This is a genomic window from Cognatilysobacter bugurensis, assembly GCF_014652095.1.
Taxonomy (GTDB): Bacteria; Pseudomonadota; Gammaproteobacteria; order Xanthomonadales; family Xanthomonadaceae; genus Cognatilysobacter; species Cognatilysobacter bugurensis.
In genome coordinates this window covers 1,151,375-1,266,717 of record NZ_BMYD01000001.1, presented here as the reverse complement: position 1 = coordinate 1,266,717, position 115,343 = coordinate 1,151,375, and the positions used below count along the sequence as shown (strand labels likewise).

Below are 115,343 nucleotides of genomic sequence, written 5' to 3'. Positions count from 1 at the left end.
GCATCTGGGCGCTGATTTTCGTGGTCGTCGGCTTCCTGATCTACATCTGGTTCCGGTTCGAGGCGAAATTCGCGGTCGCGGCTGTGGTCACGTCGATGCACGACGTCGTCGTCGTGCTCGGTTGGTTCGCGCTGACCGGTCACGAGTTCGACCTCACCGTCCTCGCGGGCGTGCTGTCGGTGCTCGGATTCTCGATCAACGACACGATCGTCGTGTTCGACCGCGTGCGCGAGAACTTCCGCGGGATGCGCGATGGCCCTGAGCACGTGCTCAACACTTCGATCAACCAGACGCTGTCGCGTACGGTCATCACCTCGTTCGTGGCGCTGCTGACGGTGGTCGCGCTGTATCTGTACGGCGGTGGATCGCTGCGCGGCATGGCCGAGGCACAGATCGTCGGCATCGTGATCGGCACGCTTTCGACGATCTTCGTGGCCTGCCCGTTGCTGCTGTGGATGGGCGTGAGCAAGCAGGACCTCATGCCGAAGCAGCGCGACGAGGAAGAGCTCGCGCGCCGACCGTAAGGCGGGCGAGCGGGAACGAAAAAGGCCGCGCAATGCGCGGCCTTTTTCATGAGCGGGTGGTGCGGAGCTGCCTGCGTCCGCCCACGGCGGCCGACGGTCAGTCGAACGCCGCCGCGTAACCGGTGTCGACGATCTTCGCCTGCAGCGCGTCCGTGAGCTTGAGGTTGCCCGCGACGAGATGGCGGCCCGCCAGGCCGCGGTTGTCCATCGGGCCGGTCGAACGACCGCGAAAGTCGACCACTTTGCCGCCGGCCTCGCGCACGAGCAGCACGCCGGCGGCGATGTCCCACGGCTTCACGCCCGCCTCGAAGTAGCCATCGACGCGGCCACTGGCGACGTAGGCGAGGTCGAGCGCGGCCGAGCCGGTGCGGCGGATGTCCTCGGCCTGCAGCAGCAGCGCATCGACGCACTTGAGGTGCGGGCTCGCGCGCGGACGCTCACGCGGCGGGAAGCCGGTGATGAGCATCGCGCCTTCGAGGTCCTTGCGCTCCGACACGCGGATCCGCTTGTCGTTGAGCGTCGCACCGCTGCCGCGGCTGGCGGTGAACAGCTCGTTGCGAAGCGGGTCGAACACGACGCCGTGGATCGGCTCGCCGTTCTCGACGAGCGCGATCGACACGCAGAAGTGCGGGATGCCATGCAGGTAGTTACTGGTGCCGTCGAGCGGATCGATGACCCAGGTGTAGCGCGCCTGGCGGCCGGAGTTCAGCGGACCGCTTTCTTCGCCGAGGATCGCGTAGTCCGGCGTCGAGCGCTTGAACTCCTTGATGATCTCCTTCTCGGCCAGTCCGTCGACCTCGCTCGCATAGTCCATGCGGTCCTTTTCGACCACGTTGAGCGAGTCGAGTCGGTGCATGTAACGCAGCAGCACGTTGCCGGCCGCGCGGGCGGCCTTGACCATGAGGGTGACGGCGGGTTTCTGCATGGGCAAGCGCCTCGGCAAGGAGGGGAGGGGACGGCTGACGGGAGCAAAGAGCGCCCGGCGATCGCACGGCGTGGCCGTGGCCGGGGGCGCGGAGTTTACCATTGCGCCATGAGCACCGAACCTTCTATCTCCGCGGCGGACGCCGCCGCGTTCACTCTCGCACGCGTGCGCATCGTCCTCGTCGGCACGCAGCACCCGGGCAACATGGGCTCGGCGGCGCGTGCGATGAAGACGATGGGTCTCTCGCGCCTTGTGCTCGTTGCGCCCGAGACCGCGCCGAACGCCGAGTCCTTTGCGCTCGCGGCCGGCGCCGACGACGTGCTGGCGTCGGCGGTAACCTGCTCGACGCTCGCCGAGGCGATTGCCGATTGCACCCAGGTCTACGGCTGCACGGCGCGCAGCCGCCGGATTGCGCTCGAAGAGCTCATGCCTCGCGTTGCGGCCGACCGGGTGCGGGCCGAGGCCGAGGCCGGCGGCGAGATCGCGGTCGTGTTCGGGCGCGAGCGCACGGGCCTCAACAACGACGAACTGCAGCTGTGCCACGCGGCGGTGCATATCCCGGCGAATCCCGGCTATAGCTCGCTCAATCTCGCGGCCGCCGTCCAGGTGCTCAGTTACGAGCTCAGGCTTGCCGCGCTCGGTGAGTCGGCCGCAGCCCCAGCGGCACCGGCCGCGGTGCCGCCCGATGCAAGCGCCCGCCGTGAGCCGCCGGCGTCCCATGCCCAGCTCGAAGGCCTGTTCGGCCAGCTCGGAGACACGCTCGACGCGATTGATTTCCACAAGGGCCGTGCCCCCGAGGCCGCGATGCGCAAGCTGCGGCGGCTGTTCTTGCGTGCCGGCCTCGACGAGCGCGAAGTGCGGCTGCTGCGCGGCGTGCTTTCCGACGCGCAGCGCATGGCGTCGATCGCGACACGCGGCGACTGAGCGCGCCCGGGAGGGAAAACGATTCCGCGACGCGGCGCACGGAATTCGATTAGGCTGCCGCCCACGCCGTCCGCCGAAGCTCGTCCGTGAAAGCCTGCCTGCGCCGTTGGTTGTGTCTTATTGCGCTTCTGGTGCCGTTGACGGGCCTGTGCGCAGGCGAACCCGGCGTACTCGTGCTCGGTCGGATCAGCGACGACCCGAAGGCGCACTACGAGCAGCTGCGCCCGCTGCTCGAATACGTGGTGCCGCGCATGTCCGACGTCGGCATCCGCGAAGGCCGCATCCTGATGGCCCGCGACCCGCAGCAGATGGCGAGCTACCTGCGCCGCGGACGCGTCGACTGGGTGACCGAGACCGCCGCGACGGCCGTGCTGCTGCGCGCGCGCGGTAGCGCCCAGCCGCTGCTGCTCACGGAGCGCGACGGCACCAGCCATTACCACAGCGTGTTCTTCGCCCGCCGTGACAGCGGCCTGCGCCGCGTCGACGACCTGCGCGGACGCACCGTCGCATTCCAGCGGCCCTCGTCGACGAGCGCGTACTTTGCTCCCGCGAGCGACCTGCTCAGCCGCGGATTTACGCTCGAGATCCTGCCGTCGCCGAACGAACGCGTTGGTTTGGACGCCGTCGGCTACGTCTTCGCGCGGTCGGAACTCAACATTTCGACGTGGGTGCACAAGCGCATCGTCGATGCCGGCGTGATGAGCCACCTCGACTGGGACAATCCGCGCCGCATGCCGACCGCGTTCAAGGCGGATCTGGCGGTGATCGGCCGGACAGGCGACTACCCGCGCGCTGTCGAACTCGTGCGCGACACGCTTGATCCGAAGGTCGCTGCGCGGCTGCACACGGTGCTGCTCGAGGCCGCGAATGATCCGAAGGCGGGCCCGGCGCTTCGGCAATTCTTCGGCACGACGCGCTTTCTCGAGCTCGACGGTCCGTCGCAGGACGCGCTCGATCGCCTGGCGGCCGGCATCGCCCGGGTGAAGGCGGACGTCGAATGAAGCTGCGTTACGGGCTGCAGGCCCGCTTCCTGGTGCTGATGGGCCTCGCGCTCGTCGTCGTGCTCGCGCTCATGGCGGCGTTCTGGGACCGGCAGCGCGTCATGCATGCCTCGGTGGAAGCGATCAGCCGCGAAACCATGGACGACATGGCGCGCGCGACCGTCCGCCACCGCGGCACAGCGGTTGTCGCCCAGCTCGCCGATGCGTTGAGCAACCCGCTGTATTACTTCGACCTCGACGCCGTGGGCGCGATCGAACGCGCGGCGCTGCGCCAGCCCGGCACGCGCTACGTGCTCGTGTTCGATGCCGAGGGCAACGTGCTGCATGACGGCAGCGAATCGATCCCCACGTACGGGCGTCGCATGGACGACGCGCTCGCGCCGGGCGCGATTGCTGCGCGCCGCGTGGTGACGCAAGTCGACGGGCACGTGATGGACGTGGCCGCGCCGATCATGCTCGGTCCGCAGCGGCTCGGCGGCGTGCGCGTGGGCTTCGACCTGCGGGAGCTGAGGCGGCAGCAGGACGCGGCGATCGACCGCATGCAGACGCGCCTGGACGCGCTCGACCGGCGCCAGCTCGGCTGGGTCGCCCTGCTCAGCGCCGCATTGCTCGCACTCGGCGCGGTGATGCTATGGCTGCTGCAGCGCACGCTGGTGAGGCCCATTCGAGAGCTCGCAGATTCGGCACGCGCGATCGAGTCCGGGCGCTACGGCGCGTCGCTGCCGGCCACCCGCCGACAGGACGAGGTCGGCGATCTCGTGCGTGCGTTCGGGCGCATGAGCGAATCGGTGGCGCGCCACGACCGCGAGATCCGCCGGCTCGCATACACCGATGCGCTCACCGGACTCGCGAACCGGCTGGCGTTCCGCGAGCTGCTCGACGAGCGCCTGCTCAAGCTGCGCGACGGCGGTCGCCCGCTGGCGCTGCTGTTTGCCGACATCGACGACTTCAAGCGCGTCAACGACACGCTCGGGCACGACGCCGGCGACGAGGCGCTGTTGCAGTTTGCCGCGCGCATCCGAGACACCGTGCAGCAGGCAGGCGGCGCCGACGCGATGGTCGCGCGCTTCGGCGGCGACGAGTTCGTGATCCTGATGCAGGCATCGCCGGTGCGCGGCGTCGACATGCGCACCGCGGCGAGCCGGCTCGCCGAAGCGCTCGTCGAGTCGCTCAGCGTGCCGATCGAACTGCATGGGCGCACCGTGTTCCTCGGGTCCTCGATCGGCGTGACCGTGTTCCCCGACGATGCCGCGGGCGCGACGTCGCTCATGAAGAACGGCGACATCGCGATGTATCAGGCGAAGCTCGCCGGCAAGAACTGTTACCGCTTCTACAGCCGCGCGATCGACCAGGCTGTCGAACAACGCGTGCAGATCGAGCAGGAGCTGCGCGGTGCGTGGGCCCGCGGCGAGATGAGCCTCGCGTACCAGCCCGTGTTCCGCCTGTCCGACCGCGCGCTGGTCGGGGCCGAGGCGCTGCTGCGCTGGCAGCACCCGGAGCAGGGCGTGATCTCGCCGTCGGTCTTCATCGAGGTTGCGGAGCAGAGCGGCATCATCGACACGCTCGGACCGCAGGTGCTGCGGGTCGCATGCCGCGATGCAATGCGCTGGCGCGCCGCGCGCGACCACGATGCGGAGCCTTTGTTCGTCTCGGTCAATGTCTCGCCGCGTCAACTGCGCGCGGGCGACTTGCCGGCCACTGTTGCGGCCTGCCTCGAGGAGTCGGGGCTGTCAGCGCGGCAGCTGCATGTCGAGCTCACCGAGACCACGGTGATCAGCGACGAGGCGCAGGTGACCGCGTTGCTCGCGCGTCTGCGGCTCATGGGCGTGAAGATCTGGCTGGACGACTTCGGCACCGGCTTCTCGGGCCTGAGCCATCTGCGTCGCGTGCCGGTCGATGGCGTGAAGATCGACCGCAGCTTCGTCGCCGACATCCCGCGCGACCCCGACGATCTTGCGCTGACCACGGCGATCATCGCGATGGCCCATTCGCTCAACATCGTCGTCGTGGCCGAGGGCGTCGAGAAGGCCGAGCAGTCGTCCGTGCTGCGCGATCGCGGATGCGACCTCGCGCAGGGTTACTGGTACGGCCATCCGGTCGACATCGACGGCTTCCTCGCGCTGCTGCATGCGCAGCGGGCAGCGGTCGAAGCGGTCGGCTGACCGCGCGTCAGAACATCGGTTCGATCCAGCGCGCGGCTGCGCTCGCAAGGCTGCCGGACAGCACGCCCACGCCGGTGCCCACCACGGCGCCGCAGGCCCACGCGACCAGCATCAGCCGGCCATCGCGCTCGATCAGCGCCAGCGCGAACAGCATCAGCACCACGGCGAACAGGTAGTTCGTCAGCGGGATCGGCAGCAGCAACAGGATGCCGAGCGCCACGAGCTGCAAACCCGTGAACGCACTCGACACGCGATGGTCGAGCACTCCGGACAGGCGCGGACGCACCACGTGTTCCAGCCGACGCAGCAGCGGCGACACGCGGTCACGAAACCGACCCATCGTCGCGCGGCGCGGGCCCCGGCGTCCGGCGAAGTCCGGCAGCCACGGCTGGCGCTGGCCGATCAGCAACTGCAGCCCGATCAGCACGACGAACGGCCCGCTGGCGGCGCCCGCAACGCCGGGGATCGGCACGAAGGCCGGCAGCGTCGAGACGAACAGCAGCATGCCGAACGAGCGCCGGCCCAGGCCCAGGAACACCTCGCCGAGCGGCAGCACTGCGTCCGCGGGCCCGGTGGAAAATCGATCGAGCAGCGCGCGCGTGGTGTGGCCCGCATGCGCGGCGTCGTCAGCCCGAGGTGTCATCGAGGTCGTCTTTCGGCTCGGGCAGCCGCTCCAGAAGGAGCTTGTCGACGCGAGGGCCGTCGAGGTCGACCACTTCGATACGCCAACGGGCCCATTCAAAGGATTCGCCGACCTGTGGAATGCGACCGAAGTGCGTGATGAACATGCCGGCCGCGGTGTGGAAATCGTGCTCGTCCTCGTCGGGCAGTCGTCCGCCGCCGACGAGTTCGCGCAGGTCCTCGAGCGGCAGGGAGCCATCGATAAGGTAGGAGCCGTCCTCGCGCTGCACGATCGGCGCATGGGCATCGTCGGACTCGGCGGAGAGCAGGCGGCCGATCACCGCACCCATGAGATCGTTCACGGTCACCAGGCCGGTCACGTCGCCGTACTCGTCGACGACCAGTGCGAGCGACTGCTGCGCCTCGCGGAAGATTTCGAGGAGCTTCAGTGCGTGGGTCGATTCGGACACGAACAGGGTGTCGCGCAGGTCTTCGAACAGGTCGATCGCATCGAGGTCCCGGCCCAGCTCGCTGAGCAGCGACTTCGCTTCGAGCACGCCGAGCACGTCCTGGTCATTGCCCCGATACACCGGGAACCGCGAGTACGGCGACTCGCGCATCGTCGCGATGTTCTGCTCGCGCGAGGCCGCGGCGTCGAGCCAGGTAATGCGCGTGCGCGGGGTCATGAGGCTGTCCGTCGTGCGGTCGCCAAGGCTCAGCACGCGGTTGACCATCTTGCGCTCGTCGTCGTCGATCACACCCTGCTCGTGACTCTCGGTCACGAGCATGCGGATTTCCTCTTCACTGATGTCCGCACGCGTGCCGCTGCGGATGCCGAACAGACGCAGCACGCCGCGGTTGATCGCGCCCAGCGCATGCACGACCGGAAGCGCGGCGCGGGCGAGCCCGTCCAGCGGCAGCGCAACGGCGCTCGCGATCTTCTCCGGGTCAGTGAGCGCGAGCCGCTTGGGCACGAGCTCGCCGAAGATCACCTGGCCCGCCGTGATCAACGTGACCGCGGTGACGATGCCGATCCCGCGCGCGTACTCGGCGGCATTCGGCCAGGTCTCGCCCAGCCAGGTCGCGATATGAAGACCGATCGCATCGCCGCCGAACACGCCGGCCAGCACGCCGATCAGCGTGATGCCGATCTGCACGGTCGACAGGAGGTTGTCCGGCGCTTCGGCGAGCTCAAGCGCCTTGCGCGCGCCGCGGTGCGTCTCGGCGAGCTGGCGCAGGCGCAGCTTGCGCGACGTCATCACGGCCATTTCCGACATCGCAAAGAAGCCGTTCAGCGCAATGAGCGCCACGACGATCAGCAGCTCGAGCATGCGGCTGCCTCGTGGAGTGTCGGGAATCGGCTCGCGGCGCCGCCCCTCATAGGGCGAAGCGGCACGCGCAGCGTGCCAGGAGCATTGCGGGTGTGCGAGGGCGCGGAAATCGCGCCGTGCGGGATCAGCCGCCTAAGCGGGTCGTCGTCCATCCGGGACTGTGAAGTCGAGTCGGGCGGCAGTCTATCAGGCAGGTCTGGCGCGGCCGGGTGAACGACTAAATGTATTAAAAGCGTAAATTTACTACGGGTTTAGGCGCGCTCTGATTCGTGCCCGCCTCCCACCGACTGATTCTCCGTCGATGCCGTCGAGGAAAAAGGCTTGCAAGTGCAGGCCTTCCGCGCGTCAGACCGTACAGACAACGGGAATCAAAACAGGTCGCCGCCGCCCGAGAGCATCCGCTCCATGCGGTCACCCAGCCCGCCGATCTCGAGCACGAGGCGGTCGACCTCTGCGGCTTCGAGCCCCTCGTAGGGGCGGTTCTCGCACAGCTGCAGGTGCGGCACGCCGTCGAGCTCGCCGATCGCGAGGTAGCCCACGCGGCTCTGCCAGTTGAACGCGAGCGCGCGGCGTGCATCGAGTCCGGTGGTCGGCGCGACCGCGGTGCTCACCCGGAGGTAAGGGCGGCCGTCATCGTCGTCGAGCTCCGACAGGAAGATCGACTGGTGGCGTTTTCCGTGCTCCAGCGAGAGTTCGATGCACACGACATCCTCTTCCTCGATGGTGGAGCGGTAGCCGGAGGACTTGAGGTGCTGGCGGATCGAATCGAAGTTGCGCACGGACGGGCTCGCTTCCGGAGACGGCCCCTATGCTAACGCGATGGACGACGCGACCGACCGCATCCTCGCCGCAGTGCATGCCGTTCCACGCGGCGCGGTCGCTGCATACGGCGAAATCGCACGGCGCGCGGGCCTGCCGCGGCGCGCGCGCTGGGTTGCGCGAGTGCTCGCACGCGACACGGATCCGGCGCTGCCGTGGCACCGGATCGTGCGTGCCGACGGCCGGATCGCGTTTCCTGCAGGCTCGGAGCAGTTTCAGGAGCAGGCGCGGCGGCTGATCGACGAGGGCGTTTGCCTGCGCGACGGCCGCGTGCTGCGCACGGCCGACGACGACCTCGACGCAGCGCTGTGGGCTCCGCGCTGACGCAAGACGCGACAGCACGTGACGATGCGTTTCACATGCGTCCCGCGTCCTCACAAGTCAGCGGCTACCATGTCGCCTCGCCCGAGGAGCCGAGATGTTTTCAAACCTGCCGCCGATCACTAAGGCCCTGCTGATCGCCAACGGACTCGTGTTTCTGCTGCAGCTCGTGATTCCCGAGGGCGCGCTCGCGTCATTCATGCTCTGGCCGATCGGCAGCGGCGACGACGCCTACGCCTACAGCCAGTTCCTGCCGTGGCAGGTGCTGACGTACGGCTTCATGCACGACACGGGCGGCCTGTTCCACCTGATGTTCAACATGCTGGCGCTCTTGATGTTCGGTGCGCCGCTCGAGCACGTGTGGGGCGACAAGCGCTTCCTGACCTATTACCTGGTCTGCGTCGTGGGCGCGGCGGTATGCCAGTTGCTCGTCGGCTGGTGGGCGATGGAGCAGGGCGGACGCGCGTATCCCACTGTGGGCGCGTCCGGTGGCGTGTTCGGGCTGCTGCTCGCATACGGCATGCTCTTCCCGAACCAGAGGATCATGTTGCTGATCCCGCCGATTCCGATGAAGGCCCGCACGCTGGTCATCATCTACGGTGTCGTTGAGCTGGTGCTTGGTATCACCGGGCGTATGCCGGGGGTCGCGCACTTCGCGCATCTCGGCGGCATGCTGTTTGGCTGGCTATTGATCCGCTACTGGCGCGGCCAGCCGCCGTTCGGTCGTGGCCGCGGCGGCCCACCGCGCATGCGGCGCGTGCACTGACGCAAGGGCCATCCGGTCTGCCGGGTTTAGGAACTGCAGGCCCGAATGAATAACGGCGCGGATCTCCGCGCCGTTTTCGTGTCTGGACGGCTTATGGCCAGAGCCGGACGCGCTGCTCTTCCGGCAGTGTCATCGGGGTACCGGCCTTGCAGTCGAACGCCTCCGCAAACGCGGCCTGGTTCATCAGGGGACCGTTCGTACGCCACATGCCCGGCGTATGTGCGCTCGACGCCGCACGCTGGGCAGCGGCCTCCGGGCTCATGCGCTGGGGCCACAACCCGGCCCAGGCGCGGAAAAACGCCTGCTGCGCGGCGGCGTCGGCATCCGGGTTGGCCGCGCGATAGGCCGCCCATGCGGACTCCACGCCGGCCAGGTCGGCCACATTGATATCGCGGGTCAGTGCTCCGTTAACCCGTGCATTGGGCAGTTCTGGATACGCATGCGCACCGTACTGCGCCACCACACGCTGGCCGAGCTGCTGCCACGCAGAGGTGTCTTGCGGTGTCCACCAGTCACGCACTTCACCCTTTGCATCGATCAAGCGACCGCGCTCGTCGATCGCGTGGCTGAGCTCATGGCCGACGAGCGCACCAAACGCGCCGTACTGCGCAGCCGGTGGCTGAGTGGTGTCCAGCACGGGCGGCTGCAGCATCGCGGCCGTCGCGATGAGCCGGTTGTGGGGCGCGTCGTACGCGAGCGCGGGCTGCTGCGGCAGCACGCTCCAGCGGCGGTCGGCGTTGTTGCGGCCGATGCGCTTCATCTCCTCGCGGTGACGCCAGGTCGAGGCGATCAGCATGTTGCCGCCGAAGCTGCCGCGGCCCATCGGTTGCACGGTGAAATCGAGATCGCGGCGCGGTGCGCCGATTTCGATGCGCAGGTTCCCGAGCTTCGCTTTTGCCTCGGCCTTCGCTTGCGCGCTCAGGCGCGGGTCGCGTTCGATCGCGGCCGCCATGGCGTCGCGCACCTGCGTGGCGACTTCTTCCGCGCGCGCGCGGCTCGCGTCGGGCAGGTGCTTGGCCACGTATTCGCGCGCGAGCATCGGGCCGGCCGCGAGGTTGATCGCGTCGAGCACCTGATCGCGGCGCGGCGCGGGCTCGGTGGCGCCGGCAAGCGTGCGGCCACGGAATGCGAAATGCGCATCGCGCCATGGCTTAGCGAGGTAAGGCGCCATCGCATCGCCCACGCGGAAACGCAGATACGTCTTCCACTGCTCGGGCTTGAGGCGGTCGACCAGCGTGTCGAGCTGGTTGAAGAGCTCGGGGTTGGCGATCGACACGCTGTCGTCGTTCACGCCCTGCGCTTTGAGAAAGTCAGCGAGCTGCAGCCGCTTGTACTGCTTCCCGAGACCGGCCACCGGCACCGGCGCGTAATTCATGCGGGCATCCTGCAGCTGCGACAGCGGCCGCGACGCCTGCGCGATGCGCGTTTCCAGATCGATGACCTGCTGCGCCTGCGCGGCGACCTGGTCCTTCGGCGTGCCCGTCAGTGCGAGGATCTGCTGCACGTATCCGTTGTACTGACCGAGCACCTTGCGCGTGTCCGCATCGGTGCGGGTATAGAACGCGGGGTCGACGAGGCCGAGTCCGCCTTGACTGAAATAGCCAATGTGGCGATTGAGGTCCTTGAGGTCGACATCGGCGCCGAAGTTGAACGCGACCGGGATGCCGACCTGGTGCAGCGCCGCGATCGCCGGGGCGATGTCTTTCGTGCGGCGGATCGCATTGATCCGTTCGAGCAGCGGGGCGATCGGCTGCGCGCCGTCGCGCTCCACCGCCGCTTCGTCGATGCCGCTGGCCCAGAAGTCGCCAAGGAGCTTCTGCACGTTGCCTTGGGGCGACGCCATCGCGGCGTCCAGGAGCTGTATCTGCTGCTGGCGCGAACGGTCGCGCAGTTGCTCGAGCGCGGAGATCGACGCGGCGCCTGCGGGAAGCGAGTTCGCTTCGAGCCAGCCTGCATTCGAAGCGGTGTAGAAGTCACGGCACTCCGCGCTGACCGCTGGTGCCTTCGCGTTTGCCTTGCCACGCCGTTTTTGCGCGCCCGCGTCGGGAACGGCGAACGTGGCGATCAGACCGAGGGCGAGTGCGCAGGCAAGCGGGCGTGGCGTCATCGTGGATGGGGTCCGTGCGGGGGTCGCGGGAGTCTAACCGGCCATGCAAGGGCGCCGGTGAACACGCGCTGCGCGGGCGAGTGACGCAAGCGGGGCCGTGTGCGCACAACGAAAAGGCCCGGACATGCCGGGCCTTTTCGAACGCGCCGCATGGCGCCTGCAGCGTCATGCGTGGCTGATTGCGCTTACCAGATCACGACCTGCTGGTCGCCCTGACGCACCATCGGCTGGCCGGGCTTGCACTCGAAAGCGGCTGCGAATGCCGGCAGGTTCGACGGCGCACCGATCGCGCGGAAGTTCGCCGGTGCGTGCGAGTCCGTCGCCAGGCGCACGTTGAGCTCTTCCGGAGTGAAGTTGCGGCGCCACACCGTGGCCCAGTTCGCGAAGAAGCGCTGGTCGCGCGTCAGGCCGTCGGTCTTCGGATCGGGCTTGCCTTCGGTTGCCTTCTTCATCGCGTCGTAGGCGACCGACAGGCCGCCGAGGTCGGCGATGTTCTCGCCGAGCGTCAGCTTGCCGTTGACGTTCTTGCCCGGGGCGGCCTCGTACGCGTTGAACTGGTTGACGAGCTTGTCGGTGCGGCCCGAGAAACCCTTCGCGTCCGCGTCGGTCCACCAGTTCTCGAAGTTGCCTGTCGCGCCGAACCGGCTGCCCTGGTCGTCGTAGCCGTGGATCATCTCGTGGCCGATCACCGCGCCGATGCCGCCGTAGTTCATCTCGTCCGTGGCGTTCGGATCGAAGAACGGCGGCTGCAGGATCGCGGCGGGGAACACGATCTCGTTCTGCAGCGGGTTGTAGTACGCGTTGACCGTCTGCGGACTCATGCCCCACTCGGACTTGTCGACCGGCTTGCCGATCTTGCCGAGCTGCCACTTGTAGTTGAACTCGTTCGCGGCCAGCACGTTCTCGATGTAGCTCTCGCGCGTGGTCTCAAGGCCGTTCCACTCGCGCCACTTGTCCGGGTAGCCGACCTTAGGCGTGAAGCTCGCCCACTTCTCCATCGCCTTTTTCTTGGTGTCGGCGCTCATCCAGTCCAGGTTCTCGATGCGCGTCTTCAGCGACGCCGAGAGGTTCTTGACCAGTTCTTCCATGCGCGCCTTCGACTCGGCCGGGAACGCGACCTTGACGTACATCTGGCCGAGCGCTTCACCGGCATTGCTCTCGATCGTGTCGAGCACGCGCTTGCCGCGCTCCTTCATTTCCTTCTGGCCGCGCAGCGCCTTGTTGTAGAAGTTGAAGTGCTCCTGCGCGAACGCGTCCGACAGGTACGGCGACGCGCTGTCGACCGTGTGGAAGCGCAGGTACGCCTGCCACTGCTGCGGCGACACGTCAGCAAGCATCTTGCTGACTTCCTGGTGGAAGCCCGGGATCGCGAGCGAGAACTTCTCCGGCGCCTTGATGCCCTGCGCCTCGAAGAACGCCGTCCACGGGAAGTTCGGCGTGAGCTTGTCGGCCTCGGCCAGGCTCACCGGGTTGTAGTACAGCGACACGTCGCGCGAGAGTTCCTCGCTGGACTTGCTCGCCTTCGCGAGACGCGTCTCGAACGCGACCACGTCCTTCGCGAGCGTTGCCGCATCGGCCGCCGGCACGCCCGACAGCTCGAGCACCTTCGCGACGTGCTGCTGGTACGCGGCAAGCTTGTCCTTCTTGTCCGGGTCGACGTAGTACGTCTTGTCCGGCAGGCCCAGGCCGCCCTGGCCGGCGTAGGCGATGTTCATCGACGAGTTCTTGAAGTCGGCCTCCGGGCCGAACGAGAACAGCAGGTTCTCGCCGCGCGACGCGCTCGTGCGCAGGTACTCGGCGATCTTCTGTTGGCTGTCGAGCGCCGAGATCGCCTCAAGGCGGCTCTGGATCGGCTTGATGCCCTGCGCGTTGATCGCCTGCGCGTCCATGCCGCTGGCCCAGAAGTCGCCGACGATCTTCTCGACCTGCGACGGGTTCTCCATTGCGGCCGCCTGCTCGGCGAGCTGGCGCTGCACGGCGACCGAGCGTTCGTCGAGCATTTCGAACGCGCCCCACGAGGTGCGGTCGCCCGGGATCTCGTTCGCGGCGAGCCACTTGCCGTTGACGTAGCCGCCGAAGTCGGCACACGCGTTCTTCGACGGGTCGAGGTCGGAGGCCTGGAAGCGGTTCACGGCCGGCAGCTTGCTTTCGTCGAGCGCGAGCTTGTTTGCGTTCTGCGCGCCGCTGTCCGCGGGCGCGGCGGCGGTGGCGGCCGTTTGCGCGTTCTCGGGGCAGCCGGTCAGCGCGGCGGCGATCGCCAGGGACAGGAGGATCGGGGATTTGTTCGAGGTCACGTGGGGCTCCAGCCGGAGGGCTCGGAAAAATAGGGAGTCGGCGCCGCGCGGCTTAACCGCCAGGCCAATCCCGACCATAGCGCCACGGCGCTCGCCGGTCGGGTGTCGAAGGTCATGCGCCGGCGGTGCGCAGGGAGGCCGAGATGCAGCTGAACGGTGCGGCGTAAACGGGGTGGCCGCGGACGGGTGCGTCGCGTACCATTCGCCCCGTTCAGCGCACGGCCACCGCTCCGAAAGGAGACGGTTCCCAAAGTTTCTGTCGCATCCTCCCCTGGCGTCGCCAGGCACCCCAGCCTCCGTGAGGGCGTCGCAGTCGCGGCGCGGGTGATTCGGGTGCGTCCTGCATCCCGCACGTCGTCGTAGCGCCGACGCGCACCGGAACCTCCGGTGCGTTCAATCCGAATACTCGCAGCGCGGTCTAGGGAATGCTCCGAGTGACTCCACACCGTTCGCGGCGTGGATCGATTCCACTGGAGCTTCCAAATGACGTTTGAAACCCTCGGGCTTGGCCCGGCTCTGCTGCGCGCGCTTGCCGAGCAGAACTACACGACGCCGACGCCGATCCAGGCCGAAGCCATTCCCTACGCACTCGCCGGTGACGACCTGCTTGGCGGCGCGCAGACCGGCACTGGCAAGACGGCCGCGTTCGGCCTGCCGCTGCTCAACACGCTGTCGAAGACGACCCCCGTCAACGGTTTCCGCAAGCCCCGCGCCCTGATCCTCGTGCCGACGCGCGAGCTCGCGGTGCAGGTCAGCGAAAACCTCCGCGGTTATGCGCGTTACCTGCGCATGAGCATCGGCACGATCTACGGCGGCGCCGGCATGGGTCCGCAGACCGACATGTTCCGCCGCGGCGTCGACGTGCTCGTCGCCACGCCGGGCCGTCTGATGGATCACATGGAGCGCGGCACCGCCAAGCTCGATGAGATCGAGATGCTCGTGCTCGACGAGGCCGATCGCATGCTCGACATGGGCTTCCTGCCCGCGATGAAGCGCATCCTCAGCAAGCTTCCGCGTGATCGCCAGACGATGCTGTTCTCGGCAACGTTTGAAAGCGAGATCAAGAAGCTCGCGCTGGAGTTCATGCGCAACCCGGTGCAGGTGCAGGTGGCGGCGAACAACACGATCGCCGAAACGATCGCGCACCGCGTGCATCCGGTTGAGACCGGTCGCAAGCGTGATCTGCTGGTGCAGATCCTCACCGATCGCCACACCGACCAGGTGCTCGTGTTCGGTCGCACCAAGCATGGTTGCAACCGTCTCGCCGAGCAGCTCGAGGAGGCCGGCCTGAAGGCGGTCGCGATCCACGGCAACAAGAGCCAGGCGCAGCGTCAGAAGGCACTGAACGCGTTCAAGGCGAACAAAGCCCGCGTGCTGGTCGCGACCGACGTGGCTGCGCGCGGCCTCGACATCCCCAACCTGCCGCTGGTCATCAACTTCGACCTGCCGATGGTGGCCGAGGACTACGTGCACCGGATCGGCCGCACCGGCCGCAACGGCGCCAGCGGTGAAGCGCTGTCGTTCGTCGCTCCGGACGAGGGTGGCCTGCTGCGTCAGATCCAGCGCATGCTGAAGGTGGACGTGTCGATCGAGGTCGTCGAAGGCTTCGAGCCGAGCCGGCCGATCCGTCTCGATGCGCCGATCCCCAAGAACGGCGGTGGCAATGGGCGCGGCGCGAAGCCCGCGCACCGGCCGCACGCGAAGCCGGCGTCGCGCGGTGGCCACGCACATGCGGGGCCGAAGCAGCACCGCAGCGCGCGTGCGCCGAGCCGTCGCGACACGCGGGCCTGAGGTCTGTCGTAAAGCCTGGGCGTTAACCACGCGTGCGGGCGGCGGAATTGAACGGCGCGACGAAAGTCGCGCCGTTTTTCGTGGTGGACGAGCCTGGTGCGCACGCATCGAAGTTCAGCTTTGAGCGTTGACGAGGCATGGCGGTAACAGATCTGAACGACAAGCGAGCAGAGCAGCGCGCCTGTTCAGCATCGTCACCTCTCGTCAACAACTCATGCCCGACCATTCGCCCGCCATCCGCTCACAGGGAGCAACATCATGAACAAGGCAATTCTGAAGTCCGCTGCACTCGCCTTCGCTTTCGGTTCGGTGCTGACGCTCAGCGCCTGCAACGTCGAGAAGACGCAGGACGGCGAGCTGCCTGACGTCGATGTCAATGCGCAGGGCGGCGAGCTCCCGGCGTATGACGTTGAAACCGCCGACGTCGATGTCGGCACCGAGCCGGCGACGGTTTCCGTGCCGGACGTCGACGTTGATGTCGGTTCCGAGCAGAAGACGGTCGAGGTTCCGGACGTCGACGTGAACATGCCGCAGGAAAACGACGCTGTCGAAGAAGCGCCGGCCCAGTAATCCTAGACGTCGTGCTGCGCCCTCGAGGCGCGGTGTCGAACACGACCCCCGGTCCGCACTGCGGCCGGGGGTTTTTGTTGGGACGGGGTGGCGATGCTTCGCTGCCCGGTCGCCGGACCGAGCGGACTGCCGCCGACGATTGCACGGGAACAAAAAAGCCGGCCCTGGGGCCGGCTTTCGTGCGAGGACGGGCGACGCGGCCCCGCGTCAGCCCGCGCGCTTTTCCTCTGCAATCCAGCGGTCGATCTTGCCCTCGAGGATTTCGAGCGGCACTGCCCCGTCCTTGAGCACTTCGGCGTGGAACTCGCGCACGTCGAACTTCGGGCCAAGCTCCTTTTCGGCTCGATCGCGCAGCGCCTGGATCTTCAGTTCGCCGATCTTGTAGGCCAGCGCCTGCCCCGGCCACGCGATGTAGCGCTCGGCTTCGGCCGTCGCCTGCGTTTCGCTTTCGGCCGAGTTGTCGAGCATGTACTTGATCACCTGCTCGCGGGACCAGTCCTTGCTGTGCAGGCCGGTGTCGGTGACGAGGCGGATTGCGCGCCACAGCTCATTTTGCAGGTAGCCGAAGTAGTTGTATGGATCGGTATACAGGCCGAGGTCGTTGCCGAGCGACTCGGCGTACAGGCCCCAGCCTTCGGCAAACGCGGTTTCACCGCCGAAGCGGCGGAATTTCGGCAGGTTCGTCAGCTCCTGCTGCAACGCAATCTGGAAGTGGTGGCCGGGAATCGCCTCGTGCAGATAGAGATCCTCCGCGTCCCACGTCTTGCGCGTCGGCAGGTCATAGGTGTTCACGTAGAAGATGCCCGGGCGCGTGCCGTCTTCGCTCGGGCTGCGGTACTCGCCACCTGCGGCGGACTTCGCGCGGAAGGCCTCAACCGGGCGGATCTCGAACGGTGCTTTCGGGATCAGCGAGAACTGCTCGCCGACGCGCTGATTGACCTTGGCCTCGAGCGCGCGGTAGTCGCGGAGCAGGTCCTCTTCTGTCTTCCACGAGAAGCGCGGGTCGGTCTGCATGAACTTGAAGAAGTCCTGCAACGAACCCTTAAAGCCCACCTGCTCCATGACCTTGCGGATTTCGCCGTGGATGCGCGATACCTCGCTGAGCCCGAGCTGGTGGATCTGGTCGGGCGTCATGTCGGTCGTCGTGCTGTTCCGCGCGTTGAACGCGTACCAGTCCTGCCCGTTCGGCAGCTCGTCCAGGCCCACGCTCGTGCGCGTCGCGGGCAGGTAATCGTTCTGGATGAACGTGCGCAATTCGCGGTACGCCGGCACGAGCTGCTTGCCGATGACGTCGCGATACGCCGCCGTCAGGCGCTTGCGATCGGCGTCCGAGAATTCTTTCGGCATGTTCTGGATCGGGCCCCAGAACAGCGTGTCTTCCGGCTTGTCCTTGATCAGCGCATCGAGCTGCGGCACGACCTTCACCATGAGGGCGCGCGGCTGCACGACGCCGGCCTTCATGCCGTCGCGCATGTTCGCGATCGCGCTGTCGAAGAGTTCCGGCAGCTTGTTCGCACGCGCGAGCCAGTTCTCGTAGTCCTTGACCGTCTTGAACGGCTGTGGACCGGTGCCGGAGCCGAACTGCACGGCCAGCGTCGGCAGGCTGCCCATCTGGTTGATCGGCATCATCCAGCCGGGGTACTTGTCGGACTCGAGCGAGTTTTTCGCGTCTCGGACGAAGATCTGGTAGCTCAGCAGATCCTGGCCCGTGAGCCCTTGCGGCCCGACCGCTTCGACCTTCTCCAGCCAGCGCTGCGTGAACTCACGCGATTTGTCGCGGAATTCGGCGGAATAGAAGTTCGGCAGCTGATCGTTGTAGCGGGGGTCGCCCTGGAACGTCGCCTGCAGCGGATTGAGCTGCAGCAGCTCTTCCCAGTACTGCTCGTACAGCGCGTCGAGGCGCTGGGCTTTTGCGGCATCGGATGCCTGCGCAGGGGTTGCCGCGGTGGCCGCCGGAGTCGAATTAGAAGCGCCGGCGTCGGCCGACGGCATGGACGCGCAACCGGCCATCGCGGCGACAAGCGCCAGGGCCAGCACGGAACGGGGGACACGCACAGCCGTCATCTCACTCTCCAGTCGGACAATCGACTGTCGAGCCTCGCCGTTTACATGTCATCGTGGCATGAGCCGAAGGTCATGGCGGGCCCGCACGCGCGTATATCGATCAGGGCGCGGACGGCGGAGCCGGTGGCGAGAACGGAATCGTTTCGGGCGAAACGGCGCCGCCGGAGATGATGAAGGCCATCGCCTGGTCGACGGTCCACTCGGTCGGCGTGATCTTCTCGACCGGCACGATCTCGAGATAGCCCGACGTCGGATTCGGTGTGGTTGGCACGTACACGGCGGCAAGTTCGCGGCCCGTGCCTTGCTCGCGCAGCACGCGCGTGACAAAGCCGATCGACTTCATCTCGGTGTGCGGAAAATCCACGAGCACCACGCGCTGCGTTCCGTCAGGCTTGGTCTGAAGGATGTTGAGCAGTTGCCGCGCGCTGCCGTAGATGATGTTCGCGAACGGAATGCGCGCGATCAGCGCCTCGAACCAGCGCAGCATCCGTTGCCCGAACACACGCCGCGCCATGACGCCGGAGAGCATGATCACCGCGACGGTCGCAAGCAGCGCGAACGCATTGAGCAGCCACGGCAACTCGAGCCACGCGAGTCGCGCGTCCGTCGCCGCGTACGAGTGCACGAGCGGCTGGATGACCGGGCGTCCGATGTCCGATAGCAGCACGAACACGAACTTGACGACGACCCAGGTCAGCCAGATCGGCAGCAGCGTGAGCAAACCGGTGAGGAACAGCCTCTTGAGGCTGGGGCGCGTCGTGGAGGGCGGTGACATGGCGCGCATTGTAGGCGGCTGCAGTGCTGACGCGGCGCAGGTGGCACGCGCCGTACGCAGCGTCGCCGCGGCGGCCGGTCAGAGTTCGCGGACGAGACGGAAGCCGACGTCGTCGTAGCCGCGATCTGCGTCGAGCGGGCGCAGCAGTTCCTTGCTGCGCCACGACGGGCCGCCGACTTGGCGCTGCACGCAGGTGCGTCCGCAGTCGCGCAGCCAAAGCGACACATCGCGTCCGCCGATTTCCGAGGCAACCTGACGCGCTTCGGTTGCATTGGGCAGACGATAGCGGTGCCCCGTCTGGGTGCCGTGCCAGCGCGCGTATGCCTCGGCGTCGGCCATCGACACGCAGACGACCGGGTCACTCGGTCCCTGTTCGAAGCCGGGGGACGTCCAGTTGCGCGGGCGCAACACGCGCAGAGGGGAGGCACGCTCGCGGCACAGGGTGGGCGGGCGATTGGTCGCCGCAACAAAGCGTTGGTAATCGCCGCGGTCGACCGGGCGGCGCGAAATCACAAATGCACCGTCTTCGTCTTCGCGGAACACGCCACGCGACGGGTCGCCGGGCATGGTCTGGCCGGGCTTCGGAAGCTTTGCGGCCTGCGCGGCGTAGCGCTTGGCTTCGTCACCCATGCCGAGCTGCCGCGCGAGGCGGGCCGTGCTCTGGGCCGCATCGCGGTCGTAGCGGTCCAGCGCATTTTCCATGCGCGCCTGCAGCGACTGCTCAGTGCGTTCCTGCAGCCGCTCGAGCGCCTCTGCGCCCGCGCCGCCGGTCTGGCGCGCGAGGTCCCGGGCGCGGGTGTAGTAATCACGCGCGCGCTCGTCCTTGCCTTCGCCGAGGCTGCGCACGAGTTGCTCGGCCAGCGCGTCGGTGACCGACGCGATCAGGGCCTGCACGTCAGGGTTCGTGGGATCGATGTGCCAGGCCTCGACCGCGGTCGAGTAGGCATTGTCGCCTTCGGGTGTAGTGAGCCGGCGCTGCGCGAGTTGCTCCTTGCCGCGCTGCAGGGTGCGCTGGAGCGCGGCCTCCGGCAGCGGTTCGAGCATCGCGGTGGTGGCGTCGGGCTTCACCGTCACGGCCGGCGCAACCGCGTCCGGGCGATCGGCGCGATAAAAGTCGCCGCCGGTGGAACGCTGGAACAGGCCGACGCTGGTGCCGACGGTTACGACGATCGCACCGACGACCGCCGCTGCGGCGAGCGCTTGCGCGGTGCGGTGTCCGCGCAGCACCTTGGCTCTCTCGCGCGCGCGCAGCAGCCACGCGGGCGCGCGACGCACGCGGACCGCGTCCATTGCGGCGCGCATTTCAGCGGCGGTCTGGAAGCGCTGCGCCGGGTCCTTCGCGAGTGCTCGCAGCATGAAACGCTGCCAGTGGCGCAGGTGCGGTGGCAGCTTCGGGATCGGGTCCTGCGCGTGCATCACCGCCATCGAAAGCGCGTCGGCCGCCTGATACGGAAGGTGCCCGGTCAGCAGTTCCCAGATCACCACGCCGAGGCTGTAGAGGTCGGCGCGGCCGTCGACTTCTTCGCCTCGCGCCTGCTCGGGCGCCATGTACGCGGTGCTGCCGACGGCCATGCCGGCCGCAGTGACGCGTGGGCCAAACCCGCGGCGCAGGGCGATGCCGAAGTCCGCAAGCAGCGGGCGTTCCGCATCGTCGAACAGCACGTTCTCGACCTTGACGTCGCGGTGCACCACGCCGCGCGAATGCGCGTACTCGAGCGCGGCGAAAAGCGAATGCGCGATCTCGCGCACCTTTGTCTCGTCGGGCACGCCGTGCTCGTCGACGAAGCTGCGCAGGCCCAGGTGGCCACGCGCGAGGTACGGCATCGTGTAGTAGGGCAGGCCGTCGCGGGTGCGCCCGAGCTCGTGGATGCGGACGATGTTGGGGTGTTCGAGGCGCGCGATCGTGCGCACCTCATTCTCGAAGCGCCGGCGGCTGACTTCGTCCGCGAGCGCCTGCGGCATCATCACCTTGATCGCCACCTCGCGTGACAACGCGAGTTGCTCGCCGAGGTACACGGTCGACATCCCGCCGTGGTTGACCAGGCGCAGCAGCCGGTAGCCCGAAATCTCGGGCAGTGGCGCCGGCGCGGGGTCTCGGGGCGTGTGGACGGGCATGCATGACTCCTCGAACGTCCCGAGGATAACGTCAGACACGAGCATTCTGTGTCACGTCGGGGCCCGCACGCGGCAATCTGTGAGCGGCTCGGCCTTGTGCGCCGGGATTGTTGACCTGGTCCCCGGTCAGCGGCCGCGCTTGCGACGCACGTACAGCTGCTTGCGGACACGGGCGACGACATCGCCCTCGCGATCGACGACGTCGGTCTCGAACCAACGCAGCACTTTTTCGCCGCCGGCCGACGCGTCGCGCAGGTCAGCGAGTGCCGCCTCGGTCAGGTCGAAGCGTGCCTTTACGGTGCCGCGTCCGGGCTTGATGAACTCAATCTCGCCGGCCTTGTCCCAGACGATGTAATCGCGGCCCAGCGATTGGAGCGCGAGCAGCATCCAGAACGGATCGGTCATCGCGAACAGGCTGCCGCCGAAATGAGTGCCCACGTAGTTGCGGTTCCACGGACGCATGCGGAGCTCGACGCACGCGCGCCGGAAATCCGCGGACAGTTCGGTCACGTGGATGCCGGTGAAGAGGAACGGCGGCCAGAGGTTGAGCAGACGGCGGAAGACGGAGGCGTGCATCGGGACAGGCAGGCGGCAGGGCCGCACAGCCTGCCATACGCAGGCGTACTGTCAACGCGTCCGGCCTACCGGGAGCAGTTCAGAACAACAGCGATGCCATCCGGCGGCGATAGCGGCCGACGAGCGCGGCGTCTTCGACCACGCGGAAGGCGTCGATGAGGGCCTTGCGCGGCAGGCCGTCCGAGTAGGTCCGGTCGCGCTGCAGCATTTCGATGAATTGCTCGAGCGCGGCTTCGTCGCGGCCGTCGAGGAGCTCCCTCGCGCCCAGCAGGTGTCGCGCCCGCAGGTCGGCCGGATCGGCCGCGATGGCGGCCTCGAGCGCCTGGCGCGGCGGCGCATCGCGCAGCAGCGAGGCGAACTCGAGCCGGGCGCGTGCACGCAGCGTGCGGTCGTCGGTCGCGAGGTTGGCCGGCAGCGCGTCGAGCAGTCGGCGGGCCTCGTCGTCGGCGCCGACGCGCGCGAGCGCGAGGGCCAGGTCGAGCCGCAGTTCCGGTTTGTCTGGTGACGCCTCGATCTCACCGCGCAGCCGCTCGACCTCCGCCTGCGGATCGAGTGCAGGCGCCTCTTCCGGCACGACCTCGACCGCAGCGGCCGGCTCGATGCCGTGGTGCTGCAGGAACTGCCGCAACTGCGCTTCGGGCAGCACACCCGGGAAGCCGTCGACGATCTGCCCGTCCTTCACGAGGAAGACCGTCGGAATCGACCGCACTTGGAACGCGGCCGCGATCTGCGGCTCGCGCTCCACGTCGATCTTCGCGAGCTCGAACGCGCCGTTGAACTCGGCGGCAAGCTTTTCGAGCACGGGCCCGAGCTGCTTGCACGGCCCGCACCAGTCAGCCCAGAAATCGACCAGCACGGGTGTCTGCAGCGACTTCTGCAGCACCGCGGTCTCGAAGCTGTCGGTCGTGGCGTCGAAGACGTGGGGCAGGGCGGTGTCGGCCATGGTCGGGTCCGGTGGGGCGATGCGGGCCGACATGGAGTCCCGGGCTACCGATTGCAACCCCGAACAGTGTCGACGTCGCCGTAGCGGCCGGTATGGTGTGCTCTGCCGCGACGCCGCTTACGAGACCGCGCATGCCCGACGCACGCATTGCCGCTGCCCGCTTTGCCCTCATCGGCTTGGCCATTTGGCTGGCTGCACTGCTGGGCTTTGGCGCCGCGGTCGATGGTTATTCGCACCTGCAGCATCCGGTCGCGATGCTCGGCGCCCAAGGCGTCGGCATGCCCCTCGCATTCAACGTGCTCGGCTTCATCGTGCCGGGTCTGCTCGTCGGCATCGCCGCGTGGCGGCTGCGCACGGCGCTGGGTACAGCGGGGTGGCCGGTGCGGATCGGAGCCGTGCTGTGGGCCTTGTCGGCGCTCGCATTCATTGCGCAGGGCCTGCTGCCGCTCGATCCGGAGGATCTCGACGCCGCATCGAGCCGCCTGCACGCGCTCGCGTGGTCGCTGTGGTGGATCTCGTTCGTCCCCGGCGCCGTGCTGCTCGGCATGCGGTCTCGGAGCGCGATGATGGCCGTGGCCGCCGCAGCGGCAGTGGTCGCGGTCGCGACGCTGCTGTGGTCGGCCGGCCTCGCGCAGCGCGTCGGCATGGCCGCGTGGTTCGTGCTCGTCGCGTTCGTCGCGTATCGCTACACGCAGGTGCCGCACGAGGTCGGATCGACGGCGGCGCGCGACGGCGTGCGTTGACGCTTCAGCCGTAGCGCAGCTTCAAGGTCAGGATCGTCGCCGCGAGCAGCAGCGTCACCGTGTTCGCGATGATCATTGGCCACGACGACAGCACCAGCCCGTAGCCGAGCCAGAACCCGACGCCGACGGTGAATACCGCGTACATCGTCAGCGAGATGCCGCTTGTATCGCGGCTGCGAATCGTCTTGGCCGCCTGCGGGACGAACGCGAGCGTCGTCAGCGCGGCGGCCACGTAGCCCATCCACTCGCCGTTCATCGCATGCCTGCGCCGGGGCCGCGGTGCACCGCGCCGTCCTTCATGACGAAGTCGACGTTCATGACCGTGTTGATGTCGTCCACGGGATTGCCCGGCATCGCGATGATGTCCGCGCGCTTGCCGACCTCGATGACGCCCTGGTCGTCGACGCCGAGCACTTCGGCCGCGCTGACCGTCGCCGACTGCAGCGCCTGCGCCGGCGTCATGCCGGCTTCGACCATGTAGATGAACTCGCGTGCGTTTTCGCCGTGCGGGCCGACGCCCGCGTCGGTGCCGAAGCCGATCTTCACGCCGTTCTTGTGCGCCTGCGCGGCGGTCTGCTGGATCAGCCCGCCGATGCGGGCGGCCTTCGGACGCACGACATCCGGGAAGTAGCCGTCGACCTTTGCTTTCTCAGCGACGAACTTGCCCGCCGAGATCGTCGGCACGTACCACGTGCCCTTTTTCTTCATGAGGCTCATGACGTCGTCGGTCATGTACGTGCCGTGCTCGATGCTCGTCACGCCGGCCTCGACCGCGCGCTTCATGCCTTCCGTGCCGTGCGCGTGCGCGGCGACCTGGTAGCCGTAATCCTTTGCGGTCTCGACGATCGCGCGGGCCTCTTCGACGGTGAACTGCGGGGCGTCGCCGGACTTCGCATACGACAGCACGCCGCCGGTCGCGGTGATCTTGATGAGGTCGCTGCCGTCCTTGTAGCGCTGGCGCACGGCCTGCCGCGCGTCAGTAGGCGAGTTGATCACGCCGTCGGTCGGGCCGGGCGGGCCGACCAGATGCTCCAGTGCGTCGCTGTAGCCGTTCGTCGGGTCCGCATGGCCCCCGGTGGTGGCGATCGACTTGCCTGCCGCCCAGATGCGCGGACCCGGCACCAGGCCCTGGTTGATCGCGTCACGCAGGTGCAGCTGCACAGTGCCGCCCAGGTCGCGCACGCTCGTGAAGCCGGCATCGAGCGTCTTTTTCGCAAAGCCGACCGAGCGGAACGCGAAGTCGACGTCGTCGAGGCGGAAGCCTTCTGAGTAGCTCTGCGGGCTCGATTCACCGTCGAGGTGCACGTGCAGGTCGGTCCAGCCCGGGCTGCAGGTGCGGCCAGCGAGGTCGATCGACTGCGCACCGGGGACGTCGACGCGGCCCGGCAATACCTGCGCGATGCGGCCGTCGCGCACGACGACGGTGCGCGCGTCCAGCATGCGGCCTGCGCGCGCGTCGAACAGCCGCTCGCACTGCAGGGCGTAGGCCGGCGTCGTGGCGGGCGCCGCGTCGGCGGCAAATGCGGCGGACAGGGCCAGCGCGAGAAGTGCGGGGCGGGCGAGGGGCATGGGGGTGTCTCCAATCAGTCCGCTTCGATTGAAGCACAACGGCATTGACGTGCCCGCGTGTGCGCGCAATCGCCCGATCGGGCAATCACGGCGGTCTCAGGCGGCACTGATGACGACGCGGTTGCGGCCGTGGCCCTTCGCGCGATAGAGGGCGCTGTCGGCGGCCGCGAGCAGTCGTTCGGGGCTGCCGCCGTGCTCCGGGAAGCACGCGACCCCGATCGACACCGTCACCGGGCCGAGCACACGCCGCATGTGGATCACGCTGAGGCTGCCGATCGCCGCGCGGATCTCCTCGGCGCGTCGCGTCGCGACCTCCAGGTTCGCCTCCGGCAGGATGATCGTGAACTCCTCGCCGCCGTAGCGGCAGGCGATGTCTTCGCCGCGGGTGAGGTCGACCAGCACCTCGCCGACCCGCGCCAGCAGCGCGTCGCCTGCGGCGTGGCCGTTCTCGTCGTTGAAGCGTTTGAAATGGTCGACGTCGAGCATCATCACGGTGAGCGGCAGGCCGCGCCGTTCACAGCGCTGCAGCTCGCGGAAGAGGTTTTCCTCGAGGTAGCGGCGGTTGTAGAGCTGCGTCAGCGGGTCGCGCAGCGACTGCACGCGCAACGACTCGCGCAGCTGGAGGTTCGCCATCGTCTGGCTCAGTTGCTCGCCGATCGACTCGACCGCATCGGCTTGTGCCTCGTCGGAACCCGTCGATGCCCGGCCGCTCACATGCAGCAGGCCCAGCGTCGTCCCGTGCGCCGCCAGCGGCACGCACAGGGTCCATTCGTCGCTGTGCGCGGTGGGCCCCACGTGGGCGCAGCGCAGCCCGGTGTGGCCGGTGTCGGTGCGGTGCACCTGACCGCGTCGGAGCGCCCAGCAGTGCTCGGGCGGCATCAGGTCTTCGCTCGGCGTCGCGGGAGACCCGAACGTACCTGCGGATTCGACGAGGTTCTGGGACGCGCGCATCACGTAGCAGCGGCCGCCGGCGTCAGGCAGCAGCTCGTCGACCACGCGCCCGGTGAGAGCCATCGCCTCGCCCAGGTTCTGGCAGCTCTGCAGCAGGCCGGTGTACGTGCCGAGAATCCGGCGTTGTTCGGACAGGCGGTCGCGACGCACGGCGATTCGCTCGAGCTCGATCATCGCCTCGCGCGCTTCCCGCTCGAGCTCGCGCACCCGGCGGTTCTCGCGCGACAGTCCGGCCATCAACAGGCCGAGCAGCGCGATCGGCAGCAGCGTGCCGACGACGACGATGCCGATGACCCACCGGGCGCGCGCGTCGCTGGCCTGTTTGCGCTCGCGCAGGAGTTCGGACTCGGCGTCCCGCATCGCCGACTCGGCTTCGATCAAGGCCTGCATGAGGCGGGCGCCCTCGCCACTGCGTGTCGCGGCGATCGCCGCTTCGGCGCCGTGCGTGCGCTGGAGTTGGATCAGTGATTCGAGCTCGCGCAACCGCAGGCGGGCGCGCGTGCCGATGTCGTGCGCGCGGGACGTCTGGGCCGGGTTGTCGGCAACGAGCGCGACGAGCGCATCCGCGCGCTGCCGCACGAGCGGAGCGGCCGCCAGGTACTGCGCATAATGGGCCGGGTCGCTGGTCAGGCGATACGCGCGCGCTTCCGATTCGGCCCTGCGGACTTCCGCTTCGACGCGTTCGATCTGCGCGAGCACCTCATAGGTGTGCTCGACCCAGCGCTCGCTTCGCGAGAACTGCACGAGACCCCAGATCGCGGCCGCGCCGACGCCCACGAGCAGCGCAAGAGCAAGCAGGAATGCGGGTGTCCGATATTGGAGGAGTCGGTCGGAAGAGGGCATGGCGTGGTCGATTGACGTCGCGGCTCGGGCATGTAGGCGCCGTATCCGGCAAGGTCGGCACCGGAGCGGCGGGCTCCGCACGAGCTCATGCACGCGGCGTACCACCTCCCAGCCCGCCCCGGGGCCCGCACGTGCCTTGCATGGCGACCCATGGTGCGCTGCGGTAGGCTTCGCGTCCCGTTGTCGCCCGCCTCCCTCGTGTCCACGACCGCCATTCCGAACGTATCCCAGACCTCCGATCCGCGCAGCTACGACCCGCAGGGGATCGAGGTGGAGGCGCAGCGCTACTGGGACGCCACCCGTGCGTTCGAGGTGGACGAGTCGTCCGACAAGCCCAAGTACTACTGCCTGTCCATGCTGCCGTACCCGTCGGGCGCGCTGCACATGGGCCACGTGCGCAACTACACGATCGGCGACGTGATCAGCCGCTACAAGCGCATGACCGGGCACAACGTGCTGCAGCCGATGGGCTGGGACGCGTTCGGCCTGCCGGCGGAAAACGCGGCGATCAAGAACAAGACCGCGCCCGCGAAGTGGACCTACGCGAACATTGAGCACATGAAGGCGCAGCTGCGCCAGATGGGCTACGCGATCGACTGGTCGCGCGAATTCGCGACCTGTCGGCCCGAGTACTACGTGCACGAGCAGCGCATGTTCGTGCGCCTCATGAAGCAGGGCCTCGCGTATCGCAAGAATTCGGTCGTGAACTGGGACCCCGTGGACCAGACTGTGCTCGCGAACGAGCAGGTCATCGACGGCCGCGGCTGGCGCACCGGCGCGATCGTCGAAAAGCGCGAGATCCCGCAGTGGTTCCTGAAGATCACCGATTATGCGCAGGAGCTGCTCGACGGCCTCGATACGCTCCCCGGCTGGCCGGAAGCGGTCAAGACGATGCAGCGCAACTGGATCGGGCGCAGCGAAGGCCTCGAGATCACGTTCGACGTCGTCGACTCGGACGGCACGGCGGTCGAGCCCGTCACCGTGTTCACCACGCGCCCGGACACGCTGATGGGCGTGACGTTCATTTCGGTCGCCGCCGAGCATCCGCTCGCGTTGCACGCGGCGCAGCGCGATGCCGACCTCGCGGAGTTCATCGCCGAACTGCGCCAGGGCGGCGTCTCGGAAGCGGAGCTCGAAACGCAGGTCAAACGCGGTCGCGATACGGGGCTGCGCGCCGTGCATCCGATCACCGGCGATCGACTGCCGGTGTACGTCGCGAACTTCGTGCTCATGAACTACGGCACCGGCGCCGTCATGGCCGTGCCGGGCCATGACGAGCGCGACTGGGACTTCGCCCGCACCTACCAGCTGCCGATCAGGATGGTCGTCGTGCCGACGAACGTGCGCGATGCGATCAGCGAGCTGCAGCACGATCTGCATTCGTCGAGCGATGCGATGAGCACCGCGCTCGGGGAGCAGCGCTCGATCGACGCCTACGACACCCGCGCCGCGGTGCAGGTCGTCGCCGACTTCGAGCGTCGCATCCAGGAAGAAGGCGCGTACACCGAGCGCGGCTGGCTGGTGAACTCCGGCGACTTCGACGGCCTCGATTTCCAGCAGGCGCTCGACGCGCTCGCCGCCCGGTTCGAGGCGCAAGGCCGCGGCCAGCGCCGCGTGAACTACCGCCTGCGCGACTGGGGCGTGAGCCGCCAGCGGTACTGGGGTTGCCCGATCCCCGTCATCTACTGCGCCGAGTGCGGCGCGGTGCCGGTGCCGGAGAACCAGTTGCCCGTGGTGTTGCCGGAGAACGTCGAGTTCAGCGGCGTGAGCTCGCCGATCAAGTCCGACCCGGAGTGGCGCAAGACGTCGTGCCCGACCTGCGGCGGCGCGGCCGAGCGCGAGACCGACACGTTCGACACGTTCATGGAGTCGAGCTGGTACTACGCGCGTTACACCTCGCCCGGCGCGGCCGAGCAGGTCGATGCGCGCGCGAAGTACTGGCTGCCGGTCGACCAGTACATCGGCGGCATCGAGCACGCGATCCTGCACCTGCTGTACTTCCGCTTCTATCACAAGCTGCTGCGCGACCAGGGCTTCGTCGACTCCGACGAGCCGGCGAGGAACCTGCTCACGCAGGGGATGGTGATCGCTGAGACGTTCTATCGCGAGCAGGACAACGGCGCGAAGGACTGGATCAACCCGGCCGATGTCGAGATCGAGCGCGACGAGCGCGGGCGCATCGTCGGTGCACACCTGAAGGCGGACGGGCAGCCGGTCGTGATCGGCGGCACCGAGAAGATGTCGAAGTCGAAGAACAACGGCGTCGACCCGCAGATCATGGTCGGCAAGTACGGCGCCGACACCGTGCGCCTGTTCTCGATGTTCGCCGCGCCGCCCGAGCAGTCGCTCGAGTGGAACGAGGCCGGCGTCGAGGGCATGGCGCGCTTCCTGCGCCGCTTCTGGCGCGAGGTGGTCACGCACGCGTCGCAGCCCGATCACCCGCATGTCGACGCGGGGCTGCTCTCGGCGCCCCAGAAGACGCTGCGCCGCCAGGTGCACGAGGCGATCCAGAAGGTCGGCGACGACTACGGGCGCCGCCACAGCTTCAACACCGCGATCGCGGCGCTGATGGAACTGCTCAACGCGGTGTCGAAGTTCGACGACATGAGCGAACAGGGCCGGGCGGTGCGCCACGAGGCGCTGCAGACGATGGTGCTGCTGCTCAACCCGGTGACGCCGCACGTGTGCCACGCGCTGTGGCAGGTGCTCGGCAACGGCGAGACATTGCTCGAGAACGTGCCGTTCCCGCAGGCCGATCCCGCGGCGCTCGTGCGCGACGCGGTGACGTTGGCCGTGCAGGTCAACGGCAAGCTGCGCGGCACGATCGAGGTCGCGGTCGGGGCGTCGAAGGACGACATCGAGCGCCTCGCGCTCGCCGAGCCCGGCGTCGCGAAGTTCCTAGAAGGCCAGAGCGTGCGGAAGGTCATCGTCGTGCCCGGCAAGATCGTCAACATCGTCGCCGGCTGAGTTGCCGCCCTTCGCCCCCTCGTCCAGACTGCCCCGATGACCCGTTTCCTCGTTCCGCTCGCCCTCGCCCTCGCGCTGGCCCTGTCGGCCTGCGGTTTCCATCTGCGCAGCGCGCTGTCGCTGCCGCCGGACCTCGGCCCGGTGCGCGTCGTCGCGGCCGATCGCTATAGCCCGCTCGCGACCACGCTCGCGCAGGCGCTGGAGAACGCGGGCGCGGAGCCCGCCGCAGAAATTGCGCCGGGCGAGACGGCGGCTGACGGCGTCGCGGTGCTCGACGTGCTCTCCGAGCAGTGGGCGGACACCCCGGTCAGCGTCGACCAGTTCGGCCGCTCGCTCGAATTCAGCCTGCGCTACGCGGTGGTATTCGAGCTGCGCGGTGCCGACGGCCGCGCGATCGTGCCGCGGCAGGCGATCGAGCTGTCGCGCGATTACATCTCCAACCCGGTCAACTCGATCGGCACCGAAGGCGAGCGCGAGATCCTCGTGCGTGAACTGCGCCGCGAGATGGCGGCGTCGATCCTGCGTCGCATTGACGCGGTGTCCGAACTCGCGGTCGCGCCGCTGCCGGCGGTCGAAGGCACGCCGCTGCCGCCGTCGCCCTGAGCATGGAACTCAAGCCGGAACAGCTCGTCGCACAGTTGCGCACGGGCGGGTTTCGGCCCGCCTTCCTGATTGCCGGGCCCGAGCCGCTGCGCGTGCTCGAAGCAGCCGACGCCGTGCGCGTCGCCGCGCGGCAGGAGGGCTTCACCGAGCGTGAGGTCTACGACGCCGAGGGGCAGCGCGAGCCTGACTGGTCCGCGATGGCGGCGAGCTTTCGCGCGCCGAGCCTGTTCGCGAGCCGCCGGCTCATCGAGCTGCGCCTTGCGACGGGCAAGCCCGGCAAGGAGGGCGCGCAGGTGATCACCGAGTTCTGCGAGGACCCGCCGTCCGACGTGTCGCTGTTGGTCACGGCCGGGGACTGGAGCCGCCAGCACGGCGGCAAGTGGAGCGAGGCGATCGCCCGCATCGGCCATGTCGCGGTTGCCTGGGCGGTCAAGCCGCACGAGCTGACGGGCTGGATCGAGCAGCGCTTGCGCACCAAAGGCCTGAAGGCCGATCACGCGGCGGTGCAGATCCTGACGGACCGCGTCGAGGGCAACCTCCTGGCGGCGGCGCAGGAGATCGACAAGCTCACGCTGCTTGCTGAAGAGGGCGAGGTGCTCGACGCGGCGCGAATGGAATCGCTCGTTGCCGATGCTGCGCGCTTCGACGTGTTCCGCGTCATCGATGCAGCAATGAACGGCCAGTCCGCGCAGGTGGCGCGGATGCTTGCGAACCTGCGCGCCGAAGGCGAGGCCGTGCCCGCATTGCTCGGCATGGTGATCATGGAACTGCAGCGCGGCGCGGCGCTCGCGCGCGTGACGGAGCGCGGCGGGAACCTGGCGGCCGAGTTCAAGGCGCAGCGCGTCTGGGAGACCAAGCAGCCGATGTACAAGCGCGCGCTACAGCGCCACGGCGCGGCGCGCTGGGATGTCTTCGTTGCTGAAGCAGGGCGCGTGGATCGCATCGCAAAGGGGCGTCCCCGCATCGGTGTCGAGCCTGTCGATCCGTGGCTCGCACTCGAGCGCCTGCTGCTCGCCGTCGCGGACGGCAAGGCCGTCCCACTTCTGGGAACCCCTTGAACGCTGGCGGTTCGAGCACGCAAGGCCTGCTGCTGCTCTACGGCGGCACGTTCGACCCTGTGCACTTGGGTCATCTCGCGATCGCGCACGCTGCACACGCCGCGCTCGGTGTGAGCGTGCACCTGATGCCGGCCGCGGATCCTCCGCATCGGTCGCCTCCGGGTGCAGGCGCAGCCCATCGCGCACGCATGCTCGAAATGGCCGTCGCGGGTGATCGCGCGCTGGTCGTCGATCGCCGTGAGCTCGAGCGCGAAGGGCGGTCGTACACGGTCGATACGCTGCACGCGCTGCGCGAATCGATCGGGCCGCTGCGGCCGGTCGCGCTGCTCGTCGGGGCGGATAGCTTTGTCGCGTTGCCCGAGTGGAAACACTGGCAGGCGCTCTTCGATCTGGCCCACTTCGTCGTGGCCGAGCGTGAGGGGTATCCGCTCGACGAGCGGCAGCCGGCTGAGCTGGCCGCCGAAGTGGCAACGCGGATCACGGCTGAGGCCGCTGACCTCCATGCATCACCGGCCGGGCGCGTCCTGCGGCTGCGGCAGCCGCTCGCGGATGTGTCCGCTACACGCGTGCGAGAGGCGATTCGCAGCGGTAACGCGTCGCATGCGAGGCTGCCGCCCGAGGTCGCGGCGTACATCGATCGTCACCGACTGTATGCAAACCCGGGCGCAGCATCGGCACCGGTATAATTTTTAACATCAACCACGCACGAGCCCGCCCTTGACCAGCCAAGCCCACGTCATCAAGACCCGGATGCCGAGTCCGCCGCCCTCGCTCGACGAGTTGCTCCGCACCGTGCACGGCGCCGTGGACAACCTCAAGGCGAAGGACATCGTCGAGATCGATGTGCGCGGCAAGAGCAGCGTCACCGACTACATGGTGATCGCCTCGGGCACGTCGACGCGGCACGTCAAGTCGATCGCGGACGAAGTCGTGAAGTTCGCGAAGAACCTCGACGTGATGCCGCTCGGTGTCGAAGGCGAGCGCGAAGCCGAATGGGTGCTTGTCGACCTCGGCGACGTCATCGTCCACGTCATGCTGCCCCGCGTGCGTGAGTTCTATGCGCTCGAGCGGCTGTGGACCGTCGGCGACCAGCCGCCGGAGGACATGGACGAGTACGGCGACGACAGCCGTGGCCGCGAAGCGCGTGCCTCGTTCGACGACGGCGACGATGAGGATCTCGACGGCGAGACCGACGAGTTCGAATTCGATGGCGATGCCGACAACGACGCGGACGACGCTCGCCGCTGAGTCGACGCATCGTGCTGAGGCATGAACGGAAACGGCGCCCGAGGGCGCCGTTTTTTGTAGTCCGCGCAACGCGTTGGCCGCGTGCGCTCCGCGTGCCCCGCCGTCCGTGGCGGAGACGCGGGGTTGCTTACAGCGGTCCGTGCAACCAAGGGCCCGTGATCGCGAGCGTGACGCCTGGCGTCTGCACATTGACGAACAGCGTGCGGCCAAACGGATCCCAGCACGCGCCGCAGAACTCGTTGCTGCGGTAGTCGCCCTCGGCCACCGTCTTGCCCGCGCGAGCGATCTCGGTGTTCGTCAGCGCGATGTTGTTCTTGGCGAGCCAGAACGATTCGCCGCTGCGCGTGAGGCCGATGAGGCGCGAACCCGGGCCGTACTGGTCGGGGCTCTCGCCGCCGTCTTCGCAGAGCACCACGCCGCCGCGCGGGCTCACGGTGACGTTGTCCGGGTTGTGCGCCGCGAGCTGGTTGCCGCTCACGAACAGCGCGTGCATGCGCTGCGTACGCACGTCGAGCACCCACACAGCGCCGTTGCCGCGGCCCTTGCGGCCGGTCGCGTCCACGCCGGTCGCGGTGTCGACGATGAACATCTTGCCGTTTGAGTACCAGATGCCTTCGCCGCGTGCCATGCGCAACGCACCGTCGGCCCAGGCCTGCGCGAACGGGCCGCTGAGCGTGTCGGTGGGCGATACGTCCGGCACGGCGCCGCCTGACGGGATCGGGCCGAGATCGGGATCGGCGATGTCGACCCACTCGAGCGCGACTTCCATGCCGATCGTCGCCACCGTGAGGTCGGCGTTCGGACGTCCACGCACGCGCGCGGCCTGCAAGCGGCCGCCGTTTTCGAGCGAGCCGGGGCGGCCGACGCGGTCGTTCGGGATGAAGCGATAGAGGCCGGACTTGTTGCGGTCGTCCTCGGTCAGGTAGACGACGCCGGTGTGCGGGTCGATCGCGACGGCTTCGTGGCTGAAACGGCCGAGCGCGACGAGCGGGCGGCCGGTGGTGCGTTCCGCGTCGGGGTGCACTTCGAACACATAGCCGTGCTTGCGGCCCGTGCTTGAAACGAGATCGGTCTTGATCTCTTCGCAGGTCAACCAGGTGCCCCAAGGCGTGAGGCCGCCCGCGCAGTTCACGAGCGTGCCGCCAAGGCTGGCTTCCATCGCGCGGAACTCGCCGTCGCGCCAGTACAGCGTGGTGGTGCCACCGCCGGCTAAGCGGCCGCCGCCGAGGTCGCCGGTGTCGTACATGCCGGGCGCCTGGATCGGCGTGCCCGCGCCCACTTCGTGATTACGGATCAGCACGAGCTCGGCGCCGCGGCCGCGCCCCTGCAGCACGAACGGCGCGCGCCCGCGCGTGGTGTTGCCCATCACCGCCATGCCGTCGTGGCGGCCAGGGCAGGGGCGGCCGTCCGCCATCGCATCGCCCGTCCAGCCGAACGACTGGTAGCTGAAGCCGGGCGGCAACTGCAGCAGGGGCAGGCCGGTGGTGCGGTCGGCGACGGGCGAAAGCGGGCCGTAGGGGCTCGGGATCGGGGCGAGGCGCGAGGCGTCGCCGGTCGCGGCGCGCGCCTGGTTCGCGTGCAGGCCGGTCAGGCTGCCAATGGTGCCGATCGCGACGGCAGCGGCGCTGCCCTTGAGCACCTGGCGGCGGGAGAGGTCGAGCGTGTCCATGAGGGTACGACTCCAGCGGCTGGGGGAAGCCGCGACCCTAGGACGCGTGCATAACTGCGCCATGACGCGCATGTGTCAGCCGGAAGGCACGCCGGTACCATCGCGTCATGAAAGCCCGACTCATCGCCGTCGGCGAACGCGCGCCGGCCTGGGTGGCCGACGGCTTCGGCGAATACCGCAAACGCCTCTCGCACTGGCTGCCGCTCGACCTGGTCGAGATCGAACCCGGCGTGCGCGGAAAGGGGCGGGATGCTGCGCGCGCGACGGCCGATGAGGGCGCGCGCGTGCTGGCCGCATTGCCGAAACAGGCCACCGTCGTGGCGCTCGACGGGCGCGGCAAAACGTGGTCATCGGAGCAGCTCGCGCAGCGGCTTGAGCATTGGAGAACACAGGGGCGCGATCTCGCGCTGCTCATCGGTGGGCCCGAGGGGCATGCGCCCGACGTGCTCGCGCGTGCCGACGAGCACTGGTCGCTCGGCCCGCTCACGCTGCCGCACATGCTGGTGCGGCTCGTCGCGGCAGAGCAGCTCTATCGTGCGGCGGCGCTGCTCGCGAACCATCCGTACCACCGCGCCTGACGCGGGGACGTTCCATAGGAAGGATGTCGAGACGCGCCGCGGGCAGTGGAGTGCGGCAGTGCAGGACACCCGCTGTAGCCACTGAGAACGTTCACGGGAGGCGCGCACGCTAAAGCCGAGGCAACGTTCGTCCGGTCAGCGATCGCCTGGCAGCGCGATGAAGCAACGGCTGGAATACGGGCTTCCGATCGGAGCGCTTACTGCTGCGTCACACCCGACGGCTCGTCAGCGACGGTCGCCTGCACTGCGACGATCGTCGGAGCCACGCCACGCAGCGGTGCATGAAGCACGAACGGCACGCCTTCGCGCTGCAGCTCGTCGGCGGCAAACCAGCTCATCGAGTTCGATGGCGTGGCGCTGCCGGCCACGACGACGTGTTCGGGAAAGCCCGCCTTGCGCAGCACGGCATCGGTCTCGCGGTCGTTGTGCGCGTTGATCTGCTGGGCGATCGCGTCCGGAAACACGAGCGGCCCGACCAAGCGGCTGCGATGCAGCCCCAGGCGCGAGCCGGCGGTCATCTCGCGTGCGTCGACGGCCGCCCACAGCAGCGCGCAGGCGCTCGCGCAGCGGCCCGTGATGCGGACCGGGAGTTGGCGTTCGTTGAGCAGTTCCGCCGCGCGCAGCGCCTGACGGCGCATCCCGCCGGGGCTGCGGACGTCCACGCGCTGGGCGTCCGGATGTGCGGCGAGCACGGCGCGCAGCTGCGGCTCGAAGCGCGGCCCAATCGGACCTCGCACGCGCACCGTGCGGTCGACCGAGTCGTACTCGACCGTGGCGTCGGTCGGGTACGCATTCGGAGACGTGAACGCGCCGGCGGCGAACACGGCCGTCGGCAGGGCGAGCAGCGCAGCGGCGAAAGCGAAAGCGAGTCGACGGTGGAGCACGAGAGGCAAACCCGAACAAGGCGTGAGTGCATCGTCGGCGACTGTTTTTTCAGCGGAGGAGCCTGCCGCGCGATTTCCGAACGGCTGCAGCGGTTGTACGGTGCGCGACGTCGCAGTTTCGGGTCTGGAAGCGCGAGCATGGGCAACTCATGAACAGGGCGCTGCGCAAACGGCGCACTCGCCGGTCCATGGCAACCGCGATGGGACCCCAGGCCGTGCGGAGCACAAGGCAGCTCCGCACGGCGCGGACTCATTCGCCGAGCACGAACGACACCGGCACGCGACCCAGCGCTGGCACGGCGCGGCCGTCCTGCATTGCGGGGCGGAAACGCCACGCGCGCAGCACCTGTCGCTCGGCGGCGCGGTCGAGTGCGCGGTGTCCGCTGCTCGAAAAGACCTCCACGTTCGTCGGGCGCCCGTGGGCATCGACGTGCACGTCGAGTACGACCGTGCCCTCGAGACGATCGCGGATCGCCTCGCGCGGGTAGGGCGGCGGTGGCGCCGCGAGCGCCTGCAGCGACGCGCCCGGATCGGCGGACGGTTCGGGCGCGATGATTCGCTCGCCGGTGCCGACCGGATTCAGAATCGGCGGGTCGATTGCGATGTCGCCGGGCGCGGGCTCGATCAGGTCCGTCGGCGGTGCGGCATCCACGGCCTTTTGGGGCTGCTGCTTCGACGCCTCGGCAGCCTTGGGCGGCGTCGTGGTCACGGGCAGCGTCGGCGCCGGGACCGCGGGCCGCGGCTCGACGGGTCGGACGAAGATCACGTCGGGATCGCGGGGCGCCGCATGTTCGACGAGGCGCGGCGCCACCGGGGCGAGCAACACCAACAACAGCACTGCGTTGATCGCGATGGTGCCGGTCTCGGCCCCGATGCGCGTGGCGTCGAGCGGCTGGGGACGGTTCGGTTGGGTCGGTCGGAACAGCGTGTGAGCCATGCAACACCTCCGCGGGTCGTGTAAGGACTCGAACGCGCGAGTGCGCGCTGCGGGGTTGGTTGCAGGTTTTTTTCGTGGGGGCCGGGGCGCGGTGCGGGAGGCACGCGCGGCATCGTGCCGGGTCCGTGCGTCACTGCACACTGCGTCAGGCGCAGGTTGGCGGCGCGGAGCAACGTCGTGCGCTAAGCCATCGAGCGAGAAGCCCACGCGAGCTACGAAGCGCATTTCGCGCGAGCGATATGCAACTGCTTGTCGCCGCTTTGCGCGGGAGCAGCGGTGCGCCGATCAAGCACGCACGCCCGGCACTGACGCCGGGCGTGCCACCGACATGTCAGTCCGCAGGGTCAGGCGTGACTTCCGGGTCGCGCGTCAGTCCGCCGACGTCGGGATTCGGCAGGCGGCCGTCCTTCGCGCCGCGCGCATCGAGGCGATCTTCGGCGGCGCGCACATCGCCGGCATCGCGCGGATGTGTCTCGTCGTAGCCGGGGTTATGGCCGGGGCGTGGATCGGCAGCGGGTGGGGCGTCGCGGTCGGGGAGATTCATGGTCATTGTCCAAGTTCGAAGACGACGTCGAGGTTCGCCGTCAGTACGTTTTCGCCGGGCGCGACCGGCGTGTCGGCCATCGCCTTTTCCATGCGCATGCCGGCCATCGGCATCGGGCCCGGCATGTCGATGCGGGCGCCCTCGCTGATGCTGACGATGCGACGCACCTGCAGTCCGAGCGACTGCGCGTACATGTCGGCGCGTGCACGGGCCTGCTTCAGCGCATTGCGACGCGCTTCGTCGAGCGCGGGCTCGCGATCGGCGATGTCGAACGTCGGGCCGTGGATCTGGTTGGCACCCGTGGCCACAAGCGCATCAAGGATCTTTCCGAGACGGGCAAGCTCGCGCACGGTCACGTTGACCGTGTTGCTGGCCTGGTAGCCGGTGATCGCCGGCGGCGCGTTCTCGGCATAGCGGTACTGCGGATTGAGCGTGATGCCACCGGTCTGCACGTCGCGCGGCTCGATGCCGGCCTTGCGGATCGCATCGACGACCTGCTGCATGCGCTCGGCATTCGCCCGCATCGCCGCGTTCGCATCCGCTGCCTCGGTGACGACGCCGGCCGACACTGTGGCGAGGTCCGGCGTGCGGCGCGCTTCCGCTTGGGCCGACACCGACAACAGCGTTCCCTGGGCCGACGCGGTGTGGGACGCGGCGCCGGCGGGCGCCTGCGCGTGGACGGTGCTCATCGCGGCGGCTCCGAGGGCAAGGGCGAGGGTGAAGCGGGACAACGCAAGCGTCGAACGGGGCATGGGCGCTCCATGGATGCCGAGGAAGGGTCTGGCCGTTGCAGTGAACGGGCCGTGAGCCGCGCCGGGGTCGAGCGCCGCTGCCTGGATGGCCGCCCAGTCAGCGCGGGTTATGCTTCCAACGATGCTCTATCTCGCTTCGAAATCCCCGCGCCGCCGCGAACTGCTCGCCCGTCTGGGCGTCGAGTTCGAAGTGCTCGACATTGACGTTCCTGAGGTCCGTGGCGAAGCCGAGCCGGTGTTCGACTACGTGCGCCGCGTGGCCAATGAGAAGGCAGGGGCCGGGCTCGGGCTCGCGGGCGAAGGGCTCGTCATCGGCTCCGATACGGAGGTGGCGCTCGGCGGACGCGTGTTCGGCAAACCGCGCGACGCGCATGACGCACACGAGATGCTCACCGAACTCTCCGGGCGCACGCACCATGTGATCACCGCGGTGACGCTCGTGGGCCGAGGTTCCCCTGCGCAGGCGTTGTCCGTGTCGGAGGTGACGTTCGCGCCACTCGACGACATGCAGATCGCCCGATACGTGGAAATGGGTGAGTTCGCAGGCAAGGCCGGCGCGTACGCGATCCAGGGCGCGGCCGAAGCGTTCATCCGTCGGCTCACCGGCAGTTACTCGGGCGTGATGGGCCTGCCGCTTTACGAGACCGCGCAGCTCTTGGGAGCGGCCGGGCTGGGCCCGCACGCCGCGGTGCCGGACGCATGACGCGCGGCATCGGCGAGCGCGTGCAGGACGCCGCGCACGACGACGCCCAGGGAGCCGGGCCATGAGCGAAGAGATCCTCGTCAACGTCACGCCGCGCGAGACGCGCCTGGCCGTGGTCGAGAACGGCATGCTGCAGGAGCTGCACATCGAGCGCGGCTGGCGTCGCGGCGTGGTGGGCAACATCTACAAGGGCAAGGTGCAGCGGGTCATGCCCGGCATGCAGGCCGCGTTTGTCGACATCGGGCTGGAGCGCGCGGCGTTCTTGCATGCGGCGGACATCATCAAGCCCGCGCCGGTGCCCGAAGGCGAGAGCGATGAAGCACCGCTGCCGCCGCAGCCGACGCGCCCGATCGCCGAGTTGCTGCGCGAGGGCCAGGACATCGTCGTACAGGTCGTGAAAGACCCGATTGGCAGCAAGGGTGCGCGGCTGACGACGCAGCTGAGCATTCCGTCGCGCTACCTCGTGCTGCTGCCGCGCACGCGCGTGATCGGCGTGTCCGCCCGCATCGAGGACGAGGCCGAGCGCTCGCGCCTCAAGACGATCGTGGGGGCGCTCGCGCCGGCGGGCGCGAATGTCGGCTACATCGTGCGCACGAACGCCGAGGGCCAGCCTGAGGAAGCGCTCGCCGAGGACACCGCGTATCTCAACCGCGCGTGGGCGCTCATCGAGCAGCGATGCGCGAGCGCGCGCCTCGGCAGTTGTGTCTACGAGGACCTGAGCCTGCCGCTGCGCGCAGTGCGCGACCTCATGCGTCGCGATGTCGAGAAAGTGCGCGTGGACTCGCGTGAAACCAGCGACCGGCTCAAGGCGTTTGCCGCGCAGTACATGCCGGGCCTCGACGAAAAGATCGAGCCGTACACCGGCGCGCGTCCGATCTTCGATCTGTACGGCGTCGAGGACGAGATCCAGCGCGCGCTGCAGAAACAGGTGCCGCTGAAGTCGGGCGGTTACCTCGTCATCGACCAAACCGAGGCGATGACGACGATCGATGTGAACACCGGTTCATTCCTCGGTCAGCGCAATCTTGAGGAAACCGTCTACAGAACGAATCTCGAGGCTGCGCAGTCGGTTGCGCGTCAGCTTCGGCTCCGCAATCTGGGCGGCATCATCATCATCGACTTCATCGACATGACCGACGCCGAGCACAAGCGGCAAGTGCTGCGCCAGCTCGAGAAGGCGCTCGCCCGCGATCATGCGAAGACGACCGTCTACGACTTCTCGCCGCTCGGGCTCGTCGAAATGACGCGCAAGCGCACGACCGATAGCCTTGAACGCCAGCTCAGCGAGCCGTGCAACGAGTGTGCCGGGCGCGGCACGCTGAAGACCGCCGAGACAATCACGTACGAAGTGTTCCGCGAGATCGTGCGGCAGGTGCGCCAGTTCGATGCGCAGCGGTTGCTCGTGATCGCATCGCCGAAGGTCGTCACGCGCATCACCGAAGACGAGTCACCTGCCGTGGCCGAGCTCGAGGAGTTCATCGGCAAGTCCATCCGCTTCCAGGCGGATGAGCAGTACGCGCAGGAGCAGTTCGATGTCGTGCTGCTTTGACGCGCACCCCCAGGGCATCTCGGCAGGGCGTCGTGAGTGCTGCAATGGGCTTGCCGGATCGACGGGACTGTTGATCCGGCCCGCCGTGCAGTGATGCGCCGCACGCTGCGCCTGCTGCGGCGCGGGCTCTGGCTCGCCGCGGCGTCGACCCTGATCCTCGTCGCGCTGGTGCTGGCGGTGGCAAACCAGCTGCTGCCGCTTGCGGGACAGCACCCCGAGCGCGTGGCGCACTGGCTGAGCGCGCGTGCGGGCCGGCCGGTCGCGTTCGATCACGTCGAAACCGAATGGACGCGCCGCGGCCCGCTGCTGCGGCTCGACAACCTGCGTGTCGGGGAAGGCGCAGGCGCGTTTCCGGTCGGCGACACCGAGATGCTCGTGTCGCTCTACGCCGGCCTGCTGCCGGGCACGCCGCTGTCGGAGCTGCGCCTGCGCGACGTCGACCTGACGCTCGAGCGCGCGGCAGACGGCCGCTGGAAGGTGCGCGGCCTGCCAGGCCAGGCCACCTCGAACGCCGATCCGCTCGCGAGCCTCGAGGGCCTGGGCGAACTGCAGGTCATCGGAGGGCGCCTTTCGATCCTCGCGCCGGACCACGGAATCAATGCCCATCTGCCGCGCGTCGACCTGCGGCTGCGCGTCGACGGAGACCGTATCCGGGCCGGACTCAAAGCGTGGCCCGCGCCCGACGCGCAGCCCATCGATGCCGCGTTGGACATTGACCGGCGCCGCGGCGACGGTCGGGTCTATGCCGGCGCGTCGAACGTCTCGCTCGGTGCGTGGTCGCATCTTCTGAGCGCGGGCGGCATCACCGTGCGCAGCGGGGCAGGGCGGGCACGCGCCTGGGCGGAGCTGCGCGCGCACCGGGTCGAGCGCGTCACGTTCGACGCCGCGATTGATGAAGTCGTGCTTGCCGGGGCGCCGCTCGACGGCGAGGGCCTTGAGGTGCGCTATCCGCGCGTCGAGGCGCGCGCACGTTGGCAGCACACCGCGGCCGGCTGGGCGCTGCATGCGCCGACGCTGCGCTTCGGAGGCGCCGAGCACGAGCAGACGCTCGACGGGCTGCGCGTGGAAGGCGGGCGACGCATGGCGCTTCGCGCGGCGCGGCTTGACGCGGCCCCGCTGCTTGAACTCGCGACGCTCAGCGACCGCATCGACCCCGCGCTCCGGCGCTGGCTTCGCGCCGCTCGGCCGCGGGCCGTCGCGCATGACATCGACCTCGCCGGGGGCAACGGCACGCCGCTGCGCGCGAGTGCGCGGCTGGAAGGGTTCGGCTTCGAGCCGATCGGCAAGGCGCCGGGCCTCGACGGCGTCGCAGGCGTGATGCGCGGCAGTGGCGACGGCCTGGCACTGAGCTTCGATGACGGTGCCTCGGTGCGGATCGACTGGCCGCGCGGGTTTGGGGTGGTCCACGACGTCGCGCTGCGGGGTGACCTCGTCGCGTGGCGCGACGGCGCGGGCTGGCGTGTCGAGACCCCGGCCTTGCGAATCGACGGGCAGGGCTATGCCGCGGATGCGCGCGGCGGCCTGCTCTGGCAGGGCGACGGCACGCGCCCGCGCATCGACGTGGCACTCGCGGTCGACGAGGCCTCGCTGCCGACCGCCAAGGGCTTCTGGGTGCGTCACCTGATGTCACCGGCGCTCGTGCGCTGGCTCGACAGCGCCCTCGTCGGCGGCCGCATCGTGCAGGGCCGCGCGATCGTGTCGGGCGACCTCGACGACTGGCCGTTTGCGGACCGCAACGGACGGTTCGAGGCGTCGGTGCGCGTTGCCGATGCGACCCTGAAATTCCGCCCTGGCTGGCCCGCGGCCGAACGGCTGAACGCGGACCTGCGGTTCGTCGGCAGCGGGTTCTCGATCAACGGGCAGGCACGCATCGGCGACGTCGACGTGACCTCGCTGCATGCCGACATCGACCGCTACAAGGGCGGCCGCCTGCGCGTCGACGCCCAGACGCGCACCGATGCGCGCGCGCTGCTCGCGATGCTGCGCACGAGCCCGCTCGAGCCGGCGCACCGCGAGACCTTCGCGAACCTGTCGGCCGACGGCCCCGTCACAGCCACGTTCGGGCTCACGCTCCCGCTGCGCGCGGCGGCGCCGGTCGCGATCGATGGAACGGTCGGCTTCGAGGGCGCGCGCCTGGCGGACCGGCGATGGGATCTCGCATTCGACGCTGTGCGCGGTACGGCTGTGTACTCCCAACACGGCTTCGACGCCGACGGGCTTGCCGTGCGCCACGAGGGGCAGCCCGGGCGCCTGGCGCTGCGCGCGGGCGCACCGTACGTGCGCGACGCTCGGCAGGCATTCGAGGCCACGCTCGACGCCACGCTGCGCGCCGACGCGCTGCTCGGGCAGGTGCCCGATGGCGTCGATTGGCTCAAGCCGTACGTCGAAGGCCGCTCGCCGTGGCGGGTCGGCGTGTCGGTGGCCAAGGCGGGCGCAGGCAGGGCTGCGCCCGCCGCGCGCCTGCAGCTGCGATCGAACCTCGTCGGTACGACGCTCGCGTTGCCGGCGCCGCTTTCCAAGCCCGCCGGTGTGCCGCTTCTGACGACGATCGACGCGCCGTTGCCGCTCGGCAGCGGTGACCTGGAGATCGCGCTCGGCACGCGCGCGGCGCTGCGCGTGCGTCAGCGTGACGGCCGCAGTGGCGTGCGTGTGGTGCTGGGAAGCGGGCGTGTCGACGAGGCGCCGCCTGCCCACGGCCTCGTCGCGACCGGGCAGGCCACGACGCTTGATGCGCTCGACTGGATCTCGCTCGTGCGTGCCACGCGCTCTGGCGCGGCCTCGGGTGCTGCCGCGTCGGACGAGCCTGCGCTGCCGTTGCGACGGATCGATGTTCGGGCCCAACGCCTCATGCTGCTGGGCGGTGCGTTCGCGGACACGCGCGTGACCGTGAGCCCCGGCGACCGCGCGACGACCGTGCGCGTCGACGGCCCGGCGCTCGAGGGTGCGCTGGCAATCGACGACGGCCCGGGCGCTCCAATCACCGGCCGCTTCGAACGCGTGCATTGGCGCAGCGCGAGCGCGGCCAGTCGTGCGCCGACCGACGGGACTGCGCAGGCCTCGCGTGCGACGTCGGCGTCGCCAGCCCCGCCGAGTACCAACGCGCCCTCACCGACTGGGGCGCTGGCAGCGATCGACCCGCGTGAAATTCCGCCGCTCGCGTTCGACATCGCCGATCTGCGCGTGGCCGAGGCACGCCTCGGCCGGGCGCGTGCGCGCACTAGGCCCACGGCGACGGGTCTGCGCATCGACACACTCGACGCGACCCACGCGAACCAGCGCGTTGCGATGACGGGCGACTGGACCGGTCGTGGCGCGAACGCACGCACGCGCATCGATGCCACGCTGGCCAGCGACAACTTCGGTGCGCTCATGAGCGGTCTCGGCTTCGGCGGCCGGCTCGGCGGGGGCGAGGGGTCCGTCGTCGTCGAGGCGACATGGCCAGGCGGCCCGGCGCAGTTCGCGCTGGGCGCACTCGACGGCCGCCTCGTGCTCGATGCGCGCGACGGTCGACTGCTCGAGGTCGAGCCGGGCGCGGGCCGTGTGCTGGGATTGCTGAGCCTGGCGGAATTGCCCCGCCGGCTCACGCTCGATTTCCGCGACTTTTTCTCCAAGGGTTTCGCGTTCAACACGCTGGCCGGCACCGTGCGTTTCGGCGACGGCCGGGCGCGCAGCGATGACCTGCGCATCGACGGTCCCGCCGCCGTGATCGACATCGGCGGCGAAGCCAACCTGCGCACGCAGCGCTTCGACCAGACCATCCAGGTGCACCCGAAGGCGGGCAACCTGCTCACGGCCGTCGGTGCGATCGCCGGCGGCCCGGTGGGCGCTGCGCTCGGCGCCGCCGCGAACGCCGTGCTGCGCAAGCCGCTGGGGCAGATCGGCGCGAAGACCTACCGGGTCACGGGCCCGTGGACCGATCCGAAGGTCGAGGTGATCAGCCGCGAGCAGAGCCGCCGCGTCTCGCAGGCCCCTAAGCCTCCGACCGGATGACCGCGGGCACCCTGCGTGCATTTGCCGCGGCCATCACCCACGCTTCGCTGGGATGGCCACGTGAGGCACCGCGATGCATGCTGCATGCAGCCGCCGGGCGGCACCATGTGCTCCTGAGGCCTGCCGCGTTCAACCCGGTGGGCCTGCCGGATCTCCACACCCCGCGTCACGACCGAGTTCTAGAACGCCATGACCCTTCCGCTTCAGCTCGCCGAATCCCGACTCCTCCTGCCCGCCGGCCTCGACACCGCAGGCCTCGAGCGCGCGTTCGGCGCGCTGCTCGGGCCCGGCGTCGATTTCGGTGATCTCTACTTCCAGCACGCCCGGCGCGAGAGCTGGACGGTCGAGGACGGGATCGTCAAGGACGGCGCGCATTCGATCGAGCAGGGCGTTGGCGTGCGCGCGATCAGCGGCGAAAAGACCGGCTTTTCGTATTCCGACGAGATCAACTCCGAAGCCCTGCTGACGGCCTCGAAGTCTGCGCGAGCGATCGCGCGCGACGGCCACGCCCATGCGCCGGGCCGGCTGGTCCGCGGCGGCGGCCGTTCGCTGTACTCGGCGGATGACCCGATCGATGCGATGGACAACGAGACCAAGGTCGAAACGCTGCGGCGCATCGACAAGCTCGTGCGCGCGGCCGACCCGCGCGTGAAGCAGGTCGTCGTGAGCCTGTCCGGCGGCGTCGACACCGTGCTCATCGCGCGCAGCGACGGCGTCCTCGCCGCCGACGTGCGCCCGCTCGTGCGCTTCAACGTGCAGGTCATCGTCGAGCAGGACGGCCGCCGCGAATCGGGTTATGCCGGTGGCGGCGGGCGCTATTCGTATGCGGACCTTCTGGGCGAGAAGGCCGAGCACCTCGCACGCGAAGCGCTGCGGCAGGCGCTCGTGAACCTCGACGCGGTCGATGCACCGGCGGGCGTGATGCCGGTCGTGCTCGGCGCCGGCTGGCCGGGCGTGCTGCTGCACGAGGCCGTCGGACATGGCCTCGAAGGTGACTTCAACCGCAAGGGCACGAGCACGTATTCGGGCCGCATCGGGCAGCGCGTCGCGTCGCCGGGCGTGACGATCGTTGACGACGGCACGCTCGAAGGCCGCCGCGGCTCGCTCAACATCGACGACGAAGGCACGCCGACGAACTGCACGACGCTGATCGAGGACGGCGTGCTCGTGGGCTACATGCAGGACACGCTCAACGCGCGCCTGATGGGCATGGCGCCCACCGGCAACGGACGTCGTGAATCGTTCGCGCACTTGACGATGCCGCGCATGACGAACACCTACATGCTCGCCGGGCCGCACGACCCGGAGGAAATGATCCGCTCAGTGAAGAAGGGGCTGTATGCCGTCAACTTTGGCGGCGGTCAGGTCGATATCACGTCCGGCAAGTACGTGTTCTCGGCGACCGAGGCCTACCTCATCGAGGACGGCAAGATCACCGCACCGGTCAAGGGCGCAACGCTGATCGGTAACGGCCCGGAGACCATGCAGCAGGTGCGCATGATCGGGAACGACCTTGCGCTCGACGAAGGCGTGGGCGTGTGCGGCAAGGACGGGCAGAGCGTGCCCGTCGGCGTCGGCCAGCCGTCGTTGCTCATCGACGGCCTGACGGTGGGCGGAACCAAGGCCTGATGCGCCGTCCGCACGACGGCGCGTTTACTCCGCGTCGTCGTGCTCTGCGTCGTTCAGCTCCGCGTCCTCGTCCTGCGTTGCGCTCGCGCCGAGGATCAACGCACGCAACTCCCGGTAGAGCTCGCGGTACGCGCGGGGCGGCTTGTTGCGATTGCGTTCGTCGATCGCATTGCGCACGAGTTGACGCACGCGCTGGCGGTCCGCCTCGGGGTGCTCGTCGAGCAACGCCGTCAGGGCCTCATCGCCCTCTTCGATGAGGCGCTCGCGCCACGCTTCCACCCGGTGCATCGCCGCGACCTCGCGCCGCGCCGTGTCGCCGTGCTCGTCGAGCGCGTCGCGGATCGCCTCGAGCGTCTCGTCGTCCTCGCGCCGCATCTGCTTGGCCAGGAACGCGAGTTGCCGCTTGTGCGCGATGTGCGCGGTGATGCGCCGCGTTTCGCGGATGTGCGGCAACAGCGACTCGGGCACCGGCAGCTTTGCGAGCTGCGCATCGGTCAGCGCAACGAGCTTCTCGCCGAGCGAAAGCACCTCGAGCGCCTCGCGCCGTTGCTGGCTCCGGCTCGGGCCTAGAAATTCACCGGTCTCGTCGTCTCGACCGCGCATGCTGATCTCTCGTAACGTTCGGGGCTCCGGGCATTCGCGTCGATGCGAACGCCGGAGCGACAAGAGGATAAGCCATTGAACGCCATTGCCCCTTCGCACGCCGCACCGTCCATTGCACTCGGCGACCCGCAGGCCCGTCTCGACACGCTGGCCGGGATCGCGCAAGGCCTGCTCGAACGCTGCCGCGCGCGCGGCGCGACCCAGGCCGAGGTGTCCTGCTCGGAAGAGGCGGGGCTCAGCGTCAATGTGCGCATGGGTGAGGTTGAAACCGTCGAATCCACGCGCGATCGTGGCATTGCGGTCACCGTGTACTTCGGACAGCGCAAGGGCAGCGCGAGCACGGCGGACCTGCGTGACTCGAGCCTCGACGCGACCGTCGAGCAGGCCTGCGCGATCGCGCGGTACACCGAGGACGACACGGCCGCGGGCTTGGCCGATGCGACGCTCATGGCCACCGATCTGCGCGATTTCGACACCTGGCATCCGTGGGCGATCGACGCCGATCGCGCGGTCGACCTTGCGCTCGCGTGCGAGAACGCCGGGCGCGAAGTGGATCGCCGCGTCGAGAACTCCGACGGTGCGTCGGTGAGCAGCAACGAGAGCCTGGGCGTGTACGCGAATTCGCACGGCTTCGTCGGTCGGGAACACGCCACGCACCACTCGCTTGGCTGCGCGCTCATCGCCGGCCGCGGCGCCGACATGCAGCGGGACGGCTGGTACAGCGTTGCGCTCGCGGCGGATGACCTCGAAGCCGCGTCCGCGGTGGGCCGCAAAGCCGCCGAGCGCGCGGTGTCGCGCCTGTCCCCGCGCCAGATTCCGACCGGGGATTACCCGGTGCTGTTCGCATCGGAGATCGCGCGGTCGCTGATCGGGCATCTGGTCGGTGCGGTCTCGGGCGGCGCGTTGTACCGGCGCGCGAGCTTCCTCGTCGACTCCGCAGGCACGAAGCTATTTCCCGAATGGGTGTCGATCCACGAGCGACCGTTCCTGCCGCGCGGGCTGCGCTCGGGCTCGTTCGATTCCGAAGGCGTTGCGACACGAGAATCCTCGCTTGTGGAAGACGGCGTGCTGCAGCGCTACGTGCTCGGCAGTTATTCCGCGCGCAAGCTCGGCCTGCAGAGCACGGGCAACGCGGGCGGCGTGCACAACCTGCAGGTGGCTGCGAACGCGGGCGACTTCGAATCGCTGGTGCGTACGATGGGCCGCGGCCTGCTCGTGACCGAGCTCATGGGACAGGGCGTCAACACGATCACCGGCGATTATTCGCGCGGCGCGGCTGGGTTCTGGGTCGAGAACGGGCAGCTGCAGTACCCGGTCGACGGCATCACGATTGCCGGCAATCTACGCGGCATGTTCGAGGCCTTTGAAGCGATCGGCAGCGATGTCGACCCCCGCTCGCACGTCCGCACGGGCTCCATTCTGGTCGGGCGCATGACGGTCGCAGGCGGCTAGTCGACTGCGGCACCGTGCCATCGGTTGGGTTGCCACGCACGGCGTGAGGCGCAATATCGACGGTAAGCCGGAGCGGTTCCGGCGGAGACGGCGCCATGCACACGATCCATCCCCCGGCAGTCCTGCCCAACGAAAGCGAGCGCATGTGGGCCGCCGGCGCGCATGTGATGGCGCTCGTGCTCGCCTTGGCCACGAGCTGGATCGTCGGGGCGGCCGGTGTGGTCGGCGGCCTCGCGGTCTACCTGATCAAGCGCGAGGACTCGGCGTTTGCGGCCGAGCACGCGCGCGAGGCCATCAACTTCAACCTCAGCATGTTCATCTACGCGTGCGCGGCGATTGCGATGGGCTTCGTCCTCGTCGGCGCGACCGTGCTGACGCTCGGCCTCGGCCTGATCCTGACGCTGCCGGCAGGCATCGCGCTCGCGCTCGCGATTGCGGCGATCGGCGTCGTGTGGCTCGTGTGCAGCGTGATCGCCGCGATCAAGGCGTGGAACGGCGAGCACTACCGTTACCCGCTGACGCTGCGTCTACTCCGCTGACAGGCGCGCCCGGCAGTTGACCCCGCCTTCACATAGGCGGAGATTGGGGTTCCCGCCAAATGGAGTGATGTCGTGAACGACTACAAGGACAACCCGGGTTCGCCGCCGCCGTACGAACCGCCACACGTCGACCCGGGCGTGGCGGATGCAGAGGCGCGGCAGTGGGCGATGTTCGCGCACCTGTCCGCACTCGTCGGCGGCGTGGTGACAGCGGGTTGGGCCGGCAGCATCGGCTGCTTCATCGGCCCGCTCATCATCTGGCTCGTGAAGAAGGACACGATGCCGTTCGTCGATGACCAGGGGAAGGAAGCGCTGAACTTCAACATCACCGTCGCCGCAGTGTTCCTCGCACTGTTGATCCTGTCGATCGTGACGCTTGGCATCGGCCTGGTGATCGCGATCCCGGCGTGGATCATCATCGGACTCGCGTGGCTCGTGTTCACGATCATCGCTGGTATCAAGGCGAACGAGGGCGTGCGGTACCGCTACCCGTTCACGCTGCGCCTGATCAAGTAAGCGCCGGCGTCACCGTATGCGTTTCGAAGGCCCGGCTCGTCCGGGCCTTCGCTTTTGCGAGGCTCGAGCTCGTTGGATAACGCCGTAATCGCGGCCCAGCCGGGCAGGAAGCGCACGCCGGATTCACAGCGGCAGGCCACCGTGGATCGGCCGATCCCGCCGTCGAGCAGGCGGGCACAACCGCCGCGCAAATCTGACAACCGCCGCGAACTTTAATGCGCGCGGCGCACCGCGTAATCGCCCAGTGCGGCGAGCGGCGCTGCAGCGGCGCCGAACGGGGCCAGTGCGTCGGCGAGCGTGCGCGACAGCTCGTCGAGCCGCTCGCGTGCGTGCGTCATGCCGAGCAGGGCCGGGAACGTGGCTTTCGCCTGGGCAGCATCCTTGCCCGCGGTCTTGCCGAGCGTCGCGCTGTCGCCTTCGACGTCCAAGATGTCGTCCCGCACCTGGAATGCGAGGCCCAGCGCGGCGGCGTAGCGGTCCAGATGTGCGAGCGCGGTGTCGTCCGCGTGTCCGATCAGCGCACCCATGCGAACGGCGGCGCGGATCAGGGCGCCCGTCTTGAGCGCGTGCAGTTGTTCGAGTTCAGAGATCGACAGCGACTTCGCGGCGCCCGTCGCAGCAAGGTCCAGTGCCTGCCCGCCGCACATGCCCGCCGCGCCCGCCGCCTCGGCCAGTGTACGTACGAGCTGCAGCGCGACGGCAGGTTCGACCGGGGCCAGCGCCACCGCGTCGAACGCGAGCGATTGCAAAGCATCGCCTGCGAGCACCGCCGTGGCCTCGTCGAACGCGATGTGCACGGTGGGCTGGCCGCGCCGCAGGGCGTCGTCGTCCATCGACGGCAGATCGTCGTGCACGAGCGAGTACGCGTGGATGAGCTCCACCGCGACCGCGGCGGCGTCGAGGCGCGCGGGCGCCGCGTCGAACAGCGCGCCCGTCGCGTACACGAGCATTGGCCGCATGCGTTTGCCGCCGAGCAACACGGCGTGGCGCATTGCCGCGTGCAGGCGCCGCGGTGCGGTGTCCAGCGCCGGCAGAGCAGCCGTGAGCGCGGCATCAGCGCGTGCGCGCCACTGAGCCATCGACGCATCCACGTCGACGGCGCCGCCCGCGACGATTTCAGCCATCGGCCGAGTTCGGCCCGGCGAGATTCGGGAACGGCGCGGCGCTCGACGGGTCCTGCGGATCGCTGAGCATGCGCACGCGCAGCTCCGCCTGTTCGAGCGCGGTCTGGCAGCTGCGGTACAGGCCCACACCGCGTTCGTACGCGGCAAGCGAGTCCTCGAGCGTCATGTCGCCGTGTTCCATCCGGTCGACGAGGTGCTCGAGCGCCTCGAGCGACTGTTCGAAATCGCTGACGGGCGAGGCCGGAGCGGGCGTTTCCTGGGGCATTTTGCGCGGCATCGCGAAAGTGTGGGCGGCGCGGCGCGGCGGGTCAATCGAGACCGTCGCCCGGCGGCGTCCAGCGCAGCCGCGCGCCATGGTTACGCAGCCAGGCGTCGAAGCGATGCGAAACGACCAGATCACCCGCCGCCAGCACTTCGCCAGCGCCGGTCGAAAGCAGGGGCACGCGCTCACGCACCCACGGCGGCACGCCCAGGCCCTGCAGCACGTGTTTTAAGGCGTGCGAGTGCTGCCGGCCGGGCAGAACGATGCGCTCGCCGCCCGCGCGCGCGTGAACGACGCTGCGCTCCGGCAACGGCCCAGCACCGTCCAGCGCGAGCGTGGCGCCGTCCGGCGAACGGAGCGGTGCAGCCCCGTTCCAGTCGCAGCGCCACCCCTTCGGCAGCGGGGCGACCACGCGGCTTGCATGGAGCAGATCGCGCCAGCCGCGCATTGATGCGCCTGCCCAGTCGATGCGCGGCGTTGCATCGCTGCGCGCGCCCAGCAGCTCGACGTGGAGCACCCCGTGCAGGTGCGCGGGCAGCGGCGGCAGGCGCAACTCGCGAAGCCAGCGGCGCAGCACGCGTGCACGGCGTGCCGGCTGGAGCCCGCGCACGACATCGAGCCGCAGCGTCGCGGGATCGAGCGAGCGTGCCGCCGCGAGCGCCTGTGCGTCGCCGTCGTCGAGCAGCGCAGCGTCCGCACGGCACAGCGCAGCGCTGCGTGCGAATGAGGCGCCGGCATGCGGCCAGCGCTCCCGCAGCAACGGCAGGACCCGGTGGCGAAGGAAGTTACGGTCGAACACGTCGTCCGCGTTGCCGGGATCGTCGATCCAGGTCAGCGCATGCGCATGCGCGTACGCAAGAAGAACGTCGCGCGGCGTGTCGAGCAAGGGGCGGATCAGTCGCGCAGCGCCGAGCGTCCGCGCCGGCGCGATCGCGCCGAGTCCGTCAACGCCCGACGCGCGCAGCGCGCGCAGGAGAAACGTTTCGGCCTGGTCGTCGAGGTGGTGCGCGAGCACGAGCGACTCGCCGATCGCGAGCGAGGTTTCGAACGCGGCATACCGCGCGTCTCGCAATGCAGCTTCGAGCCCGGTGCCCGCGATCGCGACCTGCACGCGGTGCACTTCGATCGGCACGCGCCATTGCGCACACGTCCGCTCGCAGTGCATCGCCCACTTACCGGCATCGGGATGGACGCCGTGGTGCACGTGGATTGCGCGCAGGCCCTGCGCACGGCGTGCGTCGTCATGCGCAAGCGCGTGCAGCAGCGCGGTGGAGTCGAGGCCGCCACTGAAGCCGACGCACAGCGGCGTGTCGATCGGCAGCGAGGCAAGCGCACGGGGCAGGGCATCGGAGTTCACCCGGCGATGGTGCACGGGTGCGGAGCACGCAAACAAGAACGGCCCGCGCTGCGGGTGCAGCGCGGGCCGTCGGTCCGTGCATCGCGAAGACAAACGCGATCAGAACTTGTAGAGCACCTTCACCGAGCCGTCGACCGCGCTGTCGCTGACGTAGCCGACGGCGCTCGGGTTGGCGGCGAGCTTGGCCTTGACCTCGGCATCGCTGCCGACTTCGACCGGGGCCTTCGCCTTGCCGGTGAAGATCAGCTTGGACCAGTAGGTGGTCAGCTCAGCGCCCGGCTTGCCGAGCACGCCCTTGTCGAACGCCTCGCGCGTGGCGCCGCTCTTTTGGTAGATGACCTGCGCGCTCGGGTCGCGGCCGAGGAAGACGCGCTTGGCGGCTTCCGCGTCCATGGCGGCGGCCTTGCCGCCGGAGGCAGCAACGACGGCGCCGGCGTTGGCCTGGGCGGCCGCCACGAGGGCGAGCGCACCAAGCATCAGACGAAACGATTTCATATTCCTGCTCCGATCAGAACGTAAAGACGAGGCCGGCCGAGACGAGGTCGCCTTCCGCTGCGCCCATGACGTCGCTTTCAACGCGCGTGTAATCGGCCTTGAGCGAGACGTTCGCAGCGAAGTCCCAGCGGACGCCGACGCTCTTGAAGGTTTCGTCGAGCTGCTGGCTCATGGCGGAGGCGGCCACCGGGAAATACAGCGGGCTCTGCATCGGGATGCCGCGCAGCACGCTCAGGTCAGCCCCGGCCGAACGGCGGCCGTAGGTGAAGTGCGGCATGACGGCACCGAAGCGGTGGCCGACGGTGGTGTACCAGTCGGTGCGGTCGATGTTGGCGAACACCGAGTCCTCGATGTCGAGCTCGGAGTATTCGCCCACGACGAGCCAATCGGCCTTGTCGACCTTGAAGCCCACGCTCTTGAACGTGCCCGGGTCCTGGTTGTAGTCGAGGCGATCGGCGAGCGCGTTCTGACGGAACTGACGCAGCGCGTTGGTGACCAGGTCGAGGCTCGTGCCGGCGACGGTGACCTCGGCCGCGACGTACGCGGCGCGAAGCGACAGCCACTCGTCGTACTCGACGTCCCAGGAGAAGCCGCGCAGGTGGTCAAGCTTGCCCTGGAAGCGGGTGGTGCCGTTCACGGCATCGCCGTCGAACGACCCGTACAGCACCTGGGCCTGCGAAAACCACTTACCGACGTACGCACTGTGCGACAGGCTGATGCCGTCCGCGTTCGACCATGGCTGGTTGTACATGGCCACCGGCGGACGGATCCACGGGTATGCATAGCCGACATCGAGGAAGTCGGAGTAGCGGTAGAACGGAATGCGCTGGCGGCCGACCTTCGTCGAGAAGCCCTTGCCGAGCTGCACGTTCGCGTAGGCCCAGGCGAGCTCCGGCTTAAAGTTTTCGGAGCCTTCGGCCAGGATCTGCGCGGTCGCGGTGACGCGCTCATTGAGATCGGCGTCGATCTGGATCGCGAACAGCGACTCTTCCTCGAAGTCGACCGTGTCGGTGTAGCCGCCGGACGGGAAGCGGTCGCCGCTGTCGAGCGTCGTGCCGGCAATGATCTGGCCGAAGCCGCTGACGCGCACTTCGGCGTGGGCGGCGGGTCCGAAGAAGCTCAGCGCCGCGGCAATCGCGACGGCAAGGGAAGTCTTCACAAGAATCTCCAAAGCGTGTGAGGGACGCCGGGCGGAGCGGGACCGAAGGGAACCGACGCGGCGTACCCCGGTTGACGGCCCTTCGTGACAAATCTTTAACAAGCGATGGCGTAGGGGCTGCGCTCGAATGAACTGTTCAGGAAGTGGGCGGCTCAAGATCCGAGGCGCGACGCCGTTACTCCGCTCAATGCGAGCCCCTCGCGTCCGCTGTCTATGCAGGCCCCCATGCTCAACCACGTCCGTCATCTCCCGCAGGCGCTGATCGCCCGTGCGGTCCAGCCGCTGCGCCAGGTCTCTATCCGCGCGAAGGTCATGCTCGTGCCGGGCGCGGCGCTGCTTGGCTTCGTGATCTACGCGTTGTTCAGCGTGATCGTCGCGCGCTCGAATGCGGCCACCCTTGAAGAATTTTCCAGCCGCACGCTTCCGGTGCTCAGCGGACTGTCGGCTGCGCGTGCCGAACAGGTGGAGGTTCGCGCGATGTATGCCGAGGCGCTGGGCAGCAGCGACGAGTTCCTGCTCGAGGACGCGAACGGCAAGAGCAAGCAACTGCGGGAAGGCCTGACGAAGCTCGTCGCGGCGAATCCCGAACTTAAGTCGGAGCTCCAAAAGCTCGTCGCCCAATGGGACTCTTACGTGAAGGTGGCCGGCGATACCGTGGCCGCGCAGGTGGCCGGGACGCTCGAGGTGGCGGTGCTGCAGGAGCGCGCGCAGGCCATCCAGACCACCTACAACGCATTCGCCGAGCACCTTGCCAAGCTCGACGCCGCGCAGCAGAAGGCGTTCACCGCCGCGCTTGCGGATGCCTCGGCTTCGGCCCAGAACGCGGCGCTGTTCGGCATCGCGCTCGTCGTGGTCCTCGCGGTGCTCGTGATTCTGGCCTCGATCGCGGTCGACCAGGCGATCCGCGGGCCCATCGACGCGCTGCGGCGCGTGATCCGCGACGTGGCCGCAGGCCGCTTCTCGGCGACGGTCGATGTCGAGGGCAAGGACGCGATCGCCGTGATGTGCCGGGACTTCTCGGCGCTCGTCGGCAACCTCAACTCGGCGATCGGCGAGACGAACGAAGTGCTCGGTGCTGTCGCACGCGGTGATTTCTCGCGTCGCATCGAGGCCGACCTGCCCGGCGATCTTGCAACGCTCAAGCAAGGCGTGAACTCCAGTGCCGACTCCGTCGCGCGCACGATGCATGCGCTCGATGAAGTGATGGATGCGATTAGCCGTGGCGACTTCGCGGCGCGCATGGACGCCTCGGTGCCGGGCGACTCGCGCGGCAAGGTCGACGCGGCGATGAGCGGCCTGCAGAACGCGCTGACTGCGCTGCGGGGCACGATGTCGAGCGCGGCGGCCGGTGATTTCAGCCGCCGTATCGAACTCGACCTCCCGGGCGAGCTCGACGACCTCAAGCGTTCGGTCAACCGCGCGCTTGCTTCGCTCGACGGCGCGTTCGAAGAGATTCGCGAAACGACCGAGGCATTGGCCGCGGGTGACCTCACCCGACGTGCCGAAGGCGACTTCGACGGTGCCATCGCGGACGTGACCGGGGCGCTCAACAGCGCGCTCGACCAGCTCCAGGATGCACTGCGCGGCGTCGCGCTGGCTGCCGAGGAAGTGGGCAACGGCGCGAGCGAGATCGCGCAGGGCAACGCCGATCTGTCCGAGCGCACCGAGCGTCAGGCGATCGCGCTCGAAAGCTCCGCGCAACGCGTGCAGCAGCTGGTCGGTGCGGTGAAGGCCTCGGCGGACAACAGCCGCCAGACGCGTGAGATCACCGCATCGGCGCACGAACGTGCGCGGGACGGCGCCGGGGTGGTTCGTGAGGCGGTCGCATCGATGGCGTCGATCACCGATGCGACGCGTCGCATCGCCGACATCATCGGTCTCATCGACTCGATCGCATTCCAGACCAACCTGCTCTCGCTCAATGCCGCGGTCGAAGCCGCGCGCGCGGGTGAACAGGGCCGCGGTTTCGCAGTCGTCGCGGCCGAAGTGCGCACGCTCGCGCAGCGCACGACGCAGTCGGCGAAGGACATCCGTGGCCTGATTGCGACGGCGGGCAAGCGCGTCGACGACGGCAACCGCCTCGTCACGCAGTCGGGCCGTTCGCTCGAGGAAATGGCGGGCTCGTCCGAGCAGATTGCCGCGTTGTCGGCGCAGGCGTCCGACTCGATCGAAGCGCAGGCGCACAAGCTGCACGAGGTCAGCGACGCGATCGGTCAGCTCGAGGAGAGCAACCTGCGCAACAGTGCGCTCGTCGAAGAAGTGGCCGCATCGAGCGCGTCGCTGAGCGAACAGGCCGCGCGGCTACGCGGGGCGGTCACGCGGTTCAAGCTGGATGCGGACGAGCCGGTGGTCCATGCAGGCAAGCCGACGCTGCGCAGCGTCGCCTGACGGGCTCGATCACTGTCGCGCATATGAAAACGGCGGCCGAAAGGCCGCCGTTTTCGTTGAGGCGCACGCCGGGGCGCTTATGCGGCCTCGTAGGCCCCGTAGCCACGCAGGCGGCGGTAGCGGCGTTCGATCAGCGCGTCGACGGGCATCGATTCGAGCGCATCGAGCTCACCCACCAGCACCGCCTTCAGTCGCTTGCCCATCTGCACGGGGTTGCGGTGGGCGCCGCCCGTCGGCTCGCGCACGACTTTGTCGATCAGCCCGAGGCCGAGCAGGCGGCGGGCAGTCAGTCCAAGCTGCTCGGCCGCGTCCGTGGCCTTGTCGGCCGACTTCCACAGGATCGATGCGCAGCCTTCCGGTGAGATGACCGAGTAGGTGCTGTATTCGAGCATCAGCGTGCGATCGCCGACGCCGATCGCGAGCGCGCCGCCGGAGCCGCCTTCGCCGATCACCGTGCAGAGGACCGGGATCTTCAGCTCGGCCATTTCCATGAGGTTGCGCGCAATCGCTTCAGACTGACCGCGCTCTTCGGCGCCCACGCCCGGGTACGCGCCCGGCGTGTCGATGAACGTCAACAGCGGCAGGCCGAAGCGCTCAGCCATCTTCATGAGGCGCAGCGCCTTGCGATAACCCTCCGGGCGCGGCATGCCGAAGTTGCGCTTGATCTTGCTCTTGGTGTCGCGGCCCTTCTGGTGGCCGATGATCATCACGCTGCGGCCGTTGATGCGACCCAGCCCGCCGACGATGGCCTGGTCGTCCGCAAATGCGCGGTCGCCGGCGAGCTCGTGGAACTCGTCGCAGATCACGCCGATATAGTCGTGCGTGTACGGCCGCGCCGGGTGGCGGGCGAGCTGCGAGACCTGCCAGGGCGTCAGGTCGCGAAAGATCTGGGCGGTGCGGATGCGCAGTTTGTCGCGCAGCGCATGGACCTCGGTGTCGACATCCACGGCCGGGCCGTGGCTCGCCTGGCGCAGTTCCTGGATTTTCGCTTCCAGATCGGCGATGGGTTGCTCGAAATCGAGGTAATTCGGGTTCATGCGAGGACCGCGGGCCGGACAGGGCAGAAGTGTAACGCGGCCGCCCGGGCCAAGCCGAGGGGGCGTGATTTCCCGATGAAACGAATGCGCAGCGGTCCGACGCCGGGGCTCAGTGCGCCCACGGCTTCGCGAGCGCGAGTTTCACGGTCCGCACGCCGGGCACGGCCCGCAGTGCGCCGACGAGCTCGGCGTCAACACGGACGCAGTTCTCACCGTCCAGATCGAGCATGCCAGCCGCGCCATCGAGCAACAGGTCGAGCCTGAGCGGCGTGGGGCCAGGCCGGTGCCGCGCGAGCAGGGCCTCGACACAGGGCCAAGCACTCGCAACACGCATGTCGATGCGCAGCGACAGCCGCTGCGCGTACTTCGCGCAGACCTGGTCGTAGTCCCAGCACCGCTGCGCCTTGAGCGCGAAGCCGCCGCTGAACGCGTCCTCGCGCAGGCCGCCCTGGATGATCAGCAGGCGGTCGCGCGTGATGAGGTTCGCGAATTCGGTGTACGTCTCGGAGAAGAACGCGCACTCGAGCCGGCCGCGTCCGTCCTCGATCTGGACGAACATCTGGCTGTCGCCCTTCTTGCGCAGGCCGACGACCTGGCCGGCGATGACGAGCTCGAGTTCCGGCCGCCAGCCGCTGCGCGACGACTCGGGGCGGCTCTCCCAGATGCGTTCGAGCTCCCCGAGGTCGTGGCCGACGAGCGCGCGCACCTCGTCGCGGTAGGGGTCGAACGGGTGGCCGCTCAGGTAGTGGCCGAGCGTCTCGCGCTCGCCCGCGAGCAGCTTGGACAGCGGCCACTCGTCGGCTTCGGGCAGGTCCAGGTGCAGCGCGGGCGCCGCGGTGTCGACGCCGCCGAACAGGCTCACCTGGCCCGCCGCCTTCTCCTTCGCCAGCTGGTCCGTCGCCTTGAGCACTTCGGGCAACTGCAGCATGAGGCTGGCGCGGTTGCGACCGAGCGCGTCGAGCGCGCCCGCCTGCGCGAGCGCCTCGAGCGCGCGGCGATTGAGGCGGCCGCCGTCCACGCGCCGGCACAGATCGAGCAGGTCCTCGAACTGGCCGGCGCGGCGCACGTCGACGATCGCCTCGCAGGCGCCGCGGCCGACGCCCTTCACCGCACCCAGCCCGTAGCGGATCGTCTTCGGATCGGTCGCCTCGAACATGTAAGTCGACGCGCGCACGTCCGGCGGCAGCACGTCGAGCCCCATCACGCGGCATTCGTCGAGAAAACCCGTGACCTTGTCCGTGTTGTCCATGTCCGACGACAGCACCGCGGCCATGAACTCGGCCGGGTAATGGCACTTGAGCCACGCGGTCTGGTACGCGACAAGCGCGTACGCGGCCGAGTGCGACTTGTTGAAGCCGTACTCGGCGAACTTCTCCATGAGGTCGAAGATCGACGTTGCGGTGCGCGCCTCGATGCCGCGCTCGGCGCAGCCGGTCTCGAACTTGGCGCGCTCCTTCGCCATTTCCTCGGGCTTTTTCTTGCCCATCGCGCGACGCAGCATGTCGGCGCCGCCGAGCGAATAGCCCGCCAGCACCTGCGCGATCTGCATCACCTGTTCCTGGTACACGATGACGCCGTAGGTCGGCGACAGCACGGGTTCCAGCAGTGGGTGCGGATAGCTGACTTCGGTGTTGCCGTGCTTGCGGTCGACCCATTCGCGGTCCATCCCCGAGCCCAGCGGACCGGGGCGGAACAGCGCGGCGAGCGCGATGATGTCTTCGAACGTATCGGGCTTCGCGCGCTTGAGCAGCTCACGCATGCCGCGTGATTCGAACTGGAACACCGCGACGCCCTCGCCGCGGGCGAACACCCCGTAGGTCTCCGCGTCGTCGAGCGGCAGCGCGGTGATGTCGAGCGCTCCAACGCCCTCGCGCTTGCGGCGCTCGTTGATCGCCTTGACCGCCCAGTCGATGATCGTGAGCGTGCGCAGGCCGAGGAAGTCGAACTTCACGAGGCCCACGGCCTCGACGTCGTCCTTGTCGAACTGCGTGACCGGCCCCTTGCCGCGTCCTTCGCCGTCGTGTTCGGCGAACAGCGGGCAGAAGTCGCTGAGCGGCGAGGGCGCGATCACCACGCCGCCGGCGTGCTTGCCCGCGTTTCGCGTGAGGTCCTCGAGCGACAGCGCGAGGTCGAGCAGGTCGCGGACGTCGTCTTCCGAGCGATAGCGCTCGATCAGCTCGGTCGAGGCGAGGTTCGGGTCCTTCTTCGCCGCATCCGACTGCCCGAGCGCGTCGTCGAGGCAGATGCCGAGCGTGTTCGGGATCAGCTTGGCGATGCCGTCGACGAAGCCGTACGGATGGCCGAGCACGCGCCCGCAATCGCGCACCGCCGCCTTCGCGGCCATCGTGCCGTAGGTGATGATCTGGCTGACGCGGTCGCGGCCGTACTTGCGCGAGACGTATTCGATGACCTCGTCGCGACGGTCCATGCAGAAGTCGATGTCGAAGTCCGGCATCGACACGCGCTCGGGATTTAGAAAGCGCTCGAACAGCAGGTCGTACGGCAGCGGGTCGAGATCGGTGATGCCGAGCGCCCACGCGACGAGCGAGCCCGCGCCCGAGCCGCGGCCCGGGCCCACCGGGATCCCGTGCTGCTTACCCCAGTTGATGAAGTCCGCAACGATCAGGAAGTAGCCGGGGAACCCCATCTTGATGATGACGTCGAGCTCGGTTTCGAGTCGGGCGTCGTAGGTCTCGCGGGTCTTCCCGGGCGCGATGGGGTTCTTCTCGAGCCGCTGCGCGAGGCCTTCGCGCGCGCTGTTGCGCAGCCACGATTCGATCGTGTGCTCGCTCGGCACCGGGAACGCGGGCAGCGCGTACTCGCCGAGCTTGAGTTCGACGTTGCAGCGCGTCGCGAGCGCGATCGCGTTGTCGATCGCGTCGGGCACGTCGGCGAAGCGCTGCACCATCTCGTCGGACGGCTTGAGGTACTGCTCGGCGGTGTAGTCGCGCGGCCGCTTCGGATCGTCGAGCACTCGCCCGGTCGCGATGCACACGCGCGCTTCGTGCGCTTCGAAGCCGTCGGCGTCCAGGAAGCGCACGTCGTTGCTCGCGATGACCGGCAGGCTGCGCGTGCCGGCGGCGTAGAGTGCAAACGTGTTGAACGCGTCGTCGCCCTCGCGGCCCGTGCGCGTGAGTTCGAGATGCAGCCGATCGCCGAACGTGCCGCGCCAGTCGGCGAGCCAGGCTTCCGCGAGCTCGTGCCGGCTCGACAGCGCGAGGCGCCCGGCGAGGCTGCTCCGGCCTACGAGCGCGAACAGGCCGTCGTTGTCCTCGCGCACCCACTCGGGGCGGATCGCGACGCCTTCGTTGCGGTGGCCTTCCATCCACGCGCGCGTGAGCAGGCGCGAGAGGGTGAGGTAGCCCGTGCGGTCCCGGCAGAGCAGCGTCATGCGCGACGGCAGTTCGTTGCCGTCGGCAAGGCCGATGTCCGCGCCGATGATCGGCTTGATGCCCGCGCCTTCCGCCGCCTTGTAGAACTTCACGGCCGCGAAGACGTTGTCGATGTCGGTCACCGCCACGGCCGGCTGGCCGAGCTTCGCGCAGCGTTTTACCAGCTCGCCGATGCGGATCGTCGAGTCGGCGAGCGAATACTCGCTGTGCAGGTGGAGGTGGACGAAACGGGCGGAAGACATGCGACGACCGGCAATGCGCGCGCCAGCGTACCAGCACCGGCGGGCCCGGCAAGCCTTGACAGGCCTCACCCGGTCACCCGCGGTTGAGGCTGTGGACCGTGCATTCCCGCAGCCGACGCGCGGTCACGAACCGCGCGTCGACCGGGCGCGGCGCCCTGGCTCAGCTGATGCGAAACAGCGAGTGCGGAGGCGGGAAGCGCAGATACGGCGCCTGCTGGCGCGCGACGTTGCGATGCCACGCCGCGACCTCGCTAAGCCGCGCCTGCCGCCACGCATCGCAATGCGCCGCGTCGTTGCCTCTGCAGCCGCGCCGGAAGTCGCAGAAGTCGAGGTATTCCTCGATTTCGACGGCAAACGCAGGCCACGCGAGGTCCACGAACAATGCGTCGTCCAGCAGGCCGAGCGGCTCGCGGTCGTCGATGAGGTCGTCGTCGCGATCGATGTAGTCGAGCAGCCGGTGTGCACGCACGCAGGTCGCGGCGTCGGCGGCCCAGTCGCGGTCGGCGAGCATGGCGCCTAGATCGCCTACGCGGTCGAGCTGCTGCTCGACCAGCGCGTGCGCCTCGTCGGTGGGCAGTGTGGAAAACCACGTCGCCAGGCATTCAACCCGGTCCGGGTCGGCGCGGGGCGCGTCCGGATTGACCTCGTGCACCAGCGCGTCGAACCGGGCGACAGCGGCAGGCGTCAGCTCGATCGCGCACGGCTGCGGATCAGCGAAGGTCGGCGGTGGAAAGGGCAACCGCGGTGCGGCTGCGGGATAGAACGCCATCAACATCACACACCTCGATGATCCGCGGGGAGCGCCGGCGGGCGCGTGCGGGTCAGGTGGGAGCGTGCGACGGCGCCGCCCGAAGGGCATGGGGCACAAGTCCCGGTGACCCGTGGCACCGGGGGAAACTGTCGCGAACATGCGGACAACGTCGCCTAATTTCACAATCGGATGTAATACCGCCTGAACTCAACTTTGGAGTGGGGCGGGCGCTGAGCTTTAGCGTCGCTCATCCATGCACGTCACATGTGTCGCGCCCGCCAGCTCGTGGTGGACCCGCCTGCCGGCCGCTCAGGCGACGGTCGCGACCAGCCGCTCTCGCACAGGCGCAAAGCTGCGCCGGTGGTGCGGACAGGGGCCGTGCTGGGCGAGAGCGGCAAGGTGCTCGGGCGTCGAATAGCCCTTGTGGCGGTCGAACCCGTACTGCGGCCAAGTGGAGTGCATCTTGATCATCGTGCGGTCGCGCGTGACCTTCGCGAGGATCGACGCCGCCATGATGGCGCGGTCGCGCGCATCGCCGCCGACCCAGGCCTCGGCCGGGCAGGGCAGGCCGCGCGGCAGGGCATTGCCATCGACCCGTGCGAGCTCTGCAACATGCGCCACGGCTTCGACAGCGCGCCGCATGCCGAGCATCGTCGCCTGGAAGATGTTGATGCGGTCGATATCCTCGACCTCGACCGACACCACGTGCCACGCCAGCGCACGTTGCACGATGCGGTCGTACAACGCCTCGCGGCGTTCCGCGCACAGCTGCTTGGAGTCGGCCAGCCCGTTGATCGGCGTGCGGCCCGGCGCGAATACGACCGCGGCCACGACGACGGGCCCGGCAAGCGGGCCGCGGCCGGCTTCGTCGACGCCCGCCACGTAACGGGCGCCGGGCGCGACCGCGAGGTCGAGCGTGAATTGGTTCATGGCCTTACCCATGGCGCGACTCTACGAGATCGACGACGGCGTCGGCGGCACGCGCCGACGCGTCGCGCTTCAAGCTGCGATGCAGGTCGAGGAATCGCGGGTGAAGGCGTTGGGCGGCGTCGGGGTCGTGCAGCCACGCCAGCACCGCGCCGGCAAGCGCGTCGGGCGTGCACGCGTCCTGCATGAGTTCGGGGACCAGCGATTCGCCGGCGAGCACGTTCGGCAGCGAATAGCGGTCGACCTTGAGCAGGCCGAGGCCTTTGACGAGTCGATAGGTGGTCGGCGCGAGCCGGTACGCCACCACCATCGGCCGTTTGGCGAGCATCGCCTCGAGCGTTGCCGTGCCGGAGGCGAGCAGGATCACGTCGCTCGCGATCATCAATGGACGGGCGCGGCCGTCGATCACGCGCAGCGCCGGCGCGAGTGTGGCCGCATCGGGATGCGCGCGCACGACGCGGTCGAACGCGGCTGCCGCGCGCGCGTTCGCCATCGGCGCCACGACCTGCAGTCCGGGCTCGGCCGCCAGCACCCGTGCAGCGGCTCCCAGGAAGTCCGGAGCGAGGCGTTCGATTTCGCCCACGCGCGAGCCGGGCAGCAATGCGAGGACGGGGCGGGCACCATCGAGACCGAGGTCGACACGCGCCGCGGCGCGGTCGGGCTCGAGCGGCATCGCGTCGGCCAGTGGGTGGCCGACGAACTGCGCGTCGATGCCGTGGCGCGCGTAGATCGGCGGCTCCATCGGGAACAGGCAGAGCACGCGATCCGCACTGCGCCCGATCTTTTGCGCGCGCTTCTCGCGCCAGGCCCACACCGACGGGCTGACGTAATGCACGGTGGCAATGCCGCGCAGCTTGAGCCGGCGCTCGAGTTCAAGGTTGAAGTCCGGCGCATCGATGCCGACAAACACGTCCGGCTGCCAATCCACGAGGCGCGCGATCAGCTCTCGGCGCAGGCGCAGCAGCCGAGGCAGGTGCCGCAGCACCTCGGTCAGGCCCATGACGGCGAGCTCATCCGCGTCGAACCAGGCATCGAAGCCCGCCTCGCGCATGCGGTCTCCGCCGACCCCGGCGAACTCCGCGTCCGGCCAGCGCTCGCGCAGTGCCTCGATGAGCCCGCCGCCGAGAATGTCGCCCGAGGCTTCGCCCGCGACGACCGCGATGCGCCGCGCGCGTGGATTCACGCGAACGGGCGCGGCGGCGGGTGCGGAGACGGAGTGGGATCGCGGCACGGCGTGTTGGGGAGCGGTGGAAGCGGCGTCATGATCGGCGATCACGACCGCGGCTGCGAGTCGCCGCGACTGCGCATACGCCCTGCGGTCAGCTCGGCGGCGGTGCGGTTGCGCTCAGCGCACCAGCGGCCGCTCGCCGCTTTCAATGAAGGCCAGCAGGGCGCGCACGTCCTCGCTGCCCTCGGCGAGTTCAACGAGCTTCACGCGCGCCTCGTCGAGTGACGTGCCCGACACGTACAGCGCACGGTATGCACGCTTGATCATCGCGATGCGCTCCGCATCGAAGCCGCGCCGCTTAAGCCCTTCCGCATTGATGCCGCGCGGCCGGCCATAGCCCTCCTGCGCGACCATGACGAACGGCGGGACGTCGCCGTTGACGAACGCGCCCATGCCGATGAACGCGTGCGCGCCGATGCGGCAGAACTGATGCACCCCGGCGAACCCGCTGAGGATGACGTGGTCGCCGACCGTCACGTGGCCGGCGAGGGTCGCGTTGTTCGAAAATACGCAGTGATTGCCGACGGTGCAGTCGTGCGCGATGTGCGTGTACGCGAGCAGCCAGTTGTCGTCGCCGATACGCGTGATGCCGCCGCCGCTTGCCGTGCCGCGGTTGAGCGTGACGTACTCGCGGAACGTGTTGCGGTCACCGATCTCGAGCTGCACGCGCTCGCCGCGGTGCTTCTTGTCCTGCGGCTCGCCGCCCACCGCGCAATGGCCAATGAACCGGTTGTCGCGCCCGATCCGCGTCGGCCCGGTCACGCTGCAGTGCGTGCCGAACGTGGTGCCATCGCCGACTTCGACCTCCGGGCCGATGTAGCAGAACGGGCCGACGCGCACGTTCGCGCCGAGCACGGCTCCGGCTTCGACCACTGCCGACGGGTGGATCGCCGCGTCGCTCACGTCAGGCCTGGGCCTCGGCGCAGAGGATCTCGGCGCACGCAACCTGCTCGCCGTCGACGCGGGCAATGCCCGAGTACACCGCCATGTTCCGGATCATGCGCTTGAGCTCGACCTCGAGTTCGAGGCGGTCTCCGGGAACGACCATCTTCGTGAACTTCGCACCGTCGACTTTCACGAGGTAGTAGAGCTTGTCGGTATTCGGCCCGTTCGGGTCGCCTTCCGATTGTGCCGACAGCCTGGACAGCTGCGTCAGCAGGCCGCCGGCCTGCGCTAGGGCCTCGATCACGAGCACGCCCGGCATCACCGGATGCCCCGGGAAATGCCCGTTGAAGAACGGCTCGTTGCAGCTCACGTTCTTGTACGCGAACAGGCGCTTGTTCGGCTCGAGCCCCGTCACGCGATCGACGAGCAGGAACGGATAGCGATGCGGCAGAAGCTCGTTGATCTTGGGAACGTCGATCGGAAAAGTGAGGCTCATGTCAGTCCTTGTCGACCGCGTCCCCGGGGCGCGGCAGAGTGTCGTGCGCGACGTCGCCCGCGGCCACGTCGGAATGGGAATGCGCGTCCGGCCGCGCCGCGATGCGTCGCGCGAGCCGGTCGAGCTGTTTGAACCGCGCCGCGTTGCGGCGCCAGCTTCGGTTGTCCATCAAGGGCACGCCCGAGGAGTACTCGCCGGGCTCGCGGATGGAGTGGGTGACCAGGCTCATGGACGTGATCACGACCTTGTCGCAGATCTCCAGGTGGCCGAGCACGCCTGCGCCGCCGCCGATCAGGCAATAGCGACCGATCCGCGCACTGCCCGCGACAGCCGAGCAGCCCGCCATCGCAGTGTGATCGCCGACGAATGCGTTGTGAGCAATCTGGATCTGGTTGTCGAGGCGCACGTCGTTGCCGAGCACCGTGTCGTCGATCGCGCCGCGATCGATCGTGGTGTTGGCGCCGATCTCGCAATCGTCGCCGATGACCACGCCGCCGAGCTGGGGCACCTTGAGCCAGTGACCGGCGCCATCGCCTTCGCGCGGCATCGCGATGCCGAAGCCGTCTGCGCCGATCACGACCCCGGGATGCACGAGCACCCGGCGGCCGAGCCGCACGCGCGTGACCAGTGTGACGCGCGCCACGAGCTCGCAGCCTTCGCCGACCACGCAGTCCTCGCCGATGACGCAGCCGGCCCCGACCGTCGCGCCGGACTCGATGCGGCTGCGCGCGCCGATGCTCACGAACGCGCCGACATGCGCATCAGGCGCGATCGACGCGGTCGGGTGGATATCGGCCATCGCATGCACGCCCGCCGGGCGCTCGGGGCGCGGCTCGAACAGCGCCGCCATCCGTGCAAATGCGACATACGGGTCGCGCGCGATGAGCGCGGTACCGGCGTGTGCAGCCGCGTTTTCCTCGTGCATCACAACCGCGCCGGCGCGCGACTGCGAGAGCTGCGCGCGGTACTTCGGATTCGCTAGGAATGCGAGATGGTCTTCACCCGCGCGCGCGAGGGTGCCGACGCCGCGCAGCCGCGCGTCGGCACTGCCTTGCAGCGCCAGGCCGAAGCGCTCGGCGAGCTCGCCGGCGGTGTACTCGTTGTGGGTCACGCCGGTCGCCCGCGTCGTCGGTCAGAACGCGCCGCCGAACGTGAACTGCAGACGCTCGATCTCGTCCGTGTCTTCCTTACGCAGCGGAAGCGCGTAGCTGATCGAGATCGGGCCCATCGGTGAACGCCAGAGGATGGCCGCACCTGCGGAGACGCGCAGTTCGCCCGCATCGAAGCTGTCGAAATCGCGGTAGACATTACCCGCGTCGACGAACGCCGAGATGCGTGCCGCCGGCGTGTCCAGCAGGGTCGGGAAGAACATCTCGAGCGAGCCGACGGTCTGAAGTGCGCCGCCGATCGGCTGCGGAAACCCGTTGCTCGCCACTTCCCGCGGACCGAGGGCGTTGTCGGTGAAGCCTCGGACTCGGCCTTGCGATGAAACACCGCCCGCATAGAAGTTCTCGAAGAACGGCAGGCCTTCAGCGCTGACGGTCTTGACGTAGTCGGGCGATGCAGGTGTGCACTCCTCGGGCGGAGTGACCTCAGGCTCCGGAATCGCGAGCGTCGGTGCGATGTAGCAGAGATTCCGCACCGTCTCGTCGCCGTAACTGTCGCCATAGCCGATTCGGCCTCGTGTGTTCAGTACCAAATGGCGCGACAGCGGCCAGAACTTGGACAGTTCGTACGTGAACTTGTAGTACTCCACCGTCGAGCCTGGCAACGCGACCTCCGCCAGAACCCGCTGAAACATGCCGGCAGTCGGCGTCAGCGCACTGTTGAGCGAATTTCTCGACCAACCAAACTCGGCGCGCGCCGTGTGAAACGTGCGGTTTCCTACGGCATCGATGTAGTCGATGGCCGACTGAGGCGTGAGGCCCTGAAAAGTGAAGATCTGGTCGCTTTCAAGCCCGAGCGCGAAGGAGACTGAATCCGTCTCGGTCAGAGGGATACCGAGCTGTACTTGGCCGAGTCGAGTGGTGCGCGAGAACGCCGCCGTGCCGAAGTCGGAATTATCGAACTCGCGCCACGAAAGGTTGTATCCCAGCGAGACGCCGCTGTCGGTGAAGTACGGGTTGATAAACGAGAACGAATAACGCTGGAGATACGCGTTGCGGTTCGCCTCGATCGCAATTCGGTTGCCGCTGCCGAGGAAATTGTCCTGCGAAAGCTGGACCTGCGTGGTGACGCCTGTGAGCTGCGAGTAGCCAAGGCCGAACACGAAGCTGCCGGACGTGGTTTCCTTGACGTTGACCACGACGTCGACCAGGTCGGGGCTGCCGGGCACCGGCTGAGTCTCGACGTCCACGGCCTCGAAGAAGCCAAGGCCCTGAAGACGGATCTTCGAGCGGTCGAGCGCGGCCTGCGAATACCAGCTGCCTTCGAACTGACGCATCTCGCGACGCAGCACCTCGTCGCTGGTCCGCGTATTGCCCTTGAAGGCGATCCGGCGCACGTTGACCCGCGGACCCGGAACGACCTGCAGGTTGATGCCGACCGTCTTCGCTTCGCGATTCACGTCGGGCACCGTGTTGACCTGCGCGAACGCATAGCCGACGTTGCCGAGCGTCGCTGTGATCGCGTCGGAACTGATTTCGAGAAGACGGCGCGAGAACACCTGGTCCTTCTGCACCAGCACCAGGCGCTCGATGTCCTCTTTCGGAAGGATCGTGTCGCCGGTGATCTCGACGCCGGAGACCTTGTACTGCTCACCTTCGGTGATGCCGGCGGTGATGAACATGTCCTGTCGGTCGGGGCTGATCGAGACCTGCGTGTTGTCGACGCTGAAATCGACGTAGCCACGGTCGAGGTAGAACGAGTTCAGGCGCTCCAGATCGCCCGACAGCTTCTCGCGCGAGTACTGATCGTCGCGGCGGTACCAGCTGAGCCAGTTGCTTTCGCCTGACTCCCAGGTGTCGAGAATCGCTTCGTCGTCGAACGTCTCGTTGCCGATGAGATTGATGTGCCGGATCTTCGCGGCCTTGCCTTCCTTGACCGCGATCGTCAGGTCGACGCGGTTGCGGTCCAGACGCGCGATCGTCGGCGTGATCTCGACGTTGTACTTGCCGCGGTTGTTGTACTGCTTTGTGAGTTCCTGCGTAACGCGATCCAGCGCCAGGCGATCGAACGTGTCGCCCTCGGCAAGCCCGATGTCCGCCAGACCCTTGGTGAGGTCCTCGGTCTTGATGTCCTTGTTGCCGGTGATCGTCAGCTTGTTGATGGCTGGACGCTCGGTGACGGACACCACGAGGATGTCGCCCTGCCGGTCAAGGCGGATGTCTTCGAAGAAACCCGTCTTGTACAGGGCGCGGATCGACTCGGCCGCGCGCGTCGAATCAACCACGTCGCCGCGCTCGACCGGCAGGTAGGTGAAGACGGTGCCGGCGGAAATGCGCTGCAGTCCGTCAACGCGGATGTCGCTGACCGTGAACGGGTCCACCTGCTGGGCGCCCGCGGGAACGGCAAGGGCCGCGGCGAGGGCAAGGGCGAGCAGGCGGCGGGGCAGGTGTCGCGTCATCATCACGTCCGGTTGGTCGATGACGACCGGTCCGGCAGGCCGGTCGGTGCGTCGGGTCACGTTGGTCTAGGCGGGTTCGGGCTGCCGCAGCCGGGGCGCGGCAGCGTCAACGCACCAGGTTGTTCACGATGTCGTTGTAGAACGCGAGCCCCATCAAACCGGCGATCAGCGCCAGGCCGACGTACTGTCCGGCGGCCATGGCCCGCTCGCTCACGGGCGAGCCCTTGGCCAGCTCGATAAGGTAATACAGCAGGTGACCGCCGTCCAAGATCGGGATCGGCAGCAGGTTGAGGATGCCCAGGCTCAGCGACAGCATCGCGAGCATCGTGAGGAACCACGCCACGCCCAGGTCGGCATAGGCATTCGCCGCCCGCGCGATCGTCACGGGGCCCGCGACCGTGTTCTGAACTGCCACCCGCCCGCTGAACGCGCGGCCGATCATCGCGACCAGCTCGCGCGTTTGCTGGACCGTCTCATTCAGCGCGGCCGGGATCGCCTCGATCGGACCGTGGCGGAGCACCGCATCGCGCTCCGGCGGCGCCGGCTGCGCGGCGGCGATCCCCAGCACCCACGCGGCCTCGCCGGAGTCGCGTGCGATGCGGCGCGGGGCGAGCTCGAGCGCAAGCCGCTCGCCCTCGCGGTCGACCTCGACCATGGCAGTGCCGCCGCGCTCGCCCAGGCGCTCGACCAGCGACGGAATGTCGCTCCAGGCCCCGACCGGGGAGCCGTCGATCGCGGTGACGAGGTCGCCTTCGCGCAGGACGCCGGCGGCAGGAGTGTTCGGCTCAATGCGGCCGACCCGCGCCGCCACGAGGTCGTGGCGACCGGCAAGGCCGATCGCATCGAGGACGCGTCGCTCGTCGATCGCGGACGGCAGCCGCGACAGCGCAAGGGCGCGCGTTGCTTCGCCTCCGTCGGCCCGCTCGATGCGGACGGGCACGTCGCGGCGATCGAGCGCAGTCGGGATCAGTGCCATTTGGACGTCGGTCCAGGTCGGCGTCGGGCGGCCGTCGACCGCCGTCACGGTGTCACCGCGCTCAAGGCCGGCCTGTGCGGCCAGACCGTCCGCATGACCGACGACCGGCGCGAAATCCGGTCGGCCGATCACGAACATCAGCCACAGCAGCGCGACGCAGAGCAGCAGGTTGGCGATCGGCCCCGCGGCGACGATCGCCATGCGGCGCAGCACCGGCTGCCGGTTGAAGGCTTCCGACTGCTCCGCGGGCGCCACAGGCGTTTCGCGCTCGTCGAGCATCTTCACATAGCCGCCGAGCGGGATCGCCGCCACCACGTACTCGACCCCATCGCGCCCGCGCCGCGACCACAGCGGGCGGCCGAACCCGACGGAGAAGCGCAGCACGCGCACGCCGCAGCGGCGGGCCACCCAGTAGTGCCCGAACTCGTGGAACGTCACGAGCACGCCGAGGCTGACGATCAGCCACCAGACCGAGCCCAGAATTTCGTTCATGCGATCGGGCTCATGGGTTCGATGTCAGGTGACAAGGTGCTGCACAGCTTGCTCGGCGATGCGCCGGGCCTGGGCATCGGCGTCGCCCAGGACGTCCAGCGACGCCGCCGAGACAGGCGGCAGGGCAGAGAGCGTTTGCTCGACCACGGCGGGGATCGCTAGGAAACCCATGCGCCGCTGAAGAAACGCTGAAACCGCGACTTCGTTCGCCGCGTTGAGCACGGCCGGCGCCGTGCCGCCGGCGCGGAGCGCGTCGTAGGCGAGCCGGAGGCAGGGGAATGCGCCGACGTCGGGCGCCTCGAAATCAAGGCGGCCGCCCTGCGCGAGCAGGTCGAGGCCGCCGACGCCGGAGGCGATGCGCTCGGGCCAGGTGAAACCGACGGACAGGGCGGTGCGCATGTCCGGCAGGCCGAGTTGCGCCAACGTCGACCCGTCCACGAACTCGACTAAGGAATGCACGAGGCTCTGGGGGTGCACGAGTACGTCGATGCGATCGGCGCCGACGTCGAACAGGTGGTGTGCCTCGATGACCTCGAGGCCCTTGTTCATGAGCGTCGCCGAATCAACCGAGATCTTCAGCCCCATCGACCACTTGGGGTGTGCGGCGGCCTGCTCGGGCGTGACGTCGCGGAGCGACTCGCGGGAGCGCCCACGGAACGGGCCGCCGGACGCGGTGAGAATCAAGCGTGCAAGCCCCGCGTGCGCGTGCGAATCGGGCAGGCACTGGAAAATCGCGTTGTGTTCGCTGTCGACGGGGACGATCGTCGCGCCCGCCTCCCGCGCGGTGCGCATGAGCAGCTCGCCCGCGAGCACGAGCGATTCCTTGTTCGCCAAGAGCAGGCGCTTGCCGGTGCGTGCAGCCGCGAGGGTCGAACGCAGGCCGGCGGCCCCGACGATCGCGGCGACCACCGTGTCGCAGGTATCACCAGCGACGAGCGCGTCAAGCGCGTCCTCGCCCGTGTGCGCCACCGTGTCGAGGCCCGCATTCGCAAGACCACGCTTGAGAGCGATATATCCATCCGCAGCGGCGATCACCGCGTGCCGCGGGCGATGCTGCACGCACAGCGCGACGAGCGCGTCCACGTTTTGGCCTGCCGCCAGCACGGTTGCGCGCAGCCGATCCGGATGGCGGGCGATCACATCGAGCGCGGACGCGCCGATCGAGCCCGTGGCGCCGAGCACGGCAACCTGGAGCATGCGTGCGCGCCTCAGAATTCGAGCAGCGCTTTGCCGAGCGCGAAGACGGGCAGTGCCGCAAGAACGCCGTCGATGCGATCGAGCACGCCGCCGTGGCCCGGAATGAGTCGCCCCGAGTCCTTAACGCCGACATGCCGCTTGAGCATGCTTTCGAACAGGTCGCCGATCACCGAGAACAGCGCCGCGGCAAGCGACACGAGTGCGACCTTTGCGAGGTCCGATCCTTCGGCGCCGGCAAGCATGCTGAAACCGACACCGGCGAGCACACCCGCGATCAGGCCGCCCACCAAACCTTCGACAGTCTTGTTGGGGCTGACCGTCGGGGCGAGCTTGTGGCGACCAAACGCGCGGCCGGCGAAATACGCGCCCGTGTCAGCCGCCCAGACCACCGCGAGGGCGGTCAGCAGCCAGCGGTGACCTGCGGGCTCTTCGGCGTGCAGCCAGGCGAGCGCGCACCAGGCGGGAATTACCGCGAGGGCCGCGGCGAGCAGTTTGAAGGCTCGGGCGAAACTTTCGTGGTTGCTGCCGAGCCGGCTGCGACCGAGCCAGCCCAGGGCGACGAGCCACCAGACCACACCGATCAGCGCGGCGAGTTGGTACAGCGCGAGCGTGTATCCCTCGCGCCAACGCGATGCCCATACGATCGCCACCATCACTCCGAGGTGTGCGACGAGCAAGACCGCGCGCGCGAGCGTGTCTTCGATCTCGGCAAGATCGAACCATTCCCACAGGCCGGCGAGCAGCACCACCGTCGCGAGCGCGATGAGCCAAGGCGTCGGCAGGAACAGGATCGCGGCGATCGCGACCGGGGCCATGACCAGCGAGGCGAGCAGGCGGATTTTCGTCATCGGGTCTCGCTCATGCGGCAGATTCGCCCTGCGCAGCGATCTGGGCCCCGGTGAGTCCGAAGCGGCGTTCGCGCAGGGCGTAGGCGTCGAAAGCCCGTTGCAGTGTTACCGCATCGAGCTCGGGCCACAACAATTCGGTGAACCACAGCTCCGTGTACGCGAGCTGCCACAACAGGAAATTGCTGATCCGGGTGTCACCGCCGGTGCGGATGAACAGGTCCGGCGCCGGCACATCGGCGAGGCATACGCGTGCACCCAGCATGGCCTCGTCGATCTCCTCCGGGCGAAGGCGACCCGCCGCCACGTCCTCTGCGAGTGCACGCGCGGCCTGGGCGATGTCCCACCGCCCGCCGTAGCTTGCGGCGATCGTCAAGTGCAACTGCGTGTTGCCCGCGGTCCGCCGCTCGGCCTCGTCCATGCGCGCGCGGATGGTGTCGCCGAAGCGCTCGCGCTCGCCGATGAAGCGCACGCGCACGCCGCGCCGTTCCAGCTCGTCGACTTCCCGGTCAAGCGCGGTCATGAACAACTTCATGAGGGCGCCCACTTCGTCCTCGGGGCGGCCCCAGTTTTCGCTTGAAAATGCGAACAGCGTCAGCGCCTCGACGCCCCGCTCGAGGCAGAAGTCGATGCAGACATTGACCGCACGCGCACCTGCGCGGTGCCCGATCGCCCGCGGACGACGCCGGCGTTCCGCCCAGCGGCCGTTGCCGTCCATGATGACGGCGACGTGTCGCGGGACGCGGCGGGGAAGGCTGGGAGCGGTCGAATTCACGTCGGGCGCCACGGCAGTGGGAAGCAGGGTGGACCCGGCTTCGACAACTCCCGAATCCGTGTCAGTGAGCCGGCGGTCAGACCGCCATCAGCTCGACTTCCTTCGCCTTGACGACCTCGTCGACGTTCTTGATCGCCTCGTCGGTGAGCTTCTGGATGTCGAGCTCGGCGCGCGCTGCTTCGTCTTCGGTGATCTGCTTGTCCTTCAGCAGTTCCTTGACCTGATGGTTCGCGTCGCGGCGGATATTGCGGATCGCAACCTTCGCGTCTTCGCCGCCAGCGTGAACGACCTTCGTGAGTTCGCGGCGACGCTCCTCGGTGAGAGCCGGGAGGTTGAGGCGGATGACGGTGCCGGCGGTGTTCGGTGTGATGCCGAGGTCGGAGGCGAGGATCGCCTTCTCGACCGGGCCGACCATCTGCTTTTCCCACGGCGTGATCGTCAACGAGCGCGCATCGCTCACGGCAACGCTCGCGACCTGCGAGAGCGGCATGTCCGAGCCGTAGTAGTTGACCTTGATGCTGTCGACCAGCGCGGTCGACGCGCGGCCCGTGCGCACTTTCACCAGGTCGTGGCGGAATGCTTCCACGCTCTTGGCCATGCGGGTCTGCGCGTCTTTATTGATCTCGTTGAGCATCGCCGGCTCCGGTGATAGGCAGGGGGCGGCGATTATATGCCAGCGCCGTGCCCAGTCCGCGCCGCAACGAGGTCAGTGGTGCGGCGCGCGGTCGTGCCGATCGTGCTCGCAGTGCGTGCCATGCTCGATCTGCAGCGTCACGTGGTTGATCCGGAAGCGTTCGTCGAGTTCATGCGAGACGCGGTCGATAAACGCGTCGTGGTCGTCCGTGCCCGGGCGAACGAGATGCGCGGTCATCGCGATCTCGCCCGCGCCCAGCGACCAGATATGCAGGTGGTGCACGGCCTGCACGCCGGGCTGCCCTTGCAGAAAGCCATGCACCTCGCGCTCGTCGATGCCCCGTGGCACCGCATCCATCGCCGCGTCGAAACTTTCTCGCAGGAGTCCGAAAGCGCCGACCGCGATCACGACCCCGATCAACAGTGCGGTCGCCGGATCGAGCCACGACCACCCGAGCGTTGCCATCCCGACGCCCGCCAGCACGGCAGCGAGCGAGACAGCGGCGTCGGCAAGCAGGTGAAGGAAGGCGCCGCGTCGGTTGAGGTCGTGCTCGTGCCCGGAGCGGACCAGCCACGCCGCGCCGAGGTTCACGACGATGCCCATCGCGGCCACCAGGATCACTGGAAGGGCAGGGACGTCCGGCGGCGCATCGAAACGGCGCACCGCCTCCCAGCCGAGTGCTCCGGAGAACGTGACGAGCAGCAGCGCGTTCGCGAGCGGCGACAGCAACGTTGCGCGGCGCCAGCCGTAGGTATGACGTGTTGTCGGCGTGCGTTTCGCGAGCACGGCGGCCGCCCACGCGAGGCCGAGGCCCAGCACGTCGCCGAGGTTGTGCAGCGCATCAGATAGCAGCGCGAGCGAATTCGTCGCAAAGCCGTAGCCGGCCTCGAGCGCGGTGTACGCGAGGTTGACGAGCGTGACGGTCGCAAATGCTCGCGTGCCGTCATGGGCGTGATCGTGGCCGTGGCCAGAGTGCGAATGATGGTGCGCCATGCCCCGATCGTGGCATGCGTGCGCCCGCGGACACTATTGCATCCGCGGCGCCGGCTTTGTCGCGTTACGCGTTGCGACCCTGCACCAGCGTGCCGATGTCGGCCCCGTGCAGGATGCGCAGCAGCTCGCCCGGCTGCCCCATGTCGAAAATGCGCAGCGGCAACTCGCTGTCGCGTGCGAGCGCGAACGCCGCGGTGTCCATGACCTGCAGGTCGCGGCTGAGCACCTCGTCGTAGCTCAGGCGGTCGAAGCGCACTGCGTCCGAATGCTTGGCCGGATCTTTGTCGTAGACGCCGTCGACCTTCGTCGCCTTGAGCAACAGGTCGGCGCCGATCTCGATCGCCCGCAGCGCGGCGCCCGAGTCGGTCGTGAAAAACGGATTGCCGGTGCCGGCTGCGAAAATCACGAGGCGGCCCTTCTCCAGATGCCTAATCGCGCGGCGGCGAATGTAGTCCTCGCAGACGTCGTTGATCTTGATCGCGCTCATCACGCGACACTTCGCCCCGAGCTTCTCGAGCGCGTCCTGCATCGCGAGCGCGTTGATGACCGTCGCGAGCATGCCCATCTGGTCGCCTGTCACGCGGTCCATGCCCCCGGCCGCAAGGCCGGCGCCGCGGAAGATGTTGCCGCCGCCGATCACGAGCGCGACCTGTGCGCCGGCGGTCTGCGCCTCGATGACCTCGTGGGCGAGGCGGTTGATCACCTTCGGGTCGATGCCGTAGTCCTCGTCGCCCATCAGCGCCTCGCCAGAGAGTTTCAACAGGATTCGGCGATACGCGAGCTGGGACATGGACGACCTCGGGGGAAGGGAGCGGCGCGATTGTACGGGATGCCGTGCAGGGCGCGGCAGGCGACATGCGTGAGCACGGGCTCGAGGCATGGCGCCTGCGCACTGGTGCATCGGCTCACGTTGAGCGAGCAGGCAACAAAAAAGCCGCGGCGAGCCGCGGCTTTTTTGCGTCGGAGCGTGGACTCCGCCGAGCGGATTACGCGAGGCCGGCCTGCTTCATGACTTCGGCGGCGAAATCGTCGGTCTGCTTCTCGATGCCTTCGCCGACGGCGAGACGCACGAACGTGACGACTTCGGCGCCCGCAGCCTTGAGCGCCTGCTCGACCGTCTGGTTGGTGTCGAGCACGTACGGCTGGCCGGTGAGGCAGAGCTCGTTGATGGTCTTCGCGATCTTGCCGGAGATCATCTTTTCAAGGATTTCCTGCGGCTTGCCGGTGTCCTTGACCTGCGCGAGGGCGATTTCCTTCTCGCGCTCGACGAACTCGGCCGGCACGTGCGCGGGCGAGATGTACGGCGGGTTCATCGCGGCGACGTGCATCGCGAGGCCGCGTGCGAGCTCGGCGTTGCCGCCCTTGAGCTCGACGATCACGCCGATGCGGCCGCCGTGCACGTATGCGGCGACGGTGTTGTCGCTCTCGATGCGGGCCATGCGGCGGACCTGCACGTTCTCGCCGACCTTCGCGATGACGGCGGCGCGCGATTCCTCGACGGTCTCGCCCGACGGCAGCTTCGTGGCCTTGAGGGCTTCGACGTCCGACGCGTCGACCGCGGCCTGGCCGACGGAGTCGGTGAACGCGAGGAAATTGCCGTCCTTCGCGACGAAGTCGGTCTCGGAGTTGATCTCGACGAGCACGGCCTTGTTGCCGGCCTGCGCGGAGACGATGCGGCCTTCAGCGGCGACGCGGCTGGCCTTCTTGTCGGCCTTGGCGAGACCGGTCTTGCGGAGCCAGTCGGCTGCCGCTTCGATGTCGCCGTTGTTCTCGGTCAGGGCCTTCTTGCACTCCATCATGCCGGCGCCGGTGCGCTCGCGGAGTTCCTTGACCTGGGATGCGGTGATTTCTGCCATGGGATTTGCCTCATGTCGTGGGGCGCGCCGATCGAACCGAGCCCGCAGGAAGCGGTCGCGCGGGGTCGATCGGGCGGAAAGCGGATGCGGCCGGAGCCGCCAAAGCGACGCGGCCGCGCACGATCGCGCGGCCGCGTGACACTGCGATTACTCGGCTGCCGGGGCCGGCGCCGCCGCGTCGGCGGACTTCTTCGGCGCAGCGCGGCCGCGACCCTTGCGGTCGTCCTTGCCACCCTCGTCTTCGCCCTCGGCGAACTCTTCCTCGCGGACCGAAGCGGCCTGCGGCTGGGCAGCCTTACCCTCGAGCACCGCGTCGGCGGCGGCACGGGCGTACAGCTGCACGGCGCGGATCGCGTCGTCGTTGCCCGGGATCGCGTAATCGACGAGGTTGGGGTCGTAGTTGGTGTCGACGACGGCGACGACCGGGATGCCGAGCTTCTTGGCTTCCTTGATCGCGATGTCCTCGTGGCCGATGTCGATCACGAAGATCGCGTCGGGCAGGCGGTTCATTTCCTTGATGCCGCCGAGCGAGGCTTCGAGCTTCTCGCGCTCGCGGCGCATCTGCAGCACTTCGTGCTTGACGAGCTTCTGGTACGTACCGTCGGTCTCGGCGGCCTCGAGGTCCTTCAGGCGCTGCACGGACTGCTTGACGGTGCGGAAGTTCGTGAGCGTGCCGCCCAGCCAACGCTGGTTCATGTACGGCATGCCGCAGCGCTCGGCCTCTTCCTTGATCGAGTCGCGCGCGGAGCGCTTGGTGCCGAGGAAGAGGATCATGCCGCGGCGCTGCGCGACGCCCGAGATGAAGTTCATCGCGTCGTTGAACAGCGGAACCGTCTTCTCGAGGTTGATGATGTGGATCTTGCCGCGGGCGCCGAAGATGTACGGGCCCATCTTCGGGTTCCAGTAACGCGTCTGGTGACCGAAATGGACGCCCGCTTCGAGCATCTGGCGCATGGTGATCTGGGGCATTGCAGTAACTCCAGGCATGGAATCCGCTCCGCCGGTCAAATAGGGCGGGCTGCCGCGGCCAGGCCGAGGCGGGATTCCGGGGTTGGGCCTCCCTGTCGCGTCCGTGGCCGAACTTCCGGTTTGCGGAAGCACCCCGGCACGGAGGTGAGCGACAGGTGTGTATTCGCCGATGACGTCCGGCGTGGACGGCTGCGGGCGGACCGCGCAACCGCGCAAGTCTAGGGCCGCCGGGCGTTCCCGGCAACCGGGAGTGCTGAGGGCTGTGCGGTTCACGCGCGGCACGGCCGCACGGCGCCGCGGTTCACGACTCAGCCGGTCGGGTCCCCGGCGACGGCGCAGGGCATAATGCCGCGATGGCCATTACCCTCAAGACCCCCGAGCAGATCGAGCAGATGCGCGTCGCGTGCCGCCTGGCCGCCGAAGTGTTGCAGGTCGTCGCTCCGCATGTGAAGCCCGGTGTGACCACCGAAGAGCTCGACCGCATCTGCCACGACCACATCGTCAACGTGCAGGGCGCGATTCCCGCGAACGTCGGCTACAAGGGCTTTCCGAAGACCGTGTGCACCTCGGTCAACAACGTGATCTGCCACGGCATCCCGAGCGAGTCGAAGGTGCTCAAGGACGGCGACATCGTGAATATCGACGTCACTGTCATCAAGGACGGCTGGCACGGCGACACGAGCCGCATGTACTGCGTTGGCACGCCGTCCGTCATGGCCAAGCGGCTCATCGACGTGACGCGCGAGGCGATGTTCCGCGGCATCCGCGTCGTCAAACCGGGTGCGACGCTCGGCGATATCGGCGCCGCGATCCAGACCTATGCCGAGGCCGAGCGCTTCAGCGTGGTGCGCGAGTACTGCGGCCACGGCATCGGCCAGGTCTATCACGAAGATCCGCAGGTGCTGCATTACGGCCGCGCCGGCGAGGGCCTGGTGCTCAAGCCCGGCATGACGTTCACGATCGAGCCGATGATCAACGAGGGCGCGAGGCACACACGCGTGCTCCCGGACGGCTGGACCGTTGTGACGAAAGATCGAAAGCTCTCCGCACAGTGGGAGCACACGGTGGCCGTCACCGAGGACGGGGTCGACATCCTCACGCGCCTGCCCGGCGACGACAACGACCTGTGAGCGCGTCGGGCGCCGACCCGGCAGCGGACGCGGCCGGCATCGGCGTCACCGCGGCCGATCAGCTCGACGACGCGGCCTGGGCCGCGGCCTCGCGGGAAGCCCTGCAGGCCGCGGACGCCGCAATGGCGCGAGGCCTGGAACCGCAGGCGGACATCGACCGTGTCTTGACTGCGCGGGCGCGCGCGGCGGATGCGCGGGTCATCGAGGCCTGGCGGCGCTGCATCCCGGCGGACGCGCCGCTTGCGCTGTTCGCGGTCGGCGGTTACGGCCGCGGCGACTTGTTTCCCCATTCCGACATCGACGTGCTCGTGCTTGCCGACGTGGACGCGCAGGTCGAGCACGCCGACGCGCTCGCGCGCCTATTCGCGCTGTGGTGGGACGCCGGGCTGACCGTGGGCCATGCGGTGCGCTCGCCTGCGCAGTGCACCGACGCCGCGATCGCAGACCTCACGGTGCTGACGGCGGTGCTCGAAGCACGCCCGCTGGTTGCCGATGAATCGACGATCCGCGCGCTGCAGGACGCCGTCGCGCCGCAGCGCGCTTGGCCTGCCCGGGAGTTCTTCGAGGCCAAGCGCGACGAGCTGCGCGCCCGACACGCGCGCTACGGCGACACCGCCGACAACCTTGAGCCGAACCTAAAGGAAGGCCCGGGCGGCCTGCGCGATCTCCAGACGCTGCAATGGATGGCGCTGCGCTTGTTCGGCACCGGGGACCTCGGCGCGCTCGTCGCGCTCGGCCAGCTCGGGTCGGACGAGCACGCCACGCTGGAGCGGCAGCGCGTGTGCCTCTCGCGCCTGCGCCTGGGGCTGCACCTGGTCGCCGGCAAGCGAGAGGAACGGCTGCGTTTCGATTACCAGAAGGCGCTCGCGGCGCGGCTCGGCCATGTCGACGCCGCGGACGGCCTGGCTGTCGAGCAGATGATGCAGGGCTTCTACCGCGCCGCCGCGCTCGTACAGCGCATCGGCGAGCGCGTGCTTCAGCGGTTCGAGGAGCAGATCGAAGGCGAGGCGCCCCCTGCGCCGATCGACGCGTCGTTCGAGCGGCGGCGTGGCTATCTGGCCGCGCGCGATGTGGACTGGCCGCGCGATGCACAAGACGTTTTCGCGCTGTTTTCGACGTGGGCCGGTCGGGACGACGTGCGCGGCCTGCATTCGCAGACGGCGCGTGCGCTTGCCGAAGCACTGCCGCAGGTGCCGCCGTACGAGGCCGCGCCGGCCGAGCTGCGAGCGCGCTTCATGCGCCTGCTGCGCGGTCCGGAACCGGTCGCCACGCTCACGCGCATGGCGCGGCTCGGCGTGCTCGGGCGTTGGATCCCCGCGTTCGCGAACGTGTCGGGCCGAATGCAGTTCGACCTGTTCCACGTCTACACGGTGGATCAGCACACGCTCGCGGTGCTGCGCAACCTCGCGTCGTTCGCGTCCGGCGTGCGCGACGAGCGTTTCGCGCTTGCGCATACGGTGTGGCCGAAACTGCGCAAGCCCGAGTTGCTGTTGCTTGCCGGCCTGTTCCACGACATCGCGAAGGGCCGCGGCGGTGATCACTCCGAGCTCGGCGCGGTCGATGCGCGCGAGTTTTGCGTCGCGCATGCCTTGACCGACGGCGACGCGGCGCTCGTTGAATGGCTGGTGCGCAAGCACCTGCTGATGTCGGTGACGGCGCAGAAGCAGGACATCGGCGACCCGGACGTCATCCATCGTTTCGCAGTCGCGGTCGCGGACCGCGAGCGTCTGGACCACCTTTACCTGCTCACCTGCGCCGACATCGCCGGCACCTCGCCGAAGCTGTGGAACGCGTGGAAGGACCGGCTTCTGGCCGATCTGTATACGTCGACGCGCCTGGCGCTGAGGCGCGGTCTCGAGAATCCGGTCGCTGCACATGAGCGCAGCGCGGAAACGCGCGCCGCGGCGGCGGCCATGCTCGACGCGCTCGGCATGCCGGCCGGTCAGGTCGAAGCCTTGTTTCTGCGAATGCCCGAGATCGCGTTCCAGCGCGGGCGCGCCGACCAGGTGGCATGGCTGGCCGCCTCGCTGCGCGGCACGATGCCCGGTGACGCACGTGTGCGCGTGCGGCCGCTTGCGGGCTCGACCGGCGCGCTCGAGGTCTTCGTGCACTCGCCAGACCGGGACGGCCTCTTTGCCGCGATCGTCGCCACGCTCGACCGCGCCGGCCTCGCGATCCAGCAGGCACGCGTGCTCGACGGCCCACACGGCGCGGTGTTCGACACGTTCGAGGTGGTGCCGGCCCAGCCGCCGATCGCACCGTCGGCGGAAGACGTGGAGCGTCGCCTCACCGAGGCCCTCGCAGGCGACCTCGACGCCGTGCGGCCGACACGCCGCACCCAACCCCGGCACCTGCGTCATTTCCGCATCGCGCCGCAGATTGGCTTCTGCGCGGCGGGGCCCGACCGCACGCTGCTGAGCCTCGTGTGCACCGACCGTCCGGGGCTGCTCGCCGACGTGACGCAGGTGCTGCGCGACCAGTCGCTGAGCGTGCACGACGCGCGCATCGCGACCTTTGGCGAGCGCGCGGAAGACGTGTTCCAGATCACCTGCACCGATGCGGATGGCAGCCGCTGCCCGCTCGATGCCGACCGGCAAGCGACGCTGCGCGAGGCTCTCCTCGTCAGCCTGGATGGAGAGAACCGATGAACCTTGAGAACACCGCCACGAAGACCCCTGATCGCGAGGATTCCGCAAAGCAGGAGGCCGGGTCCATGTCGACCGCGCAGCTGCAGTCGGTCATCGAGGACGCGTGGGAGCGCCGGACGGCGCTTGCGGCCGACGAGGTGGAGGCTTCAACACGGCCCGCGGTCGAACGGGTGATCAGCGGGCTGGAGAGCGGCGAGTTCCGCGTGGCCGAGCCCGACGGGCAGGGCGGCTGGACCGTCAACGAGTGGCTCAAGAAGGCCGTGCTGCTGTACTTCCGCGTCAATGACATGCAGGTCGTTGACGCGCAGCCAGCTCCGTTCTGGGACAAGGTGCCGGCGCGCTTCGAAGGCTATGGCGAGAGCGACTTCCGCAAGCTGGGTGCACGCGTCGTGCCCGGCGCGATCGCGCGCCGCGGCAGCTATATCGGCAAGGACGTGGTGCTGATGCCGAGCTTCGTGAACATCGGTGCGCACGTCGGCGAAGGCACGATGGTCGACACCTGGGCAACGGTTGGCTCGTGCGCGCAGATTGGTAAGCACTGCCATCTGTCGGGCGGCGCGGGCATCGGTGGCGTGCTCGAGCCGCTGCAGGCGACGCCGACGATCATCGAGGATCACTGCTTCATCGGCGCGCGCTCGGAAGTCGTTGAGGGCTTCGTTGTCGGCCACCACAGCGTGATCGGCATGGGCGTGTTCCTCGGCCAGAGCACGCGCGTGTACAACCGCGCAACGGGCGAGATCACGTACGGGTCGGTGCCGCCGTACAGCGTCGTGGTCTCCGGCCAGCTGCCGGCGAAGGACGGGTCGCACTCGCTCTACTGCGCGGTGATCGTCAAGCAGGTCGACGAGAAGACGCGTTCGAAGACAAGCATCAACGATCTGCTGCGGGGGTTGGCGGACTGAAGTTTCGTTGCGGCGCGCCGGCACACGAAGTGCGGCGCGAGCCGCGGCAAACACCCCCGGACAGAGTCCGCCGGCGATCATCGATCGGAGGCGTTAGATGTCGCGGAGGGCCGCTTCGCGAATGCTTGCCTCATCCATCCAGACTTTTGGGCCGCATCCCTGCAGCCGAAGGTCGCGCCGGCGGATTCATATCGGCGCTCATCGAGTCTCTGCGCTTATGACCACCCTCTACGGCCTCGCCAACTGCGACACCTGCCGCAAAGCCCGCAAGTGGCTCGACCGCTTCGGCATCGACCATGCGTTCGTCGACTACCGCGAACAGCGGCAATCGCCGGAGACGCTCGTCGAGTGGAAGGACAAGCTCGGCGGCTGGGACGCGATGGTCAACAAGTCCTCGACGACATGGCGCACGCTGCCCGACTCGCGCAAGACACCGCAGTCCGACGCCGAGTGGAAGCTGCTGCTGCGCGAGCATCCGGCGCTCGTGCGCCGTCCGGTCGTCGTGACCGATGGCGGAACGGTCTCGCAGGGCTTCAGCGATAACGGCTTCAAGAAGCGATTCGGAGCTGGCGCATGAGTGACGTGCTCGAACTCACCCGGGCGCTCATCGAGCAGCGGTCGGTGACGCCGGATGACGCCGGCTGCCAGGCGCTGATCGCGACGCGGCTGGAGCGCTCGGGGTTCCGCAGCGAGCACCTGCGCTTCGGCGAGGTCGACAACCTCTGGGCCGTGCACGGCGAGCGGGACGGCCCGACGCTGGTGCTGCTCGGCCACACCGACGTGGTCCCGCCGGGTCCGCGCGAGGCCTGGGCCAGTGATCCGTTCGTGCCCGAGATCCGCGACGGCGCGCTCTACGGGCGTGGCGCGGCCGACATGAAAGGCAGCGTCGCCGCATTCGTCATCGCGCTCGAGTCGTTCGTCCGGGCGCATCCGCAGCATCGCGGTCGCGTCGCATTGCTGCTGACGTCTGATGAAGAGGGCGACGCGGTCGACGGCGTGCGCAAGGTCGCCGATGCGTTCCGTGCGCGAGGCGAGCGCATCGACTGGTGCCTGACCGGTGAGCCGTCTTCGACGCGACAGCTCGGCGATCTGTTGCGCGTGGGTCGACGCGGCACGCTGTCGGCGACGCTCACTGTGCGCGGCATCCAAGGGCACGTCGCGTATCCGGACAAGGCATTGAATCCGATCCACAAGGCGGTGCCCGCGCTCGCCGAACTCACCGCGCGGCACTGGGATCGCGGCTACGAATCCTTCCCCCCGACGAGCCTGCAGATCAGCAACATCAATGCAGGCACCGGTGCGAACAACGTGATCCCCGGCGAACTGCAGGTGCTGTTCAATCTGCGCTTCAATCCGACGTGGACCGCGGCGCAGCTCGAAGCCGAGTGCGAGGCCGTGCTGCAGGCGCACGGGCTCGACTACGAGGTGCGCTGGCACCGGGGCGGCGAGCCGTTCTACACGCCGGAAGGCCCATTGCGTGCGGCCGCGCGCGACGTCCTGCTCGAGTTCGCCGGCATGCCGCCCGAGGAAAGCACCGGCGGCGGCACGTCGGACGCGCGGTTCATCGCGCCGCTCGGCGCGCAATGCATCGAGATCGGGCCGGTCAACGCGAGCATCCACAAGGTCGACGAGCATGTCTCCGTTGCGGACCTCGAGGCGCTGCCGGGGCTGTATCTCGCTCTGATGGAACGGCTGCTCGTCGATTGAGCGTGTCTGCGATCGCGTGGGCGGTCGTCTGGCTCATTCGCGGCTGATGGGGTGACGTGCTCCGCCGCGTCGAGTGATGCCATGGCGTACGTGATGCGTTGAGGCTCCGGGCTGTGAGCCGATCCGGCGCCATGCCGAAACGCAGGGCAAAGTCAAAAGCGCCGTACCCAGGAGAGCAGAGCACACCCGCGCCGCCGAGCCTTGCGCGCGACCCGACAAAGGGCGCGTTGCAGCGCGTGCCGTCAATCGGCGGTACGTATTGCCTTGACCCGGGTGAGCGAGGCGCACCGTGTCGCGGCACCGTTCGCGCCACGCGCCGACAGGGCGCGCCGCTTGGCGCGCGACGTTCTGCTGCGAGGACAACAAAGCCCGGAGAGCCAAGCGCCCGCGCCGCGGGGCCGCTCACGTTCAAGGTGAAAAAAGTCGCTCCGCCGAGCGGGCCGTCGTGCGATTGCGACGGTGCCCTGGCCCAGATCAGCGAAGCCCACCCGGTACCGCCTGGTCGGCTAAGGGTGCAACTGCAACGTATATATCGACGGCCCCGGGAGGAACGGCGTCACACGCCCGTGCACCCAATCGTCGTGCCCCGCGCCCCAGAACGGCGACATCGGATGCCCGCTCTGCCCGCCGGGCATGTGGACAATGCCGTCGCGCTCATGGCCGGGCGACACCACCATGCGCTGCGATGCGCCGAAGTCAGGCCCCTGCACACGCGGCATCTGCGTGTCGCCGCGCAGTGGTTCGGCGGGCATGCACAGCGCGGGATGAGCGAACGCGGGCAACGCGCGAGACAGCGGGTGGCAGATGCGCGCGGTATTGCGCTCGCCCCAGGTGCGCTCGATTAGCTGGCCTTGCGGCGCGAGTTCTTCACTCACGTCGCGCGCGGCATCCTCGAGCAACGCTTCCCAGCTGTCGAACGCGCGCGGCCGCAGGTGCGCGGGGCGTTGCTGCAGCAGCGGCCACGCAATGCCTTCGAGCTGCGGCAACGCGGGCATCTTGAACTCATCGCCGAGCGCCGCCTGCGCGGGCGCAGTGAGTCCATCGCCGATGCGCTCGAGCACTTCGTTGCGCCAGGCGCGCACGAGGCGGTAGCTCGTCGAGTCGCTGGAGGCGTGCGCCGGCTTGCTCGTTGCCGCGACGGCGAGTGCGTCGAGCGCGGGCAGCTCGTGCTGCGCGGCCGTGCGCTGCAGCAGCCCCCACCAGCGCTGCAGGAACAGCGCGCGGTCGTCGAGCTGGATCGCGAGCAGGTCGCGTTCGGTGAATCGTGGCTTCGCAAACAGGCCGTCGCGGATCTGCTGCCCGCGCGCGCCGAGCACGTATCCGCCGTCGCCGACCGCGGCGAGCGCTTCGCCGCCGACGACGCGCGAATTCGCAGTCCACACGCGGCCGCTTGCGGGATCGATCTGCTGCGGGTTGCGCGCTTGCGTCAGCAACCACGGCGGGCATGACATCGATTGCACGGCAATCGCGGCGAGTGGGTTGTCCGCGCTCGCACCGCAGGCGGCATCGCGTGCCGGCATCGGGCCGAGCAGGCGCCATCCGATTCGCCCATATCGATCGCCGAACACGAGGTTCTGCGCAGGCACCGCGACTTGCGCCGCGACGCTCGTGGCCTCGTCGACTGAGCGCACGCGTGCGAACTCCGCGAGGTTCATCGTCAGCGCGCCCGGCAGGTGCGCCGACCACCGCAGTGCATAGGCATCGCCGTTTGGTTCGCGATGCAGGATCGGCCCCCAGGCGGTCTCGGCCACGGGCAGCTCGACGTCGTCCGAACCCGCAACGCGGATGCGTTCGACGGTGGTCGTCGTACGGCATGCAGGCGACTGTGCCCATTCGGCGCAGCCTGTGAGGCGCTGCCAGTCCATCCAGTCGCCGTAGCTGTTGGTGAAGCCCCAAGCGACGTGTCCGTTGCTGCCGACGATCACAAGCGGCAGCCCCGGCAGCGTAAATCCGCCGACGTCCACGCGGCCGTTCGGCGCGCGCGGATCGGGGTAGCGCAGCTGCGCTCGGAACCAGATGTTCGGCGCGCGCAGCGTGAGGTGCATATCGTCCGCGACAATCGCTCGGCCGTCATGCGTCAGCGCGCCCGACACCGCGAAGTTGTTGCTGCCGGTCTCGCGTGGCTCGGGCACTGCCTCGTGGCGGCGGGGGTGCGGCAGGCGACGCAGGTCGACTTCGTCTGCGGTCGGCAGAACGGCATCGCCGCCCGCGCTGCCGTCGATCGGCGCATCCCAGGTGCTGCCCGGGTGCGTGAGCAGCGCGAACAGCGCCGGCGGCAGGTGTGGACGCAGGCGCGCGAGCGCGAGTTCGGATTCGTTGCCGCCGCCCTGCAGGTCGAAGTACATCGCCATGCCGACGAGCGGGGAATCCTCAATCCGCCACGGCGCAGGCGATGTGCGCAGCAGCAGGTAAGGCCACGGACGAACGCGCAGATCGGCAAGCCCCGCGTTCACGCCTTCGGTGTACGCCTCGAGCAGCGCGCGCTGTGGCCCCGCGATCGTGGCGAGGTCGCGCCGCACACGGGCACGCATGCGGTGCACACGCTTGGCGCGGTCGGCATTGACCGCGACCGCGCCGAACAGCTCGGCCAGCTCGCCGGCGGCCGTGCGGCGCATCAGGTCCATCTCGAAATAGCGCTCCTGCGCGTGCACGTAGCCCAGCGCACGTGCGGCGTCGATCTCGCTGGCGGCCTCGATCGTGGCGACGCCGCGCGCATCGCGCTGCACGGTGACCGGGGTCGCCAGGCCTGCGAGTCCGCGAGTGCCGTCGAGCCGCGGCACGCTCGCGCTCACCAAGGCCCACGCGACCAGAGCGAGCGCGACCAGCAGGGCGGTAAGGGCAAGGGCGATGCGCGGCGCGAGGCGCCGCAGGCGGGACGGGGTCGGCATCGGGCGAGCTTAGCGGCGCGGTAACCGCCACACACGTGTCCCGGGTCCCAGGGTCGCAGCCGATGCCTCGCCTATGGCGCGGCGAGAGTGGCAGGCGCTGGGTGCACCGAATGCCGAAGTCGCAGTGCGTCGTTCGGCGGCCATGCGGCAATTGCGGCGCACGCACGGTGCGATCAGAGTCCAGCGCGACGCTCGACCCGGTACACGACGGTCTCCAGGCGCGTTACACCTTCGGCCTGGAACGACGGTTGGCCGGCCAAGATGTCGCGCCGCTCCAGCGTCTCGACCTCGCCCCAGGGTGCAAGTCGCGCACGCACCTCGGCCTCGTCGACCGCGAACGGGGGACCGGCTTTCTCATCCTTGGGGTATTCGAGCGTGATCAACAACCCGCGGCAGCGCCGCGGAAGACAGCCGTACACCGTATCGACGTAGCGCTCGCGCAGTGACGGCGGCAGCGCGATCATCGCCGCGCGGTCGAACGCCGCGTCGCAGCCTGCGAGGGCCTCGGCGTCAAGCGCGAACGCGTCGCCGCAGATGAGTTCGATGCCGGCCGCTTCGTGGTGTGTGCCGTAGCGCGACACCGTCGTCTTCGGCGTCAGGCCGTGGCCTACGAAGAAGCCGGTGATCGCGAGCTCCGACAGCTCCACGCCGAGCACCCGCAGCCCCTGCGACGCGAACCACGCCATGTCCTGCGACCGGCCGGCCAGCGGCACGAACACACGCGATCCGCGCTCGATTCCCAGCTTCGGCCAGTGCCTGCACATCAGCGGCGTCGGTCGCTCCTGATGCCAACCCGTGCGGCCCTCACGCCAACGCTGCATCCAGTAATCGGCTTCCACCGCGGTGCCCCCATGAACGCGCGCCGCCCGAAGGCGGCGCGTCGATTTGACCACTGCGCAGCGCGGCCCTCACTCGACCGACAGACCCTCGACCTTCTGCCAGCCGCGAGGCAGCAGGCTGCCGCGCGTCGCGCGCGAGCCGCGATACGCGTCGAGATCGGCGAATTTCAGCGTCATCGTGCGGGCGCCGGACTTCACGCAGACGGAGCCGCCCGACGACACCAGCGCCACCGCAATGACGCGTTCGGTGCCGAGCTTGTTCTTCGGAATCTCGATGAGCTTGTTGCCCTTGCCCTTGTCGAGCTCCGGGACGTCGGCCGCCGGAAACGCGAGCAGGTGGCCCACATTCGTCGCAATGACGAGCAGGTCCTGCCCAACGTCCTGCGCCGGCGCGGGCTGCAGCACCTTCGCCCCGGGCGTCAGCGAAAGCATGGCCTTGCCCGCCTTGTTGCGGCTCACCAGGTTCTCGAAGCGCGTCAGGAAGCCGTAACCGTGGCTCGTCGCCAGGACGAGGCGGGTGTCCGCGCTGCCGCTGGCAAGCGCCTGGAACGACGCGCCCGGTTGCGGCGAGAAACGGCCCGTCAGCGGCTCGCCGTTGCCGCGAGCCGACGGCAGGCCGTGCACGAGCGTCGAATACGCGCGCCCTGTCGAATCGAGGAATGCGACCTGCTGCGAACTGCGACTGCGCACCGAACCGAGCAAGGCATCGCCTTCGCGGTAGTTGAGCGTCGTCGGGTCGACGTCGTGGCCCTTCGCCGCGCGCACCCAGCCTTTTTCGCTCACCACCACCGTCATCGGCTCGCTCGGCACGAGTTCGGTTTCCGACAGCGCCTGCGCCGCGCCGCGCGCGACGAGTGGCGAGCGACGCGCATCGCCGTGCTTCTTCGCATCCGCGAGAAGTTCATCCTTCACGAGCTTGCGCAGCTTCGCCGCGCTGCCGAGCGTGCCGATGAGTCGCGTGCGCTCGTCGTCGAGCTCCGCCTGCTCGGTGCGGATCTTCATTTCCTCGAGGCGAGCGAGCTGGCGCAGCTTCGTCTCGAGAATATAGTCGGCCTGGTCGTCGCTGAGCTTGAAACGCGACATCAGCACCGGCTTGGGCTCGTCCTCCGTGCGGATGATGCGGATCACCTCGTCGAGGTTCAGATAGGCGATCAGCAAGCCTTCGAGCAGGTGCAGGCGACGCTCGACCCGCTCCAGGCGATGCTTCAGCCGGCGCGTGACCGTGTCGGTGCGGAACTGCAGCCACTCCGACAGGAACATCTTGAGGTTCTTGACCTGCGGCTTGCCGTCGAGGCCGATGACGTTGAAGTTGACGCGGAAGCTCTTCTCGAGATCCGTCGTCGCAAACAAGTGGCCCATCAGCGGCTCGATGTCGACGCGATTGCTGCGCAGCACGAGCACGATGCGCGTCGGGTTCGCGTGGTCGGACTCGTCGCGCAGGTCCTCGAGCCACGGCAGCTTCTTCGCGCGCATCTGCATCGCGATCTGTTCGATCACCTTGCCGGGTGAGGCCTGGTGGGGCAGGGCGGTGATCACGACGTTCGCGCCGTCCTTCTCATATACCGCGCGGGCGCGCACGCTGCCATGGCCGGTCTCGTACATCTGCAACAGGTCGGCAGCCGGGGTGATGATCTCCGCGTTCGTCGGGTAGTCAGGCCCGCGCACGTGTTCGCACAGATCGCGCACCGTCGCGTCCGGGTCATCGAGCAAACGCACGCATGCGCTCACCACCTCGCGCAGATTGTGCGGCGGCACGTCCGTGGCCATGCCGACGGCGATCCCGGTGGTGCCATTGAGCAGCAGGTGCGGCAACCGCGCCGGCATCCAGCTGGGCTCCTCGAGCGTGCCGTCGAAGTTCGGGGTCCAGTCGACCGTGCCGTGCGCAAGCTCGCCGAGCAGCACCTCGGCAATCGGCGTGAGCTTCGACTCGGTGTAGCGCATCGCCGCGAACGACTTCGGGTCATCGCTCGAGCCGAAGTTGCCTTGGCCCTCGATCAGCGGGTACCGGTACGAAAACGGCTGCGCCATGAGCACCAGCGCCTCGTAGCACGCGCTGTCGCCGTGCGGGTGGTACTTGCCGATCACGTCGCCGACGGTGCGCGCCGATTTCTTCGGCTTCGACCCCGCATTGAGGCCGAGCTCGCTCATCGAATAGATGATGCGGCGCTGGACGGGCTTGAGGCCGTCGCCAAGGAAAGGCAGCGCGCGATCGAGCACGACGTACATCGAGTAATCCAGATAGGCCCGCTCGGCGTACTCGTGGAGCGGGATCTGCTCGAAGCCGTGGAAGGTCGTGCGGACGGAATCGGTCATCGGAGGGGTCTTGCTCGGGGAATCGTCACGATTCTACCCAGCGGCGTCTTGGCGCCTGAGACGCGGAGGCATTTAACGGTTCAGCGCCAAGCCGGGTTCGCGGCATCTGCGATGCACGCGCCTGCGTATCTGCAGCATCCGAACCGACCGTTTGCCCATGCACTTGATCCCGACGCCGCCACCCGCCGCGCCGCCTCCGCGAGCCGTCCGCGCCTGGCCGCTGGAGGTCGAACCCACTGCGGACGCCGTTGCCCGTTGCGGGCGCGCAGCGCCGACGTTCGAACCCGGCCTACAATCCCCGTTCACACTGGCCGCCAACGGGGCGGAAATGACGGATCACGCTGATTCATCCGCCGACGCACTCGCGCGGTGGCTGCAGGAGGTCGCGGGCGGCGACCGCGACGCGTTCGAGCGCTTGTACCGCGCGACGTCCTCGAAGCTGTTCGGCGTCTGCCTGCGCGTGCTGCCGGACCGCGCCGAGGCCGAAGACGTGCTGCAGGAGGTCTACGCCACGGTGTGGCGCAAGGCCGAGCAGTTCGACGCCGCGCGTGCGAGCGCGATCACCTGGCTCGCGATGATCGCGCGCAACAAGGCGATCGACCGCCTGCGTTCGGTGCCCACCGCGGCGCGCGCCGCGCCGGTCGAACTTGCAGAAGCCGTGCCCGATCCGTCCGCGTCGCCGCTCGACGGCGCCGAATCGTCCGACGAGAACGCGCGGCTCGCGCGTTGCATGGACCGCCTCGATGGCCCGCGCCGTGACTTGGTTCGCACCGCGTTCTTCGAAGGGGTCACGTACGAGGAACTCGCTGCGCGCATCGGCTCACCGCTTGGCACGGTCAAGAGCTGGATCCGCCGCAGCCTCCTGCAACTCAGGGCGTGCCTCGAACAATGAACAGTATCGACTCCAACCTCGAACGCGACCCGCCGGATGACGACGTGCTCGCTGCGGAATACGTGCTCGGCGTGCTCGAAGCGCCGGCGCGGCTGCATGCGCAGGCCCGGATTGCGGGTGAGCGCGCCTTTGCGGTGCTCGTGAGCGAATGGGAGCGGCGTTTCGCGCCGCTGATCGATGAGATCGCGCCCGTCCACGTGCCGGCCCACCTGTGGCCCCGCCTGCGTGCAAGGCTCGGCTGGGCGCCGTTCGAATCGGCGCCCTCGCGACCCGCTGCGCCGACAGCGCCCACGTCCACGAATCCCTGGCGCTGGGCGACCGGCGCCTCGCTCGCGCTCGCTGCGGCGCTCGCCGTTGTCGCGCTGCGGCGTCCGGACGAAGTGCCGGTGCCTGCGCCGCTGCCGCCGGTTGCCGTTGCGCCGACGCCGACTCCGGTCGAAGAAGAACGCGCGAAGCCCGTCGTCGTGCTTGCAGGCGATGGCGGCGAAACCGGCTGGCTCGCAGCGGTCGACACGGTGCGCGGCGCGGTCACGATGACGCCGGTCCCGGAGGCGATCGACGTCGGCGATCGCGTCGGCGAGCTGTGGCTGATCCCGTCCGACGGCGTGCCGCGTTCGCTCGGCCTCGTTTCGCACGAGCTGGCGCATACGATCGATGTACCCGACGCCCTGCAGGCCGAACTGGCGGCCGGCGCGGTGCTGGCGGTCACGCTCGAACCGGAGGCCGGCATTCCGCATGCGGCCCCGACCGGGCCGATCGTCGCGAAGGGTGAAATCGGGACGATCTGATCGACACCGGCACAGCGTGCGGAGCCAGTAAGCTGGCACCGCACGTGAGCGACATCACGGCTGGCGCACCGGCAAACGAGGGCGAGTGAAAACGATGCAGACACGGTGTTGACATCGACTTCGCGCCCGCGCACCATACGCGCCCCACTGCCCAGGTGGCGGAATTGGTAGACGCACTAGTTTCAGGTACTAGCGGGTAAAACCGTGGAGGTTCGAGTCCTCTCCTGGGCACCAAGGTTTCAAGAAAACCCCCGCGAAAGCGGGGGTTTTCGTTTATGGGGTGTCGGGACGGTGTCAGCGTGGTTCGCGACCGTGGCCCTTGGCTCGGCGGCAACGTTGGGTACGTGCCGGCCCAGCGCCCCGTCAGCGCTTTGGTGGCGGCGAAGCCGCTTGTCCCCAGGCCCCGGCGCGTCGGCCGCGTTTCCGCGAGAAACATGCCGCCTGCGCGTCCGGCTCCCGCAGGTATGCCCGCGGCGGTCACCGGTCGTGCGAATCGACTCAGTGAACTGTGATCGCGCCCCGCGGAAACGCCGTTGCCTCTGATCCCCGTGTGGCCCTCGGCCTGGTTCAAACCCGCGTAAAATCCGCGTTTTCGTTGCGTGCACGCTGTGGAAGTCTCATCTCGGGCGCAGGCCCACGGTCACGCACTGGTGCGCTTGCTCTCCCGGATCCGCGGCGTCGACGCGCCCGCGCCGTCGCAGTCGCTGGCGGGCCGGCTGGGTCAATGGATCGACTGGCGTCATGCGGTGGCGCTGTCCGCAGCCTTGGACGCCCGGCTTGTCGCGCCTGCGGGGCAGGACCACGCCGTCGCGCCAGGTGACGACGGCGAGTGCGCCCGCGTGCGCGCGGCGCTGGTCGCTGCGATCGAAGGCGACCGGGCGTTCACCGGCGGCCCTCCTGCGTCGAGTGCAGCGGACGACAAGGACGCTGCCGCCTCCGAGCTCGTGTTCTACCGCCAGCGCTATGTGACGTTGCAGCAGGTCATGGAAGGCGAGATCGGACGGTTGCGCGGCCGCCTGCGCAACCGGCTCGCGAAGCGGGAGGGGGCGCTGGGACGTCTAGCTGGGATCGATGCGGTCATGGAACGCGCGCTCGGCGCCCACGAGCGTGCCTTGCTGGCGCCGTTGCCCGATCTGCTCGCACGGCATCTTGAAACGCTGCACCAGGCTGCCCAGCAGGACCCCCACGCGGCCGCGCAGGAACCTGTGGCGTCCGCGGCTGTTACGCGCTTCCGCAACGACATGCGGCGGGCGCTGCTCGCCGAACTCGACATCCGCCTGCAGCCGAGCCTCGGCCTGCTTGCAGCCCTTTGCGCCCCGTCTTCCGAATCCCATGCCTCATAACCTGCTCAAACCCGCTGTTTTCTTCGCCGGCCTCGCCGCGCTGTGCTGGATCGGCGCCGGTTACGTCGGCACCAGCGGCCTGGCGTTGGCCGTGGTGGCGCTCATCGCCGCGTGTTACGTGGCGGGCGGGCTCGAACTGCTCCGCTATCGACAGGCGACGTCCGCGCTTGCGCACGCTGTCGAGCGTCTCGACGGACCGGCCCCCAACCTCGCCGATTGGCTGCAGCCGCTGCCGGCGTCGTTGCGGCATGCGGTGCGCCAGCGCGTAGAAGGCGATCGAGTCGCGCTGCCGGCGCCGGCGCTGACCCCGTACCTCGTGGGCCTGCTCGTGCTGCTCGGCATGCTGGGCACGCTGCTCGGCATGATGACCACGCTGCGCGGCACGGGACTGGCACTCGCCAGCGCGGCGGACCTCGATGCGATCCGCACCTCGCTTGCCGCGCCCGTGCAGGGGCTCGCGTTCGCGTTCGGCACCTCGATCGCGGGCGTGGCCGCCTCGGCGATGCTGGGCCTGCTGTCCGCGTTGTGCCGGCGCGAGCGCTCCGTGGCGGTCCAAACACTCGATGCCGCGATCGCCACGACGCTGCGTCCGCACTCGAAGATCCACCAACGCGAGCAGGCGTTCGAACTGCTGCAGCGCCAGGTCGACGTGATGCCGCTGTTGGTCGACCGGCTGCAGGCCGCGATGACGGCGATCGAACAGCAGAGCGTGGCCGCGCACGAGCGGCAGGCGGCGCAGCAGTCTGCGTTCCACGAACGCACCGAAGCCGTCAATGCGCAGCTCGCCGCGTCGGTCGAGCAGTCGCTCAAACACAGCGTGGCCGAGAGCGCGCGTGCCGCCGGCGCTGCGCTGCAGCCGGTCGTCGAAAGCACGATGGCCGCGCTTGCGAACAGCGCAACGCTGCTGCAGGAGAACGTGCTGCAGACCATGCAACACCAGCTCGACGGACTGTCGGGCCGCCTGCACGACAGCACAACCACCATTGCCGGGCTGTGGGGGGATGCGCTTGCGCAGCAGCGGCACTCGAACGAGACCGTCCAGCGGGCGTTGGCGGAATCGCTGGAAGGCTTCGCCGCGACGTTCGAACAGCGTTCGGCGCAGGTCGTTGACATTGTGGCCACCCGCTTCGATGCAGCGAGCGATCGTGCAACCGCTGCGTGGGGCGATGCCTTATCGCATCAGTCCGCGCACGGCGATGCCTTGGCGGAACGGAACCAGCGGGCGCTCACGGGCGCGGTTGCCGCCCTCGAATCACAGGCCGCGTCGCTGATCGGTGCCGTCCACGCGTCGAACGCGGAGCTGCAGGCCAGGCTCGACGCGCAGGCGCATGCCTCGGCAGGCCTGGCGGACGCCGTCGCGATGCGTTTCGAAGCGGCAAGCGAGCGTGCGTCTGCGGTGTGGGCCGAGGCCCTTCGTACGCAAAGCGCGCAGGCCGATACCACGGCCGAGCGCAACGAGCAGGCGCTCGCCGCCGCCGCGGCGACCTTCGAGACGCATGCCGCGTCGCTCGTGGGTGCCGTCCAGGCGTCAAATGGCGAAGTGCAGACATGCCTCGACGCACAGACTGAAAACGCGCGACAGCTCGTAGATCTCATCGCCGCGCGGTTCGAATCGGCGAGCGCGAGCGCGACAGCCGCGTGGACCGAAGCGCTCGCGCGTCAGGCCTCGCTGGGCGACGCGCTCGCCGAGCGCAACGAGCAGGCGTTTGCGTCCGCGGCAGGCACGTTCGAGACGCATGCCGCCTCGCTGATCGGCGCGGTCCAGCAGTCGCACGCGGACCTTCAGGTAAGGCTCGAAGCGCAGACGCAGGCGCATGCCCGCGCCACGCTCGACGAGATCGCGCGCCTCGTGCACGACGCAGCCGAGGCGCCGAAGGCCGCCGCGGCCGTGATCGCCGAGCTGCGGCACAACCTGTCCGAGAGCATGGTCCGCGACACGGCCGTGCTCGAGGAGCGTGGCCGTCTGCTGGCGACGGTGGACACCTTGCTCAGTTCGGTGAACCACGCTGCGGCCGAGCAGCGCACCGCGGTCGATGCGCTGATCTCGACGTCCGCCGACGCGCTGGAACGCGTCGCCACGCGTTTCACGGCGCAGGTCGAGACGCAGACGGACAAGCTGGACAACGCCGCCGATCGCATCGCGGCCGGCGCGATCGAAGTCGCGAGCCTCGGGGACGTGTTCGGCACTGCCGTGCAGCGTTTCGGCGAGGCGAACGAGCGACTGGTCACCCGTCTTCAGGCGATCGAAGGCGCGCTCGACCAGTCGCTGGCCCGCAGTGACGAGCAGCTCGCCTACTACGTCGCCCAGGCGCGCGAGGTCGTCGATCTCAGCGTGCTGGCGCAGAAGCAGATCATCGGCGAGCTGCAGCGCGTCGCCCAGGCGCGTACGCAGGCCGGGGCGGAAACGGCATGAGCGTCGAGTTCGACGACGACGCCGACACTGCGGCGCCGATCTGGGCCGCATTTGGCGACCTGATGTCGGTGCTGCTCGGCGTGTTCGTGCTGATCCTCGTCGGCGTGATCGGCATGCAGATGCAGCTCTCGCAGCGGCTCGACGAAGAGGTGCGGCGGCGCGAGCAGGAGGCGCAGCGCAACCGCACGCTGGAGCAGGCGCTGGCCGTGCCGCTCGCGAGCGGCCGCGTGACGCTGATCAATGGACGCATCGGCATCGGAGGCAACGTTCTGTTTGCGCTGAGTTCTGATCGACTGCAGCCGGAAGGCCACGAGTTGCTCAAGAGCCTCGCCGGGCCGCTCGCCGCGTACCTGCACGCGCGCGACGAGGTGCTGATGGTCAGCGGCTTCACCGATGACCGACAGGTGCGTGGTGACAGCCGTCAGTTTGCGGACAACTGGGAGCTGTCGGCCCAACGTGCGCTGACGGTCACGCGCACGCTGATCGCCGAAGGGGTGCCGGCCGACGCGGTATTCGCGGCGGCGTTCGGTTCTCAGCAGCCGATCAGCTCGAATGCCGACGCCGCCGGGCGCGCGCGCAACCGCCGCGTGGAGATCGCACCGATGCCGAAGCCCAAAAGCTCGGCCGCTTCGACACCGTGACCGCCGCACGCACCGACGCGCAGGCGCGGCTGGAGACGTGGCGGGCCCAACGCAGTGACCGGCTCGACCCGCTGCGGTTTGCACGGATCGACGCACTTGCGCGTCGTGCGGCCGGGCAACGCGGTGCCGTCCGCGAAATCCTCGACGCGCGTCTCGCGGAACTCGTGGCTGCGTTCGATGCATGCGTTGCTGCTGCGCCGGCAAACCAGGAGACGCATTTCCCCGCGGGCGCTGCGGGCACCCGCTGTCGCGGTGAGCTTGCGATGCTCATCCATGACATGGCGCGCGGGGCCGATGCGCGTCACGATGCTACCGATGCGCCGGCGTCGACCGAGAGTCTTCCGGCGGTCGCGCGGCTGGAAGAAGTGCGTCGCATGTGCGGCGATGCACGCGCGGAAAGCCAGTTGCGCGAAGCGCTCGAGGAAGCACCTGAGAACGCCGGCCCGCTGAACTCCGCAAGCCTTGTGCATCGTGCACTGACGCTCATGCGCGAGGTGTCACCCGAGTACCTCGCGCCGTTCATGGCGTACGTCGATGCGCTGGCATGGCTGGAAGGCATGGACATGCACTCGGCCTCGGCGGCAACCGCCTCGCCGGCTGGCGCGGGCAGCAACAAGCGCTCGCGGGCGAAGCCGCGCGCGCGGCGCGGTTGAAGCGATCTCGCCTCGCAGTCGCGGCGCGGGTGTCCGACTTGTCGCCATAAATGCGTCGCGTTGTACGCCCCGCAGGTATCAACGGTCTTGTAGCGTCGCCTCGCTAGAAATACCGCAGCCGTGTGCGCGCGGCGGCGACACGCGGGAGGCACGATGAAGCACGCGTTCAAACAGTTGGCCCGCGCCGGCATGCAATCGGCGCTGCAGTCGTGACTCTGCCCTAGCGCTTGAGCGGAGTGTGGACTGCGGCCGCTCGCGCAGACGCGGCACGGTGTCGGCTTCGGACGCTCGAGTGTTCTCGCCCGTGCGAGCGTCACGGATCAGTGAACGAGCTCGACGGCGGGCGCCGCTGAAGCAAGCGGAACCATCGGGATGGGCTCCAGTGGGAGCAATCAGAAGGCCGCGGCCAGACCGCGCTGGCGTTGCCACGTTGCCTTGACGACGGGGCTGTACCATCCCGCGCATGAAGAAAACCCCCAAGAAAGGTGCCGCGGGACGCGGCAAGGGCACGCGCGGTGATGCCACGCGCGACACGAAAGACGGCCGTAAGCGCGCAGCCGGCGGCGACGGGCGCGGCCCCAAGCGTCCGGGCTGGATGCCCGACGCCCCGCCGCGCGGCTGGAAGCCGCTCGCGCAGCCGCAGGCGGGCGTCGCGCCGCCGGACCGCGACCCGCACGCCGATCGGGAAGCGTCGCGCTACGACAATCCCATCGCAAGCCGCGAGCTGATCCTGCATCACCTCTCCGCCGCCGAAGGCCCCATTTCGGCCGAGGAACTTGCCGAAGCGCTCGGGCTGTCGGAACCCGAGCGCTTCGAGGCGCTCGGCAACCGCCTTCGGGCGATGGTGCGCGACGGCCAGCTGCTGCAGAACCGCAAGGGCGCGTTTGCGCCGGCGGCGCAGATGGATCTCGTCGCCGGTTCCGTCATCGCAAACCCGGACGGCTTCGGCTTCCTGCGGCCCGACGGTGCCGGCAGTGAAGACCTGTTCCTGCCGCCGTTCGAGATGCGCAAGGTCATGCACGGCGACCGCGTGCTCGCCAGCATCACGGGGCTCGACCGCCGCGGTCGGCCGCAGGGGAGTATCGTCGAGGTGCTCGAGCGGCGGCTCACGCGCCTGATCGGCCGCTATACGGTCGAGGCGGGCATCGGCTACGTGGTGCCCGACGACCAGCGCATCCAACGCAACCTGCTGATCGCGCCCGACGCGCATGCCGATGCGAAGGAAGGCCAGCTGGTGGTCGCCGAGATCGTGCATGCGCCCGATCCAAAGCGCCCGCCGATCGGCCGCGTGCTGACGGTGCTCGGCGAGCGTCTGACGGCTTCGCTCGCCGTGCAGGCGGCGATCCACGGGCATGACATCCCGCATGAGTTCCCCCAGCCCGTGCTCGATGAAGCGTCGAACATCCCCGTCGAGGTCGAGGAAAGCACGGCCGCGCAGCGCACCGACATCCGCCACCTGCCGCTGGTCACGATCGACGGCGAGGACGCGAAGGATTTCGATGACGCCGTCTACTGCGAGCCGAACCGCGATGGCTTCCGCCTCGTGGTCGCGATCGCCGATGTGTCGCACTACGTGCGCCCCGGCACGCCGCTCGACGACGAGGCGCAGAAGCGCGCGACGAGCGTGTACTTCCCGGGCTTCGTCGTGCCGATGCTGCCGGAGACGCTGTCAAACGGCATCTGCTCGCTGAAGCCGAAGGTCGACCGCCTGTGCTTCGTCTGCGACATGCAGGTCGACCGCAAGGGGCAGGTCACCGAGTCGAAGTTCTACGAAGCGGTGATGCATTCGCATGCACGCCTGACCTACACGCAGGTCTGGAACGCGGTGGGCGAGGGCATTGCCGACGACGCGCGCGAGGACGCGTTGCAGCGCATCGGCACGTTGCTGCCGCACGTGCAGCGCCTGCACCAGCTGTATGAAGTGCTGCGGAAAGCACGCGAGAAGCGCGGCGCGATCGAGTTCGAATCCAGCGAAGTGCGCTTCGTGCTCGGGCCGCAGGGTGAGGTCACGCAGGCCGGGATGATCCAGCGCAACGATGCGCACAAGCTCATCGAGGAATGCATGATCGCGGCGAACGTCGAAGCCGCGAAGTGCCTGCTTGAGCGCGAGGTGCCCTCGCCGTACCGCATCCACGAGCGGCCGCCGGAAGGCAAGTACGAGGACCTGCTCGAGTTCCTCAAGGAATTCAACCTCAAGATGCCGGCGTGGTCGAAGGTCGAGCCGCGCGATTTCACCGCGCTGCTGCGCAAGATCCGCGAGCGGCCCGAAGCGGCACTGCTCGAATCGGTGCTGCTGCGCAGCCAGTCGCTTGCGGTGTATTCGCCCGAGAACGTGGGCCACTTCGGTCTGGCGCTCGAGGCGTACGCACACTTCACGTCGCCGATCCGTCGCTATCCCGATTTGCTCGTGCACCGGGCGATCAAGCACGCGCTCAGCGGCGCGCGGCCGGAGAAGTTCAAGTACTCACCGAGCGACATGGCGCAGCTCGCTCTGCAGTGCTCGGAACGTTCGCGCCGTGCCGACGAGGCGCAGCGCGAGGTCGACGAGCGCTACCGCGCTGCGTGGATGGAGCAGCACGTCGGCGGCGAGTTCGACGGCGTGATCAGCGGCGTCACGAGCTTCGGTCTGTTCATTGAACTCGACGAGTCGAAGGTCAACGGTCTGGTGCACGTCACGCAGCTGCCGAACGACTTCTACCACTTCGATGCGATCCGCAAGACGCTGACGGGCGAGCGGCGCGGCCGCGAGTTCCGCCTCGGCGACCGCGTGCGAATTGTCGTGCTGAAGGCGAGCGTCGAGGATCGGAAGATCGACTTCCGTCTGGTCGAGGAGCGCGACGACGTCAAGCCACCGCCGCCGCGCGGAAAGCCCGCCAAGCGCGAGAAGCACCCGTACTGAGTCGCGTTGGGTGAAGCGCCGCCCCGGGTCCGGCGCCCGCCCGGATCCGGGCTACGGCGCAGCGCCGGCCCGGGCGTTTTCGTCGGGGCGGGCTGCGCGATCGGTCCAGGACACCGCGTGCCACCGGGCCGCACGGCCGCGAGCCATGCACATCGTCGAGAGCGGCGCGCGGTGCGACAATGCCGGCCCGCGGGACGAAGTGAATTTCCATGAGCCAGAAACAGTGGATCGCCGGCATCAATGCCGTCGCCTCGGCGCTCGAACACGATGCCGAGCACGTGCGCGAAGTGCTGCTCGAAGCCGGCGCGAAGAATCCGCGGATCGCCGAGATCGAATCACGTGCACGGCGGCTGGACATCGACGTGCGGCGCGTCGCGACGCAGGCGCTCGACGGCGTGGTCGGCGGCATGCGGCACCAGGGCGCCGTCGCCCGATACGCGGCCGCGAAAACCTGGGGCGAGAACGAACTCGAGGGCCTGATCGAGGCGGCCGAGGGGCGCGCATTGGTACTGGTCCTCGACGGCGTGCAGGATCCGCACAACCTCGGCGCCTGCCTCCGCAGCGCGGCGGCCGCGGGCGTGACCGCCGTGGTGTTCCCCAAAGACAAGGCGGTGCAGGTCAACGCGACCGTGCGCAAGACCTCGGCCGGCGCCGCAGACACCATTCCCGTCATTCCAGTCACGAACCTGGCGCGCACGATGCGCGATCTGCAGCAGCTCGGCGTGTGGCTCCACGGCCTTGCCGGTGACGCCGAGGCATCGCTTTACTCGCTGGACCTGCGGGGCAACGTCGCGCTCGTGCTCGGTGGCGAGGCCGACGGCCTGCGTCGCCTCACGCGCGAGAACTGCGACAGCCTCGTGCGCATTCCGATGCCGGGCGGCACGAACGTCGAGAGCCTCAACGTGTCGGTCGCGGCCGGCGTGACACTCTTCGAAGCTGTGCGCCAGCGGAGTACGCCATGAACCTCGCCTGGTACGACGTCATCGGTCTGCTCGGCACGCTGCTGATCCTCGCCGCGTACTTCCTGCTGCAGGTGCGTCGGATCGACGGCAACGGCGTGCTCTATCCAACGCTGAACCTCTTCGGCGCGGCGGGCATCCTCGTCTCGCTGCTCGGCACGTTCAACCTGTCGGTGTTCCTGCTCGAGGCCGCGTGGATCCTCGTCAGCGCCTATGGCATTTGGCAGGGACTGAAGTCGCGACGGGAAACCCGCGATCGCGCGTGACCGCCAGGTCCGGCTCGGCGACGCCTGAGTAGCGAAGCGGCGCGGCCATAAGCCGCGCTAGCGCGCAGGCCCGCGTAGCCGATGCGTCAGCCCGGCGCAGGCCAGGCGTTGACGATCTTGCAGAACAGTTCCGCCGTGCGCTCGGCGTCGTAGACGGCCGAGTGCGCCTCCGCCGCGTTCCACGGCAGGTCGGCCGCCGCCAATGCACGCCCGAGCACGGTCTGCCCGTAGGCGACGCCCGCGAGTGTCACCGTGTCGAACACGCTGAACGGGTGGAACGGGTTGCGTTTGTGCCCGCTGCGCGCAACCGCCGCATTGAGAAAGTTCAGGTCGAAGTGCGCGTTGTGGCCAACGAGGATCGCGCGCTGGCAGCCGTGCTTCTTCATCGCATCGCGCACCGGTGCGAACACCGTATCGAGCGCCACGCGCTCGGACTTCGCGAAGCGGAACGGATGATCGAGCACGATCCCGGTGACTTCGAGCGACTTCGGGTCGATCTGGGTGCCGGGGGCCGGCTCGACATGGGCGTTGGTGGCCGGGCAGGGCACCAGCCGGCCGTCCGCGTCGAGGTCGAGCGGCACGACGGCGATCTCGAGCAGCGCGTGGCGGTTCCAGTCGAAACCGCCGGTTTCTACGTCGACCACGATCGGCATGAAACCGCGAAAGCGCGAGCTGAGACGCGGCGCGTCCGGGGACGGTTCGGGCGCACCGCCGGGGGCGCGATCATCGGGAACGGACATGCGTGAAGCCTAGCAGACGCCCTGCGCGCGTCCGCTCAACGCAGCGTGCCGAGCAGGACGCCGTCGCGACGGAACTGATCGAGCATGGCCGCGCCGTTGGCGACAAACACGTCCGCGTCCCCGACGCCTGCCTCGCCCGCAAGCGCACGCAACTGCGCACGCCCTTCAAGCCTGGGAAACTCTTCAATCCGAGCAAGCAAGCGATACGCGAGCGGCGAGAGTTCGCTGAAGGTGACGCTTCCGTCCGCCGCGCGCTGCACCAGCAGCAGCGTAGGCATCGGCGGTGGCGCGTCGAAGGTGCACCCCGGGCCGATGCGATGCACGGGCCAGACGTACGCGAGCGGCCACGCAAGCGGCGACAGTGCCGGTCGACCGTCGAGCAGATCACCTGCGGACTCGTGCGGCACGTCATCGATGCGCGCCTCGCTGATCTGCAGTGCGAGCTCCACCCATTCGTAGTGCGCAAGCTCTACAAGCCACGGTGGGTCGCCGTCGCCGCGCTCGCTGCGCGCATCGAGGTAGCGCATGAACTCGCGCGCGAGTTCGGTGAAGAGAGGCGTTCGACTCGGATGCTCACGCACGAAACCGCGCGCAAGTGCGGTCCATACCTCGTCACCGAGGGTGCGGCGCATCACCGGAAAGTTGCCGGCGAGCACGCCCTCGACGTTGTTGAAGAACAGGTCCTGATAGATGCGCAGCCGTCGCGCTTCGATGCCGTCCGGTGGCGGCGATTGCGGATCACGGATGTGCGCGGTCAGCGCACGCTGGGCGGCAAACCCGTCTTCGCAGGTGTCGGCGCCGCGGCTCATGCGGCGTGGCGCCCGCGGCGCGACAGTGCACCGTTTACGCGGCGAACGGTGTCGAGTTCGGCCAGCAACTCGTCGAACGGCGGCAGGTTGAAATCGCGCTCGAGCAGCGTCGGGCGCGGACCGAAACGGCGGTACGCCTCGCCGAGCAGCGACCACACTGCCTCGCCGACCGCAGCGCCGTGGGTGTCGATTTTGAGGTCGTCCGCCTCGTCGTAATGACCGGCGACATGGATGTAGGCGACCCGGTCGCCCGGCAACGCATGCAGGAACTCGAGCGCGTCGTAGTCATGGTTCGTCGCGTTGACGACGATGTTGTTGACGTCGAGCAGCAGGTTGCAGTCGGCGCGATCGAGCACGGCGTTGACGAAGTCGATCTCGCGCATGCCGCGTGAGCCGGCGTCGAGCGTCGCGTAGTAGGAGATGTTTTCGACCGCGATGCGCCGGCCCAGGATGTCCTGCGTGCGCCCGATGCGCGCGGCCAGGTGCGCCACCGCGGCGTCGTTGAACGGCATCGGAAGCAGGTCGTACAGCTGGCCCTGCTCGTCGCTGCAGGCGCTGAGGTGCTCGCTGTAGAGCGCGCAACCGTGCGCGTCGAGAAAGCGCCGCACGCGTGTCAGAAAGGTTTCGTCGAGCTCGCCCGGGCCGCCGAGAGACAACGACAGGCCGTGGCAGATGATCGGATACCGGGTTGCAAGCTCTGCGAACGCGTCGCCGAGCGAGCCGCCGACGCCGATCCAGTTCTCCGGCGCGACCTCGAGGAAATCGACGCGGCCCGGAGGCGCTTCGCGCAACGGACCCAGCAGGGAGCGGCGCAGGCCGAGGCCGACGCTGTCGGCGGGCAGGGAACGGAGGATCACGGGCGCATCCGCGGAAGCGACAGGAATTGCGGGAGAAATGAGGAACTGACGACGGGGACGAGGTCCGGGCCCGGCGTGTGCCGGACCCGGATCCCTGCGATCAGGCTGCGCCGCCGCACTTGCCCTCGCCGCACTTGCCTTCGGCAGCCTTGGCCTTGTCGGCACCGCACTTGCCTTCACCGCACTTGCCCTCGGCGGCCTTCGCCTTGCCGGCACCGCACGTGCCCTCGGCAGCCTTGGCCTTGTCGGCGCCGCACTTGCCTTCGCCGCACTTGCCCTCGGCGGCCTTCGCCTTGTCGGCACCGCACTTGGCCTCAGCGGCCTTCGCGGCGTCAGCCGTCTGTGCGGCGGCGGCCGGGTCGGCGCCGAGCATGTAGCCCTGGGCGAGCGGGGTGGACGCGAACGCCGAGGCGGAGAGCAGCAGGCCGCCGGTGAGGGCTGCGAGGGCGGGCTTATTGATCGAACGGGACATGGCTTTCCTCTGGATAGAAATGATGCGCGGGCGATACGTGGGCGTCGCGATGGTAGCGCGGCGCATTGTCGGCGCGACGCCCGGGGGCGACGGACGGGCCGGCTGCCGGAGCAGTGCGGTCCCATGGTCGACTCTACGGCCGGGCCAGTGGCTTGGATGCACGTTTCTGAAACGAGAACGGGCGGACCCGGAGGCCCGCCCGCTCGGCGCCACCCCGATTGCGCTCAGGGAGCGCCGGTGGTGCTCGTCTCGTCGCGCTTGTCGCGCGGGGGCAGCGTTTCTTCGCCACGCACGAGGTACCACACGTTCTCGGCGATGTTCGTTGCGTGGTCGCCGATGCGCTCAAGGTTTTTCGCCATGAACAGCAGGTGCGTGCAGGGCGTGATCGCGCGAGCGTCTTCCATCATGTAGGTCAGCAGTTCGCGGAACAGGCCGGTGTACGCGGCATCGATCTCGGCATCGCGTTCGCGCACGCGCGTGGCGGCTTCGACGTCGTTCGTGCGGTACGCCTGCAGCACGTCGCGCAGCTGCTTGACCGCGAGCGTGCCGATTGCGTGCAGTCCGCCCACGTGCGGCAGCGGGGGCGACATGTTGAGCGCGAGCGAACGCTTGGCGACATTCGCGGCGTAGTCGCCGATGCGCTCGATGTCGGCTGCAATGCGGATCGCCGACAGGATCTCGCGCAAATCGCGCGCGAGCGGACCGCGCAGCGCGAGCTTCATGACGTCGTGGCTGACCTCGTGCTCGAGCGCGTCGATGGCCTCGTCGTTCGCAATGATCCGCTCCGCGGCCTTGTCGTCACGGCGTTGCACGACGTCGAGCGCGGCCTCGAGTTGCGCAGCGGCCATCTCGCCCATGCGCAGCATTTCTTCCTGCAGGCGGTGATGCTCGGAATCGTGACTCTTGAGAATGTGGTCGGGCATGTCGTGTCCTGGGTAAGGGCCGAAGCAGGCGCGCCGGCGTCCCGTCGGGGCGCCGGATCGGCACCTGTCGTGTCCTGCGAGCCGCTCGTGCCGCCGGCGCCGGCCCGCGGCACGATGGATTGCGGGCGAGGTGGCTCAGCCGAAGCGTCCGGTGATGTAGTCCTCGGTCTGCTGCTTGCTTGGGTTCGAGAAGATCGTCTCGGTCGCGCCGTGCTCGATGAGGTCGCCGAGGTACATGAACGCGGTGTAGTCCGACACGCGCGCGGCCTGCTGCATGTTGTGGGTCACGATCGCGATCGTGTACTCGCGCTTGAGCTCGTCGATGAGCTGCTCGATGCGGCTCGTGGAGATCGGGTCGAGCGCCGAGGTAGGCTCGTCGAGCAGCAGCACGTCCGGCCGTAGCGCGACGGCGCGCGCAATGCAAAGGCGCTGCTGCTGGCCACCCGAGAGTCCGAGCGCACTCTGCCCGAGCTTGTCCTTGACCTCATCCCAGATCGCGCCCTGGCGCAATGCGCTTTCGACGCGGTCGTTCATGTCCGACTTCGACAACCGCTCGTGGTGGCGGATGCCGTACGCGACGTTCTCGTAGATCGTCATCGGGAACGGCACCGGCTTCTGGAACACCATGCCGACCTTGCTGCGCAGGCGGTTCATCGGGTACTTCGCGTCGAGAATGTTCTCGCCGTCGAGCAGCACCTCGCCGCTCGCGCGCATCTTCGGATACAGCGCGTAGATGCGGTTGAAGACGCGCAGCAGCGTGGACTTGCCGCAGCCCGAGGGCCCGATCAGCGCGGTGACGCGCTTTTCCGGCACCTCGATGTTGATGCTCTTGAGCGCGTGGAACTTGTCGTAGTGGAAGTCCAGGCCGCGTGCCGCGAGCTTGACCGGCGAGGCCTGCGTGGACGCGCGGTCCACGGGGGCGATGTTGAGTCGGGCGTCGTTCATGGCCTGGGTCGGAGCGTGGAGGTCGGAAAGGGCGGGGCGGTTCGAAAGATCAGTCATGGGCGATGCGGTTGCGCAGCACGATCGTGCGCGCGATCAGGGCGGTCACGAGCACAAACAGCGTGAGCACGAGCGCACCGGCCCAGGCGAGCACCTGCCAGCTTTCGAACGGGCTGCCGGCGAACTGGTTCATCACCACCGGCACGCTTGCGATCGGCTCCAGGATATCGGTGCTCCAGTACAGATTGCCGAACGCGGTGAACAGCAGCGGCGCGGTTTCGCCGCTGATGCGCGCGAGCGCGAGCAGCACGCCCGTCACGATACCCGCGGACGCGCTTCGGTAGAGCACCTGCACGATGACCTTCCACTGCGGCACGCCGAGCGACAACGCCGCTTCGCGCATCTGGGGCGGCACGAGGCGCAGCATCTCGTCGGTCGTGCGGACGACAACCGGCAGCACGATGAACGCAAGCGAGATCGCACCGGCCAGTGCCGAGAAGTTGCCGCCGGTCTGCATGACGATCAGCGTGTAGACGAACAGGCCGAGCACGATCGACGGCGCCGACAGCAGGATGTCGTTGACGAAGCGCACCACGGTGCCCATGCGACGCGCGTGCCCGTACTCGGCCAGCCAGGTGCCCGCAGCGATGCCGAGCGGCGTGCCGATCGCGATCGCCATCAGGCACATGATCGCGCTGCCGTAGAAGGCGTTGCGCAGGCCGCCTTCTTGCATCGGGGGCGGCGTGTCCTGCGAGAACAGGGCCCAGCTGATGCCGGGCAGGCCCTTGGAGAGTAGCGTCCATAGGATCCAGCCCAGGAAGAACAGGCCGAACGCTGCCGTCGCGCACGCGAATGTGATCGCGAGTGCGTTCGTGATCCGCCGGCGGCGGTAAAGCGCGGTCGAGGAAGCCATCAGGTGCCCTGCCTGCGCGCGAGCTGCGCCAGCATGAGCCGGGCGATCGCGAGCACGATGAACGTGACGATGAACAGCACGAAGCCCAGCAGCAGGAGCGCCGAACGGTAGGTATCGGTCGCTTCGCCGAAGTCATTCGCGATCAGCGCGGCGATCGTGGTGCCGGGTTCGAGGATCGACGCGGTGAAGTTCACGCTGTTGCCGACCACGAACGCGACGGCCATCGTCTCGCCGAGCGCGCGCCCCAGGCCGAGGAAGACGCCGCCGATCACTGCCGAGCGCGTGTAGGGCAGCGCGATGTCCCAGGTGACTTCCCAGCGCGTTGATCCGAGCGCGTAGGCGGACTCCTTGAGGCGGGTCGGCACGGTCAGGAACACCTCGCGCATGACCGCGGAGATGAAGGGAATCACCATGATCGAGAGCACCACGCCCGCGGTGAGCAGGCCGATGCCGAGCGGTGGGCCCTGGAACACTGGGCCGATCACCGGCAGCTCGCCGAGGTTGTCGTTGAGCCACGGTGTGACGTGTTCGGTCATCACCGGCACGAGCACGAACAGGCCCCACATGCCGTAGATGATCGACGGGATGCCGGCGAGCAGTTCGATCGCGGTACCGATGGGCCCGCGCGCCCAGCGCGGTGCGACTTCGGTGAGGAAGAACGCGATGCCGAAGCTCACCGGCACGGCGATGATCATCGCGATCAATGCCGTCACGATCGTGCCGTAGATCGGCACCAGCGCGCCGTAGCGGTCCTCGACCGGATTCCACTCGGTGGTCGTGAAGAAGTCCAGCCCTTCCTTCGCGAGCACGTCGCGACCGCCCCACAGCATCGACAGCGCGGCGGCGGCGAGGGCGAGCAGCACGAATACGACCGTGGCCAGCAATACACGGCGAAACACGCGGTCATGGCGTGCGTCGCGGTCGTCGCGGGATGCGTCGGACGAAGCAGGAGCGGCGATCGAATTCATCAGGCGGCGCGGTCGGTTGAGTCCAATACGACAATCCGCGCAGCCGCGGATGGGCGCGGGGCAAGGCGACCGGGCCGGATTCTCTCCGTGCCCGAGTCAGCCTTGCCCGCGATGGTGTGGCGGAATGCGCCGGATCAGTACTTGAACGTGTTCGCCCAGTACTGCTCGACCTGGGTCACGAGCTCCGGCGGCAGCGCCACGTAGTCGAGCGACTGCGCCTGCTGCTGGCCGTTCTTCAAGGCCCAGCCGAAGAACTCGAGCGACTGCTTCGCGCGCTGCGGATCCTTGGGCTGCTTGCGCATGAGGATGAAGTTCGTCGCCGTGATCGGCCACGCCTGCTCGCCGGCCGCGTTCGTGATCACGAGGTTGAAGTTCGGCGCGCTCGCCCAGTCAGCCGAGGCCGCTGCGGCCTGGAAGCTGGACGCATCCGGCTTGACCCAGTTGCCGGCGGCGTTCTGCAGCATCGTGTACGCCATGTTGTTCTGCAGCGCGTACGACAGCTCGACGTAGCCGATCGAACCCTTGATCTGCTTGACGTAGGACGCGACGCCCTCGTTGCCCTTGCCGCCCATGCCGGTCGGCCACTTCACCGAGGTGCCTTCGCCGACCTTCTGCTTCCACTCCGGGCTGACCTTCGACAGGTAGTTCGCGAAGTTGAACGTCGTGCCCGAGCCGTCGGAGCGGTGGACGATGTTGATCTTCGAATCCGGCAGCTGCACGCCCGGGTTGAGCGCGGCGATCGCCGGGTCGTTCCACTTCGTGACGTTGCCCATGAAGATGTCGGCAAGCACCGGGCCCGTCAGGCGCAGCTCGCCGGCTTCGATGCCTTCAACGTTGACCACGGGCACCACGCCGCCGATGGCCGACGGGAACTGGCCGAGACCGGCCGCGTCGAGCTCTTCGGTCGACAACGGCTTGTCGGTCGAGCCGAAATCGACCGTTCCGGCCTTGATCTGGGCGATGCCGCCGCCGGAGCCGATCGACTGGTAGTTGACGCGGGCCCCGGTGCTCTTGTTGTAGTCGGACGACCACTTCGAGATCAGCGGGTAGATGAAGGTGGCGCCAGCGCCGGTGATCGTGGCCTCGGCGCGGTCACCGGCGGCCGCCGAAGCGTCCGTACCGGCGGCCGGGTTCGCCGGCGCGGCTTCGTTGGAAGGGCCGCAGGCAGCGGTGGCGATCGCAAGCACAAGGGCGAGCGTGACCGGACGAATCGACGTGTTCATGCACGGACCTCCTGAAGACAGGCGCAGGGGACGGGATGCGCGGTATGAAATGATAGTTTTGTTACACCACCATGACGCTTGCGTAGGCAGGCCCGACCGTAGCCTACGCGCCACGCCCGGGTCGCCGGCCCGCCAAAACGGAAAGCGGGCCCGCAGGCCCGCTCTTGTACCCGAATTCTGACCGAAGTCAGTACTTCATGTTCGCGTTCCAGTACGTCTCGATCTGCTTGACCAGCGGGTCCGGCAGTGGCACGTAGTCGAGCGACTTCGCCTGGGCGTCGCCGTTGGCGTAGACCCAGCGGAAGAACTCCTTGGCCTGCTTCGCGTTGGCGGCGTTCTTCGGCTTCTTGTGCATCAGGATGAAGTTCGTGGCCGTGATCGGCCAGGAGTTCGCGCCCGGCGCGTTCGTCATGACGAGGTAGAAGTCCTTCGACTTGCCCCATTCGGCGTTCGACGCGGCGGCCTGGAACGTCTCGTCCGACGGCAGCACGAAGTTGCCGGCCGCGTTCTTCAGGCGGGCGTACGGGATCTTGTTCTGCAGGGCGTAGGACAGCTCGACGTAGCCGATGCCGCCCTTGATCTGCTTGACGTACGCGGCGACGCCTTCGTTGCCCTTGCCGCCGATGCCGGTCGGCCACTGCAGCGCGTTGCCCTCACCGACCTTCTGCTTCCACTCCGGGCTGACCTTGGACAGATAGTTCGAGAAGTTGAACGTGGTGCCGGAGCCGTCCGAGCGGCGAACGACTGTGATCTTCTGGGCCGGCAGCGCGATGCCCGGGTTCAGCGCGGCGATCGCCGGGTCGTTCCAGGTCTTGATGTTGCCGAGGAAGATGTTCGCGAGCGTCGGGCCGTCGAGCTTCAGCGCGCCGGAGGCGACGCCCGGCACGTTGAACACCGGCACCACGCCGCCGATGACCGACGGGAACTGCGCAAGGCCGCTCTTGGCAAGCTCCTCAGGCTTGAGCGGGGCGTCGGACGAGCCGAAGTCGACCGTCTTCGCCTTGATTTGCGCGATACCGCCGCTCGAGCCGATCGACTGGTAGTTGACGCGGTTGCCGGTCGCCTTGTTGTAGTCGGACGACCACTTGGTCATGACCGGATAGACGAACGACGCGCCCGCGCCCGTGACGTCGGCGGCGAACGCGTTGCCGGCGGCAAGTGCGATCGCTGCAGCGAGAGTGGCGCGGAACTGGATGGACTTCGACACGGACTGGCTCCTCGATAGGGCCCGGGCGGCGCCCGGCGGCCTGCATTCCATAGGCAGTCGATGACAGTCGAATGTCTCGTTTTTGACAGTGCGGTGACGGCTGGGTCGGCCGGGGCGGACCCGGCCTCGCTTTGCTGGAGAGGCGCAATCGACCGCCGTGGTGCGCTTTTTTCCAGCACATCCTCCGCGTTGAAGGCCTTGCGCAGCCGGGCCACGCGGACCCAGCTACGTGAAGGCGGCGGCGTGCGCGGATTAAGAAATGGTCAAGGCCGACATAAAACTGACACGAGACCGAATTCAAATGCGCATCGAGCCACGGCTCTCGTGCGGCGCCTCCGCGCCGACCACGACCGCCCATCCGCTACTACCTGACCACGGAGTCTTCCCCATGCGTTCTTCCACGTTGGCCGCCGCGATCGCACTCGCCGTCGGCAGCAGCGTCAGCTTCTCCGCATTCGCCCAGAGCGGTATCAGCGCCGAGGAGATCGCTGCGCTGAAGGCCCAGATCGCGGCTCTGCAGGCGCAGGTGGCCGAACTCGAGGTCCGCACCGAGGCGCAGTCGGATATCAACGTCGGCACGCAGGAAGCGCTCGACAAGATGGCCGTCGAAGTGCCGAAGATCGAGACCAAGGGCGGGCTCAAGGTCACGACCAACGACAAGAAGTTCGAAACCTCGATTGGCGGCCGCATCCACTTCGACGCCTACCTGTTCGACAACGACATCGCGGCCGACCCGGTCGGCACGACCGAATTCCGCCGCACGCGCCTGACGCTTGCCGGCAAGGCCTACGGCTGGGAATACAAGCTCGAGAACGACTTCGGTGCCGGCGGCGGCCTCGACGGCTTCCGCGACGTGTTCATCGCCACGAATGCGCTCGGCGGCAAGGTCACGATCGGTCAGTTCAAGCCCTACCGTTCGATGGAAGAGCTCACGAGCTCGAACGAGATCCTCATGATGGAGCGCCCGTTCGCGAGCGCGACGGGGCTGTTCTCGGGTCGCCAGTTCCGTCAGGGCGTGGGTTACCTGCGCAGCAGCGACAACACCACGTTCGGCGTGGCCGCGTTCAACGCGCGCGATGCCGCGACGGCACGCAACGAAGGCGTCGGCGCAGCCGCGCGCTTCACCTGGGCGCCGATCAACACGCCCGAGAGCACGCTGCACTTCGGCGTGTCGGCCAGCGTCGAGAACGCGAACCAGGGCACGCCGAACCTCGTGGCGACCGCGAACTACGCAGGCCGCCGCGGCCCGAGCCAGGCGATCGCATCGACCACGGGCCTGAGCGGCGACTCGGTCGAGCACATCGGCGTCGAAGCCGCCGGCGCGTTCGGCCCGCTGTTCTTCCAGTCCGAGTACGCGATGGCGACGTTCGGCGCGCCGCTGGGTCGCGACCAGGACGTCACCACGTTCTACGTGCAGGGCAGCTGGCTGCTCACCGGCGAGCACAAGCCGTATAAGGCCGCGACCGGCGTGTTCGGATCGCCCAAGATCGATGGCGGCGCGTGGGAGCTGACCGCTCGTTACGACACGATCGAAAACGAGGACGTGCTCGGTCTCGAAGTGGCATCGACCACGCTCGGCCTGAACTACTATGTGAACCCCGCGCTGCGCTTCATGCTCAATTACACGCGCGGTGACAACGAGTTCACCGGCGACAACACGAGCCAGTTCGCGCTGCGCACGCAGTTCGCGTTCTGATCGACGCTCGACCCTCTCTCTCTTTCGTGTGATTTACGGCCCCCGGTGCTCCGGGGGCTTTTTTTTGCATGTCACTTGGTGACGGCGGTCTCCGGCGTCTTGTCCGGATAGCGGCACAGGTCGATGATCGGGCAGTGCGGACAGTCGGGCTTGCGCGCCTTGCACGTGTAACGCCCGTGCAGGATCAACCAGTGATGCGCGTCGTGCAGGTAATCGGGCGGCACCGCCTTCAGCAGGGCCTTTTCGACTTCGAGCACGTCCTTGCCGGGTGCAAGGCCGGTGCGATTCGACACGCGGAAGATATGCGTGTCGACCGCCATCGCGGCTTCACCAAATGCAGTGTTGAGCACGACGTTCGCGGTCTTGCGGCCCACGCCCGGGAGCGCTTCGAGTGACTCGCGATCGCGCGGCACTTCACCTCCGTGCCGCTCGATGAGCTGGTGTGCCGCCGCGATGACGTTCGCGCCCTTGGTGCGGTTGAAATTAATCGTCGCGATGTAGGGCGCAAGCCCTTCGACGCCGAGCGCGGCAATCTGCTCGGGCGTGTTGGCCACCGGGAACAGACGGCGCGTGGCCTTGTTGACGCCTGTGTCGGTCATCTGCGCGGAGAGCGTGACCGCGACGAGCAACTCGTAGGGCGTACTGAACTCGAGCTCCGTGGTCGGCTTCGGGTTGAGTGCCTTGAAGCGCGCGAACATCTCGACGGCTTCCGCACGCGTCAGGCGGCGTCCGCGACGGCGCGGCTTCGTGGCAGGCGCCTTCACGAGCCGGCCCCGGACGCGCGCGCTTTGGCCCGCGCAAGGGCGGCCGCTGCGGCAGGCGGCAACGTCGGCGCTACCGCTCGCGCTGCAGGTGCCATGGGCGCGGGCGCACGGGCTGCCGCACGCTCGCGCTCACGACGCGCCAGTCGCTCGGTTCGCGCGCGGTACCGCTCCCGTGCGGCCAGCGCCGCCAGGCGTGAATCGCGCGCAGCCACCAGTGCCGCACTGCACGCGGCGGTGCACTGCGGGCAGGGTGCGGCACCGAGCAGACCGCATTCGATCGCGCGGTCGACGTCGCCGTCGAGCAGTGCCGCGCGCACCCGGTGCACGGACGCGTACGTTGCGTCCGTGCAGCCGCACGCGGGGCAGGGCAACTGCACGATCAGGTGCCGTCGAACGTAGGCTTGCGCCGCTCGAGAAACGCGCTCGTGCCTTCGCGCATGTCGTTCGTCGAAAACATCAAGCCGAACTGCGCCGATTCGTATTCGAGGCCTTCGCCAAGGTTGCATTCGCCGCCGACGTTGACGCAGTCGAGCAGCCCTCGCAGCGCAAGCGGGGCGGATGCAGCCAGCTGCGCCGCGATCTTCATCGTCTCGGCTTCCAGCTCGGCCGCTGCGACCACGCGGTTGACGATGCCGAGTTCGCGCGCACGCGCCGCGTCGATCGGCGCGCCGAGCAGGCACAGCTCGAGCGTGGCAGCGCGTCCGGCCAGCCGCAGCAGCCGCTGCGTGCCGCCAAAGCCGGGGATCAGGCCGAGGTTGATCTCGGGCTGCCCGACCTTTGCGTGCTCGGCCGCGATGCGCAGATGGCAGCACATCGCGAGTTCGAGCCCGCCGCCAAGCGCGAAACCGTTGACCATCGCGATCACCGGCTTCGGCATTGTCTCGACGAAACGCATCATTCGCGTGCCGCGCAGTGAGAAATCACGACCCTGCACCGGCGTCAGCGAGTTCATTTCGGCGATGTCCGCGCCGGCGACGAACGCCTTCGGCCCGGCGCCGGTCAGCACGACCGCACGCACGCGGTCGTCGTCCGCAGCGGCCGTAAACGCGGCCTGCAGGGCGTCGATCGTGGCGGCGTTTAGCGCGTTGAGCTTGTCAGGGCGGTTGACGGTGATGATGCGTACGGCCTCGCGATCCTCGATCAGGACGGGCGCAGCGTTGTCGGACGTGGCGGTTTCGGACATGGGTCTCGGGTCGGTTCGTGAACGGATCGCTCGGTCGCGACACGCCTGCGGAACTCCGCGGAAGGCGCGCGGTCAGAGCCGGGGTAGTCAGTGGCGGCAATGTAGGGCCGTCGGTATCCTAACGCGCTGCCCGGGTCGACCCCGCAGTGCATCCATGCGGACGGCGTCGCCGTTCCAGCCTCCAGCGGAGATTCCATCGAATGAAGTTGCGTCTGATTGCCGTCGCGTTGGCGGCCCTGGTCATCACCTCCGGCCCCGTGGCTGCGCAGGACACCTCGACCGAAAAGGGCAAGCTGAGCTACGCGCTCGGTTATGACCTCGGCCGTAACGCCGCGGAGAGCGGCGAGCCGCTCGACATCAACACCATCATCAAGGGCCTGCAGGAAGGCTACGGCAAGAAGGCGCCGTCGGTGCCGGTCGATGACCTGCGCAATGCCGTGCAGAACATGCAGAAGCGCCAGGCCGAAAAGGCCAAGGCTGCATGGGAAAAGGCAGCCGGCGAGAACAAGACCAAGAGCGACACGTTCATCAACGCGAATAAGGCCAAGGCCGGCGTGAAGACGCTGCCGAGCGGCGTGCAGTACCGCGTGATCGATGCCGGCAGTGGTGCGAAGCCGACGCAGGCGAGCACCGTCGCGCTGCAGGTCGCCGGTCCGTACCCGTGGGGCGAGCGCCCTGCGCAGGCCCGTCCCGCGCAGGAGATCCCGTCGGTTAAGGTCAGCGAGATCGAAATGCCGGCCATGCGCGAAGCCATCCTCCAGATGCCGGCGGGCGCGAAGTGGGAAATCACGCTTCCTGCCGACAAGGCCTACGGCGCCGACCCGCGCACGGGCTTCCCGCCGAACATGGCGGTGCAGTTCGAGGTCAAGCTGGTCAGCATCAAGTAACACCGCCGCATCCTGCGTGCTGCCCTGTTGCGCCGGCCCTGCCGGCGCAACTTGTTTGTGGGGGCACAACTGTCTTCTGTTCCCTAGGCCCGAATTCGCATGACCGTCGTCTTCCAGCGCGCGATTCCCACCCCCTGCACCGGCGTCTGCCAGCTCGGCCCCGACGGTCTCTGCGACGGTTGCTTCCGCACCGGCGACGAGATTGCATCGTGGTCGTGCATGAGCGATGACCAACGCCTGCAGCTCATGGATGAGGTGCTGCCGGAGCGCGAAGCGCGACGCGCATGAGCGCGGCGGTCGAGCCCGATCCGTCGTTCGATCGCGCGGCCATCGCTGCCGCACTGCACCCACTCGACGCACCGCCGCAAGGCCGGGGCTGGAACCACGAGGACGTCGCCGACCTCGTGCCCGATGCACACGTGTGGCGCGAGGCCGCCGTGCTCGTCGGCCTGGTGCCACGCTCGACCGGCGCGCAGGTGCTGCTCACGCGACGCACCGATGCGCTGCGCCATCACGCGGGGCAGGTGAGCTTTCCCGGAGGACGCATCGAACCCGAAGATCGGGACGCGGTCGCGGCCGCTTTGCGGGAGACACACGAAGAACTCGGCATCGCGCCCGACATCGTCAGGCCGCTCGGCTATCTCGATCGGCTCGTGACGATCACCGGCTTTCGGGTGCTGCCGGTTGTCGCTGTGATCGACCCGGCTTACATCGCGAAGCCTGATCCGAGCGAAGTGGCCGAGGTGTTCGAAGTCCCGCTGGCATTCCTGCTCGACCGCGCGAATCTCGGCGCGATGCCGATCGAACTGCGCGGCCGCACACGACGCGTGTGGGAGTACCGCTATCCTGCACAACGCATCTGGGGCGCCACGGCCTCGATGCTGCTCAATCTGCGGGACCGACTGGAGCGCATGGCATGACCGGATGGACGACCTTGGTGCAGGCCGAAACCCTGCATGACGCACTCGGCCGCGACGGCCTCGTATTGCTCGACGCACGTTCGTCGCTTGGCGCGCCCGGCGCAGCCGAAGCGGCATACCGCGAGGCGCACCTGCCCGGCGCGCGCTTCATCGATCTCGACCACGACATGAGCGACCACGCGCTTACCGGCGGCCGGCATCCGTGGCCCGATGCCGATCGTTTCACCGCGGCGTTGCAGCGCTTAGGCGTACGTCCCGACGACCAGGTGGTCGCGTACGACGCAGGCGACGGAGCGCTGGCCGCCGCCCGTGTGTGGTTCATGCTGCGGCTGCTCGGGCACCGATCCGTGGCCGTGCTCGACGGCGGCCTGACACGCTGGACGGCGCTGGGCCTGCCAGTCGAGTGCGATGTACCCACACCCGAGCCGAGCGAATACCGCGCGGAGTTCGATGCGTCGCGCCTGCTCGACGCACCCGCGGTCGAGCGACACCTTGCGGGTGCCGGCACGCTCGTCGACGCGCGCGCGATGGAGCGCTTCCGCGGTGACGTCGAGCCG

The 115,343-nt window shown here is 68.5% G+C and carries 95 protein-coding genes, 1 tRNA gene and 5 pseudogenes (2 of these 101 running past the window's edge); 43 read left to right on the top strand and 58 right to left on the bottom strand.

The annotated features are described in order from the left end of the window. Positions 1-524, top strand: the 3' portion of a protein-coding gene (gene secF, locus IE075_RS05720; protein ID WP_189454129.1) for a protein translocase subunit SecF. The gene continues 436 nt to the left of window position 1, outside the view; the window shows 524 of its 960 coding nt (coding positions 437-960); its start codon lies off the left edge, out of view; the stop codon is at positions 522-524. Positions 525-621: 97 nt separating this feature from the next. Here the strand turns inward: secF and IE075_RS05715 are convergent, their stop codons facing one another. After that, positions 622-1,449, bottom strand: a complete 828-nt coding sequence (locus tag IE075_RS05715) for an inositol monophosphatase family protein (protein ID WP_189454127.1) — start codon at positions 1,447-1,449, stop codon at positions 622-624. Between the two features lie 108 nt (positions 1,450-1,557). Here IE075_RS05715 and IE075_RS05710 point away from each other — a divergent pair, with 108 nt between their 5' ends. The 4 genes and pseudogenes from IE075_RS05710 to IE075_RS15960 form a co-directional block, all read left to right on the top strand. Beyond that, positions 1,558-2,373: an RNA methyltransferase gene (locus IE075_RS05710; protein ID WP_189454125.1), complete on the top strand. Its 816-nt coding sequence runs from the start codon at positions 1,558-1,560 to the stop codon at positions 2,371-2,373. An 86-nt stretch (positions 2,374-2,459) separates the two neighbouring features. Then, on the top strand, positions 2,460-3,374 hold the full coding sequence (locus IE075_RS05705) for a phosphate/phosphite/phosphonate ABC transporter substrate-binding protein (RefSeq protein WP_425489340.1): 915 nt from the start codon (positions 2,460-2,462) through the stop codon (positions 3,372-3,374). Further along, a pseudogene (locus tag IE075_RS15965) lies at positions 3,371-4,690 on the top strand (diguanylate cyclase domain-containing protein); the annotation flags it as partial. The gene IE075_RS05705 and the pseudogene IE075_RS15965, both read left to right, overlap by 4 nt. 69 nt (positions 4,691-4,759) lie before the next feature. Beyond that, positions 4,760-5,536: pseudogene (locus IE075_RS15960) on the top strand (putative bifunctional diguanylate cyclase/phosphodiesterase); the annotation flags it as partial. Between the two features lie 7 nt (positions 5,537-5,543). Here the strand turns inward: IE075_RS15960 and IE075_RS05695 are convergent. From IE075_RS05695 to IE075_RS05685, 3 genes are all read right to left on the bottom strand, one after another. Beyond that, positions 5,544-6,179: an exopolysaccharide biosynthesis protein gene (locus IE075_RS05695; RefSeq protein ID WP_189454121.1), complete on the bottom strand. Its 636-nt coding sequence runs from the start codon at positions 6,177-6,179 to the stop codon at positions 5,544-5,546. After that, on the bottom strand, positions 6,163-7,488 hold the full coding sequence (locus tag IE075_RS05690) for a hemolysin family protein (RefSeq protein WP_189454119.1): 1,326 nt from the start codon (positions 7,486-7,488) through the stop codon (positions 6,163-6,165). The genes IE075_RS05695 and IE075_RS05690 overlap by 17 nt, the downstream gene beginning before the upstream one ends. Before the next feature lie 368 nt (positions 7,489-7,856). Beyond that, positions 7,857-8,267 carry a hypothetical protein gene (locus IE075_RS05685; protein ID WP_189454116.1) on the bottom strand — a complete coding sequence of 137 codons (411 nt, stop codon included), beginning with the start codon at positions 8,265-8,267 and terminating at the stop codon, positions 7,857-7,859. 40 nt (positions 8,268-8,307) lie between these two features. Here IE075_RS05685 and IE075_RS05680 point away from each other — a divergent pair, with 40 nt between their 5' ends. Continuing rightward, entirely contained in the window at positions 8,308-8,631 is a 324-nt protein-coding gene (locus tag IE075_RS05680) for an MGMT family protein (RefSeq protein WP_189454114.1), read from the top strand. A gap of 94 nt (positions 8,632-8,725) precedes the next feature. Then, entirely contained in the window at positions 8,726-9,394 is a 669-nt protein-coding gene (locus IE075_RS05675; RefSeq protein WP_189454112.1) for a rhomboid family intramembrane serine protease, read from the top strand. Positions 9,395-9,485: 91 nt separating this feature from the next. Here the strand turns inward: IE075_RS05675 and IE075_RS05670 are convergent, their stop codons facing one another. Both IE075_RS05670 and IE075_RS05665 read right to left on the bottom strand, forming a co-directional pair. Further along, positions 9,486-11,501 (bottom strand): M13 family metallopeptidase, encoded by a 2,016-nt coding sequence (locus tag IE075_RS05670; RefSeq protein ID WP_189454110.1) that lies wholly within the window; start codon positions 11,499-11,501, stop codon positions 9,486-9,488. A gap of 185 nt (positions 11,502-11,686) precedes the next feature. Further along, on the bottom strand, positions 11,687-13,795 hold the full coding sequence (locus tag IE075_RS05665) for a M13 family metallopeptidase (protein ID WP_229792334.1): 2,109 nt from the start codon (positions 13,793-13,795) through the stop codon (positions 11,687-11,689). 483 nt (positions 13,796-14,278) lie between these two features. On the opposite strand from IE075_RS05665, the gene IE075_RS05660 reads away from it, so the two are divergent. Continuing rightward, positions 14,279-15,586 carry a DEAD/DEAH box helicase gene (locus IE075_RS05660; protein ID WP_189454106.1) on the top strand — a complete coding sequence of 436 codons (1,308 nt, stop codon included), beginning with the start codon at positions 14,279-14,281 and terminating at the stop codon, positions 15,584-15,586. Between the two features lie 258 nt (positions 15,587-15,844). Further along, positions 15,845-16,156: a hypothetical protein gene (locus IE075_RS05655; protein WP_189454104.1), complete on the top strand. Its 312-nt coding sequence runs from the start codon at positions 15,845-15,847 to the stop codon at positions 16,154-16,156. A 207-nt stretch (positions 16,157-16,363) separates the two neighbouring features. On the opposite strand, the gene IE075_RS05650 is transcribed toward IE075_RS05655, so the two are convergent. From IE075_RS05650 to trxA, 5 genes are all read right to left on the bottom strand, one after another. After that, positions 16,364-18,166 (bottom strand): DUF885 domain-containing protein, encoded by a 1,803-nt coding sequence (locus IE075_RS05650; RefSeq protein ID WP_229792381.1) that lies wholly within the window; start codon positions 18,164-18,166, stop codon positions 16,364-16,366. Between the two features lie 154 nt (positions 18,167-18,320). Further along, positions 18,321-18,995 (bottom strand): DUF502 domain-containing protein, encoded by a 675-nt coding sequence (locus IE075_RS05645; RefSeq protein WP_189454100.1) that lies wholly within the window; start codon positions 18,993-18,995, stop codon positions 18,321-18,323. 78 nt (positions 18,996-19,073) lie between these two features. Beyond that, positions 19,074-21,110 (bottom strand): bifunctional serine/threonine-protein kinase/formylglycine-generating enzyme family protein, encoded by a 2,037-nt coding sequence (locus tag IE075_RS05640; RefSeq protein ID WP_189454098.1) that lies wholly within the window; start codon positions 21,108-21,110, stop codon positions 19,074-19,076. A gap of 126 nt (positions 21,111-21,236) precedes the next feature. Continuing rightward, positions 21,237-21,686, bottom strand: a complete 450-nt coding sequence (locus tag IE075_RS05635) for a DUF4442 domain-containing protein (protein ID WP_189454095.1) — start codon at positions 21,684-21,686, stop codon at positions 21,237-21,239. Between the two features lie 79 nt (positions 21,687-21,765). Then, positions 21,766-22,629: a thioredoxin gene (gene trxA, locus IE075_RS05630; protein WP_189454093.1), complete on the bottom strand. Its 864-nt coding sequence runs from the start codon at positions 22,627-22,629 to the stop codon at positions 21,766-21,768. Positions 22,630-22,760: 131 nt separating this feature from the next. On the opposite strand from trxA, the gene IE075_RS05625 reads away from it, so the two are divergent. Beyond that, the gene (locus IE075_RS05625; RefSeq protein WP_189454091.1) at positions 22,761-23,372 is read left to right on the top strand and encodes a DUF998 domain-containing protein; all 612 of its coding nucleotides are present in this window, start codon (positions 22,761-22,763) and stop codon (positions 23,370-23,372) included. 4 nt (positions 23,373-23,376) lie between these two features. On the opposite strand, the gene IE075_RS05620 is transcribed toward IE075_RS05625, so the two are convergent. From IE075_RS05620 to IE075_RS05610, 3 genes are all read right to left on the bottom strand, one after another. Then, the gene (locus IE075_RS05620; protein ID WP_189454090.1) at positions 23,377-23,628 is read right to left on the bottom strand and encodes a SemiSWEET transporter; all 252 of its coding nucleotides are present in this window, start codon (positions 23,626-23,628) and stop codon (positions 23,377-23,379) included. Next, entirely contained in the window at positions 23,625-24,941 is a 1,317-nt protein-coding gene (locus IE075_RS05615; protein WP_189454088.1) for a metal-dependent hydrolase family protein, read from the bottom strand. Before IE075_RS05615 ends, IE075_RS05620 begins: the two co-directional genes overlap by 4 nt. A 96-nt stretch (positions 24,942-25,037) precedes the next feature. Then, positions 25,038-26,735 carry a sensor domain-containing diguanylate cyclase gene (locus IE075_RS05610; protein ID WP_189454086.1) on the bottom strand — a complete coding sequence of 566 codons (1,698 nt, stop codon included), beginning with the start codon at positions 26,733-26,735 and terminating at the stop codon, positions 25,038-25,040. 213 nt (positions 26,736-26,948) lie between these two features. On the opposite strand from IE075_RS05610, the gene leuS reads away from it, so the two are divergent. The 5 genes and pseudogenes from leuS to rsfS all read left to right on the top strand — a co-directional run. Then, positions 26,949-29,702 (top strand): leucine--tRNA ligase, encoded by a 2,754-nt coding sequence (gene leuS / locus IE075_RS15955; protein WP_425489356.1) that lies wholly within the window; start codon positions 26,949-26,951, stop codon positions 29,700-29,702. A gap of 36 nt (positions 29,703-29,738) precedes the next feature. Further along, positions 29,739-30,305 carry an LPS-assembly lipoprotein LptE gene (locus IE075_RS05600; protein ID WP_189454081.1) on the top strand — a complete coding sequence of 189 codons (567 nt, stop codon included), beginning with the start codon at positions 29,739-29,741 and terminating at the stop codon, positions 30,303-30,305. 2 nt (positions 30,306-30,307) lie between these two features. Then, entirely contained in the window at positions 30,308-31,363 is a 1,056-nt protein-coding gene (gene holA / locus IE075_RS05595; protein WP_189454079.1) for a DNA polymerase III subunit delta, read from the top strand. Next, entirely contained in the window at positions 31,360-32,049 is a 690-nt protein-coding gene (gene nadD, locus IE075_RS05590; protein WP_229792332.1) for a nicotinate-nucleotide adenylyltransferase, read from the top strand. Before holA ends, nadD begins: the two co-directional genes overlap by 4 nt. 31 nt (positions 32,050-32,080) lie before the next feature. Continuing rightward, a pseudogene (rsfS, locus tag IE075_RS05585) lies at positions 32,081-32,476 on the top strand (ribosome silencing factor); the annotation flags it as partial. Positions 32,477-32,738: 262 nt separating this feature from the next. Here the strand turns inward: rsfS and IE075_RS05580 are convergent. Beyond that, positions 32,739-34,280, bottom strand: coding sequence for an alkaline phosphatase PhoX (locus IE075_RS05580; protein WP_189454075.1), 1,542 nt, complete (start codon positions 34,278-34,280; stop codon positions 32,739-32,741). Positions 34,281-34,387: 107 nt separating this feature from the next. Here IE075_RS05580 and rlmH point away from each other — a divergent pair, with 107 nt between their 5' ends. Continuing rightward, positions 34,388-34,858: a 23S rRNA (pseudouridine(1915)-N(3))-methyltransferase RlmH gene (gene rlmH / locus IE075_RS05575; protein WP_189454072.1), complete on the top strand. Its 471-nt coding sequence runs from the start codon at positions 34,388-34,390 to the stop codon at positions 34,856-34,858. A gap of 197 nt (positions 34,859-35,055) precedes the next feature. Here rlmH and IE075_RS05570 read toward each other — a convergent pair whose 3' ends face one another. The 4 genes from IE075_RS05570 to IE075_RS05555 all read right to left on the bottom strand — a co-directional run bounded on the left by IE075_RS05570 (position 35,056) and on the right by IE075_RS05555 (position 37,975). Continuing rightward, complete coding sequence (locus IE075_RS05570; RefSeq protein ID WP_189454070.1) at positions 35,056-35,742, bottom strand: hypothetical protein; 687 nt, start codon at positions 35,740-35,742, stop codon at positions 35,056-35,058. Between the two features lie 250 nt (positions 35,743-35,992). Further along, positions 35,993-36,679: an energy transducer TonB gene (locus IE075_RS05565; protein ID WP_229792331.1), complete on the bottom strand. Its 687-nt coding sequence runs from the start codon at positions 36,677-36,679 to the stop codon at positions 35,993-35,995. Between the two features lie 331 nt (positions 36,680-37,010). After that, positions 37,011-37,229 (bottom strand): hypothetical protein, encoded by a 219-nt coding sequence (locus tag IE075_RS05560; RefSeq protein WP_229792330.1) that lies wholly within the window; start codon positions 37,227-37,229, stop codon positions 37,011-37,013. Next, complete coding sequence (locus tag IE075_RS05555) at positions 37,226-37,975, bottom strand: SIMPL domain-containing protein (RefSeq protein ID WP_189454066.1); 750 nt, start codon at positions 37,973-37,975, stop codon at positions 37,226-37,228. Before IE075_RS05555 ends, IE075_RS05560 begins: the two co-directional genes overlap by 4 nt. Positions 37,976-38,096: 121 nt before the next feature. Between IE075_RS05555 and IE075_RS05550 the strand changes: the two genes are divergently transcribed. The 4 genes from IE075_RS05550 (at position 38,097) to tldD (ending at position 45,846) form a co-directional block, all read left to right on the top strand. Next, complete coding sequence (locus IE075_RS05550) at positions 38,097-38,678, top strand: Maf family protein (RefSeq protein ID WP_189454064.1); 582 nt, start codon at positions 38,097-38,099, stop codon at positions 38,676-38,678. 61 nt (positions 38,679-38,739) lie between these two features. Continuing rightward, positions 38,740-40,227 (top strand): ribonuclease G, encoded by a 1,488-nt coding sequence (gene rng / locus IE075_RS05545; RefSeq protein ID WP_189454062.1) that lies wholly within the window; start codon positions 38,740-38,742, stop codon positions 40,225-40,227. Positions 40,228-40,320: 93 nt separating this feature from the next. Further along, a complete protein-coding gene (locus IE075_RS05540; RefSeq protein WP_189454060.1) occupies positions 40,321-44,217 on the top strand; it encodes a YhdP family protein in 3,897 nt (1,298 codons plus the stop codon). Between the two features lie 189 nt (positions 44,218-44,406). Next, complete coding sequence (gene tldD / locus IE075_RS05535) at positions 44,407-45,846, top strand: metalloprotease TldD (RefSeq protein ID WP_189454058.1); 1,440 nt, start codon at positions 44,407-44,409, stop codon at positions 45,844-45,846. A 24-nt stretch (positions 45,847-45,870) separates the two neighbouring features. Here the strand turns inward: tldD and yjgA are convergent, their stop codons facing one another. Next, complete coding sequence (yjgA, locus tag IE075_RS05530) at positions 45,871-46,449, bottom strand: ribosome biogenesis factor YjgA (protein WP_189454056.1); 579 nt, start codon at positions 46,447-46,449, stop codon at positions 45,871-45,873. Positions 46,450-46,524: 75 nt separating this feature from the next. Here yjgA and pmbA point away from each other — a divergent pair, with 75 nt between their 5' ends. The 3 genes from pmbA (at position 46,525) to IE075_RS05515 (ending at position 48,956) form a co-directional block, all read left to right on the top strand. Then, positions 46,525-47,901, top strand: a complete 1,377-nt coding sequence (pmbA, locus tag IE075_RS05525; RefSeq protein WP_425489339.1) for a metalloprotease PmbA — start codon at positions 46,525-46,527, stop codon at positions 47,899-47,901. 95 nt (positions 47,902-47,996) lie between these two features. Then, positions 47,997-48,440, top strand: a complete 444-nt coding sequence (locus IE075_RS05520; protein ID WP_189454052.1) for a DUF4870 domain-containing protein — start codon at positions 47,997-47,999, stop codon at positions 48,438-48,440. Between the two features lie 168 nt (positions 48,441-48,608). Beyond that, positions 48,609-48,956: a DUF4870 domain-containing protein gene (locus IE075_RS05515; RefSeq protein WP_189454833.1), complete on the top strand. Its 348-nt coding sequence runs from the start codon at positions 48,609-48,611 to the stop codon at positions 48,954-48,956. Between the two features lie 212 nt (positions 48,957-49,168). Here the strand turns inward: IE075_RS05515 and IE075_RS05510 are convergent, their stop codons facing one another. From IE075_RS05510 to IE075_RS05490, 5 genes are all read right to left on the bottom strand, one after another. Continuing rightward, positions 49,169-50,035, bottom strand: a complete 867-nt coding sequence (locus IE075_RS05510) for a polyprenyl synthetase family protein (RefSeq protein ID WP_189454832.1) — start codon at positions 50,033-50,035, stop codon at positions 49,169-49,171. 37 nt (positions 50,036-50,072) lie between these two features. After that, positions 50,073-50,345: an exodeoxyribonuclease VII small subunit gene (locus IE075_RS05505; protein WP_189454830.1), complete on the bottom strand. Its 273-nt coding sequence runs from the start codon at positions 50,343-50,345 to the stop codon at positions 50,073-50,075. A gap of 43 nt (positions 50,346-50,388) precedes the next feature. Next, complete coding sequence (gene tilS / locus IE075_RS05500) at positions 50,389-51,699, bottom strand: tRNA lysidine(34) synthetase TilS (RefSeq protein WP_229792329.1); 1,311 nt, start codon at positions 51,697-51,699, stop codon at positions 50,389-50,391. A gap of 99 nt (positions 51,700-51,798) precedes the next feature. Continuing rightward, positions 51,799-52,194, bottom strand: coding sequence for a type 2 periplasmic-binding domain-containing protein (locus IE075_RS05495; RefSeq protein WP_189454050.1), 396 nt, complete (start codon positions 52,192-52,194; stop codon positions 51,799-51,801). A gap of 13 nt (positions 52,195-52,207) precedes the next feature. Then, a complete protein-coding gene (locus IE075_RS05490) occupies positions 52,208-53,353 on the bottom strand; it encodes a porin (RefSeq protein ID WP_189454048.1) in 1,146 nt (381 codons plus the stop codon). A gap of 225 nt (positions 53,354-53,578) precedes the next feature. Here IE075_RS05490 and IE075_RS05485 point away from each other — a divergent pair, with 225 nt between their 5' ends. Beyond that, positions 53,579-55,741: a methyl-accepting chemotaxis protein gene (locus tag IE075_RS05485; RefSeq protein WP_189454046.1), complete on the top strand. Its 2,163-nt coding sequence runs from the start codon at positions 53,579-53,581 to the stop codon at positions 55,739-55,741. Between the two features lie 77 nt (positions 55,742-55,818). Here the strand turns inward: IE075_RS05485 and IE075_RS05480 are convergent, their stop codons facing one another. The 18 genes and pseudogenes from IE075_RS05480 to rpsB all read right to left on the bottom strand — a co-directional run bounded on the left by IE075_RS05480 (position 55,819) and on the right by rpsB (position 77,001). Beyond that, on the bottom strand, positions 55,819-56,778 hold the full coding sequence (locus tag IE075_RS05480) for an acetyl-CoA carboxylase carboxyltransferase subunit alpha (protein ID WP_189454044.1): 960 nt from the start codon (positions 56,776-56,778) through the stop codon (positions 55,819-55,821). A gap of 109 nt (positions 56,779-56,887) precedes the next feature. Next, positions 56,888-60,412: a DNA polymerase III subunit alpha gene (gene dnaE / locus IE075_RS05475; protein ID WP_189454042.1), complete on the bottom strand. Its 3,525-nt coding sequence runs from the start codon at positions 60,410-60,412 to the stop codon at positions 56,888-56,890. A 160-nt stretch (positions 60,413-60,572) separates the two neighbouring features. Next, complete coding sequence (locus IE075_RS05470) at positions 60,573-61,187, bottom strand: hypothetical protein (protein ID WP_189454040.1); 615 nt, start codon at positions 61,185-61,187, stop codon at positions 60,573-60,575. 285 nt (positions 61,188-61,472) lie between these two features. After that, positions 61,473-62,093, bottom strand: a complete 621-nt coding sequence (locus IE075_RS05465) for a ribonuclease HII (RefSeq protein WP_229792328.1) — start codon at positions 62,091-62,093, stop codon at positions 61,473-61,475. Positions 62,094-62,097: 4 nt separating this feature from the next. Beyond that, positions 62,098-63,321 carry a lipid-A-disaccharide synthase gene (gene lpxB / locus IE075_RS05460; protein WP_189454036.1) on the bottom strand — a complete coding sequence of 408 codons (1,224 nt, stop codon included), beginning with the start codon at positions 63,319-63,321 and terminating at the stop codon, positions 62,098-62,100. 114 nt (positions 63,322-63,435) lie between these two features. After that, positions 63,436-64,221 (bottom strand): acyl-ACP--UDP-N-acetylglucosamine O-acyltransferase, encoded by a 786-nt coding sequence (gene lpxA / locus IE075_RS05455; RefSeq protein WP_189454034.1) that lies wholly within the window; start codon positions 64,219-64,221, stop codon positions 63,436-63,438. A 1-nt stretch (position 64,222) separates the two neighbouring features. Next, the gene (fabZ, locus tag IE075_RS05450; RefSeq protein ID WP_189454032.1) at positions 64,223-64,699 is read right to left on the bottom strand and encodes a 3-hydroxyacyl-ACP dehydratase FabZ; all 477 of its coding nucleotides are present in this window, start codon (positions 64,697-64,699) and stop codon (positions 64,223-64,225) included. 94 nt (positions 64,700-64,793) lie between these two features. Beyond that, positions 64,794-65,810 (bottom strand): annotated as a pseudogene (gene lpxD / locus IE075_RS05445) (UDP-3-O-(3-hydroxymyristoyl)glucosamine N-acyltransferase); the annotation flags it as partial. A gap of 21 nt (positions 65,811-65,831) precedes the next feature. Next, on the bottom strand, positions 65,832-68,264 hold the full coding sequence (bamA, locus tag IE075_RS05440) for an outer membrane protein assembly factor BamA (protein ID WP_189454826.1): 2,433 nt from the start codon (positions 68,262-68,264) through the stop codon (positions 65,832-65,834). A gap of 106 nt (positions 68,265-68,370) precedes the next feature. Next, complete coding sequence (rseP, locus tag IE075_RS05435; RefSeq protein WP_189454028.1) at positions 68,371-69,732, bottom strand: RIP metalloprotease RseP; 1,362 nt, start codon at positions 69,730-69,732, stop codon at positions 68,371-68,373. 24 nt (positions 69,733-69,756) lie between these two features. Next, positions 69,757-70,929 carry a 1-deoxy-D-xylulose-5-phosphate reductoisomerase gene (locus IE075_RS05430; protein ID WP_189454026.1) on the bottom strand — a complete coding sequence of 391 codons (1,173 nt, stop codon included), beginning with the start codon at positions 70,927-70,929 and terminating at the stop codon, positions 69,757-69,759. An 11-nt stretch (positions 70,930-70,940) separates the two neighbouring features. Continuing rightward, positions 70,941-71,777, bottom strand: a complete 837-nt coding sequence (locus IE075_RS05425; RefSeq protein WP_189454024.1) for a phosphatidate cytidylyltransferase — start codon at positions 71,775-71,777, stop codon at positions 70,941-70,943. Positions 71,778-71,787: 10 nt separating this feature from the next. Next, a complete protein-coding gene (gene uppS, locus IE075_RS05420; RefSeq protein WP_189454022.1) occupies positions 71,788-72,549 on the bottom strand; it encodes a polyprenyl diphosphate synthase in 762 nt (253 codons plus the stop codon). 76 nt (positions 72,550-72,625) lie between these two features. Next, positions 72,626-73,183, bottom strand: coding sequence for a ribosome recycling factor (gene frr / locus IE075_RS05415; protein ID WP_189454020.1), 558 nt, complete (start codon positions 73,181-73,183; stop codon positions 72,626-72,628). A 72-nt stretch (positions 73,184-73,255) separates the two neighbouring features. Next, positions 73,256-74,176, bottom strand: a complete 921-nt coding sequence (locus IE075_RS05410) for a cation diffusion facilitator family transporter (protein WP_189454018.1) — start codon at positions 74,174-74,176, stop codon at positions 73,256-73,258. 64 nt (positions 74,177-74,240) lie between these two features. Further along, entirely contained in the window at positions 74,241-74,966 is a 726-nt protein-coding gene (gene pyrH / locus IE075_RS05405) for a UMP kinase (protein ID WP_189454016.1), read from the bottom strand. A 196-nt stretch (positions 74,967-75,162) separates the two neighbouring features. Next, positions 75,163-76,032, bottom strand: coding sequence for a translation elongation factor Ts (gene tsf / locus IE075_RS05400; RefSeq protein WP_189454014.1), 870 nt, complete (start codon positions 76,030-76,032; stop codon positions 75,163-75,165). 147 nt (positions 76,033-76,179) lie between these two features. Beyond that, the gene (rpsB, locus tag IE075_RS05395; protein ID WP_189454012.1) at positions 76,180-77,001 is read right to left on the bottom strand and encodes a 30S ribosomal protein S2; all 822 of its coding nucleotides are present in this window, start codon (positions 76,999-77,001) and stop codon (positions 76,180-76,182) included. A 353-nt stretch (positions 77,002-77,354) separates the two neighbouring features. Here rpsB and map point away from each other — a divergent pair, with 353 nt between their 5' ends. The 5 genes from map to dapE all read left to right on the top strand — a co-directional run bounded on the left by map (position 77,355) and on the right by dapE (position 83,388). Next, a complete protein-coding gene (gene map, locus IE075_RS05390; protein WP_189454010.1) occupies positions 77,355-78,131 on the top strand; it encodes a type I methionyl aminopeptidase in 777 nt (258 codons plus the stop codon). A 38-nt stretch (positions 78,132-78,169) separates the two neighbouring features. Then, positions 78,170-80,779: a [protein-PII] uridylyltransferase gene (gene glnD, locus IE075_RS05385; protein ID WP_229792378.1), complete on the top strand. Its 2,610-nt coding sequence runs from the start codon at positions 78,170-78,172 to the stop codon at positions 80,777-80,779. Continuing rightward, complete coding sequence (gene dapD, locus IE075_RS05380) at positions 80,776-81,681, top strand: 2,3,4,5-tetrahydropyridine-2,6-dicarboxylate N-succinyltransferase (RefSeq protein ID WP_189454008.1); 906 nt, start codon at positions 80,776-80,778, stop codon at positions 81,679-81,681. Before glnD ends, dapD begins: the two co-directional genes overlap by 4 nt. Positions 81,682-81,898: 217 nt before the next feature. After that, positions 81,899-82,258, top strand: a complete 360-nt coding sequence (locus tag IE075_RS05375; protein WP_189454006.1) for a Spx/MgsR family RNA polymerase-binding regulatory protein — start codon at positions 81,899-81,901, stop codon at positions 82,256-82,258. Next, the gene (gene dapE, locus IE075_RS05370) at positions 82,255-83,388 is read left to right on the top strand and encodes a succinyl-diaminopimelate desuccinylase (protein ID WP_189454004.1); all 1,134 of its coding nucleotides are present in this window, start codon (positions 82,255-82,257) and stop codon (positions 83,386-83,388) included. The genes IE075_RS05375 and dapE overlap by 4 nt, the downstream gene beginning before the upstream one ends. A 506-nt stretch (positions 83,389-83,894) precedes the next feature. On the opposite strand, the gene IE075_RS05365 is transcribed toward dapE, so the two are convergent. The 3 genes from IE075_RS05365 to parC form a co-directional block, all read right to left on the bottom strand. Then, positions 83,895-86,276, bottom strand: coding sequence for a penicillin acylase family protein (locus IE075_RS05365; protein ID WP_189454002.1), 2,382 nt, complete (start codon positions 86,274-86,276; stop codon positions 83,895-83,897). 173 nt (positions 86,277-86,449) lie between these two features. Continuing rightward, positions 86,450-87,115 carry a thiopurine S-methyltransferase gene (locus IE075_RS05360; protein WP_189454000.1) on the bottom strand — a complete coding sequence of 222 codons (666 nt, stop codon included), beginning with the start codon at positions 87,113-87,115 and terminating at the stop codon, positions 86,450-86,452. Positions 87,116-87,184: 69 nt separating this feature from the next. Next, a complete protein-coding gene (gene parC / locus IE075_RS05355) occupies positions 87,185-89,428 on the bottom strand; it encodes a DNA topoisomerase IV subunit A (protein ID WP_189453997.1) in 2,244 nt (747 codons plus the stop codon). A gap of 328 nt (positions 89,429-89,756) precedes the next feature. Between parC and IE075_RS05350 the strand changes: the two genes are divergently transcribed. The 10 genes from IE075_RS05350 to IE075_RS05305 all read left to right on the top strand — a co-directional run bounded on the left by IE075_RS05350 (position 89,757) and on the right by IE075_RS05305 (position 100,282). After that, positions 89,757-90,320 carry a sigma-70 family RNA polymerase sigma factor gene (locus IE075_RS05350; protein WP_189453995.1) on the top strand — a complete coding sequence of 188 codons (564 nt, stop codon included), beginning with the start codon at positions 89,757-89,759 and terminating at the stop codon, positions 90,318-90,320. Continuing rightward, positions 90,317-91,108, top strand: coding sequence for an anti-sigma factor (locus IE075_RS05345; RefSeq protein WP_189453993.1), 792 nt, complete (start codon positions 90,317-90,319; stop codon positions 91,106-91,108). Before IE075_RS05350 ends, IE075_RS05345 begins: the two co-directional genes overlap by 4 nt. Positions 91,109-91,257: 149 nt before the next feature. Beyond that, positions 91,258-91,342 (top strand) — tRNA-Leu (locus IE075_RS05340). A 365-nt stretch (positions 91,343-91,707) separates the two neighbouring features. Next, a complete protein-coding gene (locus tag IE075_RS05335; RefSeq protein WP_425489338.1) occupies positions 91,708-92,451 on the top strand; it encodes a DUF3348 family protein in 744 nt (247 codons plus the stop codon). Beyond that, positions 92,441-94,864, top strand: a complete 2,424-nt coding sequence (locus tag IE075_RS05330; RefSeq protein WP_189453989.1) for a DUF802 domain-containing protein — start codon at positions 92,441-92,443, stop codon at positions 94,862-94,864. Before IE075_RS05335 ends, IE075_RS05330 begins: the two co-directional genes overlap by 11 nt. After that, a complete protein-coding gene (locus tag IE075_RS05325; protein ID WP_189453987.1) occupies positions 94,861-95,505 on the top strand; it encodes an OmpA family protein in 645 nt (214 codons plus the stop codon). Before IE075_RS05330 ends, IE075_RS05325 begins: the two co-directional genes overlap by 4 nt. Further along, on the top strand, positions 95,502-96,158 hold the full coding sequence (locus tag IE075_RS05320; protein ID WP_189453985.1) for a DUF2894 domain-containing protein: 657 nt from the start codon (positions 95,502-95,504) through the stop codon (positions 96,156-96,158). Before IE075_RS05325 ends, IE075_RS05320 begins: the two co-directional genes overlap by 4 nt. A 463-nt stretch (positions 96,159-96,621) precedes the next feature. Further along, positions 96,622-99,057, top strand: a complete 2,436-nt coding sequence (gene rnr, locus IE075_RS05315; protein WP_189453983.1) for a ribonuclease R — start codon at positions 96,622-96,624, stop codon at positions 99,055-99,057. Positions 99,058-99,266: 209 nt separating this feature from the next. Beyond that, a complete protein-coding gene (rlmB, locus tag IE075_RS05310; RefSeq protein WP_189453980.1) occupies positions 99,267-100,019 on the top strand; it encodes a 23S rRNA (guanosine(2251)-2'-O)-methyltransferase RlmB in 753 nt (250 codons plus the stop codon). Next, complete coding sequence (locus IE075_RS05305) at positions 100,016-100,282, top strand: CBU_0592 family membrane protein (RefSeq protein ID WP_189453978.1); 267 nt, start codon at positions 100,016-100,018, stop codon at positions 100,280-100,282. Before rlmB ends, IE075_RS05305 begins: the two co-directional genes overlap by 4 nt. Before the next feature lie 86 nt (positions 100,283-100,368). Here the strand turns inward: IE075_RS05305 and rnt are convergent, their stop codons facing one another. The 10 genes from rnt to pstS (IE075_RS05260) form a co-directional block, all read right to left on the bottom strand. Continuing rightward, the gene (gene rnt / locus IE075_RS05300; RefSeq protein WP_189453976.1) at positions 100,369-101,022 is read right to left on the bottom strand and encodes a ribonuclease T; all 654 of its coding nucleotides are present in this window, start codon (positions 101,020-101,022) and stop codon (positions 100,369-100,371) included. A gap of 35 nt (positions 101,023-101,057) precedes the next feature. After that, positions 101,058-101,831 carry an HvfC family RiPP maturation protein gene (locus IE075_RS05295; RefSeq protein ID WP_189453974.1) on the bottom strand — a complete coding sequence of 258 codons (774 nt, stop codon included), beginning with the start codon at positions 101,829-101,831 and terminating at the stop codon, positions 101,058-101,060. Beyond that, entirely contained in the window at positions 101,828-102,688 is an 861-nt protein-coding gene (locus IE075_RS15605) for an HvfB family MNIO-type RiPP peptide maturase (RefSeq protein ID WP_229792324.1), read from the bottom strand. Before IE075_RS15605 ends, IE075_RS05295 begins: the two co-directional genes overlap by 4 nt. A 100-nt stretch (positions 102,689-102,788) precedes the next feature. Continuing rightward, positions 102,789-103,160, bottom strand: coding sequence for an HvfA family oxazolone/thioamide-modified RiPP metallophore (locus IE075_RS15600; RefSeq protein ID WP_229792323.1), 372 nt, complete (start codon positions 103,158-103,160; stop codon positions 102,789-102,791). Positions 103,161-103,384: 224 nt separating this feature from the next. Beyond that, the gene (gene phoU, locus IE075_RS05285; protein ID WP_189453969.1) at positions 103,385-104,083 is read right to left on the bottom strand and encodes a phosphate signaling complex protein PhoU; all 699 of its coding nucleotides are present in this window, start codon (positions 104,081-104,083) and stop codon (positions 103,385-103,387) included. 135 nt (positions 104,084-104,218) lie between these two features. Beyond that, positions 104,219-105,028, bottom strand: a complete 810-nt coding sequence (gene pstB / locus IE075_RS05280; RefSeq protein ID WP_189453967.1) for a phosphate ABC transporter ATP-binding protein PstB — start codon at positions 105,026-105,028, stop codon at positions 104,219-104,221. A gap of 49 nt (positions 105,029-105,077) precedes the next feature. Continuing rightward, on the bottom strand, positions 105,078-105,938 hold the full coding sequence (pstA, locus tag IE075_RS05275; protein WP_425489337.1) for a phosphate ABC transporter permease PstA: 861 nt from the start codon (positions 105,936-105,938) through the stop codon (positions 105,078-105,080). After that, entirely contained in the window at positions 105,938-106,906 is a 969-nt protein-coding gene (gene pstC / locus IE075_RS05270; protein WP_189453965.1) for a phosphate ABC transporter permease subunit PstC, read from the bottom strand. The genes pstA and pstC overlap by 1 nt, the downstream gene beginning before the upstream one ends. 134 nt (positions 106,907-107,040) lie before the next feature. Then, positions 107,041-108,129 (bottom strand): phosphate ABC transporter substrate-binding protein PstS, encoded by a 1,089-nt coding sequence (gene pstS, locus IE075_RS05265; protein ID WP_189453963.1) that lies wholly within the window; start codon positions 108,127-108,129, stop codon positions 107,041-107,043. A 187-nt stretch (positions 108,130-108,316) separates the two neighbouring features. Next, positions 108,317-109,387 (bottom strand): phosphate ABC transporter substrate-binding protein PstS, encoded by a 1,071-nt coding sequence (pstS, locus tag IE075_RS05260; RefSeq protein ID WP_189453962.1) that lies wholly within the window; start codon positions 109,385-109,387, stop codon positions 108,317-108,319. Between the two features lie 337 nt (positions 109,388-109,724). On the opposite strand from pstS (IE075_RS05260), the gene IE075_RS05255 reads away from it, so the two are divergent. Then, complete coding sequence (locus IE075_RS05255) at positions 109,725-111,032, top strand: OprO/OprP family phosphate-selective porin (RefSeq protein WP_189453960.1); 1,308 nt, start codon at positions 109,725-109,727, stop codon at positions 111,030-111,032. 71 nt (positions 111,033-111,103) lie between these two features. On the opposite strand, the gene nth is transcribed toward IE075_RS05255, so the two are convergent. Together nth and IE075_RS05245 are read right to left on the bottom strand one after the other, a co-directional pair. Further along, complete coding sequence (nth, locus tag IE075_RS05250) at positions 111,104-111,796, bottom strand: endonuclease III (RefSeq protein ID WP_189453958.1); 693 nt, start codon at positions 111,794-111,796, stop codon at positions 111,104-111,106. 379 nt (positions 111,797-112,175) lie between these two features. After that, entirely contained in the window at positions 112,176-112,979 is an 804-nt protein-coding gene (locus IE075_RS05245) for an enoyl-CoA hydratase/isomerase family protein (RefSeq protein WP_189453956.1), read from the bottom strand. Between the two features lie 200 nt (positions 112,980-113,179). Between IE075_RS05245 and IE075_RS05240 the strand changes: the two genes are divergently transcribed. The 3 genes and pseudogenes from IE075_RS05240 to IE075_RS05230 all read left to right on the top strand — a co-directional run. Then, positions 113,180-113,866, top strand: coding sequence for an FKBP-type peptidyl-prolyl cis-trans isomerase N-terminal domain-containing protein (locus IE075_RS05240; protein ID WP_189453954.1), 687 nt, complete (start codon positions 113,180-113,182; stop codon positions 113,864-113,866). A 99-nt stretch (positions 113,867-113,965) separates the two neighbouring features. Beyond that, positions 113,966-114,786 (top strand): annotated as a pseudogene (locus IE075_RS05235) (CoA pyrophosphatase). Next, positions 114,783-115,343, top strand: the 5' portion of a protein-coding gene (locus IE075_RS05230) for a sulfurtransferase (protein ID WP_189453952.1). It continues 285 nt past the right edge of the window; the window shows 561 of its 846 coding nt (coding positions 1-561); the start codon lies at positions 114,783-114,785; the stop codon falls past the right edge of the window. Before IE075_RS05235 ends, IE075_RS05230 begins: the two are co-directional and overlap by 4 nt.

Excerpts from the sequence above, each read along its gene's own strand:
- pyrH (WP_189454016.1), bottom strand. The coding sequence starts at position 74,966 with ATGTCCCAGCTCGCGTATCGCCGAATCCTGTTGAAACTCTCTGGCGAG.
- IE075_RS05515 (WP_189454833.1), top strand. The coding sequence starts at position 48,609 with ATGTTCGCGCACCTGTCCGCACTCGTCGGCGGCGTGGTGACAGCGGGT.
- IE075_RS05345 (WP_189453993.1), top strand. The coding sequence starts at position 90,317 with ATGAACAGTATCGACTCCAACCTCGAACGCGACCCGCCGGATGACGAC.
- pstC (WP_189453965.1), bottom strand. The coding sequence starts at position 106,906 with ATGAATTCGATCGCCGCTCCTGCTTCGTCCGACGCATCCCGCGACGAC.
- IE075_RS05330 (WP_189453989.1), top strand. The coding sequence starts at position 92,441 with ATGCCTCATAACCTGCTCAAACCCGCTGTTTTCTTCGCCGGCCTCGCC.
- IE075_RS05660 (WP_189454106.1), top strand. The coding sequence starts at position 14,279 with ATGACGTTTGAAACCCTCGGGCTTGGCCCGGCTCTGCTGCGCGCGCTT.
- IE075_RS05715 (WP_189454127.1), bottom strand. The coding sequence starts at position 1,449 with ATGCAGAAACCCGCCGTCACCCTCATGGTCAAGGCCGCCCGCGCGGCC.
- IE075_RS05465 (WP_229792328.1), bottom strand. The coding sequence starts at position 62,093 with ATGAACCAATTCACGCTCGACCTCGCGGTCGCGCCCGGCGCCCGTTAC.
- bamA (WP_189454826.1), bottom strand. The coding sequence starts at position 68,264 with ATGACGCGACACCTGCCCCGCCGCCTGCTCGCCCTTGCCCTCGCCGCG.
- dnaE (WP_189454042.1), bottom strand. The coding sequence starts at position 60,412 with ATGTCTTCCGCCCGTTTCGTCCACCTCCACCTGCACAGCGAGTATTCG.
- IE075_RS05635 (WP_189454095.1), bottom strand. The coding sequence starts at position 21,686 with ATGCACGCCTCCGTCTTCCGCCGTCTGCTCAACCTCTGGCCGCCGTTC.
- IE075_RS05410 (WP_189454018.1), bottom strand. The coding sequence starts at position 74,176 with ATGGCGCACCATCATTCGCACTCTGGCCACGGCCACGATCACGCCCAT.
- rpsB (WP_189454012.1), bottom strand. The coding sequence starts at position 77,001 with ATGCCCCAGATCACCATGCGCCAGATGCTCGAAGCGGGCGTCCATTTC.
- IE075_RS05305 (WP_189453978.1), top strand. The coding sequence starts at position 100,016 with ATGAACCTCGCCTGGTACGACGTCATCGGTCTGCTCGGCACGCTGCTG.
- IE075_RS05470 (WP_189454040.1), bottom strand. The coding sequence starts at position 61,187 with ATGTTGATGGCGTTCTATCCCGCAGCCGCACCGCGGTTGCCCTTTCCA.
- trxA (WP_189454093.1), bottom strand. The coding sequence starts at position 22,629 with ATGGCCGACACCGCCCTGCCCCACGTCTTCGACGCCACGACCGACAGC.
- yjgA (WP_189454056.1), bottom strand. The coding sequence starts at position 46,449 with ATGCGCGGTCGAGACGACGAGACCGGTGAATTTCTAGGCCCGAGCCGG.
- frr (WP_189454020.1), bottom strand. The coding sequence starts at position 73,183 with ATGCTCAACGAGATCAATAAAGACGCGCAGACCCGCATGGCCAAGAGC.
- rlmH (WP_189454072.1), top strand. The coding sequence starts at position 34,388 with ATGAAAGCCCGACTCATCGCCGTCGGCGAACGCGCGCCGGCCTGGGTG.
- IE075_RS05485 (WP_189454046.1), top strand. The coding sequence starts at position 53,579 with ATGCTCAACCACGTCCGTCATCTCCCGCAGGCGCTGATCGCCCGTGCG.
- pstA (WP_425489337.1), bottom strand. The coding sequence starts at position 105,938 with ATGGCTTCCTCGACCGCGCTTTACCGCCGCCGGCGGATCACGAACGCA.
- IE075_RS05325 (WP_189453987.1), top strand. The coding sequence starts at position 94,861 with ATGAGCGTCGAGTTCGACGACGACGCCGACACTGCGGCGCCGATCTGG.
- IE075_RS05425 (WP_189454024.1), bottom strand. The coding sequence starts at position 71,777 with ATGACGAAAATCCGCCTGCTCGCCTCGCTGGTCATGGCCCCGGTCGCG.
- IE075_RS05245 (WP_189453956.1), bottom strand. The coding sequence starts at position 112,979 with ATGTCCGAAACCGCCACGTCCGACAACGCTGCGCCCGTCCTGATCGAG.
- rseP (WP_189454028.1), bottom strand. The coding sequence starts at position 69,732 with ATGAACGAAATTCTGGGCTCGGTCTGGTGGCTGATCGTCAGCCTCGGC.
- IE075_RS05550 (WP_189454064.1), top strand. The coding sequence starts at position 38,097 with ATGCTCTATCTCGCTTCGAAATCCCCGCGCCGCCGCGAACTGCTCGCC.
- IE075_RS05495 (WP_189454050.1), bottom strand. The coding sequence starts at position 52,194 with ATGAAATCGTTTCGTCTGATGCTTGGTGCGCTCGCCCTCGTGGCGGCC.
- IE075_RS05675 (WP_189454112.1), top strand. The coding sequence starts at position 8,726 with ATGTTTTCAAACCTGCCGCCGATCACTAAGGCCCTGCTGATCGCCAAC.
- holA (WP_189454079.1), top strand. The coding sequence starts at position 30,308 with ATGGAACTCAAGCCGGAACAGCTCGTCGCACAGTTGCGCACGGGCGGG.
- IE075_RS05505 (WP_189454830.1), bottom strand. The coding sequence starts at position 50,345 with ATGCCCCAGGAAACGCCCGCTCCGGCCTCGCCCGTCAGCGATTTCGAA.
- IE075_RS05555 (WP_189454066.1), bottom strand. The coding sequence starts at position 37,975 with ATGCCCCGTTCGACGCTTGCGTTGTCCCGCTTCACCCTCGCCCTTGCC.
- pstS (WP_189453962.1), bottom strand. The coding sequence starts at position 109,387 with ATGGAATGCAGGCCGCCGGGCGCCGCCCGGGCCCTATCGAGGAGCCAG.
- IE075_RS05350 (WP_189453995.1), top strand. The coding sequence starts at position 89,757 with ATGACGGATCACGCTGATTCATCCGCCGACGCACTCGCGCGGTGGCTG.
- dapD (WP_189454008.1), top strand. The coding sequence starts at position 80,776 with ATGAACCTTGAGAACACCGCCACGAAGACCCCTGATCGCGAGGATTCC.
- parC (WP_189453997.1), bottom strand. The coding sequence starts at position 89,428 with ATGACCGATTCCGTCCGCACGACCTTCCACGGCTTCGAGCAGATCCCG.
- pstS (WP_189453963.1), bottom strand. The coding sequence starts at position 108,129 with ATGAACACGTCGATTCGTCCGGTCACGCTCGCCCTTGTGCTTGCGATC.
- IE075_RS05295 (WP_189453974.1), bottom strand. The coding sequence starts at position 101,831 with ATGAGCCGCGGCGCCGACACCTGCGAAGACGGGTTTGCCGCCCAGCGT.
- IE075_RS05640 (WP_189454098.1), bottom strand. The coding sequence starts at position 21,110 with ATGCCCGTCCACACGCCCCGAGACCCCGCGCCGGCGCCACTGCCCGAG.
- IE075_RS05580 (WP_189454075.1), bottom strand. The coding sequence starts at position 34,280 with ATGGACACGCTCGACCTCTCCCGCCGCCAGGTGCTCAAGGGCAGCGCC.
- IE075_RS05430 (WP_189454026.1), bottom strand. The coding sequence starts at position 70,929 with ATGCTCCAGGTTGCCGTGCTCGGCGCCACGGGCTCGATCGGCGCGTCC.
- IE075_RS05610 (WP_189454086.1), bottom strand. The coding sequence starts at position 26,735 with ATGCCCTCTTCCGACCGACTCCTCCAATATCGGACACCCGCATTCCTG.
- IE075_RS05520 (WP_189454052.1), top strand. The coding sequence starts at position 47,997 with ATGCACACGATCCATCCCCCGGCAGTCCTGCCCAACGAAAGCGAGCGC.
- IE075_RS05365 (WP_189454002.1), bottom strand. The coding sequence starts at position 86,276 with ATGCCGACCCCGTCCCGCCTGCGGCGCCTCGCGCCGCGCATCGCCCTT.
- rlmB (WP_189453980.1), top strand. The coding sequence starts at position 99,267 with ATGAGCCAGAAACAGTGGATCGCCGGCATCAATGCCGTCGCCTCGGCG.
- IE075_RS05375 (WP_189454006.1), top strand. The coding sequence starts at position 81,899 with ATGACCACCCTCTACGGCCTCGCCAACTGCGACACCTGCCGCAAAGCC.
- IE075_RS05625 (WP_189454091.1), top strand. The coding sequence starts at position 22,761 with ATGCCCGACGCACGCATTGCCGCTGCCCGCTTTGCCCTCATCGGCTTG.
- IE075_RS05255 (WP_189453960.1), top strand. The coding sequence starts at position 109,725 with ATGCGTTCTTCCACGTTGGCCGCCGCGATCGCACTCGCCGTCGGCAGC.
- IE075_RS05710 (WP_189454125.1), top strand. The coding sequence starts at position 1,558 with ATGAGCACCGAACCTTCTATCTCCGCGGCGGACGCCGCCGCGTTCACT.
- IE075_RS05680 (WP_189454114.1), top strand. The coding sequence starts at position 8,308 with ATGGACGACGCGACCGACCGCATCCTCGCCGCAGTGCATGCCGTTCCA.
- dapE (WP_189454004.1), top strand. The coding sequence starts at position 82,255 with ATGAGTGACGTGCTCGAACTCACCCGGGCGCTCATCGAGCAGCGGTCG.
- tldD (WP_189454058.1), top strand. The coding sequence starts at position 44,407 with ATGACCCTTCCGCTTCAGCTCGCCGAATCCCGACTCCTCCTGCCCGCC.
- rnr (WP_189453983.1), top strand. The coding sequence starts at position 96,622 with ATGAAGAAAACCCCCAAGAAAGGTGCCGCGGGACGCGGCAAGGGCACG.
- IE075_RS05565 (WP_229792331.1), bottom strand. The coding sequence starts at position 36,679 with ATGGCTCACACGCTGTTCCGACCGACCCAACCGAACCGTCCCCAGCCG.
- IE075_RS05645 (WP_189454100.1), bottom strand. The coding sequence starts at position 18,995 with ATGTCACCGCCCTCCACGACGCGCCCCAGCCTCAAGAGGCTGTTCCTC.
- rnt (WP_189453976.1), bottom strand. The coding sequence starts at position 101,022 with ATGTCCGTTCCCGATGATCGCGCCCCCGGCGGTGCGCCCGAACCGTCC.
- IE075_RS05695 (WP_189454121.1), bottom strand. The coding sequence starts at position 6,179 with ATGACACCTCGGGCTGACGACGCCGCGCATGCGGGCCACACCACGCGC.
- IE075_RS05655 (WP_189454104.1), top strand. The coding sequence starts at position 15,845 with ATGAACAAGGCAATTCTGAAGTCCGCTGCACTCGCCTTCGCTTTCGGT.
- IE075_RS05480 (WP_189454044.1), bottom strand. The coding sequence starts at position 56,778 with ATGAACCCGAATTACCTCGATTTCGAGCAACCCATCGCCGATCTGGAA.
- pstB (WP_189453967.1), bottom strand. The coding sequence starts at position 105,028 with ATGAACGACGCCCGACTCAACATCGCCCCCGTGGACCGCGCGTCCACG.
- IE075_RS05560 (WP_229792330.1), bottom strand. The coding sequence starts at position 37,229 with ATGACCATGAATCTCCCCGACCGCGACGCCCCACCCGCTGCCGATCCA.
- IE075_RS05540 (WP_189454060.1), top strand. The coding sequence starts at position 40,321 with ATGCGCCGCACGCTGCGCCTGCTGCGGCGCGGGCTCTGGCTCGCCGCG.
- IE075_RS05615 (WP_189454088.1), bottom strand. The coding sequence starts at position 24,941 with ATGCCCCTCGCCCGCCCCGCACTTCTCGCGCTGGCCCTGTCCGCCGCA.
- map (WP_189454010.1), top strand. The coding sequence starts at position 77,355 with ATGGCCATTACCCTCAAGACCCCCGAGCAGATCGAGCAGATGCGCGTC.
- phoU (WP_189453969.1), bottom strand. The coding sequence starts at position 104,083 with ATGCCCGACCACATTCTCAAGAGTCACGATTCCGAGCATCACCGCCTG.
- tsf (WP_189454014.1), bottom strand. The coding sequence starts at position 76,032 with ATGGCAGAAATCACCGCATCCCAGGTCAAGGAACTCCGCGAGCGCACC.
- IE075_RS05240 (WP_189453954.1), top strand. The coding sequence starts at position 113,180 with ATGAAGTTGCGTCTGATTGCCGTCGCGTTGGCGGCCCTGGTCATCACC.
- IE075_RS05670 (WP_189454110.1), bottom strand. The coding sequence starts at position 11,501 with ATGACGCCACGCCCGCTTGCCTGCGCACTCGCCCTCGGTCTGATCGCC.
- IE075_RS15600 (WP_229792323.1), bottom strand. The coding sequence starts at position 103,160 with ATGTCCCGTTCGATCAATAAGCCCGCCCTCGCAGCCCTCACCGGCGGC.
- rng (WP_189454062.1), top strand. The coding sequence starts at position 38,740 with ATGAGCGAAGAGATCCTCGTCAACGTCACGCCGCGCGAGACGCGCCTG.
- IE075_RS05600 (WP_189454081.1), top strand. The coding sequence starts at position 29,739 with ATGACCCGTTTCCTCGTTCCGCTCGCCCTCGCCCTCGCGCTGGCCCTG.
- IE075_RS05690 (WP_189454119.1), bottom strand. The coding sequence starts at position 7,488 with ATGCTCGAGCTGCTGATCGTCGTGGCGCTCATTGCGCTGAACGGCTTC.
- IE075_RS05650 (WP_229792381.1), bottom strand. The coding sequence starts at position 18,166 with ATGGCCGGTTGCGCGTCCATGCCGTCGGCCGACGCCGGCGCTTCTAAT.
- IE075_RS05620 (WP_189454090.1), bottom strand. The coding sequence starts at position 23,628 with ATGAACGGCGAGTGGATGGGCTACGTGGCCGCCGCGCTGACGACGCTC.
- fabZ (WP_189454032.1), bottom strand. The coding sequence starts at position 64,699 with ATGAGCCTCACTTTTCCGATCGACGTTCCCAAGATCAACGAGCTTCTG.
- IE075_RS05510 (WP_189454832.1), bottom strand. The coding sequence starts at position 50,035 with ATGGCTCAGTGGCGCGCACGCGCTGATGCCGCGCTCACGGCTGCTCTG.